Source organism: Rhizobium sp. TAL182 (genome assembly GCF_002117725.1).
Lineage (GTDB): Bacteria > Pseudomonadota > Alphaproteobacteria > Rhizobiales > Rhizobiaceae > Rhizobium > Rhizobium esperanzae.
The window spans coordinates 169,389-284,731 of sequence record NZ_CP021029.1 but is presented as its reverse complement, the minus strand read 5'-3'; the positions used below and the strand labels follow the sequence as shown (position 1 = coordinate 284,731).

Sequence of the window (115,343 nt, the reverse complement as noted above, 5' to 3'; positions counted from 1 at the left end):
GTCGTCGGTCTTCCCAATGACGGCACGATCTCGGTGACCGTCGCCGTGACGCATAACAGCCAGTATGCGATGCGAAGGCAGTTGTGGCTTTCGGATTTTTCCAAGCAGTTCGTGCTCGTCTTTGTCGCAAGCCTGGTTACGATCCTTGGGCTTCAACGCGGCCTCGCGCCTGCTCTGAGGCTGCGGGACGCGGTGCGCCGGCGTGGGCGCAACCGTCTTGATCCGCTGTCACCCGAGATGGTGCAGAGCGAATTGCGTCCGCTCGTCCATGCGCTGAACGATTACATGGAGCGCGTCCAGAACCAGATGGCCGCACAGCGGCGGTTCGTATCGAACGCGGCGCATCAGTTGAGGACGCCGCTCGCGCTGATTTCGACGCAGGCGAGCGTGGCCTCCCGCGAAGACGATGCCGCCCGCCGCGACGAGGCGCTTGCTGCGCTGCGCACCAGCACCCGGCAGATTTCGCGTCTCGCCAGCCAGTTGCTGACCTTATCGCGGGCCGAGCCCGGCAGCCGCCGCCCGCGCAGCGACGCGACCGATCTCTGCAAGGCGGCCCGCGAGATCCTGGAGGCCTATGCCGAAGAAGCGCTCAAGCGCAACATCGACGTGGGCCTGGAGGCGGACCGGCCGGTTGTCGTCGAGGGCGATGGGACGATGCTGCGCGAGATGCTGGTCAACCTCATCGACAACGCGATCCGTTATAGCAAAGCCGATGGACGGGTGACGGTCGCCGTCGGGCAGGCGGACGGCCACGCCGTCGTCACCGTTGAGGATAACGGGCCGGGCATTCCCGAAGGGGAGCGCCAGCAGGTTTTTGAGCGGTTCTATCGGATCATGGGAACCGAAAGCGAAGGGAGCGGACTCGGGCTTGCGATTGTCCGCGAGGTCGTCGAAGGGGCTGGAGGTTCGGTTTCGCTCGGTGATGCTGAAGGCGGCGGTCTCGTCGTGATCGTTCGGCTTCCGCTTGCTTGAATGGTCATGCTTGGGCTTGTCCATGCTGTGCGGTTCGCTGGGATAGCTTGCCCCTCATCGTAACCCTCATATGCGCTGGGTTAGGGGCAAAGGCAGCCAAGACTATGGATGTGAGTCAAGCCTGGGATGTTGATTTGACCGATATTTTGGCTCACTGGCCGAAGGTTGAAGCGGGGCTGCCGGTCGGCTCAGAGCCTAACCTAGCGCATATGACCCTAGCCCTCCCCCGCAAACGGGGCGAGGGGACGTGGCTTCCGCGACGTGAGAGGGGAACGGAGAGGCCGCGGTACATCCCCTTCTCCCCGCGCGCGGCGAGAAGGTGGCGGCAGCCGGGTGAGGGGCAAGCGCCGGACGACACGTCAATAAAACGAAGGCCGGGCGTTAGCCCCGCCTTCGCTTCGATCTGCCTTGGGAGGAGGCCGATTTATTACTGCGTATCGAGGTGCTGCTGCGGGCGCCATTTCGCCAGGCGGTTCTCGATCAGCGTCATGATGTATTCTGCAACAAGCGTGACGACCATGACGAGGAGGATGGCCGCGAACATGCCGGCCGCATCGAACGTGCCCTTCGCGATCGAGATCAGCTGGCCGATGCCGAAGCGGGCGCCGACGAATTCGCCGACGATCGCGCCGATGATAGCAAAGCCGAAGGAGACGTGAAGACTGGCGAAGATCCAGCTCATTGCCGAGGGAATGACCACCGTGCGCGTCACCTGCCAGTCGGAAGCGCCGAGAATGCGGGCATTGGCGATCATGTTGCGGTCGGCTTCGCGCACACCCTGGAAGGCGTTGGCGAAGACGACGAAGAACACCATGATGAAGGCGAGCGCCACCTTGGACGGCAGGCCGAGACCCATGATCATGATGAAGATCGGGGCCAAGACGACGCGCGGGATCGAGTTGATCGCCTTGATGTAGACGGAGAAAATGTCGGAGAGGAAGCGGTTGCGGCCAAGCCCGATGCCGACGAAGACGCCGGTGATCGAGCCCGCAAAGAAGCCGATCAGCGCCTCTTCCATCGTCACCCACAGATTATACCAGAGCGATCCTTCGGTGGTACCTTCGGTCGCCCATTCGTAAAGCCGCTCAAGCACGCCGCTCGGGCTCGAATAGAAGAACGGGTCGATCCAGTTCATGTTGGAGGAGAGCTCCCACATGCCGATCACGAAGACCAGGATGGCGATCTGCCAGAAGCGCACCAGCGTGTTGCGCCGGCGTATTGCCTTCAGCGCGGAGGCTTCGATCTCGGCATCTGATGTGCCCGGGCGAAACAGGGTGGCCGAGCCGGCCTCGAATGTGACGTGTGCCATGGTATCCTCCGTCAGGCCGCTTCGCTTGCGCGGCGGTAGCTGGTCTCGACCTCTTCGCGGAGATCCTCCCAGATCGTCTTGCAGTAGTCGATGAAGCTCTGCTCGTAGCGGATCTCCGACACGACGCGGGGGCGGGGAAGGTCGATCGGATAGACCGATTTCACCGTGGCGGGGCCGGCGGTCAGAACATAGACCTTGTCGGCAAGCGCTACGGCCTCTTCGAGATCGTGGGTGACGAACACCACCGAGGCTTTGCGCTCGGCCCAGAGCTTCAGAAGTTCTTCGTGCATGACCGTGCGGGTCTGCACGTCGAGCGCCGAGAAGGGCTCGTCCATCAGCAGGATTTCAGGTTCGTTGATGAAGGTCTGCGCCAGCGAGACGCGCTTGCGCATGCCGCCGGAAAGCTGATGGGGATAATGGTGCAGAAATTTCGACAGGCCGACGCGCGCCAGCCAATCGCGGGCGCTCTGTTCCGCCTCGGCGCGGGACTTGCCGCGGAACAGCGGGCCGGCCATGACGTTTTCGATCACGTTTTTCCAGGGAAAGAGCGCGTCGGTCTGGAATGCAAAGCCGACACGCGGGTCGATGCCGGTGATCGGCCCGCCCATCAGGCGGACTTCGCCGGCGCTCGGGCGTGCGAGGCCCGTCACGAGATTGAGCGTCGTCGACTTGCCGCAGCCGGTCGGGCCGACGACGGCGACGAATTCGCCGCGGGCGACCGTCATGTTGAAATCGCGAAGCGCAGTCAGCGACTTTCCGGTCGGCGAGACGAAACGTCGGCTGACGTTGATCAGCTCGATCGCGGGGATCTGTTTGGTGTCCTGTTGCATGGTGATACCTGAAGGCGTGCTTAAGGGCGCGCACGCAATGCCCATGATCGAACGGACGCCGCTTCCGCTCAGGAGCTGGAAGCGGCGCGACGGCCTCACTTGACGTTCTTGACGAACTCGGTCGTGTAGGTCTTGGAAAGGTCGATCTGTTTGCCCTTGACGTTCTTGGAGAACTCCGAGAGCACGGCAAGCACGGTCTTCGGGCCGTCCTCCGGCATCACGCCATCGGGCGTGAACATGCCCTTGCCCTCGTCGAGAGCCTTGACGTAGCCATCCTTGTCGCCGACGTAGAAGTCCTTCGGCATCTTGTCCGCGATCTCGGCGGCGGAATGCGTATTGATGTATTTCAGCGTCTTGACGAAGGCATTGGCGAGCTTCTGTGCCTCGTCCTTATGTTCCTCGACCCAGGAAGTTTCCATGTAGAGCGAGGCGGCCGGATAGGTGCCGCCAAGCGCCTTTCGGGTCGCTTCGACCGTGCGCATGTCGACGAGAACGCTCGCTTCGCCCGTCTTGATCAGGCGCGAGATCGTCGGCTCCGTCGTCATGCCGGCCTGGATCTGATCCTGCTGCATGGCGGCGATGAACGTGCCGCCGGCGCCGACCGGAATGGTGACGACGTCGCCGGGCTTGAGGTCGGCCTTGGAGGCCATGAAGAGGGTGAGGAAGTTGGTGGAGGAGCCGAGACCGGTGACGCCGAGGCTCTTGCCCTTGAAATCGGCCGGCGACTTGATCTCGGGATGTTTGCTCGAAACCATCTCGACCTCGCCCGGCGCCTGGCTGAACTGGACGATGGATTCGACGAACTTGCCCTTGGCCTGCAGGTCCACACAGTGGTCATAGAAGCCGACGACGCCTTGGACGGCGCCTGCCAGCAGCTGGTTTTCGGCGTCGACGCCGGCAGCTTCATTCAGCAGTTCGACGTCGAGACCTTCGTCTTTGAAGTAACCGAGGGATTCGGCGAGCTTGGCGGGCAGATAGATCTGCTTCTCATAGCCGCCGACCATGATGGTGATCTTGTCGGCCGCGTGGGCGGCGCCTGACGTGAATGTGGCTGCGGCGAGAAGCGCGGAAAAAGCGACGCTGTGAAAAAGGCTGCGTGAAGAACGCATGGAAATCTCCTCCTGATGGTTTGCCTGCATCGTCGTCTCGTCACCTTGACCGTGTCTCCTCCACGATGCAGCCTTTTCCTAAGACGTCGAAGCTTTCAACTAGCTTTCAGCCGCAAACGATCAACCTGTCGCGTGAACCGGCGGGGAAATGATGCGCCGACGCCCGAGCCTGGATAGCGGCAGCTTACAACGGGCAGAGCTATTTGCTGGCTTTGTCCCTTGCCAAGGCGTTCGGACGCTCGGGAGTGGGTATCAGCTGGTAAAGCTTCGCAGATCCTTGAGCAGGTTGCGATATCTCGCCTGGCTGCCGACCAGATGCTCGCGCATGGCATTGCGGGCGGCCTGATCGTCCCGGTCGGAAATGGCGACGACGATCGCTTCATGTTCCCTGTGGATCAGCTTTCGGTAGGCGGTCTGCTCGGCCGTCCTGGTTTCCGGCACGAGCCTCGACTGCGGAATGATCGCCGCGCCCTGAGATTCCAGGAAGTGCTTGAACAGCGGATTGTTCGTCGCCTCGGCGATCGCGACATGGAGTTCGAGATCCGCCTCACGGATGGACCGATCGGTCTCGATGCATTGGAGAATTTTCCGGTGACATTCGAAGATCGCTTCCTCCTGCGCCGGTGACCGGCGGAGCGCGGCAAGTCCCGCCGCCTCGATTTCGACAGGGGTGCGGATTTCCAGCACTTCCAGATCGGAGGCGACGCGGGCCTTGTCGACTTTTCGCCCGGAGAGAGAGGGATCGTCGCCAAGCACGAAAATGCCCGCGCCCTGGCGCACCTCGACCAGCCCGTCGGAGCGAAGGGCAGCCACCGCCTCGCGCACCACGGTCCGGCTGACGCTGTGCGTTTCCGTCAGTTCGTGCTCGCTCGGAAGCTTATCGCCGGCGGCGTACTGGCCGCTGAGGATCGCCTGCCGCAGGCTTTCGCCGACCTGTGCGACCAGCGACCCCGAGCCCCTGCTGCGATCCTTCCCTTGCATAGCCACGCCTCGATCCCCGCATCGGCTTCGATCCGGACGCCGTTCGAACCAGCGGCACTCCGAAATTTATGATTCATCACACATGTATGACAAATCTCGCGGTCTTTCAATGGATGAAGGATCGACGCTTTTGCTTTGGCTGCTTCACCGGCCGATGAAAATCCGACATTATACCTCACAACTCTCGATGCTGCGTCACCTTTCTGAGAAGTCTGAGCCGGGCTTCATGACGTATAGGCGCTGGATATAATCAAGATTAATCGCTATGATTATGATTGATTGGCGTTGAGGAGTTTTTGATGGAGACCAAAGTTCTCACGGCTCATGTTCCATTGCCGCTTGCGCAGAAGGTCGATCAGCTTGCATCGCGCCTTGAGCGTTCGCGCGGCTGGATCGTCAAGCAAGCCCTGACTGCATGGATCGACCAGGAAGAGGAGCGTCGGCGTTTGACGCTTGAGGCGTTAGCCGATGTGGATAGCGGCAATGTTGTCGATCACCAGTCTGTTCAAGCCTGGGCCGATAGTCTTGATGGTGACGAGCCGATTTCGTTGCCCCGGTGATGGAAATCAAGTGGACGAGCAAAGCTGTCTCCGACATCGCTCGCTTATACGACTTTCTCTCCCCGGTCGACCGGCGAGCTGCGGCCCGTACCGTGCAGGCGCTGGCGGCAGCCCCCGCTCGTCTAATTGAGCAGCCACGTCTCGGCGAGCGGCTCGAAGAGTTCGATCCTCAGGAGGTCCGCCGCATTCTCGTTGGCCGTTATGAGATGCGTTATGAAATCCAGCAGTCGACAATCTATGTGTTGCGGCTTTGGCATACGCGCGAGGATCGGTAGTAATCCTTATAGCCGCCTTGTCGACTCTCCACGCACGAATCTCGGCGTCAGGATGAAATCCTGCGGCGGCTCGGCGGCGGCCTCGGGGCTTGCGATCCTGGCCAGCAGGCGCTGGGCGGCCAATTCGCCGAGCTTCTGCGCATCCTGCACGACCATGGTGATGCGAGGTGTGATGACGTTGCTCCAGGGCACGTCGTCGACCATTGCCAGCGAGACGTCGTCGGGACAGCGGAAGCCCATTTCCTGCATCACCTGCAGGGTTGCCAGCCCCATCATGTTGTTGGCGCCGATGATGGCGGTCGGGCGGTCGCGGCGGGTCAGCAGGCGCATCGCCTGCGTGTGGCCGCCGCTCCTGGTGTAGCCGCCCTCGACCACCAGTGACGGATCGACGTCGGCGCCGGCGCCTGCCATCGTGTCCATAAAACCTTTCAGGCGCTCGTCGGCGGTGTGCAGGCCGCTCGGGCCTGATATGAAGGCGATGCGCCGATGGCCGAGTTGCAGCAGGTGCTCTGTCAGGATCATCGTCGTCAGCGGATTGTCCGAGCCGACGAAATCGCGCGCGGCGCCATCCACCTTCTGGTCGAACATGACGATCGGCGTCTTGAACTCGCGCAGGAAGGTTGCGTATTCCTCGCCGCGTCCGTTGGCCGCCAGAGCAATGCCTGCGATCTTCTGCGCCTGCAGGCGCTCCAGCAACGCCCGTTCGAGATCGGCCCTGCCGGAGGAGTCGGCGATCAGCACGAAATAGCCGTGGTCGAGCGCCTGGTGCTCGATCTCGCGGCGGATGTCGCCGAAGAACATGTTGCCGAGATTGGCGGACACGAAACCGATCAGCGAGCTGCGCCCGCGCGCCAGCGTCTGGGCCACCGGATCGATGCGGTAGCCGGTCGACTGTATCGCCTGCCGGATGCGGTCGAGCGTCTCGGCGCCGACCCGTTTCGGGCTGTTGAGCGCGAGCGAGACGGTCGAGATCGAAACTCCCGCAAGGCGCGCGACATCGCGTATGGTGGTCATATCTGTCGAACCGGTTCTAAAGCTTTCTTCTGTCAGATTTTGTTTGCTGTTGCAACATATCGCGCTTGATTGCTCAATTATGGTGCGTTTACCTCGCGGTTATGCAATTCATGAATTTCGGCTTGACAGGTGCCGGGTCAAGGACGATGTTCAATCGCCGAACCGGTTCGACATGAAGTGGAACCGAAAAACAGGGAGGAGAAACCTGTGACGAATTCGGAGCGCCAGCCGGAAAATTCGGTGCCGGGAGCGGGTAAGCACGCCTGGTTCAGCCATGATCGTCTTGGCATGTTCATCCATTGGGGCCTCTATGCGCTCGGAGCGCGGCATGAGTGGTTGAAAAACCGCGAAGAGCTGAGCGACGACCATTACCAGCGTTATTTCGACAATTTCGATCCCGATCTTTACGATCCGAGGGACTGGGCGCGCCGCGCGCGTCTGGCCGGCATGAAATATGTCGTGGTGACGACCAAGCATCACGAAGGCTTCTGCCTCTGGGACAGCAAGGTCACCGACTACAAGGCGCCGAACACGCCCTGCGGCAGAGACCTGCTGACGCCGCTGGTCGAAGCGTTCCGCGCCGAGGGGCTGAAGATCGGCTTCTACTATTCGCTGCTCGACTGGCACCATCCCGATTTCCCGATCGACGTCCACCATCCCTTGCGCAACCATCCGCAAGCCGAGGCGCTGAATGCCGGTCGCAACATCGCCAATTATGCCGCCTATATGCGCGAGCAGGTGCGCGAGCTTCTGACCGGCTTCGGCCGCATCGACATCATCTGGTTTGATTTCAGCTATCCCGGTCGCGAGTATCGCGGCCTGCCAGGCAAGGGCCGCGCCGACTGGGAGAGCGAGCGGCTGCTGGAGCTGGTGCGCGAGCTGCAGCCCGAAATCATCGTCAACAACCGCCTCGACCTGCCGCCGGGCAAGCTGCCCGACGTGACGACGCCGGAGCAGTATACGCCGCGGGTGGCGCCCGCTATCGCCAGTCAGGGTGTGCTTTGGGAAGCCTGCCACACCTTCAGCGGCTCATGGGGCTATCACCGCGACGAGGACAGCTGGAAGAGCCCGGAGCAGATCATCCAGCTGCTGATCGATTCCGTCGCGCTCGGCGGTAACCTCCTGATGAATGTCGGCCCCACCGGCCGCGGCACCTTCGACGCCCGCGCCATCGCCGCGCTCGATGTCTACCGGAACTGGATGGAGGTCAATGGGCGCTCGATCTATGGCGCCGGTCCGTCCGAATTTCCCGTGCCGGCCTGCTGCCGCTACACCCAACGTGGCAACCGTCTCTATCTGCATGTCTACAACTGGCCTTACCGCCACATCCATATCGAGGGCCTCGCCGACAGGATCGCCTATGCGCAGTTCCTGCACGATGCCAGCGAAGTGCGCTGGCTCAGCCACACCAGGGATGTGGATTCCAATATCGGCGTGATGGTGCCGGAGGGCATGATCACGCTCGAACTGCCGGTCCGGCGACCTGACGTTACCGTGCCGGTGATCGAGATCGTCCTCAAGGCGTGAACTCGGTCGCACTCGCGTGTTCATTGCGTCATGGAGGGAGGAGAAACCCATGAAGGTTCTGAAGAAAACGCTTTTGCTTGCCGCAATCGGCGGCAGCCTCTTTGCCACATCCGCCTCGGCCGAGCAGGTCAATCTGACCTGGCAGATGTGGACCGGTTCCGATGCCGATACCAAGGGCTGGCAGCACCTGGCCGACATGGTGACCGCCAAATACCCCGATATCAAGGTGACGCTGACGACGACCGGCTGGGTCGATTACTGGACCCGCCTGCCGGTGCTGGCGGCGTCGGGCCAGCTCGCCGACATCGTGTCGATGCAGTCGCTGCGCATGCCGAATTTCTATTCGCTGCTGGAGCCGCTGAATGACCGGATCGCGGCCGACAAGTTCGACATTGGGGCCTTCACCCCCTCGATCATCGGCGGCATGTCCGTCGACAAGCAACTCTACGGCCTGCCCTATGACGTCGGTCCCTGGGTTATCTACTATAACCAGGACGCGCTTCAAGCCGCCGGTATTCCCTTACCGGAGCCGGGCTGGACGCTCGCCGAGTTTACCGATGCCGCCAAGAAGCTGACCAAGGACGGAAAGTACGGCTTCGGCATCACCCCGCAGAACTATTCGGTCCTGGCCTCGGCCTGGGGCGACAAATATGTCAACGATTCCGGCGCTCTCGATCTTACCAATCCGAGCGCCATTGCCGCTGCCGAGAGGGTGATCGGCTTTGCCGCCAAGGACAAGGTCGCGCCGCTGGTGCCGTCGAGCGCCGATGCCGGCACGGTCATCCAGGGCCGCTTCTATTCAGGCAATGTCGCGATGTATGTCGACGGTCCATGGTCGATCATCGGCATGAAGGACAAGGTCAAGTTCAAAGTTGGTTCCACCACCCTGCCGCGCGCAGAGGGAGAGCTTACCACCGTTACGGCGGGCTCCGGTTTCGGCATTGCCACGACGAGCAAGAACAAGGACGCGGCCTGGAAGGCGATCCAGGTGCTGACCAGCCCTGAGGCGCTGCAGTACCTCGCCGAACAGGGCCGGGCGCTGCCGGCGCGTACGGCCTCGCAATCCTCCTGGTACAAGGTGGCGGCCAAGGACATCACCAATGGCGGCGAGGCACTGGATTATTCGCTGGCGCATTCCGTGCCCTATGTCATCACCAACAACTGGGCGGCGGTGGAAAATCTCTTCAACCAGTATTTCCCGCCCGCCTTCGGCGGCAGCGCCGACGCCAAGCAGACGATGGAGTCCATCCAGAGCCTCGCGCAGCAATAGAGCGTGCCGTGCTAGAGCGCGGCGGCATGAGCTGCCGCGCATGGAGGAAGAGATGTCGGAAAGCGCCGTTGCCGAAATTGCCCTGCAGCCCGGTCAGCCCAGGCGCTTCCTGAAGCCCGAGACGCAGACGGCCATGCTGTTCCTGCTGCCGAGTTTCCTCGGCTTCATGATCTTCATGGCCCTGCCGATCGTTGCGTCGCTGGCGCTCTCCTTCACCAACTGGCAGCTGATCTCGACGCCATCCTTCGTCGGCTTTCAGAATTACATCAAGCTCTTCACCGTCGATCCGGCCTTCTACACCATATTGGGCAATACGCTGTTCTTCGCGGTCGAGTATCTGGCCGTGAATATCATCGTTTCGCTGACGCTCGCGGTCTGGATATCGAGCCTCAAGCGCGGCAAGGCGATCTTTCGGGTGATCTTCTTCCTGCCGACCTTTACCCCGACGATCGCAGCCTCCGTGGTGTGGCTGCTGATCTTCACGCCGGACGGGCTCGCCGACAGCGTCATCCGCTCGCTCGGCCTCGGCCTGCCGAATTTCCTGCTGAGTTCGAGCTGGGCCATGCAGGCGGTCGTGCTCGTCACGCTTTGGGCCAATGTCGGCTACAACGTCGTGATGTTCAACGCCGCGCTCGACCTGGTGCCGAAGCACTATCTCGAAGCGGCGATGATCGACGGCGCCGGTCCCTGGCGGCGCTTCTGGCGCATCCGCCTGCCGCTCATCTCACCGACGGTCTTCTTCGCCACGGTCATGACGGCCATTACCTCGCTGCAGGTCTTCGACGAGATTTTCGCCATGACGCGCGGCGGTCCCGGCTCGGCGACGGCGACCCTCGGCTTCGCCATCTATCAGAAGGGCTTCACCAATTTCCAGATGGGTTACGCGTCGGCGCTCGCCTGGGTGATGTTCGTCATGATCATGGCGCTCACCATCCTGCAGTTCCACATGCAGCGCAAATGGGTGCATTATGACGACTGACCCGGCCTCACGGCATCCGCATTCCCAGTCCCGGAATCGGCATCGCATCCTGCGGCGGATCGGCACCTTCGTCAGCTACGCCGGACTGACGCTGATCGCGCTGCTCTTCCTCTTTCCCTTCTTCTGGATGGTGTCGAATGCGGTGCGCTCCAATACCGAAGTGCTGGCCGTGCCGGTCCGTATCCTGCCCGAGGAATATCAGTGGGGCAATTTCGTCGAGGCACTGGTGTCGCTGCCCTTCGGCAGCTTCCTGCTGAACTCCTTCGTCGTCGCCTGCGGCGTGACCGCGATCGTCATCGTGGTCTCCTGCCTGTCGGCCTATACTTTCGCCCGTCTGAGGTTCCCCGGCCGTGAGGGGCTGCTGCTCACCTATCTCAGCACGCTGATGATCCCGCAGGTGATGCTGGTCATTCCGCTCTTCCTTCTGGTCAGCAAGCTCGGTTGGATCAACACCTATCACGGCATGATCCTGCCGGTCGCCTTCTCCTCCTTCGGCACCTTCCTGCTGCGGCAGTTCATCCTCGGCATTCCCAAGGACCTCGACGAGGCGGCGATGATGGATGGAGCCTCGCGCCTGCGCATCCTGGTCACCGTCATCGTGCCGCTCGCCATGCCGGCCATCGGCCTGCTGTCGCTCTTTACTTTCATCGCGCAGTGGAAAAGCTTCCTGTGGCCGCTGATCGCCACCAGCGGGCTCGAAAAGGCCACGCTGCCGCTCGGGCTCACCCTGTTTCAGACGCAGCAGGGCACCGCCTGGAACTACATCATGGCGGGCGCCACTATTTCCATGGTGCCGGGGGTCATCCTCGCCATCGTGCTGCAGAGGGTGATCTACAAAGGCATCAGCGTCGGCTCCGGCTTCGGCGGGCGGTAATATTGAAAAGGATGATTTGATGTCTTTGCATCGAATCGACTTGATCCAATCCAAATCCAGCCGCTTGGCGGCCTCCCCGCGTTACGTCTCGCTTTCGGCGCGAAAAGTAAAATTTAACCAAAATTTGAAATAACGCGCTTCCATCCGAATTGCGCAGGGGAATTCATGAAAACGGCCACGCTTGCATCCATCGCCTTGGCGATGTCGGTCTCTGTCGCCAATGCTCAGACGATCGGCGTTTCGATGTCCGATCTCGACAAATTCAGGACGGCGCTTCTCAATGGCGTCGTCGCCCACGGGCAGACGGTCTCCGGCCTCAAGCTGGTTACCGAGAACGCCAAGGGCGACAACGAGCTTCAGAAGAAGCAGGTTCAGAAGCTTATCGCCGACAAGGTCGACGCCATCATCCTGGCGGTCTCCGATGGCGATCTCGGGCCGCAGATGACCAAGATGGCGGCGGATGCCGGCATCCCGCTGGTTTACATCAACAACGTACCTTCCAACCTGCTTGATCTTCCCGAAAATCAGGTCGTGGTCGCCTCCAACGAAAAGGAATCCGGAACGCTGGAGACGAAGCAGGTTTGTGCGCTGCTCAAGGGCAAGGGCCGCGTCGTCGTGCTGATGGGCGAGCCTTTCCACGCCGCGGCTCGTGCCCGCACGCAGGATATCTCGGATGTCATCGCCACGCCCGACTGCAAGGGCCTGGAGATCGTCGAGCGGCAGGCCGCCTACTGGTCGCGCGATTATGCCGACCAGCAGATGCAGGAGTGGCTTGCGGCCGGCGTCAAGTTCGACGCCGTTATCGCCAACAATGACGAGATGGCGCTCGGCGCGATCCGCGCCATGAAGAAGGCCGGCATGCCGATGAAGGATGTCGTCGTCGCCGGGGTCGACGCGACCGACGATGCGCTAGCCGCGATGGTGGCCGGCGATCTCGACGTGACCATTCTCCAGAGCGCTGTCGGACAGGGTGCCGCGGCGGTCGACGCCGCTGTGAAGCTCGTCAACAAGGAGAAGGTGCCGCGCGAAAACAACGTTCCCTTCGAACTCGTCACGCCTGAGAACATCTCCAAATACCTGCCGAAGAGCCAGTGAGCATAAGAGGCCTATGATGTTGCATTTCTGGAATAAATTCGGCATTCGCGCGCAGATCACTTCCGGCTTCGTGCCGTTGATCTTGCTGATGAGCCTGCTGACCGTCAGCGCGATCTCGGGCATGAACGGGCTTTCTTCGATCTTCGCCTCCTATCGCGCCACGGCCGGCCAGAGCCTCGCCATCTCGGACTACAGTGACCAGCTGCACGAGATCCAAATGTCGGCCGAAGCCTTCCGCACCACGCCGACCCAGGCCGTGGTCGACAGCTTCCGCGCCGGCGTCAAAGCCTTCGAAGCGGACGATCCGCGCTTTGCCGACAACAAGGACCTGCAGTCTGGCCTGGCGACGATCCGCCAGGATATCGCCGCCTATGGCAAGGCTTTCGAGCAGATCGTCTCGCTCCAGGCCCGCCGCGACCTGCTGATCTCCAAGGTCACCGAATTCGGCCCCTGGACCAGCATCGCGCTCAACGACGTCATGCGCAGCGCCTGGCGCCAGAACGACGTCGCCCTTCTGCACATGACGGCCGAGACGCTGGAAGCCCTGAACCGCAGCCTCTATTTCTCCGAACGCTTCGTGCATTCCGACGATTTCGCCGCTTACGATACGGCGCAGACAGCACTTGCCGAAGCGGTGGCGCTCAATGATGCCGCCGCCAAGGCTGCCAAGAACGAGTTGCAGAAGAAGCGCCTGATGGGCGCCGGCCAGCTGATGCAGAACTACACTGCCCGCCTCGGCGACATGAAGGGGGTGCTGCAGGCCTCCGGCAATATCCGGCAGACCCAGCTTAATGTGCTCGCACCGAAGATCGCTGGGGAGTTCCGGGATCTGCAGGCGACGGTGACCGGCGCGCAGAAGACGCTCGACGGTTCGGTGGAAGCAACGGTTGCTTCTGCGACCAGCACGACGCTCGTCATCAGCGGTCTGCTGATCGTCATCGGCCTGGTGCTCTCCTATTTCGTCGGCCGGCTGATTTCCTCGGCGGTGCGCGGCATGGCGCATTCCATGGAGCAGCTTGCCCGCGGCGACGACGCCATCGTCATCACCGGCGTCGAGCACCGGCACGAACTCGGCGCCATGGCGCGCTCGCTGAAGGTTTTCCAGGAAACCGGACGCGCCAAGCTGATCGCCGAAGCCAATGCCGAGCGCGCCCGCCTTGCCGCCGAAGAAGAGCGGCTGCGCCAGGAAGCCGAGCGGCTTTCCGACGCGCAGGTGATGGAGCATGCCTTCCGCCAAATCTCGCTCGGTCTCGATGCGCTCTCGAAGGGTGATCTCTCCGTGCGCGTCGGCGAAGTCGACCATCGTTACGTCAGGATCCGCGATCACTTCAACAGCTCGGTCGCAAGTCTCGAGGAAGCGATCGACTCCGTCATCCGTGCGGTTACGACCATCCGCTCCGGCCTTGCGGAAATCTCGACCGCCTCCAACGATCTCGCCCGCCGTACCGAGCAGCAGGCGGCTTCGCTTGAGGAAACTGTCGCGGCGCTGGGCGACGTCACCCGCGGCGTCAACGGAACGGCGGAGGGCGCCAGCCGCGCCCAGGCCGTGGTGGCCACGGCCCGCACCAATGCCGAAAAGGGCGGCGAGATTGTCTCGCGCGCCATCGCCGCGATGACGGAAATCCAGAACTCCTCGTCCAAGATCGGCAACATCATCAGTGTCATCGACGAGATCGCCTTCCAGACCAACCTGCTGGCGCTGAATGCCGGTGTCGAGGCGGCGCGTGCCGGCGAGGCCGGCAAGGGTTTTGCCGTCGTCGCCCAGGAAGTGCGCGAACTCGCCCAGCGTTCCGCCAATGCGGCACGGGAGATCAAGGAACTGATCTCCACGTCCTCGGCACAGGTCAAGACCGGCGTCGAGCTGGTGGGTGAATCCGGCCTCTCGCTCGAACAGATCGTCGAGCAGGTCACGGCCATGAACGCGACCGTCGCCGAGATCGCCGTCGCCGCCCGCGAGCAGGCGACCAGCCTGCGCGAGGTCTCGGCCGCCGGCGACCAGATGGACAAGGTCACGCAGCAGAACGCCGCGATGGTCGAGGAAACCACGGCCGCCGCCCAGAGCCTGACGCAGGAAACCGAGAGCCTCGCCGAGCTGCTGCGGCGCTTCAAGACGGGCAACGGCCGGGCATCGGACCAGCGATACTACGCGATGGCGTCGTAACGTCCTGCTAACGCAGCCAAGAGAACGCCGCCGCCTTCAAAGGGCGGCGGTCGCGTCAATGGCCTCCGGCCGCCGGACTGTGCGGCGCGCCGGCGATGCTTCGGCGAACGTGGCGGACCGCCGTCCAGACGGCGAAGAGGACCAACGGGATGGCACCGAGAACGGCGAGCTTCGTCATATGCGGATCGACACCCAGTGCGGAGATGCTTTCGAGGCAGATCTTTGCCAGGCCGATGGTGTAGTAGGTGATGGCGATGACGGAGAAGCCTTCGACCGCCTGCTGGATATGCACCTGGATGCGCGCCCGCTCTTCCATTGAGGTCAGCAGTGAGGCGTTCTGATCTTCGAGCTGAACCTGCACCGTGGTTCTGAGCAGGTCTCCGGCCAGGCTGACGCGTTCGGCCAGTTCGTCGAGGCGCCGTTCTGCCGCATAGACCGAGCGCACAGCCGGTTGGAAGCGGCGGTCGATGAAGGTGCCGAGCCTTTGTCTTTGCTCGACCCGCTCTTCTCGAAGCTCCGACAGCCTGCTCGCCACGATCTCCGCATAGGCTTTCGTCGCGCCGAAGCGGTGGCGGGCGAGTGCCGAGAAGTTGAGCACATCGGAGGAGAGCCTCGTCACCTCGGACAGCAGCGCCTTGTCGACTTTGACGGCGCTCTGCATGTGGACGATCAGGAGATCGAGGCGCTGGTCAAAAGCGGAAAGCTTCGACACGGTCTCGCGCGCCATCGGCAACGCCAGCAGCGCCATCATCCGATATGTTTCGATTTCCAGGAAACGCCGGACCATGCGGCCGGTGCGATAGGCGTTGAGATTGCGGTTGAAGAACAGGAATTCGAGGAAGCCGCTATCGGTCAGTCGAAAGTTCGAATGCACCTCGGCGTCGCCGCCGCCGACCCGCGAAGCGACATAGTCGAGCTTGGGTTTTTCCAGAATGCGCCCGTCCTTTTCGTCACGCACCAGCACGCGCACGGCCGCTATGACCTTTCCGCCAATCTGACTGCAGCAGGCCCGAAAGGCTTCCGGCGGGTTGCTGCCGGGTTCGGCCGACGCCGGCACGACGAAGGTGAGGGTCAGGAACTCGGTATGGGCTTCCCATTTCAGCCGACCGTCGCCGACGCGGCCGATGCCGTGGTTGCCCTCGCCGGTCGTGGTCACATCTTCCAATCCCGGCAGGGAACCGGGCAGCGAAGGAGGGCCGTTCTCGCCGACGATGGCGACGTGCCAGACATCGGTATCGCCATCGAAGTAGAGCGACGGGCGCGCATGGAGCTCGTTGTGAAGTTCCCTTCGCAGCGGATGCTCAGAGCCGAGTGGCATGGAAATGCACCTCAATGGGCTGGACTGCCGCCGTTTGCCGGCTTCAGTAAGTTGAGCCTGACGCCGGCGCGCCGCGCAGGCCGACACGCCTATAACCGCTCGCGAAGTCCGTGTCACGACACGAAAGAACCATCCCTCCTATCCGCGCCGATCTGCCGCGGCGGGTAGCTGATCGCCGGAGGCGGCCGAAAACGATCAGCCACGGCCTGTTGCGAGGCCGTGGCTGATGCAGCGCGCAATCTGTGGGAGACAGGCGCGGCCGGTTACTTGTTGGCGGCGAGCGCCACGTTGACCTTGTCGACGTCGGCGCTCATCGCCTTGAAGGTGTCTTCGAGGGAAAGCTCGCCGACGATCAGCTGGCTCATCCGCTGGACGATGAGCTGATAGATGGCGGACGAGCCCTTGAGGCGTTCGAGGTCGCGGGCTGCCTTCGGCGCGCTGTTGCGGGCCGCGAGGAAGACGGCCATGGCGTCCTTGGCGTTCTGGCTCTCGAGCTTGTACTGCGGATCCTTGATGTCGGCGCCGGTCAGGATGACGTAGTTTTCGGCGATTTCACGCTGGACTTTTTCAGAGCCGAGGAACTCGATGAAGGAGGCCACCGCTTGCGGGTACTTGGTGCGCTTGAAGCCGACGATTGCGGTGCCGCCAGGCATCGGGTAGCAGCCGGCATCGCCGCAGGGTGCGCTGATCGCCGTCCAGTCGAAGGCGTCGCCGATCTTCTTCTGGAACGGATTGACCATCCAGTTGCCGGCGAGGTAGGTCACGACATTGCCGTTGACGAACTCGTCACCCATGTTCTTGTACTGGGTTCCGCCGGCCGCACCCCACATTTCCTTCGGGAAAGAGCCGTCCTTCGACCAGTTGTAGAGATCGGTGATGTAGCGCTTGGCGGCATCGTCGGGGAAGGAGAACTTGCCATCCTTGACGTAGTTGGAGCCGTAGGAGAAGGCCGCGCCGGAGAAGCGGTGGCCTGAGCGGTCCATCGTGAACGGGATCTGGGCGCCGGTCGCCTTGGCGACGCGCGCCGAGGCTTCGACGATGTCCTTCAGCGTGGCGGTCGGCTTCGGAAGCGGTTCCTTGGCCTGTTCGAACAGCGTCTTGTTGACGAAGGGCAGGTTGAAGGTCTGCGAGGCGACGTAGCCGTTGATCGAATTCGGATCGTTGACGCCGGGGAAACGAAGCGTGTTCAGGCTGTCGCCGTGCAGCTTGGCAAAACCGTCGGGATCCTTCATCAGCGGCCGCATGTCGAGGTAGTAGGGCGCCAGCTGCCAGTCGGTGATCTTGGCGACGTCAGGACCTTCGCCAATGGCAAGCTGCACCGGCAGCTGCTTGGCAACGGCATCATAACCCGAGGAGACGAAGTTCACCTTGATGTCGGGATGCGCCGTCTCGAATTCCTTGCTCAGCGCTTCCATCCGCTGGACATAAGCCTGGTCGTCGTCGGTGAAGAGAAAGGTGATCGTCTGGGTTTCGGCCATGGCCACGCTGGACCAGGCGAAAGAAACGGTGGCCAGCGCCAGTGCGAAAGCCCCTGAGAGATAGGTTTTCATTTTCATCCTCCCATGAAAACATTTTCATCAATCGCGGCCTCAGCCATCGATAAGTGAATTTCATATACTTGACATTAACGCCGTCAAGCTATTTTCTAAGCGAATAGCGATGTTTTTGAGCAATTTTCAGAAATAACGCGCAAAAATCACTTAATGAAAATATTTTCATAAGATTGCGGAGGAGGCGATCTGTGGAAACGGAAAGCATCAAGCAGCCGGACAACATGGCGCCAGCCTACAGCGTGGCCGAGGGGCAGACGATCACGGCGTGGGCCGTTTCTGCCCTCATCGAGCGCTATTTTCCGGGCGAGCCGGCCCTGGCCGAAGATCGCGTGAACTATCGTTTCATCAACGGTTTCGTCGATGTCGGCGACCTGCCGTGCCGCAAGGCCTTCTGGTCGACGATGGTCGGGCGCGAGCTTGCTCCCGACACCTCATGGTCGACCGAAAGCCTCTATCTTCCCGGCTCTAACCGCCGTGTCGAATTCACCAGCTTCTGGCATGTGCCCACACATGTCAGGCGATGGCTGAAGGGCACGTTCAGGACGGAAGAGCCGCGCACGCTTAATCTCGCGCTCAAGACCTGCGGCGGTGTCCGCATCTGGGTCAACGGCCAGGAAGCGGTGCGCTTCGAACCCTTTAAGCGCAATAGCGAGAGCGCAACCGAGATAGCGCTGCGGCTGGACGCCGGTGACAACGAGATTCTCGTCCATACCGAAGATCTCGCCGAACGCGATACGACGTGGTTCTTCGAGCTCGAAATGCTGGACGAGGAGCCGCTCTGCGTGCTGCTGCCGGTATCGCTCGATCAGGATGAGGTGAGGGAGCTGGAAGCGCTTTCGCGAGGCGTGCGCCCGGCGCGCGACGTCTTCGTCAGAGAGCCGCTGGAGATCATCTTCGATACGGCGCCGGAGCGCGACCTGCCGGTGGAGCTCAAAGTGGTCGGCCATGGTCACGAACGACCGGTTCTTGCCCATGCGAAACTGACCCTGCACGCCGGCCGGAACCGGCTGACGGCAGACGATGTCTGCGCCATTGCGGACGGTTATCACGGCATACATATGACGATCGGCTCCGGGCCGGGCTCGGTCACCCGCGTCATCGACGCCGCCTTCATGAGCAGCATCTCGCCATTGCCGGCAGAGGCATCGCTTGCCGCCCGCAAGCGGCAGGCGCTGGAATACAGCGCCCGCTTTGGCGCCAACCGCGCCGGCCGCCTGATCGCGATGATGGAAACCGGCTACGACGACCAAGAGAGCTTCGACCGCATCGTCGATGCGACGCTCGCCTCCATCGATCAGCGCGAGGATTGCTCCGATTTCATCATGGTGCCGCTCCTGTGGCTGCTCGGCGCCTATGGCGACCGCATGCCCAAGGCCACGGTCGAGCGCATCCGCCATTCCGTCCTCTCCTATCGCTACTGGGTCGACGAGCCGGGCAATGACGCGATGTGGTTCTGGAGCGAGAACCATGTGCTCTGCTTCCATACCAGCCAGCTTTTGGCCGGACTTCTTTTGCCCGGCGAAGTGTTCTCAGCCTCGGGGCGGACGGGACGGCAGCAGGCGGAACTCGCTGTGGAGCGCCTCGGGCGCTGGTTCGACAGCGTCGAAGCCCATGGTCTGGCGGAGTGGAACTCGGCCGCCTATTACCCGATCGATTTCATCGGCCTAATGGCGCTGGAGCGCTGGGCGGAGAGCGGGATCGCCGATCGTGCCCGGGGCCAGATCGATCTCATCTTCCGCATGATCGCCCTTCATACGCTTGCCGGCGTTCCGGCCGGATCGCAGGGGCGCGCCTACGACAAGGAACTGCGCGCCGGCCCGCTGACCGAACTTGCGCCCTTCGCCCAGGTCGCCTTTGGCACGGGCTGGCTCAACAATGGCGTGGCGGCGCTGACCATGTTCTGCGCCGGTGACTATGAGCCGCCGGCCGATCTCGCCGAGCTTGCTTCGCTTTCGCGGGGGAGAAGCGTCGAGGCCCGCTACAGTCAGGGGCTGGAGAGCGGAAAGCTCGTGCTCTTCAAGAACGAGGCCGCGCAGCTTTCGACCGTGGTCGATCACAAGACCGGCCGGAAGGGGCATCAGCAGCACGTTCTCGATATCCGGCTCGCCGGCCATCCGATGGCGAGGCTCTGGGTCAACCATCCCGGCGAAGACGATCCGTGGGGCAATCAACGGCCGTCCTATTGGGCCGGCAACGGCATCCTGCCGCGTGTCGCCCAGCATCGCGACGTCGCCCTTTTGATCGAGGACACGGGCGATGCACGGCATGCCTGGACGCACGCCTATATCGGCCGAGACGGGCTCGACGATCTGATCGTCGAAGACAAATGGCTGATCGCCCGGTCGGGCAGGGGATTTGCCGCTCTCTGGGGCTCGAATGGCCTGGAGCTGATCACGGACGGCCCGACCGCCGGCCGCGAGGCGCGCTCGCATGGATCGCTCTGCGGTTGGGCGGCCATCGTAGCATCCGGCAATGACGATGCTTTCAAAGCCTTCATCGAGCGCCTGTGCCAGACGGCGGTGTCCTTCGATCCGACGCTTCGGCGCCTTTCCCTGACGCCGCCGGGCGCCCCGGCGATCGCTCTTTCCTATGCCGACGGTCTTTCGATCGCCGGCAATCCCCGGCCGTTCACGCATGAACAGCCGCATCCGATCCTCACCCACGACAGCGCCGCGTCCCAAGCCGGCACTGACGGGCCGTTCTACTGCTAAAACATAGGTCTCCAGCATGAACACAGCATCTGTCGACAACGCCGCCCTCCTGACGACGATCGATCGCGTGGCGACGGCTTTCAGCCGGCTCCGGGGCATCAAGGAAGGTCTCGTGACGGATAATGCCGCCTCCGGCATCCAGTTCGACGAATGGGACTGGGAAGTCGGCGTCGGCCTTTACGGATTCCTGCGCCGTGCGATTTCCGCCAACGACCAGAAGGCGCTGCACGAGCTCGTCACCTGGTACAGCGCCCAGATCGAACGCGGTATTCCGCCGCGCCAGATCAACAGCACGGCGCCGATGCTGCCGCTCGCAATCCTCGTTCAGCATGTCGATCGCCCCGATTTTCGCGCCCTCGTCGAGGACTGGGCCGACTGGCTCATCAAGGAACTGCCGAAGACCGAGGACGGCGGCTTCCAGCACGTCTGCAAGGAGCGCGTCAACGACGGCGAATTGTGGGACGATACGCTGTTCATGGCCTGCCTCTTCCTTGCCCAGGCGGGCGTGCTCTGCGAGCGCAAAGACTGGATTGACGAAGCCGTCTATCAGTTCGTGCTCCACACCCGCTATCTCTCCGATCCGGTGAGTGGTCTCTGGTATCATGGCTGGACCTTCAACGGCCGGCACAATTTCGCCAATGCCTTCTGGGCGCGCGGCAATGCCTGGATCACGGTCGCTATCCCCGAACTCTTCGATCTCGTTCCGACGCTCGGCGAGAAGGACCGGCGTTTCCTGTCGAACGTCCTCGTCAGCCAGGTGCGCTCCCTGAAGGCATACCAGCGGCCGGACGGCATGTTCACGACGCTTCTGGACGATCCGTCCTCGCCGCTCGAAACCTCGGCAACGGCTGGCATTGCCTATGGCATGTTGCGGGCCATCGATGCCGGCATTCTCGACGAGAGCGACAGGGTCCATGCGGAGCGCGCGCTCAAGGCGGTGCTGGCGCAGATCGACGACGAAGGCGTCGTCCACGGCGTTTCCGACGGCACGCCGATGGGCCATGACCTCGATTTCTACCGGCGCATCCCGAACCTGCCGACGCCTTACGGCCAGGCGCTGACCATGCTGCTGCTGACCGAAGTTCTGATTGAGAACGGCCGCCGCCAATGAGCGCTCCCTCCCTTGTCGCGATTGAGGCGCTCGACAGCGACAATACCGCCCGTCTGCAGGCGGCGATCGATGGCCTTTCTGCTTCCGGCGGCGGACGCCTGGAGCTCCTGGCGGGCATCCACATCTGCCGGGGCCTCCGGCTGCGCTCCGGCGTCGATCTGCACCTTGCCGCCGGCGCGGTGCTACGTCCTGTTCCAGATTATGCCGCTTACGCGGATACGACGGTTTCGGTGATCGCCGAGAAGTCGGATCGCGGCATGATCGTCGCGCGGGACGCGCGGCGCATCGGCCTGACGGGAAAAGGACGCATCGAAGCCGGCTGCGAAAGCTTCATCACAGGCGATGACGAGACGGTGGGAACTTTCATTCCGGCCGAATTCCGTCCCCGCGTCGTCGTCTTCGAAGGCTGCGACGAGGTCGAGATCAGTTGCGTCACCATCAGCCGCTCGCCGATGTGGACGCTGCATTTCGTCGACTGCACCGATCTCACCGTCCGCAATGTGACGATCGAAAACGACCGCCGCCTTCCCAATACGGACGGCATCGTGCTCGACGCCTGCCGCGGCGCCGTCATCGAGGATTGCGCGATATCGACGGCCGACGACGGCATATGCCTGAAGACGAGCATCGGTCCTGAGGGCGTCGCCATCGGCCGGTGCGAGAACATTCTCGTGCGCCGCTGTTTCGTTCAGAGCTTGAGCTGTGCGTTGAAGATCGGCACGGAAACGCATGGCGACGTTACCAATGTCCTGTTCGAGGATTGCAGCGTCTCGTCTTCCAACAGGGCGCTCGGCATATTCTCCCGCGACGGCGGCCGGATCTCGAATGTGAGGTTTTCCAGAATTTCGGTAGAGTGCCGTGAAACGCCGGATGGTTTCTGGGGCTCGGGGGAGGCGCTGACCGTCAATGTCGTCGACCGTATCGCCGAACGCCCCGCAGGCGCCATCGAGAACCTGATCGTCGAGGATGTGACCGGCCGCATGGAAGGCGCGATCACCATCATCGCTGCGGCGCCGTCAGGCATCCGGAACGTGTCGCTGGCCCGTATCACCGTCGACCAGCAGCCCGGAGAACTCGGCACGGGGCGGGCCTACGATCTGCGCCCGACGAATGCCGACCTCGCGCCGAAGGCCGATGGCGGCGGGCGTGCCAATGCTTGGACCCGCGGTTCGGACGGGCGGGTGATCGGCCTGCAGGACTATCCCCGGGGGATGCCGGCCGTCTACGTGGCCGATGTCGCCGGGATCTTGATGAAAGAGGTGCGGATCACGAGGCCGACACCATTGCCGCAAGGCTGGAACGAAAACGACGTCGTCTTCGAAACGGCGGCACCTGATGGGAGTGGGGCATGGCAGAACTGAAACTTTCCACCGTCAACAAGTCGTATGGCGCCGTCAAAATCCTGCATGACGTCGAACTCGACATCGAGGACGGCGAATTCGTCGTCTTCGTCGGTCCGTCGGGGTGCGGCAAGTCGACCCTTTTGCGCGTCATCGCTGGCCTGGAGGAGGTGACATCAGGCGCAATTGCGATCGGCGGACGCGACGTCAGCGCGCTGTCGCCGGCCGAGCGCAAAATCGCGATGGTCTTCCAGTCCTATGCGCTCTATCCGCATATGAGCGTACGCAAGAACCTCGCCTTCGGCCTGGAAAACCTGAAGTTCAAACGCGCCGAAATCGAAGCGCGCATCGCCGAAGCCGCGAGGATGCTGGCGATCGAACCCTATCTCGACCGGCGTCCGAAGCAGCTTTCGGGCGGCCAGCGTCAGCGTGTGGCGATCGGCCGGGCGATCGTGCGCGAGCCCGACATCTTCCTCTTCGACGAGCCGCTGTCGAACCTCGACGCGGCGCTGCGCGTCCAGACCCGGGCCGAGATCACCAAGCTCCATCGAGACATCAAGACGACGATGATCTACGTCACCCACGACCAGGTCGAGGCCATGACCATGGCCGACAAGATCGTCGTTTTGCGCGCCGGTCGGGTCGAGCAGGTCGGCGCACCGCTGGAGCTCTTCGATCATCCGCGCAATCTCTTCGTAGCGGGATTCCTCGGTTCGCCGCGCATGAACATCATCAAGGGCAAGGTCTCGGGCGTCGGCGAAAACGGCGTCGTCATTGATGTCGGCAACGGCGGCACGATCGTCAGCAATGTCGATCCCGCCGGCATAAAGGTCGATCAGTCGGTTATTGCCGGTATCCGGCCCGCGCATTTCACCCGCTCCAGCGAGCGGGGCCTGCCATTCGTCGTGCAGTATCACGAAGGGCTAGGGACCGAGACCTATGTCTATGGCAATCTTGCCGGGCAGGACGATCAGATCATCATCCACGAAGCCGGCCATTTCGCGCCGGTTTCGGGCGACCGGATCATGATCGATGCCGATCCGGCCCGCGTTCATCTGTTCGATCCCGAAAGCGGCCTGGCCTTTGGCAGACAGTCCGGGCAGGGGAGGCGCTGACATGGCAGAGATCACGGCCGGTACACTGCTGTCTCAGACAGGCGAAACGGCGATGAGGGTGGTCGAGGCGCCGATGAATGCGATCGAGCGTCTGTTCGGCCGCAAGCGGATGCCATGGCTGTTCCTGGCGCCGAACCTCATCCTGTTCGGAATCTTCACGTTCCTTCCCATCGCGATCGCCGTCGGCTACGCCTTCACGGGCGGCACCAATCTCTTCGTCTCCGAACGGCCGTTCGTCGGTCTCGACAATTTCCGCACCCTGCTTTCCTGCGGCAATTATCTTCAGCCCGGAACCTGCCAGGAATCGCTGTTCTGGACGGCGGTGTGGAACACCCTTTGGTTCGTGGCCTTCAACGTCGTCGCCACATTGCTGGTAGCGCTGATCACGGCGCTGATCCTCAACCGGGCGATCTTTGCGCGTGGCTTCTTCCGGGCGATGTTCTTCTATCCGGTTCTGCTGTCGCCCGTCGTCATCGGCCTGATCTGGAAGTGGTTCCTCGATCGCAACGGCCTGCTGAACGCCTTCTTTCAGATGCTCGGCGTGCCGCCGGAGATCTTCCTGCTCGATGTCGGCTGGTCGCGCTTCTTCGTCGTCGTCGTGTCGGTCTGGTTCCATATGGGCTTTTACACGCTGATCCTGCTCGCCGGCCTCCAGGCGATCCCGAAAGATCTCTACGAGGCCGCGTCGATCGATGCCGCTTCACCGCGCCGCACATTGTTCAGGATCACGCTTCCGCTTCTTGCCCCGAACCTGCTTGTCGTGTTCATCCTTCTGATGATCAAGTCGGTGCAGATCTTTGACGAGGCCTGGGTTCTGACCAATGGCGGCGGCCCAGGCACGGCCAACAGCTTCATCGTTCAATATATCTATCAGATGGCCTTCGGCAGCGATCTGCGCCTCTTCGGCCTTGCGTCGGCCGCATCGGTTCTCATGGGTCTGGTGCTTCTGGTTCTCACCCTCATACAGCTGCGCCTCGGCAAGCGAATGGAGTCCTGAGATGAACAGCTCTATGAACCCAATCCGCTTCATGACACGCACACGTCGGGCCGGACGCATCGATATCACCGATATTTTGTCATGGGTCTGGCTGATCGGCGGAACGTTCGCCGTGCTCATTCCCGTCGTCTGGGCAGGCCTCTCCTCGCTGAAGCCGGCGGCCGAGATCACCCGCTTTCCGCCGTCGCTGCTTCCCCGGGCCGCCGTGGAACAGACCGTGCCCGGATTCGACAAGCCGCTCAGCCTTTGGAACGTCACGATTGACAGCCAACAGCGTGAAATGGCCATGATCAGGCGCATCGGTCTCAAGGCGCAAATGGTCGACCCCGCAAATCCGGGGCAACCGGTCGGTGTCGACGTGAAGGGGATCACGCCGGTCCAGCATCTGACCGTTGCCACCGAGAACTACACCGATCCGCTGACGCGCTTCAACTTCCTGACCTTCCTGAAGAACTCGGTCTTCGTCACCGTGGTTGCCACGCTGCTGACGCTTGTTGTCAACGCCATGGCTGCCTTTGCGTTGTCGAAATACAAATTTCGGGGCGACACGACTGTGTTCGTCATCATCATCTCGACGCTGATGATACCGCTGGCCGTCGTCATGGTCCCGGCCTATCTCGTCATCGTCGGGGTCGGGCTCGCCGACAATCTCTGGGGTGTTATCCTGCCAACCGTCGCCTCGCCGACGGCCGTTTTCCTGCTGCGGCAATATATGCTGACCATACCGGACGAGCTGATCGAGGCGGCGCGCGTCGATGCGGCGAGCGAATTCTGCATCTTCTGGCGGATCATCCTGCCGCTGACGGCGCCGGCGCTTGCGGTGCTGGCGATCTTTTCCGTGCTCTGGCGCTGGAACGATTTCCTCTGGCCGCTCATCGTCCTCAACAGCCGCGAGAATTTCACCTTGCAAGTCGGCCTGAACGCCTTCCAGGGGGAGTTCTCGGTGCAGTGGCACTATATCCTGGCGATGACCTTCCTCAGCCTGCTGCCCGTCACGGTCGTCTTCCTGTTCCTGCAGAAATACATCACCACAGGCATTGCCGGTACGGGAATGAAGTGAACGAATCCTGGCGCCCAGCCCCGATTGGGATCGAGATGAGGAAACCTCCCAAGCATTGAAGACTGCCTTCCCATCTCATCGCGCCGGCTGAAGCGCGCCGCATCTGGTCCTGCGGTGCGCTTCAGTCCTTTCAGAGCAATTCCAGGAAAAGTGTGAAGCGGTTTTCCGTCCGGAATTGCGTAAAAACAAAAACTTAGAACGGTTCAGCGCTTCCATGAAAAGCTGAGCCGCTCTATGGGGGAAGTCGCGCGGGGCTTGGCCGCCTGAGCCGTCATCACAAAACAGTTTCGAATAGCGGGATCAAGGCCGCGCCGATCGCGCCGGGGGCGTCGATGATCTTCGCCACGGCCAAGCCCGGAACGTCGCGCAATGCGCCATGCCGAGGCAGATTGTTGAATTCGGTGCGTTCGATCAGCATTCTCGCAAGTGAACGTGGAAGCTCGCCGCCAAGCACGATCAATGCCGGGTCGAAGATCGCGCAGATCGCATTGATGGCTCTGTTGTGGGCCGGAGTGACGCGGTCGATCCATTCCTCGACACCATCCCACTCCACCAGAGTTTCGTTCTTCAGGTCCTTCAGCGTCAGCCCCACGCGCCCCTTGGCGCGAAGATGTTCGAGCAATTGGTTGAGTGCGGGACGATCGTCGTAATCCTGCCGTCCGAAGAGAACCGAGAATTCCCCGGCATTTCCGAAACTGCCGCGAAAGGGCATGCCTCCGGAAACCAGGCCGCCGCCATAACCATGAAGATGGGCGATATAGGCAAAATCGGCGACGTCACGGCCGACGCCGAAAATCGCTTCAGCCAAGGCGGCGGTCCTGGCGACGTTGTCAGCCCAGACCGGCAGGCCAAGTCGCTGTCCCAGCTCGGGCGCCAGGTCGATCAGCGACCAATGGGCCAGCGGCAAGGGGCAATTGAAAGCTGTCTCCAGCATCCGATGGCCGGCGACTGCCAGGCCGACGCCGAGGATATCGCTTCGCTTGGCTCCGCGGCGGGCGAGGATATCTTCGACCGCCGCTGCGATCCGGTCCATCTCCAGAGGCAAGGAAGCGCCGGCCTGGGGAATTTCCATATTGTCCAACGGTTCGCCGAAGCCCATGAGGCAAAGGCCGATAGAGCCGACATTGACGGAGATGCCGAGCGTCAGACACCACTCCTTCCGGAGCGTCAGCTCCGGGCTGGGCGGACCGGCCCGCCGGTTTTCCGACTGGGAAAAGGCGACCATCCCCCGATCGTGAAGTCGCCCGACGATCCTGTGCAGTGATTGCTGGGTGAGATCGAGCGGTTCCGTGAGATCGGATCGCTCGATGCCGGGCGACTTCCAGATCAATCGCAAGAGGTCGCGTTCGTTGCGAGAGGCCACTCTCGCGGGCTGCGTGTCTCGCAAAAAATGTGGGGCGACGTGGTCCAGCGGATCGTACTTCATTTTCCGAACATATTGATTTACACTGTAAGTGTGAAGCAGGTGGGTGGGACGCTTTGCTTCTGCAGGGCAACGATGCATCCGTGGTTTTGCAGTCCTGCTTAACGCATCAAGATTGGCCAGACCAGTTGCGATGACGTCTCAAGCGGCAGGGGAAAAGAAGCGAGCGGCATGGATTCACTAAGAGCGGAGAAATTGGCCTGCATTGCCGAGCATGAGGGTTACGGTTTTGAGCCCACGCATGAAGGCGCCAGCTTCGAATCAATGGTCCAGGCGTTTTCGGCCGGTTATGGGGCTTTCGCCGCACAGCCATTGAAGAATGGCCGAAAATTCGCCTGGGCCGCGGATTTGAGAAGGACCGAGGCGCTCACGGTGCTTCACTCCGTGTATCAGAGTTCCTGGACAATCCGGACGCTTGATGAGACTCCGCAGCATCTCGCATTTTTCATGCCGCACACCGGATCTTTTCGACTGTCGATAGGGAAGAGAACGGTCGAAAGCGGCGCCGGTCATCTGCTTATGGCCAACAACCACGAAGCCGGCGATCGTGTGGTCCAGGGGGGACCGCATCGTTCGGACGTCCTCTTCCTGGACTGGAAGGTTGTGAAAAGGGTGCTCGCCTCGCTGGTGGAAAAGCCCCTCTCGGAGTCGTTCGACCTCGACCCCATCCTTGATCGCACGACGCAGTCAGGCCAGCTTATCGGCAATCTGCTTCAGACGATCGTGCAGGGCGTGCGCGGCGACGGTCCGCTGCTATCTTCGCCTCTTGCCGCCGCCGCGATCAGCGAAACCCTCGCTCACCTCGTGATCCGATTTGGCCGGCATCGTTTTTCCAATCATCTCGAAAAACAGAAAGTATCGCTGATTGCTCCCTGGCACGTCCGGCGGGCCATCGACTACATGCATGCCAATATCGCGGAACCTCTCACCATGACGATGGTGGCCGACGGTGTCGGCGTTTCCCTTCGTGCATTGCAAACGGGCTTCAAGGCCTTCAGGGGCACGTCGCCGGCAGGGTACCTCCGCACGATCCGGCTGCAGGCGGCCCGCGAGCAACTGCGGGATCCGACCAACCAGCAATCCGTCCGCGAAATCTGTGCGATATGGGGTTTTGCGCACGCGGGGAGGTTCTCCATCATCTACCGCAGCACCTTTGGAGAGAGCCCGCGCGATACGCGGCTGCGGGCCGAGCGCCTGCGCTGAAGTAAGCCGAGAAGCTGCTCTTCCGGCCGTTCAGCGCGGCGGCGCGATGCTGCCGCGCAGGACGAGATGACAGCCGAGTTCCAGGCGATGAGCCGGCCGCTGCGGATCATTGGCGATCAGCCGCTGTTCGATGAGCGCGAGCGCTGCCGCGCCGAGACGGTCGGTCGGCACGCTCACGGTGGACAGCGGCGGGCGGCTGAACTCGCCGGGAACGATGTCGTCGAAGCCGAGCACGGATATTGCGTCGGGAACGCGTATATCGCGATCGGCCAATGCCTTCAGGCAGCCGAGCGCCAGATTGTCGGCCGCGCAGAAGACGGCGGTGGCGCCTTTCAGCGTGGGGTCACGATGGAGCAGCGCGTTGATGGCCGCTTCGCCATGCCGGGGCTCATATCCCTCCGCCTCGATGATCATATCCTTCGGCACGGGAAGCTGTGCGGCGAAATAGGCATCGGAAAAACCGTCATACCGGCGCTGGATGGTCGTGCGGCCCTTCCACGTCAGATGCAGGATCCGGCGGTGGCCAAGCGCCAGGAGGTGCTCGATTCCGAGCCGTGCGCCGAAGCGGTTTTCAGGTGTCACCGTATCGACCAGCATGGCGGGATCCTCGCCGTTGACGATCACGACGGGCATATCCGCCGAGGCGAGGCTGCGGATGAGTTCGGGCTGATCGTCATTCAGCACCACGATGCCATCAGCGCGTTCTGATATCGCGATCTGCCTGACCTCGGCGCCGTCGATCCGCCGGCCGCTGCTGACGTAGGGCACGATACGGATGCCGCGGCGCTCGCATTCCCTGCGAAGACCGTTGAGAATCGTCCAGCTCACCAGATTGAGATCGCTCTCCGGCGCGGCATCGTCAGGAATGGCGAGAAGTAGAACGTGCAAGGCGGCGATCGTCGCCTTCTTTCTCCGGCGGTCGAGATAACCGAGACGTTTTGCCGAATCCAGAACTCTTTCTCGCACCTCGATCGTCAGCGGCGCAGTTCCGTTCAGGGCGTGCGAGGCCGTGCTCAGCGACACTTCGGCATCGCGTGCGACATCCTTGAGATTGACTTTACGTTCCACTTTTTCCGCCAGGAATTCAGATCGTACCTTCGAAGCATAAGCTAACTCGATGTTTTCACATAAAGACTTTAGAAAAGCTATGTGCTTGCGTTGATATTTTCGTCATCCGCAATCAGCGACGTTCGGCAAGCAGCCCGTTGAACAGCAGGTCGAAATAGGCCCGCATGAAGGCGTCCTTGCTGGGCGTCGGCACGCGGCGATCGTCGAAGATCAGCCGCAGAACCGTCGTCGTCAGAATCGGCGCGACGACGAGGTCGGAGAATTCGACAGGAATTTTGCGAAATTCCCCTGACGCAACGCCTTCCTCGATGAGAGCGTCGATCCTGGCGATAATCGGCGCTATGAATTCATCGTGGTGGCGATCGATCAGGTCGGGGAAGCGCTGTCCTTCCGAAATGACCAGCCGCGTCAATTCGCGGGTTGTGCGATCCTCCGCGATTTGGTCGTAAAGTAGACCGAGAATGGACATCAGCCTGTCGGTGGCGCTGCCGCTGAGGCCAGCGGTGATTTCAAGCAGTTCCTGAAAGGGGACCGAGAAGTGACTGATCATGGCTTCGAAGAGCTTTTCCTTCGTCTCGAAGTAGACGTAGACCGTGCCCTTGGTGACGCCGACCCTGTCTGCGATGTCGTCGACTCGGGCGCCGGCGAATCCGTTTCTGACGAATTCCTCGAAGGCGGCATCCAGGATCTGGATGGGCCGCAACGCCTTCTGTTCCGCGCGTGTGAGTTTCTTCTGAGTTGCCATTCGTGTCTCGCCTCCCTTGTTTTGTACCGTCGCCCCTATGGCAAAAGTTTCATTGACTAATCCGTCAGTCAATTATATAGCAGCTGCCGTTGAGAGCAAGAGGTCAACTATGAGAACCATTCTGGTCGCCACAGCGATCGTATGCACGATCGGTCTCGTCTCCTGCAGCGAGCCGGGCGGGCCGAGCGAACCTGCCGCGCGGCAGGTCGGCGTCGTCGTCGCCAGGTCTGAGCCGCTGAGTGATGGCGGCGCGTTGACGGGAGAGGTCCGCGCCCGTGTTCAGACCGATCTGTCCTTCCGCGTCAGTGGTAAGATCGTCGAACGGCTGGTCGAGGTCGGGCAGTCGGTAAAGGCGGGGCAGCTGCTGGCGCGCATCGATCCGGAAGAGCAGAAGGCCGACCTGGATGTGGCCGCCGCCAATCTCCAGTCCGCCGAGGCGCAGCAGACCCAGGCGCAGCTTGCCTTCGACCGCCAGCAGAGCCTGTTTCGAACCCAGGTGACGACGCGCGCCGCGCTCGACCAGGCGCAGGAGGCGCTTCTGACGGCGCAGGCATCGACCAAGTCGGCGCAGGCGCTCTTCGAAACAGCGCAGGACACCCTCTCCTATACCCAGCTGAAGGCCGATGCCGATGGGGTGATCACCGCCCGCAATGCCGAGGTCGGGCAGGTGGCGCAGGCGGCTCAGGTCGTCTTCACCCTTGCCCACGATGGCGACCGGGATGCCGTCTTCGAAGTGGTCGAGAGCGCGTTCCTCCGCCCGATCGACGGCGACGGCACAGTGGCCCTTCTGTCGGACCCCTCGCAGAAGATCACGGCGAAGGTGCGCGAGATTTCGCCGACGATCGATTCTTCCACCGGCACCATCAGGGTCAAGGTTGCGTTGTCGAGCGATGCTCCCATTCCACTCGGCGCTCCCGTCGTCGGAAAGTTCAGTTACGTTCCGCAGGACGTCATCCAGCTGCCCTGGTCGGCAATGACCTCCAAGGGGGGTAAGCCGGCAGTCTGGATCGTCGATCCCGCATCCTCTGCGGTTTCGGTAAGGGCGATCGACGTCGCCGGCTACGAGACCGGCAGCTTCGTCGTCAAGTCGGGCGTGTCGGCAGGGGACGTCGTGGTGACCGACGGCACCAAATTCCTCCGGCCCGGCGAAATCGTGTCTTATGTCAAGGAAGCATCCAAGTGAGCATTCGTCCCAAGATAATCGCACTGATGATGGGTACGGCCCTGCTCTCCTCCTGCACGAAGCAGGAGGAAAGCACTGGTGAAGCGCCCCGTCCCGTGCTGTCGATGACGGTCAAGCAGACGCCCGCGACCAGCCTCGGCCTGACCGGCACGATCGAGCCGACGATCGAGACCGAGCTCGGCTTCCGAATCCTCGGGCGGATGATTGCCCGCAACGTCAATGTCGGTGATGTCGTCAAGAAGGGTGATGTCGTTGCCGCCATCGATCCGCTGGCGCTGGAGCTTGCGGTGCGCAGCGCCCAGTCGGATGTCGAGAACAGCGACGCCCAGCTCCGAAACGCGGTGACGACGGAACAGCGCCAGCGCGCGCTGGTGGAATCGCGCTCCGGAACGGAAGCCTCGCTCGAAGAGGCCGAACAGGCGAGACGGACGGCCGCAGCCGCCGTCGCCAAAGCGCAGGCCAATCTCGACAAGGCCAGGGAGCAGCTCGGTTACGCGCAGCTTCAGGCGGAATTCGATGGCGTCGTGACGGCAAGCTCGGCCGAGGTCGGCCAGGTCGTGTCGGCCGGCCAGACGGTCGTCACGATAGCCCGGCCGGACAAGCGTGACGCCGTTGTCGACGTGCCCCAGGCCGCTGCCCAGAAACTGAAGATCGGCGCGCCCTTCGAAGTGACGCTGCAGCTCGAGCCTTCGATCCGCACGACGGGCGTCGTGCGCGAGATCGCACCGGAGGCCGAGACCGCCACCCGCACGAGCAGGACCAAGATCGCGCTCGCCGATCCGCCTGAAGCCTTCAGGCTCGGCGCGGTCATCACAGCCTCCGCAACCATCGCTGCCGATCCCGAGATCGTGCTGCCTTCCTCGGCGATTCTTGCCGGCACCGACGGCGCCAGCGTCTGGATCGTCGATGTAGCAGGCAAGAAGGTCTCGCGCCGCCATGTGAAGATCGACGGCGACGTCGTCGATGGCGGCACCGTCCGCGTCACCGATGGGCTCGCTCCCGGAGAGCGGGTGGTCGTGGCGGGCGTGCATAAACTTGAAGATGGCCAGGCCATCAGGATCGACCAGGAGATCAGCCAGTGAAGTCCTTCAATCTTTCCGACTGGGCGCTCGAACACCGTTCGCTCGTCTGGTACTTCATGATCGTTTTCATTCTCGCCGGCGCCTTCTCCTATCTGAACCTCGGCCGCGAGGAAGATCCGAACTTCACCATCAAGACCATGGTGATCACCGCGCAATGGCCCGGCGCCTCCGCCGAGGAGGTGACGCGGCAGGTGACCGACAGGATCGAGAAGAAGCTCCAGGAACTTGAATCGCTCGATTATACCAAGAGCCAGACCGTCGCCGGCCAGACCACCGTCTTCGTCGAGCTGCTGCCGACGACCAAGGCTAAGGATGTCGCGCCGACCTGGCTGCGCATCCGCAACATGATCGCCGACATCAAGGGCGATTTCCCGAGCGGGGTCGTCGGTCCCTTCTTCAATGATCGCTTCGGCGACGTATTCGGCAACATCTACGCCTTCACCAGCGACGGGCTGACCCAGCGCCAGCTTCGCGATCTCGTTGAAAATGCCCGCTCTGAAGTTCTGACGGTGCCGAATGTCGGCAAGGTCGATGTGATCGGCGCCCAGGACGAGGCAATCTATCTCGAATTCTCCACGCGCCAGATCGCAGCGCTCGGCATCGACCAGCAGTCGGTCATCCAGACGCTGCAGGCCCAGAATGCCGTCACTCAGTCCGGCTTCGTCGATGCCGGTCCGGAGCGCATCGCCTTGCGGGTGAGCGGGCAGTTCACCTCCGAGGAAAGCCTGCGATCGATCAACCTTCGCATCAACGACCGCTTCTTCCCGTTGACCGATGTCGCCACGATCAAGCGCGGCTACGTCGATCCGCCCTCGGCGCTGTTCCGCTTCAACGGCGAGCCCGCGATCGGGCTTGCCATCGGCATGAAGCAGGGCGCCAACCTGCTGGAGTTCGGCGAGGCGCTCGACGCGCGGATGAAACAGGTCGTCGCCGATCTTCCGATCGGCGTGGATGTCCACCGCGTTTCCGATCAGCCGGCCGTCGTCGACGAAGCTGTTTCGGGCTTTACCCGCGCGCTATTTGAAGCGATCGTCATCGTCCTGGTCATCAGCTTCATCAGCCTCGGTGCCCGCGCCGGCATGGTGGTGGCGATCTCCATTCCTCTCGTGCTCGCCATCACCTTCGTGGTGATGGAATATTCCGGCATTTCGCTTCAGCGTATCTCGCTCGGCGCGCTTATCATTGCGCTGGGCCTGCTCGTCGACGATGCCATGATCGCGGTCGAGATGATGGTCGCCCGTCTGGAGGCGGGCGATGATCTGAGAAAAGCCGCTACCCACGTCTATACATCGACGGCTTTCCCGATGTTGACCGGGACGCTCGTCACCGTCGCGGGCTTCATTCCGGTTGGCCTCAACAGCAGCGCCGCCGGCGAATTCACCTTTACGCTTTTTGTGGTCATCGCGGTTTCGCTGGTTGTTTCCTGGATCGTCGCCGTGTTGTTCACGCCGCTTCTCGGCGTCACCATCCTGCCGAAGACCATGAAGTCGCATCACGAGAAGAAGGGACGGTTCGCCTCCGTGTTCTCCTGGCTTTTGGGGCTGGCGATGCGCTGGCGTTGGGTCACCATCGTGCTGACGGTCGGCGTCTTCGCTCTTTCGGTCGGCGGCATGGGGCTGGTGCAGCAGCAGTTCTTTCCGAACTCGGACAGAACCGAGCTCGTGATCGACTGGAACCTGCCCCACAACAGCTCGATTGCCGAGACCAACAGGCAGATGGCCAAGTTCGAAAAGGAGATGCTGGCCGATAACAAGGATATCGATCACTGGACGACCTATGTCGGCCAGGGCGCGCCGCGCTTCATCCTGTCCTTCGATGTGCAGACGCCCGATGTCACCTTCGGACAGACCATCATCGTCACCAAAGGCCTCGACGTGCGCGACAAGGTGCGGGCGGAGCTGCAGGATTATCTGACGAAGACCTTCCCGGGCACCGACGCCTTCGTGAAGCTTCTCGATATCGGCCCGCCGGTGGGCAAACCGGTCCAGTACCGGATCAGCGGCCCGGATATTCAGAAGGTACGCGATATCTCCCAGCAATTTGCGGGCGTTGTCGGCACCCATCCGCTGTTGTCGAACATGGTCTTGGACTGGAACGAGCCCTCCCGCGTTGTGAAGGTCGACGTCCTGCAGGACAAGGCGCGCCAGCTCGGCGTTTCCTCCGAGGACATCGCAACCGCGCTCAATGGCATAGTCGAAGGTTCGACGGCAACGCAGATTCGCGATGATATCTACCTGGTCAACGTCGTCGGGCGAGCCAGGGCATCCGAGCGCGACTCCATCCAGACCCTTCAGAATCTGCAGCTCTCCACCTCCAACGGCAAAGTCGTGCCTTTGTCGGCCGTCGCGAATTTCCGTTACGAGCTCGAGCAGCCGACGATCTGGCGTCGCGACCGGCAGCCCACGATCACGCTCAAGGCAGCCGTCATCGGTTCGACACAGCCGGCCACGATCGTCGATCAGCTGAAGCCGAAGGTCGAGGAGTTTCAGAAGAACCTTCCCGTCGGATACAAGGTGGAAATCGGCGGCGCCGTCGAATCCAGCGCCGAGGCGCAGGGGCCGATCGCGGCCGTGGCTCCGCTGATGCTGTTTACGATGGCGACGATCCTGATGATCCAGTTGCAGAGCTTCAGCCGCCTGTTCCTGGTCTTTGCGGTGGCGCCGACGGCTCTGATCGGCGTGGTTACGGCGCTCTTGCTCAGCAATGCGCCGATGGGCTTCGTCGCCATCCTCGGCGTGCTGGCGCTGATCGGCATCCTGATCCGCAACTCGGTCATCCTGGTCGTGCAGATCGAGCATCTGCGCGCCGAAGGGGTCGCGCCATGGCAGGCGGTCATCGAGGCGACCGAACACCGCATGCGGCCGATCATGCTGACGGCGGCGGCGGCAACCCTCGCGCTGATCCCGATCTCGCGCGAGATCTTCTGGGGGCCGATGGCCTACGCCATGATGGGCGGCATCGTTATCGGAACCGCGCTCACCCTGCTGTTCCTGCCGGCGCTCTACGTCGCATGGTTCAGAATCCCGAGGGAGGAGGCTGTCCGGGCCGAAGCCACCGCGGAGGCATGAGGTGAGGCTTCGACGGCCATCGCCTACGCCCGCCGCGGCGGCGGCTGCAACACGGGCCGCGACGAAATGGGTGGGATGGCGCGGGCGATGCCGTCCCACGCCGGGCGGGAACGGCATGGCGAATGATGACGTGGACAGAGCCACACGCCGGAGAGCGTCTGGCCTTGAGGGAAACGGATCGATAATGCAGCGACATTTCCGAGACCTGCCAAAGGCAATGCCGGCGATCATCGTCGCCATCGGCCTGGCGATGCTTGCGGGCTGTGCCACGCGGCCATCGCCTGAAGTTTTGACGCCTGTTCATCTCCGCGAGCCGGCCCGTTCGGAAACGGCTCCAGACAGGGTGAGGGTGCTCGTCGCGACCAACAGAACCCCCGATCGCGTGCGGGGCGGGTTCGACAGCACATGGGCCGAGAAGCTGACCTATGAACAATATGCGTTTTCGGTTCCTCCCGGCAGGAAAGATACCGCGATCACCTATCCCAAGGCAAAGCCGGATCCGGAGCGGCAATATGCCGTCGTCGAGCGCAGGCAGCTGCCGAAGGATGCTTTCGTGCAGCAGGCGCTCGCCGCCGTGCAGCCCGACGGCACTGTCGGCATCTTCGTCCATGGCTACAACTACAGTTACCAGGAAGCGCTTTACCGCACCGCCCAGATCGCCGCCGATGCGAAGATCCCGGGCGCTCCGATCCTGTTTTCCTGGCCTTCGGCGGCATCCGTCGCCGGATATGTCGCCGATCGCGACGCTGCGCTTTCCTCGCGCAGCGAACTCGATTCCCTCGTCACATCGCTCTCGGTATCGAGCAAGGTGAAGCGCATCATCCTGTTCGGGCACAGCATGGGCGGGTTCCTGGTGATGGAAACGGTGCGAGAGCTCAAACTGCAGCATCGCGACGCCGTCATCGGCAAGCTGGCGGTGGTGCTCGCCGCTCCTGACATCGACGTCGATGTCTTCCGGTCGCAGCTGAAGGACATCGGTCCAATGCCGAATCCGATCTCCCTTCTGGTTTCCAAGGACGACCGGGCGCTCGTGGCCTCAAGCTTCATCGCCGGCGAACGGGCGCGCGTCGGCCGCCTCGATATCGACGATCCTGTCATCCAGGAGGCGGCCTTGCAGGCGAGGCTGCGGGTCATCGACATTACCTCGATCAAGACCTCCGATGGGTTGGGCCACGACCGCTACGCATCGCTCGCGAAGTTCGGCGCCCAGCTTGCTTCCTTCGAGAGCGGCGGCCGGTCGACCGCCGGCGACGTCGGCGCCTTCGTCTTCGATGCCGCAGGCGCTGCAGTCGCAAGCCCGTTTCGCCTGGCGGGATATGTCGTTCGCTCGCAATAGAGCGGTTTTGAATTTACGCAATTCCCGGCAAAAGCGCTTCGCGCTCTGCCTGGGAAAACCGCTCGCACTTTTTCTGGAATTGCTCCAGGTCGGGAGCCTGTACATCCTGATCATCAGGATTGTGTACAATATGACTATTAAATTGTCAGATGCCTAAATGAAGCGCAAACTTCCATCGTGGCCGAGTCGGCCACTGGGGATATGGGAGGGCATTATGAGCATTCAAAATCCGTCTCCCTCGTTGTACAACGAGGATCTTGCGCCCGCGGAGGAGCGTAAGTGGGGTGCATTCAGCATCTTCAACGTCTGGACGTCGGACGTCCATAGTCTCTGGGGCTATTATCTGGCGGCAAGCCTGTTTCTGCTCTGCGGCAGCTTCGTGAACTTTGTCATCGCTATCGGCATCGGCTCTCTCGTCATCTTCTTCCTGATGAGCCTAGTCGGAAATGCCGGCGTGCGCACCGGTGTCCCCTTTCCGGTTCTGGCGCGCGCCTCCTTCGGCACCTTCGGCGCCAACGCTCCGGCGCTGGTCCGAGCGGTGGTCGCCTGCTTCTGGTACGGCGCGCAGACCGCCGCCGCATCCGGCGCGATCGTTGCCTTGTTGATCCGCAACGAGAGCCTGCTCGCCTTCCATCAGAACAGCCACATGCTCGGCCATTCGACCCTCGAGCTTATCTGCTACATCATCGTCTGGGCGCTGCAACTGCTGATCATTCAGCGCGGCATGGAAACGGTCCGCAAGTTCCAGGATTGGGCGGGTCCCGCCGTCTGGATCATGATGCTGATCCTCGCGGTCTATCTCGTCACCAAATCCGGCACCTTCTCATTCGGTTCCGAAATCCCGCGCGACGTGCTGATCGAAAAGACCAAGGATGCCGGCGTGCCGGGCGAGCCCGGCTCCATTGCCGCACTTGCCGCCGTGGCCGCCACCTGGATCACCTATTTCGCCGCGCTCTACCTGAACTTCTGCGATTTCTCGCGTTACGCAACGAGCGAAAAGGCGCTGCGGAAGGGCAATCTCTGGGGCTTGCCGATCAACCTCCTGGCATTCTGCCTCGTCGCCGGTGTCACGACCACGGCCGCCTTCACCGTATACGGCGAGGTCCTGCTGCACCCGGAAATGATCTCGGCGAAATTCGACAGCTGGTTCCTGGCGTTGCTGGCGGCGCTGACATTCGCGGTGGCAACGCTCGGCATCAACGTCGTGGCGAATTTCGTTTCGCCGGCCTTCGACTTTGCCAATGTCTTCCCGCGCCAGATCAACTTCAAGCGCGGCGGATATATCGCCGCCCTGATTGCCCTCGTGCTCTATCCGTTTGCTCCCTGGGAGACGGGTGCGGCGCACTTCGTCAACTTCATCGGTTCGACGATGGGGCCGATCTTCGGCATCATGATGGTCGACTATTATCTCATCCGGAAGAGCCAGCTGAACGTCGAGGCGCTCTACCAGGAGAATGGCGAGTTCCGGTTCCAGAACGGCTGGCACGGCAATGCCTTCATCGCCTTTGCGGTCGGTGCGCTGTTCTCCTCGATCCTGCCGACCTTCACCTCCATCCTGCCGGACTGGTGGGGCACCTATGGCTGGTTCTTCGGCGTCGCCATCGGCGGGGCGATCTATTTCGTGCTAAGAATGGGCGCGCGGCGCAATCCGGCCTTCGCCTCATGACGAAACAAAGGCGCCTGGCCATCGCCGGGCGCCTTCATGTTCCGTTTTCATAAGCTGCCGCCCCGGGAGCGCGCGACTATACGCTCAACAGACTGACCGGCTACATCGATCAGGATTGGGACGATATCTCCACGGAAACGCGATGGGCGACGCAGAGGCTGTTTGGCATCGGCTCTTTTATGCTTGTGCCGAAGCGGATGCATGTTTTGCGAAATGGCATTATGATCGGCGCAACGCCTGACCGGCGTTGGTTGCGGATACGTGATCCGCGGGACGGGGAGGACGGCAGGATTTGGAACGGCTGAAGGATCTGGACAGTGTTTCCGCGCGGGTCGGCAACGGGTCGGCGTCGCCTCCTTACGAGCGGCGCGGAGTCGTGGCCGCAGCCGTCTACGAGCATGGGCAGCGTATTCGCGACATCAAAATAGAGGAAGCCGGCGAGTGGCGAAACCGGGAGAATGCCATCGTCTGGATCGGTCTGCATGAGCCGGATGAAGTGCTGCTGCATCAGATCCAGGCCGAGTTCAATCTGCATCCGCTGGCGATCGAGGATGCGGCGCAGCCCCACCAGCGCCCGAAGCTGGAAATTTACGGGGAGGCGATGTTCATCGTCGCCCGCACCGCCCATATGAAGGACGGTGAAATCGTCTTCGGCGAAACGCATCTCTTTGTCGGCCGCGGTTACGTCGTCTCCGTTCGCCACGGCGAATCCTCCTCTTATCTCGCGGTCAGGCAGCGCTGCGAGGCGACGCCCGCCGCCCTTGCCCATGGCGAGAACTACATTCTCTATTCCATCCTCGATTTCATCGTCGACAACTACATGCCTGTCATCGAGGTGGTGCAGGAAGAGGTCGAGATGCTCGAGGATCTCGTGCTGCGCGAACAGCTGGGAAAATCCGACATCGAGCGGCTTTACATGCTGCGGCGCAAGCTTCTGCGGCTGCGCAACGCAGTGGTGCCGCTCGTCGACGTCTGCCGGCGATACGAGCATATCGATCTTCCCGGCATGGATCCGACGCTGCAATCGCTGTTTCGCGATGTGACCGATCACGTGCGCCGGGTTCAGGAGGATATCGATGCATTGCGCGAGGTACTCGCCTTCGCCTTCGAAGCCAGCGTGATGATCGGCCAGACGGAACAGACGGCAATCGCCCGCAAGCTCGCCGCCTGGGCGGCGATCCTCGCCGTTCCCACCGCGATCGCCGGCATCTACGGCATGAATTTCAGCGATATGCCGGAATTGAAATTCCAGTACGGCTATTTCGTCGTATTGGGCGTCATCGCCGTCCTCTGCCTGAGCCTTTTCGGCTTCTTCCGCCGGCGAAAATGGCTTTAGTCAGGACAGCGCTTTCAACAGCCGATTTCGGTGTATACCGATATAGCCGATGTCGTTCAGATAGAGCCTGGCGTCTCCTGCGTCGACGTCTTCCGCGAAGGTCTCGTCGCCGGCCGCAGTCCTTGCCAACATGAAATCGGCAAGGGCTTGAAGCCGGCTGCAGATCATCTCGGGAAGCCGGCGCCGTTCTTCCATCGTCGCGCCATAGGCGCTGCAGAAGATTGTCGCCCGCCGCAGCTGGTCGTCCAGACCGAACGCTGCAGAGGGATTGGCAGGATCGGAGAGGGGTGCCCAGCGATAGACCGCGTAGGCGAGATCCCAGAGGCGCGGGGCGGGATGGGCAGTGTCGAAATCGATGATCCCGACAGCTTCCTGATCGACGGTGGCGACATTGTAGGGGGCAAAGTCTCCGTGACAGACGATCTCACGCGGCTCCTGCGCCGGCAGCATCCATATCTGAGCATCGTCATCCGATTCCAGAAAGCCCTGAGATGCTGTATGAAAATCGCGCAGGAGTCTCGCTGCGGAAATCAGCATGCGCTCTGATCCGACAAGGGGATCACGGAGGTCTTCGCAGACGCGCCCGGCGACGTAACTGACGACCTCCTGATCGTCGCCGGTAATTTGAATGGGCTGCGGAGCCGCCGGGAAGCCATTGCTTCTGAGATGGCGCAAGAACCGGTGCGTGGTCGGCGTCCATGCGCCTGATGGTCTGATGACGGTATCGCCGTCGCGCCAGATCTGCCCGGTTCGCCCGCCCTCCAATAATTTCACGCATGGCCTCCTACGCAGATTTCAGTTTTTCGATATGGGCCTGAACCGTAGCGGCAAGGTTCGTTTCATGGCAGTTCCGGTAGAACGCCGCCGTGTCCGAAGGCATCCCGTCGGGAATGGCGACGAAGTCTTCAAGCCGGAAACCACTTGTACTGCCGAGTTCAGGGTCGCCCAGTTGGCTTTCACTGAGGCCGCCGACTCGAACAGCTAGGGCTTCGAAATAAGCAAGATTCTCATCCACTGCCGAAGGCGAAGATGTTCTGCCGTGCGCGGGAATGACCAGTTTCGCATCAAGGTCACAGATCCGCCTGAGCGAGGAGCGGATCTGGCGAAGATCATCGGCACTCCTGCTCCAGACTTCGGGAATGGGATATTCCACCGCGTCGACGGCCAGGCAGATACGGAGTTCCGGAATCCAGACGGCGATATGGTCAGGCGTGTGTCCCGGCGTATGAATGAGTTCCAGCGTCAGATCGCCGCCGTTCAGGACCATCGAGCCGGAGAAGGTGATATCGGGGCCGATGAGTTCGACGTCTGCAAACCGCGATTCCCGTCTCGCCTTGTCCTTCAGGATCTGGTGCGTGGAGGCATCACGCAGACGGTCGAGCGCTGCGGCATGCGCGATGATCGGAGCGCGTCCTGAAACCGCAGAGTTTCCCCAGAAGTGATCCCAATCCATATGCGAATTGACGACGATCAGCGGGCGATCCTCGCCTCTGTCCCTAAGCAGATCCAGCGCCATCCGGCACAGTTCGGGCGTGCCGAGCGTATCGATCAGGACATTGAACCTTTCGGTCCGCACAAACACGGCATCGACCTCGTCTCCCGCCCGGAGGATAACGATGCGCTGGTCAAGTCCGGGATGGGAGCACAATTCTATCGCTGGGTTCACGTCTGCCCGCCTTCGTTGCAATCGCAGCAATATTATCTACTACATCAAATCTCGTCTGGATGCTCGCTCTCTAAGGGCTCCCCGATTTCCGCTCCACCGGCACTGGCACATCCCACCGTTCCATCACGGCGTTCGGCACGGCGGTCGCGCAGATCACCATCACACTGGGCTTCGAGCGGCCGAGGCTCTTCGGCGTCCATTGCGCCTGGAGCGGGACGGCGCATCGGGGAACCAGCACCTTCGCGTTCGGTTCCAGCACGTCCCAGCGCTCGTGCCCCTTGGCGTTCTGCTGTGCGATGAAACGCCTGGCCTCCTCGCGGATTTCGAACAAGCCATGCTTATCAGGTGTCGAGCGATCTGTCTCGATGCTCCAGGAGGCGAGGCTGGGTATGCAAGCCGTGAGGGCGGTGATGAAGACTATTGATCTCAGCATCGATGGGCTCTCAACCGCTCGTTTCCGGATCGGAAACAGTCAGAGGATCTTTTAGCGCATGGCGGCGATATCTCTACCGGCAAATCGTGAGGACTTCCTTCTCTCATTGAGCGAGATCGACCTGCCGGAAGATGTGATATCCCATCTCGCCGCGCGGGCGCGTCCCGGGTTCCCATGCCCATGCAGCCGTGAATTGACGACTTGAGTGGAACAACCTCCGTCAAAAGAAGTTTGCCTGAAAAGCAACGCGAGGCGGCGGCCGATGTTACTCTCTGCGAAGCAGGGTGCGTTCAGCACCCCACCCCGGATCTATTATGTCAACCCGCTACTTCTCCAAGGCATCGATGCATGGGGCGAGGTTTTCGGCCATGCGGCGGATACTGGCTTCGATTATGTTCTGACGGCGCCGCTCTTCGACCGAGGCGGGGACTGCAGCGTCTTTACCTCCCGGGATTTCGATCGTCTCGATCCTGAACTGCAGCTCGGAAGCGCGGTCGATGATGGGATATCGCGCTTGGCGGAGGCCGCGGAGAAGGGCGGCGTCGGCCTGATGATGGACCTGATGCTCGACGGGAAAGTCGGCGATGCGCAAGCGGTTCGTCCGGTCGATCCTCGACGCTCGCCGCTCGATCCGGCGGAGCCGATGAACACGATCGGGTCCGAGCGGCAATTGCGTTTGTTGGGGGAGTGGACCGAACGGCTGTGGCGGCTGTCCGGGCTCGGCCTCTCCGGCTACCGGGTACTCGGAATCGATCGCGCCGCACCGGCGCTTTTCAAATCGCTGATCGCTTCGGTGCGCGAGAAGGCCGACGCGCAATTCCTCGCCTGGACGCCCGGCACCGATTTTGCGGTGAGAAGAGCGATCGCGGATGCGGGCTTCTCAGGATGCTTTTCATCGATGGCCTGGTGGGATCTCGACGAGAGATGGTTTGTCGAGGAGCATCGCGTCCAGGAGGCGCTCGGCTGGCAGGTCGCCTTTCCCGAACCGCCATTCGCCAGGCGCATTGCACACGGGACCGAGAGCCGAGAAATCCTCGAGCGGCGCGCCGTGAGAGCGCTGCACCTTGCCGCCTCGCTTGGCGGCGGTCTCATGGTTCCCATGGGTTTCGAATATGGTGCGGCGACACCGCTCGATCCGACCCACGGCGATGGTTCGGGGCTGCGGAAGCTGCGCCATGATCTCGCCTTCGACATCTCCTCCGAGATACGCGTCGCCAATGCCGAGATCGGCAGGGCCGGCCAGGCGCGCGCTCCATCGCTCCGCCTGATCCGCAACGCGAACGGGCCGGTCTCGGCGCTTGTGCAATCCGAGGAGCAGGATCTTCGCACCGCATCGAATGTACGGTTCGTCCTGATTAATCGGGACCTCCGGAGAAGCGCATCCGCGCCGATGACGGCGCTTCGCGAGGCGGCCTCCGGTTATCTTCCCGTCGCGGCCGATGGCGCGGTCCTGCGCCTGCGGGCAGGGGAGACCCGGATCATCGAAAGCAAAGCGCCGGAGCCGATCGCATCCAGACCTGCCCTCGACGTTGAGCAGGCGATCGCCTCGCCGCGGCTCGCCATCGAGAACATCATGCCGCGGGTCGATGACGGACGCTTTCCTGTCAAGCGTGTGATCGGCGAGACCGTCACCGTCGAGGCCGATATATTTGCCGACGGCCACGACCCGATCGCGGCCGTCCTGCTCTGGCGGCCGCACGACGCCATGGCGGAGTGGAAAGAGACCAAGATGCAGCTGGTCGAGAACGACCGCTGGCGCGCCGAATTCCTGCTGGAGCGCATCGGGCGCCACGAGTTCGCGGTCGAAGCGTGGAAGAACCCGTTCACGATCTTCCGCTACGAACTGACCAAGAAGAACGATGCCAGGCTGGACCTGAAGCTGGAGCTTCAGGAGGGATTGAACCTCGTCCGGGCCGCGAAGGCCGAAGCGCCGCCGGCACTCGGCGCCGACCTGCAGGTGCTCATCGACAGTCTTGAAAACGCGTCGGATGCCGAGCGCACGGCAATCCTGCTCGATCCCGAGACCTCCGAGTTGATGAACAAGGCTGACAGGCGGCCTTTCCGGCTTCGCTCCACGACGAGCGCCGTCGATGCCGAACGCAAATCGGCAGCCTTTGCCAGTTGGTACCAGATCTTCCCGCGCTCCCAGAGCGGCGATCCGAACCGGCACGGCACCTTCGACGATGTCATCCCGAGGTTGGCGGATATCCGAGATATGGGCTTCGACGTGCTCTATTTCCCGCCGATCCATCCGATTGGATCGACCAACCGGAAGGGGCGCAACAACAGCCTGAAGGCAGTACCCGGCGATCCCGGAAGTCCCTATGCCATCGGCTCCGAAGAGGGCGGCCATGATGCCATTCATCCCGAGCTCGGCGATTTCGAGGATTTCGGCCGGCTGGTCGAGGAGGCGGGCCGGCATGGGCTGGAGATCGCGCTCGATCTTGCGATCCAGGCTTCGCCGGATCATCCCTGGCTGACGGAGCACCCTGGCTGGTTCGACTGGAGGCCCGACGGGACGATCAAATATGCCGAAAACCCGCCGAAAAAATACGAGGACATCGTCAATGTCGATTTTTATACGAAAGACGCGCTGCCTTCTCTGTGGGTGGAACTCCGGGACGTCGTCCAGCTCTGGGTCGACCAGGGCGTCAAGCTGTTTCGGGTCGACAACCCGCACACCAAGCCCTTTCCGTTCTGGGAATGGCTGATCGGCGATATCAGGGCGCGTCATCCCGAGGTCGTCTTCCTGTCGGAAGCCTTCACCAGACCGAAGGTCATGTACCGGTTGGCGAAGATCGGCTTCTCCCAGTCCTATACCTATTTCACCTGGCGCAATACCAAGTGGGAGCTCGAGCAATATATGCGGGAGCTGACCGAGGCTGCGCCGAAGGAATTCTTCCGCCCGCATTTCTTCGTCAACACCCATGACATCAATCCGGATTTTCTCCAGAACGCGCCGCGTCCGGCCTTCCTGATCCGCGCGGCACTCGCCGCAACGCTTTCCGGACTGTGGGGCGTCTATAACGGCTTCGAACTTTGCGAGGGGCGTCCCGACGCCAAGCGCAAGGAATATGCCGATAGCGAAAAATACGAGATCCGCGCCTGGGATTACGACCGGCCGGGCAACATCATCGCTGAAATCCGGATGCTGAACCGCATCCGGAACGAAAACACCGCGCTGCATTCGCATCTCGGGCTGACGCTGCTGAACGCCTGGAACGACAACATCCTGTTCTTCGAAAAGGCGAGCCGCGCCCGCGACAATGTCTTGCTGATCGCGATCAGCCTCGACCCCCACAATTTTCAGGAAAGCGATGTCGAACTGCCGCTTTGGAAGTGGTCGTTGGATGATGGCGGCGCGCTCGACGCCGAGGATTTGGTCACGGGGCAACGGTTCAGGTGGAGCGGCAAGCGGCAGAGAGTGGGTTTCGATCCTCAGATCCTGCCTTTTGCGATCTGGCGCGTTCGCGCAGCGGAGGCATGAATGGACACGATGAATCCCGGTGGCGTCGACCCGCTGCTCTGGTACAAGGATGCGATCATCTACCAGCTGCACATCAAGTCGTTCTACGACGCCAATGGCGATGGCGTCGGCGATTTTGCCGGCCTGCACCAGAAGCTCGATCACGTCGCAGCACTCGGCGTCAACGCCATCTGGCTTTTGCCTTTCTTTCCCTCACCGCGTCGTGACGATGGTTACGACATTGCCGACTACGGCAATGTCAGCCCGGATTACGGGACCGTGGAGGATTTCCGCGCTTTCGTCGACGCCGCCCATCAGCGCAACATCCGCGTCATCATCGAGCTCGTCATCAACCACACTTCCGACCAGCATCCCTGGTTCCAACGCGCACGCCAGGCGCCGGCGGGATCGCCGGAGCGGGATTTCTATGTCTGGTCGGACAGCGATCAGAAATTCCCGGAAACGCGCATCATCTTCCTCGACACGGAGAAATCCAACTGGACATGGGATGCTGCCGCCGGCGCTTACTACTGGCACCGCTTCTATTCCCACCAGCCGGACCTCAACTTCGATAGCCCGCTTGTGATGGAGGAGCTGCTGAAGGTGATGCGCTTCTGGCTGGAAACCGGCATCGATGGTTTCCGCCTCGACGCGATCCCGTACCTCGTCGAGCGCGAGGGGACGATCAACGAAAACCTTCCCGAGACCCATGCGATCCTCAAGCGCATGCGTGCCGCCCTCGACGCTACTCATCCCGGCGTGATGTTGCTTGCCGAGGCCAATCAATGGCCCGAGGACACGCGCGAATATTTCGGCGAAGGCGACGAATGCCATATGGCGTTCCACTTCCCGCTGATGCCGCGCATGTATATGGCGATCGCCAAGGAAGACCGCTTTCCGATCACCGACATCCTGCGCCAGACCCCTGAAATCCCGGAGAATTGCCAATGGGCGATCTTCCTGCGCAATCATGACGAGTTGACGCTGGAAATGGTCACCGACGCCGAGCGGGATTATCTTTGGAAGACCTATGCTTCCGACAAGCGCGCTCGCATCAATCTCGGCATCAGGCGACGCCTGGCGCCGCTGATGGAGCGCGACCGCCGGCGCATAGAGCTGATGAACGCGCTTCTTCTGTCGATGCCGGGGACGCCCGTGATCTATTACGGCGATGAGATCGGCATGGGCGACAACATCTATCTCGGCGACCGCGACGGGGTGCGGACGCCGATGCAATGGTCGCCCGACCGCAACGGCGGCTTCTCGCGGACAGACCCGGCGCGCCTCGTCCTGCCGCTGATCGCCGATCCGCTCTATGGCTTCGAGGCCGTCAATGTCGAAGCCCAGAGCACCGATGCGCATTCGCTGCTCAACTGGACGCGCAAGATGCTGGCGCTGCGTGGCAGGCATCCGGCCTTCGGACGCGGTTCGCTGCGTTTCCTTTCGCCTGAGAACCGCAAGATCCTGGCCTATCTCAGGGAATATGAGGGCGAGACGCTGATGTGCGTCGCAAACCTCTCGCGGCTGCCCCAGGCGGTCGAGCTCGACCTCTCGGCCTTCGAGGGCCGCGTGCCGATCGAACTGACGGGCATGTCGCCTTTTCCGCCGATCGGGCAACTGACCTATCTCCTGACGCTGCCGCCCTATGGCTTCTTTTGGTTTCAGCTGGAAGCGGATGCCGATCCGCCGGCATGGCGCACCGCGCCGCCGGAACAGCTTCCCGACCTCGTGACGATGGTGATCCGCCGCGGTCTGCTCGATCTCGTCGATGAGCCGCGGTTGGGACGCGTCCTTAGCAACGAAATTCTGCCCGCTTATCTCGCCAAGCGGCGCTGGTTCGGGGCGAAGGACCAGCCGCTTCAGGCGGCTCGGCTGATCTCGGCAACGCCAATCCCCTATGCCGATGGGATCGTTCTCGGCGAGTTGGAGGTGGAGCTGCCGGATCACAGCGAATCCTATCAGTTGCCGCTGGCGGTCGCCTGGGACGATGCGCAACCCTCCGCTCTGACGCAGCAGCTCGCGCTCGGGCGGGTTCGTCAGGGCAGGCGGGTCGGCTTCCTGACGGATGGCTTCGCGATCGAGCCGATGGCGCGGGGCATTCTGCGCGGGCTGGCCGACCGCTCGCGCATTACCGGACGTACCGGCACCCTCGAATTTCTCGGCACCGAACGGCTCGATCGCCTGCAGGTTGCCGACGGCATGCCGGTTCATTGGCTCTCGGCCGAGCAATCGAACAGTTCGCTGATCGTCGGCGACGTCGCCATGATCAAGCTGATCCGGCACATTTTTCCGGGCGTCCATCCGGAGGTGGAGATGACGCGGTTTCTGACCTGCGCGGGTTACGATCACACCGCGCCGTTGCTCGGCGAGATCGCGCACACCGATTCCAGCGGCCGCCGCTCGACCTTGATCATCGTCCAGGGTGCGATCCGGAACCAGGGCGACGCCTGGAACTGGATGCTGAACAATTTGCGCCGCGCGGCCGACGAGCTCGTGCTGAACGATCCGGCAGTCGAGCCTGGCGACGACGTCTTCCGGCCGCTGATCAGCTTCGTTGCCATGGTCGGCATGAGGCTCGGCGAATTGCATGTCGTCCTCTCCGGAGAAAACGCCGACGAGGCTTTCAGTCCTGTCGTCGCCGGTAACGATGAGGTCGAGGCAATCAAGAAGGCGGTGGCGGGCGAGGTCGCCTATGCCATGTCGAAATTGGCAGAACGCGACGAGAATGCCGATCCCGCGATCGATCTGCTCGCCCGCCCGCTTCTGGAACGCCGCTCCGAACTCGTCGAACTTGGCGCGCGCCTGGCGGAGAGTGCTCGGGGCACACTGATGACGCGCACGCATGGCGACTTCCATCTCGGCCAGATCCTGGTCAGCGAGGGCGATGCCGTCATCATCGATTTCGAGGGCGAACCCGCGAAGAACCTCGCCGAACGCCGCGCCAAGACCGTTCCGCTCCGCGACGTCGCCGGACTTTTGAGATCGCTGAGCTATCTCGTCGCCACTGCGCAGCTCGACAATGACGCGGTCACCGAACATGAAAACGATGTGCGCCGTAACGCCATCGCCCGCTTCGGGCGCAATGCCGAACAGGCTTTTCTCGATGCCTATTGGCAAGCGATCTCCGCATCGAAGGCGCTCGCCATGCCGACCGAACAACGACGGAGGGTTCTCGATGCCTTTCTTCTCGAAAAGGCCGCTTATGAAATTGCCTATGAGGCCCGCATCAGGCCGAAGTGGCTGCCGATCCCGCTCGCCGGCCTTACCGAAATCGTATCGCGCCTAGCGGGGGTCAAGGCATGAATGTTGAACGCTCGGAACTTCTCGCCGGCATCGGACATGATGCCCTCTGGGCCCTGATCGAGGGACGCCACGGCGATCCCTTCTCGATCCTCGGTCCGCATGAAAGCGGCGGCATGACGATCGTGCGCGTATATCTGCCGGGTGCCGAAGGCGTCGATCTCATCGAAGCGGCGAGCGGCAGGGTGGTGATACCCTTCAGCATCGCTCACCCCTCCGGCCTGTTTGCGGCGGCGATGGGTTCGAGGATGGCTTACCGGTTGCGGATCACATGGCCGGATGGCGAGCAGATCACCGAGGATCCCTACAGCTTCGGGCTTCTGCTGGGAGAGCTCGATCTCCACCTGATCTCCGAGGGCACCCATTACAGCCTGAGCCGGACGCTCGGCGCCGTTGAAATGTCGGTCGACGACGTCGCGGGCGTCCGCTTCGCCGTCTGGGCTCCGAATGCCCGCCGCGTTTCGGTTGTCGGCGATTTCAACGCCTGGGACGGGCGGCGAAACCCGATGCGGCTGCGGCAGTCCGCCGGCGTCTGGGAGCTGTTCATGCCCCGGCTAGCGCCCGGCGAAAGATACAAGTTCGAGATCATCGATCCGCATGGAAATTGCTTGCCGCAGAAGGCCGATCCGGTGGCGAGAGCGAGCGAAGCCGCCCCGTCCACCGCTTCGATCGTCGCATCCTCGACACGATTTCGATGGACGGATGACAATTGGATGAAGGGCCGGTCGCGAGAGCAAAGACTGGAAGGGCCGATCTCCGTCTATGAGGTGCATGCCGGTTCCTGGCTGCGGGAGAATGGCGGGCGGTCGCTCGACTGGGCCGAACTCAGTCAGCGGCTCGTTCCCTATGTTCGCGAGATGGGATTCACCCATATAGAGCTGCTGCCGATCATGGAGCACCCCTTCGGCGGCTCCTGGGGTTATCAGCCGCTCGGCCTCTTCGCCCCGACCGGCCGTTATGGCACGCCTGAGGATCTCGCCTATTTCATCGACCGCTGCCATGGCGCCGGGATCGGCGTCATCCTCGATTGGGTGCCGGCCCATTTTCCCACCGACGTCTGGGGGCTCGCCCGCTTCGACGGCACCGCGCTCTACGAACACGAGGACCCGCGTGAAGGCTTTCATCGCGACTGGAATACGCTGATCTACAATCTCGGCCGCAACGAGGTGAAAGGCTTCCTGATCGCCAGCGCCCTGGAATGGCTCGAACGCTACCATATCGACGGGTTACGCGTCGACGCCGTCGCCTCGATGCTCTACCGCGACTACAGCCGCAACGAGGGGGATTGGATTCCGAACCGGTATGGCGGCCGTGAGAACCTGGAAGCGGTGGAATTCTTCAAGCATCTGAACAGTATCGTTCACGAGCGCTGCCCGCATGCCATGACGATCGCCGAGGAATCGACGGCTTGGCCAGGTGTCACCAAGCCGCCGGAAGAGGGCGGGCTCGGCTTCGACATCAAGTGGAACATGGGCTGGATGCACGACAGCCTGAGCTACATCGAGAAAGATCCCGTCTACCGGAGCTACCACCACGGCACGATGACCTTCGGCATGATCTATGCCTATTCCGAGCGCTTCATCCTGCCGATTTCGCACGACGAGGTCGTTTATGGAAAAGGCTCGCTGCTCGGCAAGATGCCGGGCGACGAGTGGCAGAAATTCGCCAATCTGCGCAGTTACCTCGCCTTCATGTGGGGCCATCCCGGAAAGAAGCTGATGTTCATGGGAGGCGAGATCGCCCAGCCGGGCGAGTGGAACCATGACGCGTCAATCGCCTGGAACGTGCTGGACCGGCCGGCCCATGCCGGGCTTCAGCGGCTGGTCAAGGATTTGAACGGCTTTTACGCCGAAGAGCCGGCCCTGCAGTTCGGCGATTTCCATCCCGAAGGCTTCGAATGGGCGGCGGCGGACGATGCCGTCAATTCCGTCCTCGGCATGCTGCGTTACGCCGAGAATCGTGCTTCGTCGGTTCTCGTCGTCTCGAATTTCACGCCGGTGCCCCGTTACGGCTACCGGATCGGCGTGCCGCAGGACGGCGTGTGGATCGAGCGGATGACGACGGATGCGCGCGAATATGGCGGCTCCGGCCTCGTCAATGGCGCAGTGTCGAGCGAACCCGTACCCGCGCACGGCAGGCCGCATTCGCTCTCGCTGACGCTGCCGCCGCTGGCAACGATCTTTCTCAAGTCACCTTGATAGGGCTTCACGTCGTTCCGGTCATTCGTGCGGAGCCGGATGGATGAAAGGCCAGGGGCTTGCCTCCGATCCCTTTTCGACCGGAACTTCGATCAGAACGGGCTCATCGAGTGAGAGCGCTTTCTCCAGTATGTCTTTCAACTCCCCGGGGCTCGTCGCCTTGAAAGATCGGATGCCGAAGCTCTTGCCGAGGGCGACGAAATCGGGATTGGTCAGATCCGAGCCGAGAGTGCGGCCCTTGTAGGTCTGCTTCTGGTCGCGCAGCACATTGCCGTAGGCGGAATTGTTGAAGACGATGGCGACGACGGCGATCTTGTGCTGGACGGCAGTGGCAAGTTCCTGGACGCCGAACATGAAGCCGCCATCGCCCGAAACGGAGACCACAGCTTTATCGGGATGGGCGACTTTCACGCCCAAGGCCGTATTGAAGCCGAAACCGAGATTGTCCTGGTAGCCGCATGTCACGTATTGGCGAGGGCCATAGGTCGGGAAGGCAAAGCGGGCGGTAAAGCCCATCTGACTGATTTCCTCGACGAAGAAGCCGTCTCTCGGCAGGGCTTCGCGAATGGCTTCGAGATAGCCAAGCTGTGGCTGCACCGCCGAAAACCGAGACCTTGCCTCTTCATTGAGTTCGGCAAATTCACGCGTGCGATCCTCACGGCTGGAACCGCCTAGCGCATCGATCAGCGCCTGCGTTCCATCCCTGGCGTCCGAGATGATGCCGACATCAGGCTTGAGCCGGACCATTTCGGTTGGATCGATATCGATGCGAATGATCTTGAGCCCCTCGGGCAGCCACTTCCAGCGCATGAACTGCAATTCGAGCCGGCTGCCGATCCCGATCAGCACGTCGACCTTCTTCCAATATTCATAGGCGGCTACGAAATTCAAATAGTTCGGATGGTCGTCGGGCACGATGCCCTTGCCGGAGCGATGCGATGTCACCGGCGCCTGCAGCAGTTCCGCAAGCGCGGCGATCTCCGCTCCGGCATCCGCCGCGCCGCCGCCGACCATGATCATCGGATTGCTGGCGCCTGATATCAGCGCCGCCGCGGCAGCGATCTGATCGGGATTGACTGCCGGATGAGGCGCTCTCGCGCCGACGGGAACGTCGATTTCAGGGGCGGACTGTCCGAACACGTCCCAAGGGGCTTCGACCGCTCCCGGCCCCTGACGGCCGGAGAGCATCTTGGCGACGACCCCGGCCATAACGGAACCGGCCTCCGACTGGTGGTTGATGCGCTCGGCCGTCTTGGTAATCCCGCGCATTGTCGCGATCTGATCCGGCAGTTCGTGCAGCTGTCCTCTGCCTCGGCCGATCAGATGCGACATGATGTTGCCGGTGATACAGAGCACTGGCGCGTTGGCGCCGTAAGCGGTGCAGAGGGCCGCGCCGGAATTGAGGACGCCTGGGCCGGGGACGACGGTATAGGCGCCGATCCGGCCGGTGGACTTGGCATAGCCGTAGGCCATGTAGGCAGCCCCCTGTTCATGCCGGGTGTGAATGAAGCGGATCTTGTCGCCGGCGTCATAAAGGGCGTCGTTGAAATCATACATATGGGCGCCGGGGATGCCGAAGATCGTGTCGATCCCATGGGCGACAAGCGAACGGGTGATCGCCTGGCCGGTCGTTTCTTTCCTGCTCATTCGGAGGCTCCAACGATGTGTTCGGTTATGATTTCAGGCAGCCTTCGGCCCGGAGCGCGGCGACAATGACACCGGCATCGGCGGGCTGCATGCCGGCGAGATTCATGCGCCCGGAATCCGCCATGTAGATGCCATGGTTTGCCCTGAGCGCGACCGCCGTTTCCTTGCGCATGGAGAGATTGGAGAACAGGCCACGTTGCCGGCTGATGAAGGCCAGCTCCGGAGAGGCAGCGGCCAGCGCCGCGCGATTGCCGTTGACGCGCTCGCACATCTCTTCGAGTTCAACGCGCCACATCGCCGTCATTTCCGGGCTTTCGAGAATACACCTGACAATGGCGGCGCCATGATCCGGCGGCATGGACCAGTTGACGCGGGCAAGCGCCGCCATGTTGCTTTCTGCCTTTCTGACGTCATCGGCATTGCGGGCCACGACATAGAGCGCGCCGACGCGTTCGCGATAGAGGCCGAAGTTCTTGTCGCAGGAATAGGCGATCAGCGCTTCCTCGACCGCGTCGAGGATCATGCGCGTCGGCGCGGCATCCTGTTCGAGACCGTCGCCCAGGCCCTGATAGGCAAGATCGATGAAGGGCACGAGCCTGCGTGCAACGAGGAGATCGGTAATCTCTCGCCACTGTTCCATGGTGAAGTCAATGCCGGTCGGATTATGGCAGCAACCATGAAGCAGGACGACGTCGCCTTTCCCAGCGGAAGACAAGGCGTCGACGACGCTTTCGAATGTCACCTGCTGTAACGTCAGGTCGACGAAGGCGTATTCCTTCACGTCCAAGCGTGCCGAAGCGAAAATCGGTGCATGATTGGGCCAGCTCGGCGTTCCTAAGAGAACCTTCGCCGATGGGTTTGCCGTTTGGATGAGCTCCGCGCCGATACGGAGCGCGCCGCTGCCGCCGGGCGTTTGAATACCGGCAAGCCGTTGGGCGAATGTCGGCGAGTTGCCGAAGATGATCGGCCTAAGCAGGCGGACGAATTGCAGATCGCCTTCGGGGCCGAGATATTTCTTGCTGTCCTGGGTCTCCAGGAGAAACTGCTCCGCCGCCTTGACGGCCCGCATGACGGGCGTGCGTCCCATGGCATCGCGATAGACGCCGACGCCGAGGTCGATCTTTTCGGGACGATCGTCGGCCTGGAAGGCCTTGATGAGTGCGAGCAGGCTATCGGCCGGCCGGTTCTTCAGTTCCTCAAACACAGGTCCACCTCCGTTTTTGATGTCATTGGCTGGAGATTAACGGAACTTTCGCGACGAATTTCTGCGATTATCACCTTTCGCCGCCATATCGATGCAGACAATCGGCGAGGAGCGGCTATATTGCGCAGAAATTCCCCTTATATGAGAGGCGGGCCATGCTCGACCAGTTCGATGTCAAATTGCTTGCCGCTCTGCAGCAGAACAGCGAGCTGACGCAGAGCGAACTGTCTCTGAAGGTCAATCTCTCCGCGACCCAATGCGCCCGCCGTTTGGAAAGATTGCGCAAAGAGCAATATATCCAGAGCGTCGTCGCCATCCTCAATCCGGTAAAACTGGGTTTCACCGTCGTCGCGCATACGCTTGTCAGCCTCCGAGCCCATACCGAAGGCGGAAACGAGCGGCTCCATCGTTTCATCGAGACCGCGCCGGAGATCCTGGAATGTTATTCGCAGACCGGTGACGCCGATTTTCTGATGAAGGTCATGACGCGCGACCTCGACCATCTCAGCCAGTTCCTCGAAAGAATGATCCGGGTCATCGATAACCTGGCCTCGGTCAAATCGAGCATCGTCCTCAAGACGATCAAAAAGACGACCGCTTTGCCGCTGCAGATCGTGACGTGAGAGCGGCCGTTCTCACCTGAGATAGTGGATATGCGGGCGCGAATGATGGGGGGAGGCTTCGATGCGGGCCTCGACCGAAAAGACCTCGCGCAGCAGCGTCTCGCTCAGCACGTCCTCAGATGCGCCTGACGCGACGATCCTGCCCTGCTGCATGATAATAAGCTCATCGCAGAACATGGCGGCATGGTTGAGATCGTGCAGGGCGACGATGCTGGTGATCGGCAGGCCGGAGACGAGCCGCATCAGGCCGATCTGGTGCTGGATGTCGAGATGATTTGTCGGTTCGTCGAGGATGAGTTCCTGCGGCGACTGAGCGAGCGCCCTGGCGATGTGGGCGCGCTGTTTTTCGCCGCCCGACAGACTCTGCCAGCGCTCGTCGCGCTTTTCGGCCATGCCGGCGCGCGCGAGCGCGGCCTCGACCGCCTCTTCGTCGGCTCTCGTCCAGCCCGAAAACATCGACCGGTGGGGGAAGCGGCCGAGCTTGACGACGTCGACGACCTTCAGATTGGCATTGGTCGTGGCGTGCTGCTCGACGAAGGCGATGCGCCGGGCGATCGAGCGGCGGCTGATCGTGCCGATATCGCTGCGGTCGAGGGTGACGCGGCCGGAATGCGGCCGCTTGAGCCCAGCGAGAAGCCGCAGCAGCGAGGTCTTGCCGGAGCCGTTCGGTCCGAGCAGGCCGAGCATCCGGCCGGGCTGCGCCTCCATGGAAACGCCGTCCAAAATGGTCTTCCTGCCAATTTTCCAGGTGAGGTTGTCGGCCTTGATGCTCATGACGCGCGCTGGAACCGGTAGAGGATGATCGAGAAGAAGGGCACGCCGACCAGCGCCGTGACGACGCCGATCGGCAGGATCTGGTTGGGAATGAGGGCGCGTGCGGCAATGTCGGCGAGCACCATGAAGATGGCGCCTGATATGGCACAGGCCGGCAGCAGACGGATATGCAGCGGCCCGACGACGAAGCGGGCGACATGCGGCACGACAAGACCGACGAAACCGATCGAGCCGACCATGCTGACGATGGTGGCCGTCATCATCGCGGTCACCGCAAAGAGCGCCATTCTGGCGCGGCCGACATTGACGCCGAGCGAGGATGCCGCCTCATCGCCGAAAGCGAAGGCGTCTAGCACGCGGGCGTAAAGCAGACAGGCGGCGAGGCCGAAGCCGACGACGATCGAGACCAGCGCGAATTCCGGCCAGCGCACGCCGCTGAAGCTGCCGAGCAGCCAGAACATGACGTCGCGGGCCTGCTGCGCATTGGCCGAGGTCGTGACGATGTAGGAGGTCGAGGCGTTGAAGAGCTGCGATGCGGCGACACCGGCGAGGATGGTGCGGTCGGCGCCGCCGCGCGTCCCGTTCGAAAGCAGCGCCACGAAGAAGAAGGCGGCGAAGGCGCCGGCAAAGGCGCCTGCCGACAGCGACACCGCACCCGCGCCGAGGCCCAGGATGACGATTGCGACGGCCCCGGTGGAGGCGCCGGCGGAGATGCCGAGCACATAGGGTTCGGCGAGCGGATTGCGCAGCAGCGACTGCATGATGGCGCCTGATAGCGCCAGTCCCGCGCCGCAGAAGGCGGCGACGAGCGCGCGGCTGAGCCGATAATCCCAGATGACGGTCTCGTGGATGCGGTTCAGCTCGACCGCGGTCCATCCGAGCCGGTTGGTGACGGCCGAGAAGGTGGTCGCAAGCGGGATCGGCAGGTCGCCGATGCCGACGCTGGCGCCGACGACCATCGCGATGAGGCAGAGGGAGCCCAAGAGCAGTGCCGTGACCGCTCCCACTTGCCGGAAGAGGCGGCCCGCTTCCGTCACTTCAGGAGACCAAGCGCCTTCATCTGCTCGGCAACCTGCTCGGCGCCGTAGATCGTGCGGATGGTCGGGTTCATCGCCTGGCCGTCCATCACGACGAGCGCCTTGTTCTTGACGGCCGGGATCTGGCTGACGGCCGGATCGGTGTTCAGGAAGTTGATCTTGGCCTCGGGCTTGTCGAGCTCCCAGCGGTTGCGGTCGAGGCTGGCGACGACGATGACGTCGGGATTGGCGGCGATGATGCCTTCCCAGCCGACAGTCGGCCATTCCGCATCCACGGTGATCGCATTGTGGCCGCCAAGGAGGTCGGCGATGAAGCCGGAGGCGCTGTTCTTGCCGCCGACATAGGCATCGGCCGACGGGCTGGGGCTGGAGAACCAGAAGACGTAGGAGAGGTTCTGGCCGTCCTTGGAAACGCTCCCGCGAAGCTTGGCTTCACGCGCCTTGAAGTCGGCAATCAGCGCCTGGCCGCGATCGGCGACATCGAAAATCTGAGATAGTTCGTCGATCTCCTTGTAGAGGAGATCCATGTTCCACAACTCGCCGCGGCTGCCGTACTGATCCTTGACGTCCTTGGTGCTGAGGCAGGTGCTCGGCGAGAGATAGGTTGAAACACCGACCTTGTCGAAATCCTCGCGCTTGGCGATCTTGCTGTTTGGCCCGACGAGGCTCGGCAGAGCCACCGCCACGAAATCGGGATTTTCGGCGAGCATGGATTCGAAGGTCGGCATCTCCACAGTCAGGAGCTTGACCTTGGCATTGGCTTCGGCGAGCTGCGGCAGGACCTTGCTCGGCCAGAAGGCCGTGCCGACCATCTTGTCCTGAAGGCCGAGCAGCAGCAGGATCTCCGCGCTGTTCTGGCCAAGGCCGATCGCCCGCTCGGGCGCCTTCTTGAAGGTCACTTCGGCGCCGCAATTTTCGAGCGTCAGCGGGTAGGTCGTCGAACCGGCGAATGACGGGGCTGCGGCAAGGCCGATCAGGGCGGAGAGGCCGCAGGCGGCCAGAAGTGATTTGAGGCTGGTCACGATGAAAATCCCGGTGCGTGAATATATGCGGCCGGGGTATAGCCACAGGAACGACCGGAAAACAAGACAAAAATGATCAACTTATTGCAAAAATCGACGGCACTGAACACTGCCGCCGGAACAGTGTTCGCCAGCGTCGATTCGAACACGGTCAGCTAAGCTTGCCGACAAGCTTGGCATAGTCCGAAAACGTCGCCCCTTCGCCTTTGCTGCCGGCTTCGCCGGCAAGCTGCAGCACGCGGATCGGAAACAGGATCGCCGCGAGGTTGGCGCCGGACAGCTCGTGATCGTCATCCTGCTCGATCGCCCTTTTAGCCTTCGAAAGCGCGGTATCGAGTTCCCCGCGTGTGAGCAATTCCTTTTCGACGATCGCGTCGCATATCGAGGCCATCGCCATGATCAGGCCTTTAAGCTGCAGATTGGCGGTATTCATGAGAACTCCCAGGTGAAGAAAGGATTTCTAGTCCTGTTCGACCGGCCGTATCGTATCGACCGAGACCGTGCCGTCGAGGATACCCCGCTTTATATCACGTCTGTCCCGATCGATCTCGATCACGGTGTAGAGTTTGTCGTCACGAAAGGCGCTGGCATTGGCTGTGGTGACATCTTCGGCGGGCGCCGCATCGACTTCCATGAAATCGAGCTCGCGCGCCGCGGCAACGATCCTGGCATCGCCGGTCGTCCGGGCGGCGACGACGACGGCGCCGTGGTTGGGGGCATTGCCCCATCTGGGATCGTCTGGCCTGGCGATCGGCTCCAGCCGGTAGATGTTCAGCACCTCGCCGCCGGTTTCGGACGATGCCTCCGCCGCGGCATCCTGCATCTGCGCCTGGCTCTCGACCGACTTTCCGAAGGTCGTCGGGCTGGTCGCATTGTTGATCTCTTCCTTGCCTGTCCTTGAGACGTTCGACATGTCGCTCTCCTTGTCAGGACGGAAACGACGGCCGGCGGGAAACTGTTCCCACGCAGGCAAAGTTTGGCCGCTGACATTGGGTTAGGCCTATCTCTGCAACCCTGCGGCACACCCATACACTTTTTCCAGTCGAGCACTAGTTACCCTCTGTCAAACAGGGGGGATTTCGTGAGCACGCAAACCGGTGAATTTTCGCGCGACGACGCTGCGGCCGAGAGCCTCAACGGGCACGACCACAAAAGCATGGCGTTCGAGGATGCCAGCGCCCTTTTGGAGGTGCTGGTCGCGGTCAGACGCGGCGATTTTTCCGTGCGGATGCGCTCCGACCTGACCGGGGTTACCGGCAAGGTCGCCGATGCGCTGAACGACATCATCGCCGCCAACCAACGTATGGCCCAGCAGCTCGAACATGTCGGTCAGGTCGTCGGCCGCGACGGGCGGACGAGCACGCGCGTGCGCTTCGGCCTGTCCGATGGTTCATGGTCGGAAATGGAAGGCTCGATCAACGGCCTGATCGACGATCTCCTGTGGCCGACGACGGCGGTCACACGCACGATCACCGCAGTCGCCAAGGGAGATCTGCTGCAGACCGTGCCGCTCGATGTCGACGGACGGGCGCTGAAAGGCGAATTCCTGCGCTCGGCCGATATCGTCAATACGATGATCAAGCAGCTGAGCGTCTTCACCTCGGAGGTGACGCGTGTCGCCCGCGAGGTCGGCACCGACGGTAAGCTCGGCGGGCAGGCGCAGGTGCCGGAGGTGACGGGCGTCTGGAAGGACCTGACCGAAAGCGTCAATTCGATGGCCTCGAACCTGACGGCGCAGGTGCGCAATATCGCGGAGGTGACGATCGCCGTTGCGAACGGCGACCTTTCCAAGAAGATCACCGTCGACGTGCGCGGCGAAATCCTGCAGCTGAAGGAAGCGATCAACACCATGGTCGACCAGCTGCGCTCCTTCGCTTCCGAAGTGACGCGCGTCGCCCGCGAAGTCGGCACCGAAGGCAAGCTCGGCGGCCAGGCGCTCGTGCCTGGCGTCGCCGGCACCTGGAAGGATCTGACCGACTCCGTCAACGCCATGTGCGGCAACCTGACCGCGCAGGTGCGCAACATCGCCCAGGTGACGACGGCGGTGGCGCGCGGCGACCTCTCGCGCAAGATCACCGTCGACGTCTCGGGCGAAATCCTCGAACTCAAGGAAACCATCAATACGATGGTGGATCAGTTGAACGGCTTTGCCGGCGAAGTCACGCGCGTGGCGCGCGAAGTCGGCACCGAAGGTCGGCTCGGCGGCCAGGCTCAGGTGCCAGGTGTCGCGGGCACCTGGAAGGATCTGACCGACAACGTCAATTCGATGGCGTCGAACCTGACGGCGCAGGTACGCAATATCGCGGAAGTCTCCACGGCCATCGCCAATGGCGACCTGTCGAAGAAGATCACGGTGACGGTGTCGGGCGAAATCCTCGAACTCAAGGAAACCATCAATACGATGGTCGATCAGCTGAACGCCTTTGCCTCGGAAGTGACGCGCGTTGCCCGCGAAGTGGGCACGGAAGGCCGGCTCGGCGGTCAGGCGAACGTACGTGGCGTCGCCGGCACCTGGAAGGATCTGACCGAAAACGTCAACTCGATGGGCGGCAACCTGACGGCGCAGGTGCGGAACATCGCGGAAGTTTCCACGGCCATCGCCAATGGCGACCTGTCGAAGAAGATCACCGTCGACGTGAAGGGGGAAATTCTCGAACTCAAGGAAACCATCAATACGATGGTCGACCAGCTGAACGCCTTCGCTTCGGAAGTGACGCGTGTGGCGCGTGAGGTCGGCACGGAAGGCCGGCTCGGTGGTCAGGCCAACGTGCGCGGCGTCGCCGGCACCTGGAAGGATCTGACCGACAGCGTCAATTCCATGGCCTCGAACCTCACCGGCCAGGTGCGCAACATCGCCGAAGTCGCGACTGCGGTCGCTCAAGGCGACCTTTCCAAGAAGATCACCGTTCCGGTGTCGGGCGAAATCCTGGAGCTGAAGGAGACCATCAATACGATGGTCGATCAGTTGAACGGCTTTGCCGGCGAGGTGACGCGCGTGGCGCGCGAGGTGGGTACCGAAGGCCGGCTCGGCGGCCAGGCGAACGTGCTCGGTGTGGCCGGCACCTGGAAGGACCTGACCGACAGCGTCAACTCCATGGCCGGCAACCTGACGGCGCAGGTGCGCAACATCGCCGAAGTCTCGACCGCGATCGCCAATGGCGACCTGTCGAAGAAGATCACGGTATCGGTTTCGGGCGAAATCCTCGAGCTCAAGGAAACGCTGAACACCATGGTGGATCAGCTGAACCGCTTCGCATCGGAAGTCACCCGTGTTGCCCGCGAAGTCGGCACCGAGGGCAAGCTCGGCGGTCAGGCGCAGGTGCCGGGCGTCGCCGGCACCTGGAAGGACCTCACCGAAAACGTCAACTCGATGGCCTCGAACCTGACAGGCCAGGTGCGCAACATCGCCGAAGTCACCACCGCGGTGGCGCGCGGTGACCTCTCGCGCAAGATCACCGTCGACGTGAAGGGCGAAATTCTCGAACTGAAGAACACCATCAACACGATGGTGGACCAGCTCAACGCCTTCGCCGGCGAAGTGACGCGCGTTGCCCGCGAAGTCGGCACCGAAGGCAAGCTCGGCGGCCAGGCCCAGGTTTCCGGTGTCGCCGGCACCTGGAAGGACCTGACCGACAGTGTCAACTCCATGGCCGGCAATCTGACGGCGCAGGTGCGCAATATCGCCGAGGTGGCGACCGCGATCGCCAATGGGGACCTGTCGCGCAAGATCACCGTCGATGTGCGCGGCGAAATCCTGCTGCTCAAAGATACCTTGAATACCATGGTCGACCAGCTTCGCTCCTTCGCCGGCGAAGTGACCCGTGTGGCGCGCGAAGTCGGCACTGACGGCCGACTCGGCGGCCAGGCCGTCGTTCCCGGTGTCGCCGGCACGTGGAAGGACCTGACCGACAACGTCAACCTGCTCGCCGCCAACCTCACGACCCAGGTTCGCAATATCGCCGAAGTGACGACGGCGGTGGCGCGTGGCGACCTCTCGCGCAAGATCACCGTCGACGTGAAGGGCGAAATCCTTGAACTGAAGAACACCATCAATACGATGGTCGATCAGCTCAACGCGTTTGCCGGCGAGGTGACGCGTGTGGCTCGCGAAGTCGGCACCGAAGGCAAGCTGGGCGGCCAGGCGCAGGTGCCCGGTGTCGCCGGCACCTGGAAGGATCTGACTGACACCGTCAACGTCATGGCCGCCAACTTGACCGAACAGGTGCGCGGTATCGTCAAGGTGGTGACGGCGGTGGCGAACGGCGACCTCAAGCAGAACCTCACCGTCGCCTCCAAGGGGGAGGTGGCAGCCCTTGCCGAAACCATCAACAACATGACCAATACGCTCGCGACCTTCGCCGACCAGGTGACCACAGTGGCGCGCGAGGTCGGCGTCGAGGGCCGCCTCGGCGGCCAGGCGAATGTGCCCGGTACCGCGGGAACGTGGAAGGACCTGACCGGCAACGTCAACCTGCTTGCCGCCAACCTGACGACCCAGGTGCGCGCCATCGCCGAGGTCGCCACCGCCGTCACCAAGGGCGACCTGACGCGCTCGATCAAGGTCGATGCGCGCGGCGAAGTGGCCGAGCTCAAGGACAACATCAACACGATGATCGACAACCTGCGCCTGACGACGGAGCGCAACACCGAGCAGGATTGGCTGAAGACCAACCTGGCGCGCTTTACCAACATGCTGCAGGGACAACGCGATCTGACGCTGGTCGGCAAGATGCTGCTGTCGGAGCTGGCGCCGCTGGTCGGCGCACATCAGGGCGTGATCTACCAGGTCGATGCCGACGAGAGCCAGCCATTCCTGTCGCTGCTCTCCGTCTATGCGCAAGGGGTCGAGGCGGCGCATCCGCCGCGGCTCGACTTCGGCCAGGGCCTCGTCGGCCAGTGCGCGAGCGATGCCCGCCGCATCCTGGTCACCGATCTGCCCGAGAATGTCGTCCCGATCAGCTCTGGCGTGTTCACGACGCTTCCCAGAAGTGCCATCGTGCTGCCGGTGCATTTCGAGGGGCAGGTGAAGGCGGTGATCGAGCTTGCCTCTGCAGGCGAATTCACCGAGCTGCAACTCTCATTCCTCGACCAGCTGACCACGTCGATCGGCATCGTGCTCAACTCGATCGAAGCGACGATGCAGACCGAAGGCCTTCTCAAGCAATCGCAGCAGCTCGCCGCCGAACTGCAGACGCAGCAGCGCGAGCTGCAGCAGACCAATGAACAGCTCGGCCAGAAGGCGCAGCAGCTGGAGGAGCGCAACGTCGAAGTCGAGGCGAAGAATCAGGAGATCGAGCAGGCCCGCCGGGCACTTGAGGAAAAGGCCACCGAACTGGCGCTGACTTCGAAGTATAAATCCGAATTCCTCGCCAACATGTCGCACGAGCTGCGCACGCCTTTGAACTCGATCCTCATCCTCGGCCAGCAGCTCGGGGAAAATCCCGACGGCAACCTGTCGGTCAAGCAGGTCGAGTTTGCAAAGACCATCCACGGCGCGGGCACCGATCTGCTCAACCTCATCAGCGATATTCTCGATCTCTCGAAGATCGAGTCCGGCACGGTCTCGGTCGACGCAGAGGAGATCTTCGTCAGCAACCTGCTCGAGGTGATGGCGCGGCCGTTCCGGCACGAGGCGGAAAACCGCAACCTGTCCTTCGCGGTCGAAGTCGGCGCCGACGTCACGAAGAGTATCATCACGGACTCGAAGCGACTGCAGCAGATCCTCAAGAACCTGCTCTCGAACGCCTTCAAGTTCACCGCGCAGGGCGGCGTCACGCTTCGCGTTGCATCGGTGACGAGCGGCTGGTCGCCGGAGCATCCTTCGCTGCGGCACGCGCCTTCCGTCATCGCCTTCGAAGTGGTCGATACCGGCATCGGCATACCGCCCGAAAAGCAGCGCATCATCTTCGAGGCGTTCCAGCAGGCGGATGCCTCGACCAGCCGCAAATATGGCGGCACCGGCCTCGGGCTGGCGATCAGCCGCGAACTGGCGAACCTGCTTGGCGGCGAAATCCAGCTGCGCAGCACTCCGGGTGTCGGCAGCACCTTCGTGCTTTACCTGCCGCTCACCTATGTCGGCGCCGGTGCGGTGGCGCCGAAGCCTGCTCCGGCAGCGGCGAACGTCGTCGAGTTCGCCGAGGCGGCTGCTCGCCGGGCGGAGAAACCTGTCGAACATGTCGCCGACGATCGTCACCGGATCGAACCCGGCGACTCCGTGCTGCTCGTCGTCGAGGACGATGCGCATTATGCCCGCGTCCTCGTCGATCTCGCCCGCGACAACGGTTTCAAGGTACTGGTCGCGATGCGCGGCAGCGACGCGCTTGTTCTCGCGCAGGAGTACAAGCCGTCAGCGATCTCGCTCGATATCTTTCTGCCTGACATGCTCGGCTGGACGGTGCTGAGCCAGCTCAAGCAGAATTCGCAGACGCGGCACATTCCGGTGCAGATCATCAGCCTCGACGAGGATCGTCAGCATGGGCTGACCCGCGGCGCCTTCGCCTTCATGAGCAAGCCGACGACGCCGGAAGGCCTCGGCAAAGCCTTGTCTCGGCTGAAGGCCTATGCCGAGCCGCGGCGCAAGCAGCTGCTGCTGGTGGAAGACAACGAGGCCGAGCGCATGAGTGTCACCGCCCTTCTCGGGCACGACGACATCGACATCACGAGCGTCGGCTCCGGATCGGAGGCGCTCGCCGTTCTCCGCCAGGGCTCGGCTGATTGCGTCGTGCTCGACCTCACACTGCCTGACATGTCCGGCTTCGAGGTGCTGGAACATATCCGCGACGACGCCGAGATCGGCGAAGTGCCGGTCGTCGTCTTCACCGGCCGGGAGCTTTCGCCGGACGAGGATGCGACGCTGCACAGCATGGCTCGCAGCGTCGTGGTGAAGGGCGTGGAGTCGCCCGAACGCCTGCTCGACGAGACGGCGCTTTTCCTGCATCGGGTGGTTGCCGACCTGCCGGCCGCAAAGCAGGCGACGCTGCAGGAATTGCACAGCTCGGACGAGGATCTGGTCGGCGAGACCGTGTTGCTCGTCGATGACGATGCCCGCAACATCTTTGCGCTGAGCAGCGTTCTCGAACGCCGGGGGATGAGGGTGCTAACGGCGACGACGGGCAGCGAGGCGATCGACGTCATCAACACAGAGCCCTCGGTGGCGTTCGTGCTGATGGACATCATGATGCCCGGGATGGACGGCTATGAGACGATGCAGGTCATCCGCTCTGAGCCGCGCTTCCGGCGGCTGCCGATCCTGGCGCTGACGGCCAAGGCGATGAAGGGGGACCGGGAGAAATGCCTGGAAGCCGGCGCGTCGGACTACCTGGCAAAGCCCGTCAACACCGAGCAGCTCCTATCGGCTCTGCGCATGTGGCTGCACCGCTGAGGATCCGGCCATGAACCCCGTCAACATCCTCCTCGTCGACGACCAGCCCGCAAAGCTTCTGAGCTATGAGGTCATTCTCGAAGAGCTCGCGGAAAATCTGATCAAGGCGCAGTCGGCGCGCGAAGCTTTCGAACATCTGCTGCGCAGCGAGATCGCCGTGATCCTCGTCGACGTCTGCATGCCCGAGCAGGACGGTTTTGAGCTCGTCGGCATGATCCGCCAGCACCCGCGCTATCAGAACACGCCGATCATCTTCGTCTCCGCCGTGATGCTGGCCGAACCCGATCGGTTGCGCGGCTATGCGGTCGGCGCCGTCGATTATGTCTCCGTCCCGATCGTGCCTGAGGTGTTGAGGGCCAAGGTCAGGGTCTTTGCCGATCTCTACAGGAAGACGCGGGAACTCGAACGTCTGAATGCCGAACTGGAGGCCAGGGTACATCAGCGCACCGCTGAGCTCGAAGCCTCGGCCGCGCAACTGCGTCAGCTGAACGAGGAGCTGGAGCACCGCATCGATCAAAGGACGCGCGAGCGCGAGGAGGCGCTGGCGCAGCTCTTCGAGGCGCAGAAGCTCGATACGATCGGCCACCTGACGGGCGGCGTGGCACATGATTTCAACAATCTTCTTATGGCGGTGCTCGGCAGCCTCAGTCTGCTGAAGAAGCGGCTTCCGGCGGACGAGCGAAGCGAACGCCTGGTGACGAACGCCATCCAGGCGGCCGAACGCGGTACGGCGCTCACCCAGCGCCTGCTTGCCTTTGCGCGCCGACAGGAGCTGAAGCCACAGGCGGTCGACTTTCTCCGGCTGTTCGAAAACGTCGAGGATCTGCTCGCCAAGGCGGTGGGACCGCGCGTCGAGATCCGCAAGCGCATCCCTGCGGATCTGGAGCCCTTGCTGGTGGACAGCAATCAGCTGGAACTGGCGCTGCTCAACTTGTTCGTCAATGCGCGGGATGCGCTCGAAAGCGGCGGTGTGGTGACCGTCGCGGCTGCGGCGGAGGATGCCCGGCCGGCTGGTCTTGCAGGCGGGGATTACATCAAGATATCGGTGTCGGACGATGGCGAAGGGATGGACGAAGCGACGGTCCTGCGCGCCGCCGAGCCATTCTTCACCACGAAGGGGATCGGCAAGGGCACCGGGCTCGGCCTGTCGATGGTGCACGGCCTGGCAGCGCAATCGGGCGGTTCGATCCAGATTTCGAGCACGAGAGGTAAGGGCACGACCGTCTCGCTCTGGCTGCCGGTCGCGCAGAGCATTGCCAAGGCGCAACCGGCGGTCGTGCCTGCGGCCGTGGAACCTCTGAAATCGGTCCCGCGATCGCTTGCCATCCTCGTCGTCGACGACGATGCGCTCGTCAGGACCGGGACCGTGGCAATGCTGGAGGATCTCGGACACCTGCCGCGGGAGGCGGCTTCCGCTACCCAGGCCCTGGAATTCCTCGCCGGCGGACAGAAGTGTGATCTCGTCATCACCGATCATGCGATGCCGGGCATGACGGGCGCCGAGCTCGCGCGCCACCTTCGTTCAGCCTTCCCCGACCTGCCCGTGATCCTCGCCTCCGGCTATGTCGAGCTTGCCGAGGATCAGGGGCTCGGCCGGATGCTCAGGATGGCGAAGCCGTTCACGCAAGAGCAGCTCCAGGCGGCTATGGACGAGGCACTGAGAGACAAGGTCGCGGCGGCGTGATGGACGAAGCGAGTGGCAGGCTCGGCCGAACGTTGGGCTGAGACTGAAGCGGCGGTGGGGCCGCCTCTTATTTGCCTCGCTCCCAAGCGATGATGAGAAAGTACGAGAAGCTATCAATCTTATTATCTTTGGGGTTTATCGCCAAAGCCGCCTCTTCGAAATTTGTCGAACCGCTCAAGGTGTACACAGTCTTACATCTGCCGAGACTGTCCACCGACGGATCGCAAAATTTTAGAAGGCGATTTTCGATATGCAACTCTTCATTGATGATCTTGCCAATGTCCAGCAAGATTTCCTTTGCATGGGGATCTGGATCTTTCATGTACGAAGAGCCGTCAAGTTTAAGAGTCTTTGCAATCCTTAAGCTTCGCCTGCTCCCATCGCATTCAAATATCAGTGCGGCATCCGGCGAGCTTTTGCCGAAGGCTGGACATTCACCTTCAATGGATCCTAGAGACTGTATCGAAAAACCTTCGGGTAAATTCGGTGCCTGCATTCCGGTGAAAAGTAAAATAGACATAAGGCCCAGAATATATTTCACGGCATCACCTTCGCTCCGTTGTGCCCCGTTTCTGCTCTTGACTATTGACCGTCACGATCGCCGTCAGTTTCCTGTGTCACGTTATCAAAACTGATATCATCCATGCGAGCACCGTCGGGCCCGGCTCGACAGACGCGAGTCCCACGCTGGCGGAGTGACTCGCCGCTTCCCACATCCGGCTTGCAGACGAAACTTTTTGCCGCCGTGCAAGTTACCCAGTTCCCGTTCATTATCAAAGGCTGTCCCTTGACCAAAATGACGTTTGGCCCCGCATTCAGCGAAGACGGCATTCTGTTCCGAATCTGGGCTCCTCTGCATGACTGCGTGTTATTGATGATCGAAGGCGCGGACCTGCGTCCGATGCAGGCGGACGACGATGGCTGGCATCGCTGCGTGGTCGCGGAAGCCGGCGTCGGCACGCGCTACCGTTTCGTGCTGCCGGATGGTCTCGGGGTTCCCGATCCCGCCTCGCGGTTCCAGCCTGAGGATGTGCATGGCCCGAGCGAGGTGGTCGATCTTTCTGCCTACCGCTGGAAGACCACTGCCTGGAGGGGCCGGCCTTGGGAGGAGATGATCATTTACGAACTGCATATCGGCTGCTTCACAGCGCAGGGAACTTTCAGGGCCGTGATCGAGCGTCTCGACCATCTGCGGGAACTGGGCGTGACGGCGCTGCAGATCATGCCGGTCGCTGAATTCCCGGGCCACTATAGCTGGGGCTATGACGGCGTGCTTCCCTATGCACCCGACAGCAGCTACGGCCGGCCGGAAGATTTGATGGAGCTGGTAGATGGGGCGCATGAGCGCGGCATCTCGGTCTTCCTCGACGCGGTCTACAATCACTTCGGACCGGAGGGAAACTATATCCCATCCTACGCGCCGCTCTTTACCGATCATCACAAGACGCCCTGGGGCCGCGGCGTCAATTATGACGGCGACGGCTCCGAGATGATCCGCGAATTCATCATCGAGAACGCCATCTATTGGATCACCGAGTTCCGACTCGATGGTTTTCGCTTCGATGCCGTCCATGCGATCAAGGACGACAGCAGGGAGCATCTTCTGCATGCGCTCGCCCGTCGTGTCAGGGCAGCGGCCGGCGACCGGCAGGTTCACCTGATCGTTGAGAACGAGGAGAACGACAGCGACCTGCTGCAGCGCGATGAGAGCGGCGCGGCGCGGCTGTTCACCGCCCAGTGGAACGACGATATCCACCATGTGCTGCATATTGCCGCCACGGGTGAAACCTTCGGCTACTATGCCGATTATACCGGTGACGCCGGCGAGCTCGGCCGGGCGCTGACGGAAGGCTTCGTATTCCAGGGCGAGCACATGCCGTATCGCGGGGAAAGCCGAGGCAGGCCGAGCGGCCACTTGCCGCCCACCGCCTTCGTGTCCTTTATCCAGAACCATGACCAGATCGGCAACCGGGCGCTGGGGGACCGGATCATGGCTTCGAGCCCGACGGATGCCGTCAAGGCTGTCACATCGATTTACCTGCTGGCACCTGAGATACCGATGCTGTTCATGGGGGAGGAATGGCGTGCGCGAGAGCCTTTCCCGTTTTTCTGCGATTTTGAAGGGGATATGAACGAGAAGGTCAGGAAGGGCAGGCGTGAGGAGCTTTCGCGCCTCCCGGGCTTCGATGCTGACGAGCATCTCGACCCGACGGCGCCGTCGACCTTTGCGGCTGCCAAGCTCGACTGGTCGAAACGCGCCTCATCGGAAATGCTTGAATTCTACAGGACGCTTCTCCACCTCCGACATCGACGGATCGTACCCCTGCTGAAAGGCGCCGGCGGCGGAAACGGGGTCTATCGCTCGGCAGGTGCAACGCTCGCGGTGCATTGGGCCCTGGCCGGCGACCGGCGCCTTCATCTGCATGCCAATCTCGGCGGCGAGGCGGCGCCGCCTCTCTCGCGGCATGACGAAGGCGAAACGATCTTCCGCCTGGGTGGCAGCGACGGAGGCCGACTGGCGCCCTGGACGGTGATCTGGAGCATCTCGAAAGGTGAGGGCCTGACATGAAGGCGATCGGACGATGAAATCCGCCGAACTCGACAGGCTCGCCCGGCAATACGGGATCTGCCCGACCAGGCCCAGTCCCGACGATCGCGAGGTGGCGATTTCCGCCGACACCAAACGCAAGATACTCTCGGCATTGGAAGTTGAACTGTCGGCACCCACCGATCGCGAGACGAAGGGACCGCGACGGGAGCAGCAGCCGGAGCGGGCGGATAAGACGATCCCTAAGTCGTTTCTGCCGGACTTCCTCTTCAAGACACGCATCTGGGGGATTAGCCTGCAGCTTTACGAACTGCGTTCGGCACGAAACTGGGGCATCGGAGATTTCGAGGATCTGTCCGATGTGGCCGACCTGGCGGGGACGCTTGGCGCTGATTTCATCGGCATCAATCCGCTTCACGCACCATTTCTTGCCGATCCCGATCGCTGCAGCCCCTATGAACCTTCAAGCCGTCAGTATCTCAACCCGCTCTATATCGCGGTCGATCGATTGCCAGGTTTTGTCAGTAGTGTCGAACTCGAACGGCAACTGGAGCGACTTCGCCGAAGCAACCTCGTCGATTATGCCGGAGTTGCGAGGGCCAAGCTTGGAACTCTGCGGGATCTCTGGCGCGCCTGGCTGCAGGCGGGTGCCGCCGATGAAATCTACGATCCCGTTGATTTCGATGCCTTCGTCGCGCGGGGCGGCAACAGCTTGCGGCGCCATGCGCTCTTTGAATGTCTTTCGCTTTCTATAGCGGAACGCGGGGCAGGCGCCGGTTGGCAGGCATGGCCCGCAGATTTCCGGCGCTCTGACAGCGCCGCCGTCGCTGAATTCGAGCGTGGGCATGCGGACGAGGTCTGCTTCCATATGTGGCTGCAGTGGCTCGCCCACCGGCAGTTGCTGCAGGTAGCGGACCGAGCGCGCGAAGCCGGCCTGCGGATCGGGCTTTATCTCGATCTTGCCGTGGGCGAGGCGGTCGACGGATCGGCGACATGGAGCGAGCCGGATGTCTATATTTCGAAAGCGACCATCGGCAGCCCTCCCGATCCGTTCGCCATAGAGGGGCAGGACTGGCATCTTGCCGGATATTTGCCTTCCGCGATCGCTGCGGGAGACGGCTCGCCTTACCGGCGCATGGTAAGCGCCGGCATGCGCTATGCCGGTGCGATCCGTATCGATCACGCCCCGGCGCTCCGGCGCCTCTTTCTGGTGCCGCTCGGCAGCAGGCCGGATGGCGGCGCCTATGTCCGCTACCCCCAGCATCGGCTTCTGCAGATCCTGGCCGAGACGTCCGCCGAGCATCGATGCCTCGTTATCGGTGAAGCGTTGGGAATGATCCCGCCGGATTTGCCTGACGGGCTGGCAGCGGCGCAGATCCTTTCGTATCGCATTCTCTCCTATGAACAGGACGAGAAAGGCTTCAAGCCGCCGGATGCCTATCCCGTTTTCGGCCTGACCTGCATTTCGACGCACGACCATCAGACGCTTGCCGGCTGGTGGCGTGGCGCCGACATCCAGGATCGCCGCGACCACGGCATCGTGCCGCCCGATCTCACGGCAAAACATCTCCAGCACCGCCGCCGCGAGCGACGAAATCTGAAGGCGGCGCTCCGCGCTGCCGGCATCGACGTGCCGGCTCGTCTCAGTGCAAGGGCAAGCCGGGAGACCTTGAGAGAATTGACCGTCAGCGCCTACCGCTTCATCGCCCGTACTCCGTCGCTTCTCGTCGCGGTTCGGCTTGCCGACCTGACCGACGAAAAAAGGCCCACCAATATCCCTGGCACGAGCAATAGCTACCCGAACTGGAAGCCGAAGCTGTCGGTGTCGCTGGAGGGGCTGGCGTCGACCCCTCTGCTTCATCGCATTACGGCGGCGATGCGGGAGGAAAGGCCACGGATTCAAGCGGCAGAGGAACGATCGGGGGGCAGGCGGATTTCGAATAGAGGACCGCCGAGATGAAAGCCAAAGACCACTTGTCGACGTCGCCGTAGAGATTGACGAAGGACGGGTGCCGCTGGGCATGATGAACGCCAAGCAGGCATTGTCGTTCCCTGACGATCTCGATGAAGGTATCGCATCCCGGAACCTCCACGGGCCTGGCGTGTTTGACTCCATAAATGGAAGGAGAAAATCATGGCACATGCCGATCGGAAACATATTGGCGCGGGCGCGCAGGGGAAGGGCGACGGAGGCGGCGCGATGACCAATCTCGACGAGAAAAAGCTTCCCGAGAACACGGTTCTTTCGAACCGCGACAAGACCCGGCACTCCAAAGAGCGCGGCCTCGACGGCAAGACTGTTCAGACCGAGCAATATTCGGATCACAGCTCCAATCGGAATCCTAAATGAGGACGAGGTGATGAGCAGCAGACTACCCCCCATTCCCGCCGACAACGTCAGCAACAAGGGAGCCGGCAAGCCGGCGCGAACCGAGGCAGAGGATTCCGCGATGGCAGGCGGCAGCGAAAACCCTGAAAAGAAGGGTCAGCAAGGAAACACCAAAGTCAACACAACCCATCAGGGTTACCAGCAGGACAGGTAGGAGGCATTGATGTCTACCTCGAAGAAGAGCCCGTCGACTATCCGCCAGGGCGGCCCAGGCGCATCCCACGAAAACGCCAAGGCGCCGCTTGAGATACCGAAGCCGGCAGCCGAGCCGGATAGACGTACGAAAAGCAAGGTTTCCGGCGGCGGTGGCGAGCATGATCGCCATCACACCCACGACGCAAGGGAGAAGTGAGGGACAGACCTGGCGGCGGAACCTGATGAGCCAAAGGCACGAGTTCCAACGCCTCATGATCAACATGACGGAAAACAGACCATGACGACCGCATTCATCCTTGTTGCACTGGCTCTCATCGTCATCTACGCCGGCCCGACATTGCTTTACATCTGCGTCGGTTATGCTGACTACATGATCGAACGGCGCCGACATTTGTTGGCGGTAAAACACGCGGTAAAGCGTCGCAGCGACGAGCTTTAGCTGTCCGGTTGACGGCGAGCCAGGATTTCATTCACGCTTGGGATGCCGATATCTTCGGCCGCCGCAGTATCACTCGATTTCGTCGGCACGCTGGGTGATCGCGAAGTCCTGAAGGATGCCGGCCTTTTCAGGGTCGTTGCCGGCATGTGCAATAAGAGCGTAGAAGGCCGCCCGAACGATCTCTCTCTTGGTGGCCTGCGGATGCGATTTCATCACGGCCTTGATCAGCTGCTTTGGTGTAATATCGGCTCGCGTTTCCTTCAGGATGGCCTCGCCGAGCTCCTTCAGATCCTGTTCTTTCATCCGATTTCCCCCGGACCTTATGTCCGATTTCCTTGAGATCATGATGAGGCAGAATGCGCTGCTTTACTTCCTAGATCGCGACCGCGACGCCTCTCCTTGGCGGCCGCGGCCGCCTTGGCCCGCGACAGTACGCTTTTATCTGCGCGTTTGCGCAAGAGAGATTCCAGCTTTCGAACAGACGTTAGTGGATCGACTGCGACGTCGGAGCGTTGATTTTGAGCAGGTCAGGGGCGGGAAACATCTCGATCAATCCCGATGCGAGGTCGTCGACATCGGTCTTGCCGTCATTGAAGAGCTGGATGGCGGCGCTGCACAGGATCTGGCTGTCGTGTTCACTGACCGCGACGCCGAAATGGCGATACCAGCTCATGACAGCCTTCGACAGGCATTTGAAATCCTGCGGTAGTATCGGTCTGTAGAAAATCGCCATGAACGCTCGCCACGATTACCGCTTAATTTCATCGCTCTTCACTCAATCAAGATAATGGGGGCGCTGTCTGATACCAAGCGGCTTGTTTCCTTGGTGCGTTAGCGCACGGACCAGCTGTTTCGAGCGGCGTGCCGAGCCTTTTTTGCCTCAGGCGAGGACACCCGCGGCAATGGCGGCCTGGATGAAACGTTGGCGCGCCAGTTCGGCGCTTCCGCGTCGGCGAAGCGCATCGACGCAGCGCCGCTTCGCTTCGAAATAACCGCCACCCCGAACCTTGCACCAGCGATGGTTCAGGACGTCGAGTGCCGCGTCCGGACCTTCTATTCGCTGCTGCTCGCTTTCCGCGGTGCGGATGAAAACCGGATATTGCCAAAGCAGGTGGAAATCGACCTCGATGACGTCAGCCATGATATGATCCAGAATGGTCTTTCGGACGGCGGCCCCTGCCTCTGTCTCGGAGCGTCCGGTACTGGGCCGGGTGGCCAAACGCAGGCCGGGTCCTCGCGGAGAGCCTCGGTCGGATCGGTGCTTCATGGTTCATATGGCATCTCCTTTGCCGGCCGAACTACGCCATGGCACGGTTGTTCCTGTTCGAAGAGGAACTCTTGCCTGGCGCCACCGGGTTCTGGAACAATGTCCGCCGCCTCTTGTTACTTGTGCGACAGGCGAATGCTGAAGCAGCCGGAGGATTCGATGAGGCGGAGCGTGGGACTGGCGCTGGTTCTGGCCATCGCGCTGACGGGTTGCACCACCAGCGCAGGCAGCTACTCATCAGCGGGACTGGCGCCCATTCCGGGCAGCATCACCTATCAGGGGCAACCGCGCACAAAGTTGACGAGATCGCCGGTCGGTTCATCCTTCCCGCACACCTTTACGGATCAATGGGGACGGCAAGTCGAGGAGATCTACATTATCCGGCCCGACCGGAGCTTGCTGATCGCCGAGCGCCATTACCGACCGGTTTTTTCGCTCGATGATGACTAGAGAGGAAACCTGATCATGCCGCGTCGCAAGAACACTGTGGGGACGATGCTCGACACCAAAGGAGCCAAGATCGGCGAGCCGGTTCCGAAAGCGATCGTCGATATCAATACCGCCTCTGTCGGAGTTCCCCGTCAGGCCGAGCAAGATTTGCGCACAGAACTGAGCGCTCTGCGGCAACAGGTCGATAGGCTTCAGCAGCAGGTCATCAGTGCCGGGCGATCGGCGAAGGGCGGCGCCGGAATGGTGGTCCGCGAGACCGGGGCACTGGCGAAACATTACCCGCTCTCAACCTTTGCCCTCATTGCTGCCGTCGCGGGTTTGTCGGCGTTTGCCTCACGTCAACTCTCCCTGCCGCGCCATCGCGGGCCATCGGCCTTGCGCGAACTCAGGGATTTCTACGGCAGAATGCGCGACTGGATCTGACAAGATCTTAGGATTGTCAGCATCCCGATTCTCCCCGATTCTTGATCAGGCAGAGAGGGAAAACGCATGCTCGACATCCTTATACGAAGCGCTCTCGATATTGTCCGGCGCGCGGAGCGCTTGATCGAAACGGCGAGAGGGCTGCCTGACAGGGATGATCTTGATGAGGTCGAATTATATGAACTCGATTATGAGATCGAACGGCTGAGGGACGAGGTTCTTGCGGCGGACGAAGCTGTCCGGTCGCTCGCGCGCGGGGTCGAATGCTGGCCGCAGGCCGTTCGGGGCCACGCGTTACAGACGACATTGCACTGATTGCGTGACTTTCGCGGGCTCTGGGCGATTCCATAAGAGACTGTTCTTAAAGGTCTTTTATAGCGTGCAACTGCGTGTCACGCCGATGTCACGCGACCATGGAAGCAATATATGCTTGATTGGGCCGCTCAGCGCTTATGATTTTCGGCCGGATGCACTGAAATAGGGGGGCGAGGGACAGGGCGCTGTTATCGTTGGGGCATCGCGATGACTTTGAAAACCTCCGGGCAAATATCCGAGCCCGACGAATTCGTATTTCAGGTTCACACCCGGACGATTGCTGAGATACGCTATGATATTCTCAACCAGGTCATGACGGTCGTCTATCACGACGGCCGCTCGCGCGCGACAAGCGGCATACAGGGTCCGGCGATGCTTAGGATCCTCGCCCAGCGTCCGCTGGAGCGTTCCCCGTTTCTGCTGCAGACGGTCATCTGATCGAGAGAGCTGGGGCGTCCGCCGCTAAATCGTCTTGGCGGTGCATCTATTTCGGGGGAGCTGCGTTCATCCTGGGTAGCCAGACCATGAAGGGAACGCCGATGACCTTTCCACCGCCAAAAGCCGAGGCTCCCACTCAGCGCTTCGAAGAAGCGAGCGCTGCTGCGCGCGACGCTTTGGAGAAGTTGATCGCCGCCGCCAATGAAGCCGGATGGGGAACAGAGGAAATCTCGGTCGCATTCCTCGAGGCGGCGCGGTTTCTAACCGAAGCAAACAGAAAAGATCCCGATCCTGCCGACGACCCTGCGATCAGCGACGTGCCAGGCAAGCGGGAGCAGATTGGCCACGGTGAGCTTTTCGATTAGACGTCGCTTCACATCCCGCCGAGGACCAAGCTCATCGGCCAATCCTTGCGACCGAGCTGCGTATGACGAGCCGCTCCGACGGATCAATTAGAGCCATCGAGCGTTCTGCCGGAAGGAACCAACGGGAGACGCATCATGTTCAAGGATCGGGCCGCCGCCTTCGGCGCTGAAAATAACCGCGGCGATGCCGCTGCTTCAGTGCCGAATGGAGAAGAACCGACCATCAATCCGGACCTCATTCGGCGCGAGGGGTTCGCGAGCGAGGCCGAATACCGGGCCCATTTTGCCACCTTGGGCAGAGACGCGTCCGCTCCGAACGAGGATCATGCCGGAGAACCGGTGCGGATCCCCGAGGATCACATCCTGGAAAGCCGGTTGCAGGAATTGAAGTGGGAACTCGAAAATCTTCGGGTTCGCCTTCATGGGATCAGACGCCAGGCCGCGACCGTCGTAACCGAAAATGTCCGGTGGGCTGATTCCAGCGCCCATGCCCAGCTCGGCGATCAACCGTGGCTGAAGCTCGCCGGCGCGATGGCGGGTGCCTTCGTCATCACAAGGGGGCTGAGACGGTTGCCTTGGGGAACCGTGGTGACAACGGCATTGCCTTTGGCCGTCGCTGCGATGAATCGAAAGCTCGCGCGACGGTGATGGCAGCGGGCACGGATGGGTCTGCGTGAGATCGCGTGTCGCTTCACCGTAAGCGGTGTTCCCCTCACAAGTAAATCAGGTTGCGCCGGACTCCGATTTCGCTTTTTGCTTGACAATCTGAGCTTTGAACGAGGCGGCTTGAGAGGGATGATAATTGTGCCAGTAATCTACAAACGCCTGCAATTTGGGTAGCGCTTGTTTTCGATCCGGAAAATAGATGAAAAAACCAGGACTCGTGGGCATGAACGTTTCGAGGCAGGTTTCGAGGAGACCGTGGCGGATCAGTGGCTCGACAACGCCAGCGATATTGTAGGCTAAACCGACACCTGCCTGCGCGGCTGAAAGAGAAGTCGCGGGTCCATTTACGATGAGACCTCCTGCCACATCCATCACGAAGCTCCGAGTCCCAATCTCCTCGGTGTGCTCGACAAAATCCCAGCGGTAGACCGCGCCTCCTGCGAGGCGAATATTGATACAGGAGTGACGCTCAAGCTCTTCTGGCCGCAGCGGCTTCCCGCGTTCTGCGAAGTAAGCAGGTGACCCCACGACAACCCTCGGAGAAGCTGGGGTCAGCCGTACTGCCACCATATCCTGTGCGATCATCTCCCCGATCCTGATGCCCGCGTCATAGCCTTCTCCGGCGACGTCAACAAAACGGTCCTCAAAGACCAGTTCGAGTTCGATGTCCGGATACGCATCAGTAAAGCCCTTGAGCATAGGTTCGATAAGAGTTTGCGCTACGTAAGGAACGCTCAAGCGCAGAAGCCCCCTTGGGTTATCACTGAGGCGCTGAGCGGCCTCATATGCAGCTTCAACGTAGGCGACGCCCGCTGAAGCCTGCTCCAAAAAGACTTGTCCCGCTTCGGTAAGGCCAACAGAACGCGTTGTGCGCGTGAAGAGCGGTGCGCCCACACGCGCCTCCAGTTGCTTGATCGTCCAACTGATTGCAGCAGGCGTCACGCCGAGTTCTAGCGCAGCAGCAGTAAAGCTGCGTCGTTCTGCGACACGAGTGAAGACGACTATTCCTTCCAGGATGTCAGCTCTCATTATCAAATCCGCCTTACAAACCCTTTTAGTTTTTTGCAGATTATCAAACCAAACTCCACCGGATATCTTTAGAGCCTTCGTTAGGAGTTGTCGCCAATGCCTCTTGCATCGATCACACGCCGGAACCTCGGCCTCGCTATTGGGGCGACTGCCGTTCTCTTCAGCACAGGAAAAAATACCATGGCACAGACACTGACCGAACGAAGCCAGCCAGCGGCGCAGAAAGTCAGCTTTGCAAGCGGGGACGGGTTCGTCGTCGCCAATCTATATCTTCCAGAGGGACATGATCCATCGCGTCGCTATCCGGCCATCGCGGTCGGTGGTTCGCTAACCTCGGTGAAGGAGCAGATGGGCGGAAATTATGCTGGCGAACTTGCCCGACGCGGCATCATTGCGCTCGCAATTGACTATCGCAATTACGGCGAGAGTAGCGGTGCGATGCGCCAGTTCGAGGACCAGGCTTCGAAGGCGGAGGACTTGTCGGCCGCGCTTCGGTATTTGAAGAAACGTAGCGACGTCGCCGGGACCGGTATCCTCGGAATTTGCACATCAGGCGGCACGGCACTTTACACGGCTGCGAAGGACCCCAACGTGGGCGCGTTGGCCACTGTTGCAGGGTTTTTCTCCGACCCCGAACTCGTGTTGAAGATGTTCGGCCGTGAAGGTATCGACAACCGGATCGCGGCAGGTCGACAGGCGCGTAAACGATACGACGAAAAAGGGATAATCGAAACGGTCTTCGCCTATATGCCGAACGACAAATCGGCAATGAGCCCCAGCCCCAGCGAATACTATATGGATCAGTCACGCGGCGGGAGCGTTCGTGCCTGGCGCAACGAGTTTGCAGTTATGGCCTGGGAGCCTTGGCTTGCGTTTGACCCTTTGGCGGAGGCTCCCCATGTTACGGCACCAGCACTCGTCGTTCACTCAGATGGTGCGGCGTTCCCTGATCAGGCTCGCAAAGTGTATGACCTTTTGGCAGGCCCGAAAGACCTTCATTGGATTGAGGGAAAACACTTCGACTTTTACGACCAAGCTGAGACAGTGCGCCAAGCTGCTGATCGGGTTGCGTTACACTTCCACAGCAAGCTCAGTTAAGGCGACGCCGAGGAGACGGTGGCAGAAGCGTTCAAGGGTGTCCTGCTGTGGAGGAATTCCACCAATTTGGCTCTGCTTGTGTCCGTTGATGATGGTGATGAGCGAATGGTCAGGTAAGCCTGTGGATCAACGGCATTAAGCTTGCAGTCTCGATGAGCGAGGCGATGGTCGCCCAGTTCTCCGCTCCCACGTCGTGCCCGGCGAAGAGTGCGTTCTTCCTTCGCCGAGCGGGGACTTCGTCGCAACACGAGCGCGGTGATGGACAAGCCAACCCTGCATGTCAGCGACCAGTGGCGCTGACCGCTCCTGTCTTGCAGCAAGAAGCCTGCGGATCAAAGCCGCGCAGTTCGGCCTCGATCCGATACTCGTCTCCGATCCGTTTGACGCCGTCATCTGCAGTCGCGCTGTGCCGTTACGGGTGATCTCCACCAGCTTGCGACGAGCGTGCGCCCAGCAATAGGCCAGCCGGATGTCCAAGCCGACACGCTCAGGTGCGATCAGTCTGTTGTATCCGGCATAGCCATCGACCTGCAGAATGCCCGAGAAGCCCTGCAATATCCGTTCGGCATGGATGCCCCCGCGACCAGGCGCATAGGTGAAGGCCACGCCCGGTGGAGCGCCGCCTAGGCGGATAATGACCGGACCGACCACACTCTCGGCGCGGGAGACTGCTTTGGTAGCCAACGGCTCCCGTAGGGGCGTCTCAACGACCATGGCCGCGAATTCGACTGCATCCTCCGGTTCCGGCAATACCAGCTTGCCCTGCCGCCCCAGTGTTCGCCAGGACGATAGGTGGTTGGCCTTCAATCCATGGCGTTCCGCGACTTCGTTAACCGTCACGCCGGGCCGCAAACTCTCCGAAACAATCAGCGCCTTGACCTCGTCGGGCCATTGGTGATGAGCCTCACGTCCGCTCCGCTGCGTCGTGAGAACCTCCAATATAGTATCCATGGAGAAACGCCTTGTCGCTCGTCCATGGAAACTCGATCACAGATCAGGCGACAGCGGGCAATGTGGGAACAGAACACCGGTTACTCTTCACCATGGAAGGGACGCCATCATCTCGCCGAAGTGTTCGTGACATCCTACCGCTTTAACGGAGGTGAACATGGCTGCACATGACGATCGCTACGTCGAGATCACGACGCGTCTTCGCTCGGTGCGGTCGTTCTGTGACTTCCTCTCGCAGGGCGGAACTGTCCGCGTCGCCGTATCGGAGGGCGAACCGTACAAGGATGTTACTGCCGCGCTGCTGGAGCGGAACCGTCGGGAGGCGGAAGCACTCGCCCGCACGCGCAGACATCTCTACCCGGAGCTCGCCGACGAAGAAGTAGCGCCGCCGCTCTATAGCCGTCACTGACGCACACGTTTGAGCATCGCTCTAAGCAGCGGCAACCCGGCGCGCGTGCGTTTCATCCAGCTGGAACTGGTCGATCAACTGCAGGAGCGTTCTGGTCTCATCGGCAAGTTCCTTCGTCGCTGCGCTGGTTTCCTCGACCATGGCGGCATTCTGCTGTGTCATCTGATCCATCCTGTTGACGGAAGAATTGACCTCGTGCAGCGCGTTGTACTGCTCCCGGCTCGAACGGGCGATGACATCCATCTGCTCGGATGCGGTGACCACTTTTGCGGAAATGCTTTCGAGGACTTCACTCGTTTCGCGAACAACCCGGGCCCCGTTGGTAATCTCCGCTCGCGAGCGTCCGATGAGTTGCTTGATCCTTTGGCCGGCCTCTGCGGAGCGCTGCGCGAGATCGCGGACTTCCTGGGCCACGACCGCAAAACCTTTGCCGGCCTCGCCGGCGCGGGCCGCTTCGATGCCGGCATTGAGCGCGAGCAGGTTCGTCTGGAAGGCGAGGTCATCGATAACGCCGATGATCTGCACGATCTCGTCGGAAGCCGCTTCGATCTTGCTCATCGCCTCGATGGCGCTGGCCACCACCTCGGATGAAGAATCGGCCGTCTTCTTGGTATCGGTGATAATCTCACGGGCATCGTCGGCGCAGGCCGCCGACGAACGAACCGTGGTGGTGATCTCCTCAATGGCGGCGGCGATCTCTTCGAGCGCGACGGCCTGCTGTTCCGTGCGCTTCGCGAGGTTGCCGGCGGACAGATCCATCTGACCGGCATTGCCCTCGATCATCCGCGTATTGGTGCGAATCTGGTCAATCGTTTCCTGCAGACGAAGCAGCGACGAATTGAAATCGTTGCGAAGCTGCTCCAACCGACCGAAGAAAGGCGTTGCGATCGTCTGGGAGATGTCGCCACGCGCCAGGCGCCCGAGCCCCTCGGCCAGTGCCGTCACCGCAAAATCGATCTGCTGCTCCACCGCGCGTTTCTCCTGGTCATTGCGGTACCTTTCTTCCTCGGCCCGCGCCCGTTCGATCTCGCTGCGCTCCTCGATCTCGACCTTGGCGATCGCATTGTTCTTGAAGACACCAAGCGCACGGGCCATGTCGCCGATTTCATCGGCGCGGCTTTCGCCGACGATCGACGTTTCCAGCCTGCCGTCCGCCAACCGCCGCATTGCCGAGGTGATCTGATTGATCGGCCCTTTCAGCGCCACAGTCAGGCCGATGCCGGCGAGAATTGCGATCACCACACCAAGGAGCGTTGTTCCGAGCGACATGGAGTTGGCGTCGTCGCGTTCGTCGGCCGCGTTCTGTCGCTGCATTTCGGCGAAAGCCGTCAGCTGGGACCACATCCGATCCACGTCGGCGGCGGCGGCACGGAATTCGTCCTGGCGCTGCGCGCTGATGCGGACGAAGTCGGCAGCGGATTTCTGCATCTTGTCCAGCGCCGGCAGAAGCTTCGGTGTGAGATTGTCGAATTGTGCAACACCGCCGGCATTGGAAATCAGCATGTCCAGACCTTTTCTGACGGCGGTGATCTCCTGCGAAAGCCGCTGGAGATTGGCGTCCGTCGGGGCCAGAGTCAGCTTTGCCAGGACGATCTGGATCACGTAAGCCGAGGTCGTCAGCTTCTGACCGTCTCTCTGACTGGTCTTGGCGCGCTCGACCGTTTTGGCTGTCTCGGCCGCCTTGTCGGTCACGGCCTTGATCCGCCGCGTGGCAACCACCTGCAATCCGGGCAGCCTGGCGACGATCTGACTGGTATTATCCCTGAGGCCGGCTGCCCGTTGCTCGGTCTGGCCGGAGGTTTCGACGAGCGGCTTCAGGGAAGCGACGGCGTCGTCGATCGCCTTTTTGGCATCCGGCGCTTCGCCGCCAAGGGCCATTCCCACGATGCGCTGCTGCCGGGCGAGCTCCTCCATATCCGGGCCGGCAATCGTGCCTGCAGCCTGGGCCTTGTCATGCAGCGATTGGGCGAAGGACGCGAAGTCCGAAATGCGCTGTGCGTCGGCGAGGATGTTGCGGGATTCATCTTCCTGCAGGTCGGCGGCACGTTGGAGAGCCTTGGTCCCTTCGACGATATCTGTCTGAGACGATACGACGACGCTCTGGGCTTTCTGAAGATCGGTGAGCAGTGCTGCCCTGCTCACCTGAAGCTGCCACAGCAAATCCATGCGGGCTGCAATTCCGTCAATGGAAGAGAGCACCTGCTCCAGTTCCTGCTGGCCACTGCGATCTGCGCTGAGCCGCTCGATGCCGGATTTCAGAAGGCTGCGCTGGTCGGCAAGTCTGGCGTTGACGGTCTCCCGGTTTTCCTGCGTGGCATTGGCGAGGAACTCGGCCATTGCCGCCGACAGATTGCGAAAGCCGCTCAAGGACTGCAGGACGGAGTTGGAAATATCCATCCGCCCCTGAAGCAGACTCGATGCATAAAAACCCGTCGCGCCCACGGCCATGATGCTCAAGACGAACGGAACGATGAACAGCATCACCTGCGTCTGGATGCGAACCCGCGATAACAGCCTTCCTAACATCAAACCCCTCCACTCCGTGCAGGAGAACAGCCGATCTCGAGTGAAGGTCCCGATCCGCTCGAATCGACTCTATCCGTCTCCGTCCGACACCTATGTATCGCGGAATGAATATTTCATAATGCATAATTCGTGAAATACTCGTTTCAATGTCGCTATAGGCGACGTTGAATGTCGTTTTCTGCGTGAGACTCCGTGCGCTCGGCGCTGGCGAGTGATCATGCGAAACTGATTTCCGCAAGGAGAGGGAGGTGGTCGGAGGCGACCCTCGTCAGTCGGGTTTGGAGCACTGTTGCCCGTTGAACGACAAGGTCTTCGGTGACGAAGATGTGGTCGAGACGCATCAGCGGATAGCGGGAGGGGAAGGTCGCTCTCGGCGCTGCGCTGCCTACGAGCTGGGCGTCGGCCAATGAACGCGCGGCAAGCCGGTAGGTCGCCGATGACGGAATGGCATTGAAATCGCCGCAGAGGATGCTCGGGACAGGTTCGTCCGACGGGCCGCGCAGCCAGCCGGAATTCAAGAGCGTCGTCATCTGCGCAATGCGCTCGCGCCCTCGAAGGCCGAGATGAGTATTGACCACGAGCAACTTCCTGTCGCCGACCAATATTTCGACTGATAACGCGCCCCTCGCTTCGCCGATGGACGGCAGCGGACCGGCCTTGACCGCGCCGGTTGGCAACGCGGTGATGATTGCATCGCCATATTGCTCCTCGGCAATCGACAGCGCCGGGTGAAAATGAGCCTGCATCTTTAGAAGGGAGGCGATTGCATGGGCCTGATCGACGCCGCCGGTCCTACGCCTGAGGACGTCGACCTCCTGCAGAGCAACAATATCGGCTTCAGCCTCGGCGATGACGGAGGCGATCCGTCCGGGATCGAGCTTTCGGTCGTTGCCGATGCAGCTATGCACATTGTAAGTCAGGAGTTTGATCGATTTATCCGGCATAGGTCCGCTGAAGCTGATCACCCCTCGAGAGACGGGACTCGTTCTCCCCGAGGGGAACACAGAACTCTTTCGATCGTTCCAGATGATCGAGCCGTGGGGGCTCGCACTTCGGAAGCGGACAATCGATGAATCTGAAACGCATAATCTGGAATGGATTTCTCGTTGCCGCCCTTTGCGTCGCGGGCCTTCTTCTCTACCGGATCTTCCGCCAGTACAGCCTGGAGCAGATCGTCCAATCGGTCCGCAGCATACCTTTTGCAACCTTCTGCACAGCACTTCTCTTCGCGATGTCATCGTATCTATGCCTGAGCTGTTTCGACTTGCTCGCGATCCGTTCGCTCGGCAAATCCTTGCCCTACCGGAAGATCCTGCTCGCCTCCTTCATCAGCCTTTCGCTCGGCCACAATATCGGATTTGCGGGGTTGAGCAGCGGCGCCTTCCGCTATCGTTACTATTCCCGTTGGGGGCTGACGATCGAGGACGTGGCGAAGATCATCCTGTTCTGCGGTGTCACAGTCGGGCTCGGCCTCACGACACTCGCCGGCCTCGCCTTGCTCGTCAATCCGGATGATGCCGCACGTCTGCTACGCCTCGATACGGCGGGCGTCCGCCTCTTCGGATTGTCGGCGCTGATCGTGCCGGTCATCTATGCAAGCCTGGCGTTTTTCGTTCGCCGGAAGCTGCGGCTGTGGCGCTGGTCGTTGCAGCTGCCGCCCTTTTCGACCGCGGTTGCCCAGATCGGGGTCGGGACAATCAACTTCACCCTGGTTTCCGCTTGTCTGCACCAGATGCTCTCGGTCTTCGGCGACCTTGCTTTTTTCCGATCGGTGACGGCTTATGTGCTCGCCAATTCGGCAATCCTCGCGACTCATGTTCCGGGTGGGCTCGGCGTGCTGGAGGCAACCGTCTCCTATGCCGTGCCGCAGGAAGCATCGATCGGAGCGCTGATCGCCTTCCGCTGCGCTTATTTCTTCATTCCGCTGGCACTTGGCGCGGTGCTTCTGCTCATCAGCGAAGTTGTCTTCCGGCGGTCACGCCGGGCGGACGAAGAGGCGGACGAGCGCGCCGAGGCCCAGTCGGTGTAAGGGCAGGAAAGGCCGGGCGGGATCGACGATCGCCGTACCTGTGATCGGCGAGACTTTGCCTGACAGTTCGATGGCAAATTCCCTAAGGCCGCGATCCCCTTGGTTCAGCGCGTCGATCGCCTCGATCATCGAACCGCGTTGCGCATAGGCAGTCGCGAAAGCCTCGGGAGCCGCTCCGAGATACTCCGCAAGAAGCCGACTGTACAACTCCCCGATCGCGCGGCGATGCTCGACGGTTTCAGCTTCGAACAGCAGATCGCATTCTGAATCAAGCCCTTCCGAGCGATTGTTGAGATTGGAAGAGCCGATGCGCACCAGCTCGTCGTCGGCGATCATCAGTTTCGAATGGATGAGCACCTCGACCTCGTTGTGCGGCCCAGGTTCTTTTGGTCCTGGCACGACGGGATAGTAGACGCGCAAGCGGTTGGCGCGATCGGCGCGTTTGAGGCGGCGGATGACACGGTCGCGATTGCTGCCCATGACGAGCTTTTCGATCAGCCCGTGAGAGCTGCGCGTGCAGATTACGACCACCTCGGGCCCGTCCTCCTCCTGCAATCGTGCGGCAATGGCGTCGGCTACCCGGAAGGAGGCGAAATATTGCGCCTCGATATAGAGCTGGCGCCGGGCTTGGGCGATGATCTCCAAGGTCGAGGCGATGCCGTCGCTGATGCCGGTGCGCCAGGTGGTTGCCGGCTCCGTGAGGGCGAAAGCGACGGGGATGTCTTGCAGCGAAATCGAGAGGTCGTCCGGCCAGGCGAAGGGCATGCTGCCGGCAAGCGGCAGATGTTTTTCGCCGGTGGCGTTTTCCCAGCGCCGCCTGGCGATATTGCCAATCAGTCGGGCGGCATCGCCCGTAACCATCGCCTGCACGTCGTGCAGCGGATCGTAGGGGGCACCGTCAGGGTCGCGCCTCAGCCTGTCCTTGGCGTGATGGCGCCTGGTATCCCATCGCCGCGACGTCATGTCTATGCCGCCGATGAAGGCAACCGCGTCATCGATGCAGACAAGTTTTTGATGATGACAGCCGCGCAATGCGCCCTGAAGATCGAAACGCAGATCGATCCTGGCATTCCTGGGGAAATTCTTCTTCCGAAGCAGATCTATCGATTTGTCCGAATAGATCGGCCCGAGCGCCCAAATAAGAATGCGTATTTCGAGTTCGGGATTTTTCGCCGCCAGCGCATGCAGCAGGTCCGCCAAGGTTTCGTCCGATTTCTCGGGCTCCAATCGAATATTAGGATGGAAGTCCCATCCGATGATCCACACATTGCGGCGGGCCTGCCGCAACGCCCTTGAGACTTCGGCAAAATATTTGTTGCCGTTGATCAGAAAGGCGGCTTTTTCCGCGCGTCCCTGGAGCCGCAATGCCGCACTCCCCTCTTTTTCGCCTCCCCGATGTTGCGCTTTTGTTCGGGTCAGGTAGGGTTGATTGGACATGGTTTCCAATGCGGTCATGTTTGCCTCGGCCGTTTTGACTGAAAGCAAACGCCTGGAAATTCACCGGGTTCCCGATCCCGGCCGTTGCCGCATAGCGGGTCGAACAGAGAGGATATAGGAAACGAGATGTCACGACGAGCAGGCAGTGCCGACCTTCCCCTTCACGGGGGACGCGTGCCGCATTGGCTCGGCGACCGGATGACGCGGCTGGGAACGCTGATCACAGAAGCGATCGTACATCATTACGGCCGCGATGAATTTCTGCGCAGGCTCGCCCACCCTTTCTGGTTCCAGTCCTTCGGCGCGGTCATGGGCATGGATTGGCATTCCTCCGGCATTACAACAAGCGTTCTTGGTGCGTTGAAACGCGGGCTGAAGCCGCGCGCCGGCGAGCTCGGCCTGCATGTCTGCGGCGGCCGAGGCACGCATTCGCGCAAGACACCCCAGGAGCTCGTCTCGATCGGCGAGCGCGTCGGTCTCGATGGGCATGGGCTGGCGACGACGAGCCGGCTCATCGCCAAGGTCGACAGCGCCGCGCTGCAGGACGGCTTTGATCTATATTTGCACGGCTTCGTCATCGCCGATGACGGACACTGGGTGGTGGTCCAGCAAGGCATGAATGGCGACCGACGGCAGGCCCGGCGTTATCACTGGCTCTCCGAAGGGCTCGAAAGTTTCGTCGACTCGCCGCATGCGGCAATTGAAGGCAGAAGTCAGGGCGAAATCGTCAATCTCGCCGATAAACGCGCCGAGCGCTCACGGCGTGGTCAGCTCGACCTCTTGGCAACGCTCGGCCCAGACAGGATCGTGCGTGAGGCCGCCGCACTGCTGCGCGCCGAAGAACCTGCGCCCGAACCCGCCGCACAGCCGATGCTGCCGCATCTCATCATGCCCGCCCATCACGAGGTGCGCGAGAGCGACGTCAACATGCGGCGCCTGCACGGAAATCTGGCTGCCGCGGCCGATCGTGGACCGGCCGATTTCCAGGAGCTGCTGCTCGTCCCCGGCGTCGGCGCCCGCACGGTGAAGGCGCTGGCGATGGTGGCGGAAGTGGTACACGGCGCGCCCTGCCGTTTTTCCGACCCGGCGCGCTTCTCCATCGCCCACGGCGGCAAGGACCGCCATCCCTTCCCGGTGCCGCTGAAGGTCTATGACGAAACGATCGGCGTGATGAAATCGGCGGTGCTGAAGGGCAGGCTCGGGCGCGAGGAGGAACTGCAGGCGCTGAAGCGCCTGGACGATCAGTCCCGGCAGATGGAACGCTATGTCACGGGTCCCGATCTCAAGGAGATTATCGCCGGCGAATTCCGCCAATCCGCCGATTTCGGCGGCCGCAGCGTCTTCGGCTGGGAGTCGCCGCCGGCGGAGGATTGAACCTCAATGGCCGTCAGGCGGCACGGCTTCGGCCGGAACCGTCTCTTTCAGGTTCTTCCGGTGGAAGATGAAGAGCCCGGCAAAGACGATGATCGCTGCGCCGACGATGATCTGCGTGTCGGGAATATCGTTAAAGAAGATATAGCCCAGCACGATCGCCCAGAGCAGCAGCGTATATTGCAGCGGCGCAAGCAGCGATGCCGGTGCGAGCTTCAGCGAGCGCGTAATCAGCAGATGTGCGCACGTGGCGACGATCCCGAGCAGCAGCATGCCTGACCAGTCGATGGGTGTTGCCGGCTGCCAGTGGCCGATGCTGAGGACGATGCCGGTGGCAAGCGCCGCAACCGTCTGCCATGTCACGAGCGTGGTGTCGCTGGTCGAGCGGAGATAGCGGCTCATCACCAACGATAGGGCAAAGGAAAGGCTGCCTGCAAGGCCGAATAGCGAGGGAAGCGACAGCATTGCCGTCGACGGACGCAGCGCGATGACCACGCCGGCGAAGCCGACCAGAACGGCGAGCCAACGACGCCAGCCGATCTTTTCCCCGAGAAAGAAATGCGAGAGCGCGGCTATGTAGATCGGCCCGGCCATATAGAAGGTCATGACGTCGGCGAGCGGCAGATAGGCGACGGCCGCGTAGAACAGGGCGACATCGCCGGTCGCCATGACGACCCGCATGAATTGCAAGCCCTTCTGCTCGACGCGGAAGAGCGCCAGCGGTCCCTGCCGCAGGATCATCGGCCCGAGCAGGATGAAAGCGCCGACCGAACGGATCACCAATACCTGGCCGACCGCAAAGCTCGTCACCAGCCACTTGCCCATCGCATCGTTCAACGCGAACAGCAGATCGCCGAGCAGCATCAGCACGACGCCCGTCATGATCAGGTTTCCGGCATTGGCGACGGCCGCCTTCGTCTTCATTCCTCGAATCCTCGCAAAAACGGCCGCGCATGCGCGGCCGAGTGCGGCTTCGGCTTTAACGCGGCCGATGTCAAGTGTTCACTTGTGTACAGACGGGCGAGAGCGTCCGGCTCCCCATTATCGAGGAGTTGGAAACCAACGAGGCGGAGGAATGCATCCCCGCTCCGAAGCAGAATTTGAGAAATCCACCTCATCGCAAGGTGAAGCGCAAGATTTGATGGCCTGTTCCTTCCGGCATCCGGCTGATTTTTGAACCGATGCGGAGGCTCGGAGAAGGGCCTTCAGTATTTCCAGCTTGTATAGTCGTCAGCAACGCATCCGAAAGGAGCGCGATCCTGGCCGAACCGCTTCCGCAATTGAATGCATCCCCATTTGTTCAATGGCGTCGGCATGAGATTGTTGATGTCCATCCCCGGCGACTGAAACGGTGTGCTGGCACTGGTCACATACCACAGCCAGAAACCAACCAAACCGCCCAGGATCAAGAGCATGGTGCCAAAAAACAGCCGGAGCCGCCCTCCGATCGACATCGTTTTCTTGGGTTGCTCACTCAAGACAGGCACGGCCTGGTCGGCGTCGGATCGCGCGAACGGGGAAAGGGCAAGGTTTCGCTCGGTCTCCGTCAGCTCGACACGCTGCAGCCGATTATCCAGAAGCACCGGCAGGGCTGTCTTGCCATGCCGGACGGCCAGCCCAACGGCTTTGCCATTTGCTTCACCCACGATCAAAGGCTCCTCGCCCTTTTTCATGCGCGTGTAAGCCGATCGGTCGGTCTTATCACTGGCGATTTTGTCGTTATAGGTAACAGATAGGATATTGCGCTTGCGATCGAAGGCTGTGATTTCGACCGGTATGGCGTTCAACAAGGCTGGCTGGCGCAGATGCCGTTTGACACGCCATATCCGCACAACCTGGAACAATGTCCCAAGGCTCATGCCGCCGAGCAACAGGGCAAATGTGCTGAGGGTGATGATCCGGTTCCAGAGCTTGTCCAGACCGAGGCTGATCGTTGCCAATTCCGGATGGTCGGCCGAAATCACGACGCCGGTTTCATAATCGCCGGTATGAAAATCGACAAACATCACGTCGGCTTCCGTGTCGTAGTTCCGCCCGTCGTAACTGTAGACGAGGCGCGCGCTGCAGTCGGTAAAGAAGAGCTTGCGTGTCGTGCATCGCCCATTTTGGACATCACCGTCCTCAAGAGCCAGAGGATTTTGGCTGATCTGAAAATCCCTGATGACGCCGGGTGCTTCCCAGATGAGCATCAACACCGTCAGGGCCAGCATGAACGGGGCGGCCCAAAAATAAGCTCGCGGTGTAGAGATCACATCGGGTGCAAGCGATAACGGGCGGCTGGGAAGAACCAGAGCGGGCACGAGGATGACGCCTTTCGAATATACGGGCGGACAATGGCCTAGTAGGATTTTGATCGAATCGGGATAACGGCTTCAAGGCAATGATCGTATTGATACATTGTCCGCCAGCCAAATGTCACTCTGGTTGTCTCGCGAGGTTGGCGTGCTCACAGGAAAGAGCGCACCAAGGCTGAACCGCCGGCGGTCATCATCGAAGCGGTCGTTGCCGGGACTGCCGGCGATGTTTGACAGAAGGGGCTAACCCCTGCCGTACATCCTGCTCGCCCGCAGCAGGCGCTGCGAATAGGGATGTTCGACCGCGCCTCTTCGCAAGGCCGCGATATCGACCTGTTCGACGATCTCACCCGCTTCCATGATGGCGACGCGGCTGCACATGTGGGAGACGACGGCGAGGTCGTGGCTGACGAGGAGATAGGTGAGGCCGCGCTCCTTGCGCAGGTCCTGCAGCAGATTGAGGATTTCGGCCTGGACCGAGACGTCGAGCGCCGACGTCGGTTCATCGAGAAGCAGGACGTCGGGGTTCAGCATCAGGGCGCGGGCGATCGCCACGCGCTGGCGCTGCCCGCCGGAGAGTTGATGCGGAAACCGGTAGCTTAGCGCCGGGTCGAGGCCGACGGATCTAAGCACGGCGTTCACATCGACGGAATTCCTGTCCACACCCTGGTTGCGCAAGGGCTCCTGCAGCTGCGACCGGATGGTCTTGCGCGGATGGAGCGATCCGTATGGATCCTGGAACACCATCTGCACCCGGCGGAAGAACGGCCGGCTGCGCTGCCGGTCGAGCGTTTCGCCATTGAGCGCAATCTGCCCATCATAATCGGCGTTGAGGCCGGAAAGCGCCCGCAGAACCGTGGATTTGCCGCAGCCGGATTCGCCGACGAGACCGAAGGCCGTGCCGCTCTCGACGGCGAGATTGACGTCTCTGACGACAGGCCTTTGCCCATGCCCGAAGCGGATGGTGAGATTGTCGATCCGGATCATCGCGGCGGCTCCACTGCAAAATCGTCAAGCCAGGCGGGATCACGCTTCAGGATCGGCAGCCGCGCCGGTGGATCCTCGATCTTCGGCAGCGATGCCAGCAGCCCTTGCGTATAAGGATGCTTCGCGTTGTCGAGATCACGCGCCTCGAGCACTTCCACGACGCGGCCGGCATACATGATGAGGACGCGGTCGCAGAAATTGCGGATGAGATTGAGGTCGTGGCTGATGAAGATCAGGCCGAGATTGCGGCGCAAGACCAGCTCGTCGAGCAGAGCCAGGATCTCCAGCCGCACCGTCACGTCGAGCGCCGACGTCGGCTCGTCGGCGATCAGCACTTCTGGTTCCGCGATCAGCATCATGGCGATCATCACGCGCTGGCCCATCCCGCCCGAAATTTCGTGCGGATAGAGACGGGCGACGCGCTCGGGATCGCGGATCTTGACGGCTTCGAGCATTTCGAGCGCCTGGCCGTAAGCCTTCCTAGCACTCTCCTTGGGATGGTGGAGGCTGTAGGTCTCGGCAATCTGTTCGCCGACCCGCATGACCGGATTGAGCGAATATTTCGGATCCTGCAGGATGAGCCCGATGCGCCGTCCCCGGATCGTCATCATCGTTTTCTCGTCCGCCTTCAGCAGATCGAGTTCACCAAAGCGCATTCGATCGGCGCTGACCTCAGCCGTCGGCGGCAGGAGTTTCATGATGGCGCGGCCGACGGTGGACTTGCCCGATCCGGATTCGCCGACGATGCCGAGTTTTTCCTGCCTGAGCGTAAAACTCACGCCGCGCACGGCGCGCATATGGCCGCCGGCGTAGGCGATTTCGAGGTTGCGAATATCGATCAGGGGCTCAGTCATTCCGAACCTCTCGGATCGAGGACGTCGCGAAGCGCATCGCCGACGAGGTTGAAAGCGAGGCTGACGAGCGCGATGGCGATGCCGGGCGCTGCGATCACCCAAGGGCTGTCGAGCATGAATTCGCGCCCGCTTGCGGCCATCGAGCCCCATTCCGGCCATGGTGGCTGTGCGCCGAGGCCGAGAAAGCCGAGGCCGGCGGCGGTGATGATGATGCCGGCCATGTTGAGCGTGACGCGGACGATCACCGACGGAATGCACATCGGCAGGATGTGGCGGGTGATGATTGCGAGCGAGGTCGCTCCCTGCAAGCGTACGGCGGCGATATAATCCGCCTTGCGCAGGCTGAGCGTCTCGGCGCGCGCCAGCCGCGCGATCGGCGGCCAGGCGGTCAGCGAAATGGCGATGATTGCGTTGGTGATGCCCGGACCGAGCGCTGCGGCAAAACCGAGCGCCAGCACGAGGCCTGGGAATGAGAGGAAGATATCGGTGATGCGCATCAGGATTTCATCGACGATGCCGCCGAAATAGCCCGAGAAGGTGCCGATCAGCAGGCCGAGGGGGGCGACTATCATCGTGACGAGCATGATGATGTAGAGCGTCGTGCGCGCGCCGTAGATCACCCGAGAAAAGACGTCGCGGCCGAAATTATCGGTGCCGAGCCAGTGCTCGGCCGACGGTGGCGCAAGCCGACCGGCCATATCCTGAACGATCGGGTCGTAGCTCGTCAGCAAGGGAGCAGCGGTCGCCACCACGATCAGGAGCACGATGACAATGAGACCCGCCAATCCCAGCGGATGCAGGCTGAACTTCTGCCAGCCCTGATGGAGCTGCTGCGCCGACGAGTGGAACCAGCCCTGTGGCTCCGGCGCCAGCAGCCATCCGCGAAAGCCGCCGGCGTTGCTGCTGTCTGCGTCTTCGGTGGAGATCGTCATGGCGTCACCGTGTTCTCGGATCAAGGATGCGATAGAGGACGTCCGACACAATGTTGATCGTCAGGAACACGGCGCCGATCGTCAGGACCGAACCCATCACGACGTTCATGTCGTTCATCTGCAGTCCGCGGGTGAGATACTGCCCGAGCCCCGGCCAGCCGAAAACCGTCTCGATCAGCACCGCGCCTTCGAGCAGGCCGCCGAAGGTCAGCGCCAGGATCGTCAGCAGCTGCACGCGGATATTCCGAAAAGCATGGCGCCAGACGACCTTGCGGGTGCCGAGCCCCTTTGCCCGCGCGGTGACGATATATTCCTGGCTCAGCTGCTCCAGCATGAAGCTTCGCGACATGCGGCTGATATAGGCGACGGAGTAATAGCCGAGGATCGCCGCCGGCAGGATGATGTGGCCGAGCGCGTTGTAAAATACGTCCCATTGGCCCTGGATCGCCGCATCGATCAAAAGGAAGCCGGTCATCGGTGTGACGAGGCCTTCGTAGAAGACGTCGACCCGGCCCGATGCGCCGACGAGCTTCAGCTTCGCATAGAAGACGAAGAGCGCCATCAGGCCGGTCCAGAAGATCGGGATGGAATGGCCGGCAAGGGCAACGATACGGGCAATGTGGTCGATCACGGTCCCCCGCCTAACGGCGGCGGTGATGCCGAGCGGGATGCCGATGATTGCGCCGATGATCATGGCGATGATGGCAAGCTCGATGGTCGCGGGAAAGATCGTCATTAGATCGGTCAGGATCGGCTGGCCCGTTGTCGCCGACATGCCGAGGTCACCTGTGGCGATCTTGCCGACATAGGAGAGAAACTGCATCCATACCGGCTGGCCGAGCCCCAGCTCGTTATAGACCCGATCGTAAACCTCCTTGCTGACCTCCGCCCCGGTGATTGATAGCACCGGGTCGGCGGGCAGCAGGCGGCCCATGGAGAAGGTGAGGAAGAGCAGGCCGAGCAGCGTCGTGACGACAGCCACCACCCGCCCCGCCAAGCGCCGTAGCAGGCTGATCAGAGGGTGCGGGGCCGCATCGGCGAACCCGCCCTCCGCCGAGCGGCGGCTCGCCTCCTGCTTCGATGTCAGATCGGCGCTCGCCACGCGCTCTACTCCTTGGTCACATCATGCCAGCGCGTCGACCATGTCGTGTGCCCGTGATAGCCCTTCACGTTGGCGCGCATGACATAGGGGTCGGTTCGCTGGAAGAAGATGACGAGCGGGGAAGCCATGCCTGCATAGATGCCGTCCATCTTCTTGAAGATATCGGTGCGTTTGCCCGTGTCGCGCTCCTTCATCGACTGATCGATGAGCGTGTTGAGCTCGTCCACCTTCATGCCGGTCCGCCAGAGATAATAGCTGCCGAGGCGTGCCTCGTCGCTATTGTCGGGATTGAAGGCGTATTGCGTGGCGACGGCGAAGGGATCGGGCAGGCGGGCGCCGGAATTGCCGAGCAGCACTTCGAATTTGCGCTCGCGGAAGGCGGGCGTGAATTCGCCGGGCACGAGATCGAGATCGAAGCCGGCGGCCCGTGCGCTCGCCTGCAGCGCTTCGGCGAAGGGCAAGGTTGGTGCCCCCGACGGATTGAGCACTTTCTTCAGGCCATTGGGATATCCGGCCTCCGCCAGCAGCTGCTTGGCCTTGGCGGGATCGTAGTCATAGCGGACCGCAGCCTCTTCGGGAGCGCCGATCATCCCGCGCGGGATCATCGACTGCCAGGGAAAGCCGGTGTAGCGCATGATGTTGCCGGAGATCGCCTTCCAGTCGAAGGCGTGCTGGAAGGCCTCGCGAACCTTCGGCTTCTGCAGGTCCGGGTCTTTCTGGTTCAGGGCTATGTAATAGAAGCCGAGACCCGGAACGTTGTCGATGACCATATCCTTGTTGCTGGAGAGTGCATCGAGATCGCCGCTCGCCACATACTGGCCGACATCGACGTCGCCGGCCTCCAGCTGAAGCCTGAGATTGCCGGATTCCGGAATGTGGCGGGCGACGACGCGGGCCATGGCGGGCTTGCCGCCCCAGTATTTCGGCTGCGCATTGAAGATCGCCACGTCGTTCGGCCGCCATTGCGCCAGAGTGAACGGGCCGCTGCCGGCGGAATTGGCCGAGAGCCAGGCGCCGCCGAAATCGCCGTTCGCCTCATGCGACAGCACCGTCTTTTTGTCGACGATGCCGATCGAGGAGCCTGCCAGCGAATAGAGCACCAGGTCGGTATTGACCGCCTGCGGCAGCTCGATCTCCAGCGTGTGTTCGTCCTTGGCGCGGACGAGCTTTTCGACGTTATCGGCCGTGAAGCCCCAGAGCGCGACGTCGGTGGAGCCGACCTGGCCCATCTTGATGACACGCTGGATCGACCAGGCCGCATCCTCGGCGGTCACCTTGTTGCCGCTCTGGAAGACCGCGTCGTCGCGCAGGGTCAGCGTGATGACCTTACCATCGGGCGAGACCTCCCATTTCGTCGCAAGCATCGGCTTCAGCGTCTTGAGGTCATCAGGAGACAGCTGCACGAGATTGTCGTAGATGTTGGAGATCAGCTCGGAGACTGTGCGGGCATTGTTCTGAGCCGGATCGAGCGTGCGGATGCCTGTCAGATTCGTGCCGATCACCAGCATGTTGGGCGGTGATGCCGCCAGGCTCGGCTGCGCCGCCATCAGGGCGCCTGTCATTGCGATCGTCGTCAGTAGCTGTTTCAGCATCTCAAGACCTCCCAATCCTGTTGCTTGCGGGAATGATGTTTCGAACTTAGCCGGCTGCCTTCACGTCCTGCCGGTCCGTTTGGATATCGCCCTCGGCCTCCCAGCCTCGAAGCAGCCGATGCAGCTCGTCGCGATCCTGCGCGTCGAGCCGCGGCAATCCAGGCACGCGCACCGGGCCGACATCGAGGCCGGAATAGGTGACGGCCTCTTTCACGACGGTGACGTTCGCGCCGTTGCGGAATTTGGTGCGCATCCGCTCGAAGGGTTCGAGCTTGTTGACGATCGTTCTCGCCGCGGCAAAATCGCCTTTTTCAAGCGCTTCGTGGACGGCAAGCGAAAGTTTCGGTGCGACGTTGACGAGGCCCGAGGTGAAGCCGCGCGCGCCGGCTGCGGTGAATGTCGGCGCCCAGCTCTCCGCCAGGCCGCACACAAACAGCGCGCCATTCGGATCGGCCGCGGGGATCGCCCGCGACAGCAGCATCAGATCAGTCGTGGCGAACTTGATGCCGGCAATATTGCCGTGGTTGGCGAGGCGGACGATCTCGGCGACACTGAAGCCTTCCGCCCTGACATAGGCGACGAGCGGCAGGGGGGAAGCATCGGCGAGATTGCAGAAATAATCGATCTGGGCCGATGGTGCCGCGAAAGGATCGACGGGCTGATGCGACATGACCGCCGATGCGCCGATCGCGGACGCATCCCGAGCCATGCCGATCGCTTCGCGCAGCGACCGGCCGATCGCCGCCGTCACCGGCGCGCGGCCATCGACTCCCGATACCGCCGCCTCGTGGACGATCCGGATCTCCTGCGGCGTCAGAGCATAGAATTCTCCGGTATTGCCGGCCGCGACGATGTTGTGAATGCCGGCCACGGCCACCCGCTCATAGACTTTCGCAGTAACCCGGGGCTGGACTTCCCCCCCGGCGTCATAAGCCGTGACGGGAACGCCCGACACGCCCCTAAGCGCCTTGCGCATGATCGCGATGCTCATTTTTCTCCCCCGTTCGCTTTTCTTCCAGTTGATCGTCAGCCGAAACGGAAGGGCGGCAGCCCCTCCGCATCGACATCGAAGGCGATGACCGTGCCAGCCTCGAAACGTCCGGTGCGGTCGCTCGACAGGCTCGTGACGTAGAGGGTGCTGAAATCCGGCCCTCCGAAACACGGCATTGTCGGTGCTGCGACCGGCAGAATGTAGATTTCGACGACTTCGCCTTCGCTCGATATCCGGTTGAGGCGACCGGCGGAAACGCCGGCGCTCCAGTAGAATCCATCGCGATCGGTCGTCGCCCCGTCCGGTCGCCCTTGTTCCTCCGTGAAACTGCGAAGCCGGCGTCCCGCGCCGAGCTCACCCGTTGCGGGATCGAAATCGAAGGCTTGCAGAAAACACTGTCGGCTGTCGGAGTGATACATCCGCCGGCCGTCCGGCGACCAGGCAAGGCCGTTGGAGCTCGTCAGTCCCGTTGCCACCGTCCTCGAGCTGCCATCGGCGCCGACACGGAAGAGCGCCGCGTCATTCATCTGCGGCTTGGCCTCGCTGATCGAGCCGACCCAGAAATGCCCATCCGGGCCGACCTTGCCGTCGTTGAGGCGGCCATTGATGTCGCGCCCGACCGGATCGCAGAGAAATTCGATATCGCCTGAGACGGGATCGAAAAGATGGACGCCCGTCTGCAGACCAACGATGATCCTGTTGTCGCGGCAGAGCCCGAGGCTGCCGACTGCAGCCGGCATCTCGAAGCGATCGACCTTGCCTTGCGGGGAAATCCGCAGGATTGCCGGCGCCAGGATGTCGACAAGCCACAAAGCGCCGGTTTCCTCGTCCCATACCGGCGATTCGCCAACCGTCAGCGGTTGCTGCAGCACGGAACGGGTCTTCGGTTCAATGATGCGCGGCGCCGTCACGAGACCGTCTCCAGATCTTTGACGAGGCCCTCGGCATCGCGCATGCGGATGTTGCCGTCGTGATTGAATTCGCAGAAACCGCCGCCCTGGAAGGAGCGGGCGACCCGCCCCTCCGCTCCGTCCTCGATACGGGCGTGATCACGCGGCCGATCCTGCGGCTGGTAGCCAAGCCGCGTCGCCAGATCGTTGTCCCACCATTTCGTGTCGGTGTCGGAAACACCGTAAACGACCGTTGCGGCGATCTGCGGATGGGTGAGGCCGATCCGCACCAGTTGCGCCAGATCCCGGGCGCTGATCCAGATCGCGATCGTGCGCTCGCTGTTGGGGTAGGTGCCGGCATTGCCGATGCGGATGGAAAGGGAGCGGATGCCCGATGTGTCGTAATAAAGCCCCGCCACCAGCTCTCCCCAGCATTTGGAAAGTCCGTAGGGACTGTCCGGGCGCATGGGATCGAGCGGCGAAATGACCTCGCCGCGGGGATAAAAGCCGGTCGCATGGTTGCTTGAGGCGTAGACGACCCGCTCGACCTTGTTGACCCGGGCGGCCTCGTAGAGATTGTAAGTGCCGAGCACGTTCGCCTGCAATATCGCGTTGATATCAACACCGCCCGCAAGACCGGCGAGATGAACGACACCGTCGATGCCGCCCAAAGCGGCCGTTGCCTCTTCGAGCTTTGACAGATCGGCGCCAACGAAGCCTTCATTCTCGGCCAGGTCCGCAGGCTCATGAATATCGATCAGGCGGAGATGCTCAACATGCTGCCGGAGAAGCGGGCGCAGCAGCGTCCCGACACGTCCGGCGGCACCCGTCATGGCAATCCGTCTCATCGTCCTTCCTCCCATTGTCGCTCAAACCCCCTGGAACATGCGGGCGCGCGCATTCAGTATGTGTGTCTTCATCGCATCATGCGCTTCGGCTTCCCGCCGCGCGAAGATCGCCTCCACGATGACCGCATGCTCGTCCTGAACGCTGCGGATCTGCTCCGGAGTCCGTTTCAGGCTCAGGCTTCGCGTTACGGAATGGCCGATGGCGAAATGCGGCTTGAACCATTCGCGCACGGTGATGTGAAACTGATTGCCCGTCGCCATCGCGATCGCGTCGTGCAGGGCCTGGTCTTCGTCGGCGCCGAGTTCGCCGTTCCTCAGACATTGTTCGATCGCAAGAAGCGCTTCAGTGATCCGCTCCTTGTCGGCCGGCTGCCAGTTTCGCGCGGCAAGCTCCGCAGCTTCGGCCTCGAGACCGGCGCGGAATTCGAAGAACCGCTGGACATCGGCAAGCGAGCCGACCGGGACCATTTTCAGCATCGACGAATCCGGCCGCTGCCGGACATAGGAGCCGGAGCCCTTGCGGGAAACGACGAGGCCGTCGGCCCTCAGACGTTCGAGTGCTTCGCGCACAACGGGTCTCGATGCGCCGAAATCGGCGGCGAGCCTGGTTTCCGACGGCAGCCGTTCGTTCACGGGAAAGTTGCCGTCCGCGATCATCCCTACGATCTTCTCGTAGATGATGTCGCTGAAGCGCGTTGCGCCCCGGTTCGAAACGGCATCGACTGCAAACGTCATTATCGCTCTTTTCTCCCCCGCCAAGTGGCGAATTCGCCCCGTCGGCTCTTCGCCCGGCGAGCAGAAGCCGGATATGCCTTCTCGACCATGCGCCGGGATGGCGCCGCGCCGTCATCGGCCGCGATGCGGCCTGTATACAGCTTCTGACAGGTCTGTCTTCTTTCCCTATCCAAGGCAGGATTGCCAATGGCTTGGCGTTGTGTCTGATACGGCATGGCTATCGAATCTGTAATTATCTGTCAACTCTTGTAATCATTTGAGAACGTGTCTATGGTTTCGTCCCAGCGCCGAGGAGGGCGCAAAACGGCAGGTCGGACGCCCGCCTGTGCCGGCATAAAAGGGGAGGAATCGATGCCCAATGAAATTCTGTCTCGCGGTATCACCCGCCGCGCCGTTCTCGGCGGCATGGCTGGTGCTGCAGCATTGTCCATCGCCGGTCGCGCCTTTGCCGCCGGCGGCGAAGCGCCTGCGCTGGCGCAACTGGTCAAAGACGGCAAACTGCAGCCGCTGGCCGAGCGCCTGCCGAAGAAGCCGATGGTGGTAACGCCGTTCGAGAAGGTCGGCACCTATGGCGGCACGTTGCGCCGCGGTCTGCGCGGTTCATCCGACCATAACGGCATTCTGCGCATGGTCGGCAACCAGAGCCTTGTGCGCTGGAACCTGGAATTCACCGCCGTGCAGCCGAACCTCGCCGAACGCTGGGAAGTCAGCGACGACGCGACTCAATTCACCTTCCATCTGATCGAAGGCGTGCGCTGGTCAGACGGCCACCCGTTCACGGCCGACGACGTTGTTTTCGCGATCGAAGACTGCGTGAAGAACACCGAGCTTTACAGCGCGACGCCGGCGCAGCTAGCCGTTGCCGGCAAGCCGGTCACTGTCGAAAAGATCGACGATTATACGGTGAAATTCACCTTCGCCGCGCCGAACGCGCTTTATCTCGAGAACCTTGCCACGCCGCTCGGTCAGCATCCGACGCTCTTCCCGAAGCATTACTGCAGCCAGTTCCTGCCGAAGTACAATCCCAACATCGAGGCCGATGCCAAGAAGGCAGGCGTCACCAGCTGGACGGAGCTCTTCCGCAACCGCTGCGGCGACATCGAAATTCCGACGCGCTGGGGCAATGTCGACAAGCCGACACTCGATCCCTGGGTCGTCAAGGAACCCTATGTCGGCGGCGCCACGCGCGTCGTCATGACCCGGAACCCTTATTTCTGGCAGGTCGATACGGCGGGCAATCAGCTTCCCTACATCGATGAGATCAATTTCGGCATTTCGCAGGACGTCGAATCGCTGATGCTGAACGTCATCTCCGGAAAGATCGACATTCAGGAACGTCACATCAGCGTGCTGGCCAACAAGCCGACGCTCTCCCAGAACATGCAGAAGGGCGATTATCGCCTGCTGACGCTCGTGCCTTCGGCCTCGCAGCAGTGCCAGATCTACTTCAACATCACCCACAAAGATCCTGCCATGCGCAAGATGTTTGCGGACAAGGCGTTCCGGCAGGCGCTCTCGATCGGCATCAATCGCCCGGAACTCATCGATATCGTCTATTTCGGGCAGAGCGAGCCCTACCAGGCCGGGCCGCGCCCGACCCATCCCTGGTACCACGAGAAATATGCGCGTCAATTCACCGAATATGACGCCGACAAAGCAGGTGCGATGCTTGATCAGGCCGGTTATAAGAAGGGGCCTGACGGCTTTCGCGTTCGGCCCGACGGCCAGAAGGTGTTCTTCTCGGTCGACGTCATTCCGACGCTTTATCCCGATCTCGTCGATGCCCTGGAGCTGGTCAAGACGCATTGGTCGCAGATCGGTATCGACATGAAGGTCAATACGATCGAGCGGGCGCTCTATTATACCCGCGGCGACGACAATGCCCATGATGCGCAGGTGTGGCCGGGGCCGGGCGGTCTCGATCCGATGCTCGATCCGCGCGATTTCTTCGCCTTCCATCCGCAGGGGTCGCGTTACGCCATTCCGTGGACGCTCTGGTATACGTCTAACGGCGCGCGCGGCGAGGAGCCGCCGGAAAGCCAGAAGAAGCGCATGAAGCTGTTCGACGAAGCGCGTTCGACGGCCGATCTCGACAAACGCGGCGCGATCATGAAGCAGATCTTCGACATCGCCGCGGAGGAATTCGAGACCGTGGGCCTTTGCCTCGCGGTCGGAGGCTTCGGCATCATCCGCAATAATCTGCGCAATGTTCCCGAGAAGCAGCCGGATAGCTGGTCCTGGCCCAATCCGGGACCTGCGATGCCGCAGCAGTTCACCTTCACGAGCTGATTTTGATCAAGCGCCGTACCGACGGTACGGCGCTTTATTCGGTTCGCCTTCCGATGCCTTGCCGGCGATGAGAGCCGGTAAGGCATCGGAGGGCGGTACTCAATGCAAGAGGCGCCCATGCTGGTCTTTATCGCCAAACGTCTGCTATGGATGATTCCATCGCTCTTTGCCGTCAGCTTCCTCGCTTTCGTGCTGATCCAGCTGCCGCCGGGCGACTACGTCACGACCTATATTGCGACGCTGGCGGCCTCCAATGAAATCGTCGATCAGAACACCGCCGCACAATTGCGCGAACGCTTCGGACTCGATGACCCGATGCTCATCCAATATTTCAAATGGATCTGGGGCATCCTCTCGCGCGGCGATTTCGGCATCTCCTTCGAATGGCAGCAGCCGGTGTCGGATCTGATCTGGGAGCGCATGGCGCTGACCCTCGTCCTGGCTCTCTCGACATTGATCGCCACCTGGGCAATCGCGCTGCCGATCGGTGTCTTTTCCGCCGTGCGCAAATACTCGATCGGCGACTATTTCTTCACCGCCTTCACCTTTTTCGGTCTGGCCGTTCCGTCCTTCCTGCTGGCGCTGGTGCTGATGTATATCGCGGCGGTCGAATTCGGCCAGGATGTCGGGGGATTGTTTTCGCCGCAATATGAGAATGCGCCCTGGAGCTTTGCCAAGATGGGCGATCTCTTCTCGCATCTCTGGCTTCCCGTCATCATCCTTGCCGTCTCCTCGACGGCGAGCCTCATCCGCGTCATGCGCGCAAACATGCTCGACGAGCTGCCGAAGCCTTACGTGACGACGGCCCGGGCAAAGGGGCTCTCGGAATTCCGCCTGCTGATGAAATATCCGATGATGATCGCGCTCAATCCGTTCATCTCGACGATTGCCTGGCTGCTGCCCAATCTCATCTCCGGCTCGGTCGTCGTCGCCATCGTCCTCAACCTGCCGACGGCCGCACCCTTGCTGCTGCAGGCGCTGATGGCCCAGGACATGTATCTGGCCGGCGCCTTCGTTCTGCTGATCTGCGCGCTGACGCTGATAGGCTCTCTGATCAGCGACATCCTGCTTGCGCTGGTCGATCCCCGCATCCGGTTGGAATAGGAGCCTGATATGGCCGACATCGCCGTTACAAACATTCAGCCGGATCGGGCCGCCGTCGCATCGCAGTGGCAGCTGATCTGGTGGGCTTTTCGCCGCCACAAACTGGCCATGGTGGCGCTCGTCGTCACCGTGATGATGTACATCGTTGCCCTGGTTCCGGGCTTCTTCGCCATCAACGATCCGAACCTGCAAAATGCGCGGGCGACCTTCCACCCGCCGCAGAAGTTGCACCTGATCGACACCGAGAACGGGTTTTCCTTCGGCCCGCATTATTATCCGATGAAGCTGACCCGCGATCCGGAAACGCTTGCCGCCATCTTCAGGGAAGACACGACGAAGCGCGTCGACGTCCAGTTCTTCGGGCGCGGCTATGAATATTCCGTGTTCGGCCTGTTCAACACCAACATCCATCTGATCGCCTCGCCCGACAAGACGACGCCGCTGCTTCTCTTCGGCGCCGACCGGCTTGGGCGCGACGTCTTCAGCCGGACGGTGCAGGGTTCGCAGGTCTCGCTGTCGATCGGCCTTGTCGGCGTCTTCCTGTCGTTGATGCTCGGCATCGTGATCGGCGGCATCTCGGGATATTACGGCGGCCGCATCGATTTCTTCATGCAGCGGGTGATCGACTTCGTGCTGTCGCTGCCGACAATCCCGATCTGGCTCGCCATGGCCGCGGCCCTGCCACAGGATTGGCCGGCGACGCTGCAATATATGATGATCACGATCATCCTGTCGCTGACCGGCTGGGCTCAGCTCGCCCGCGTCGTTCGCGGCCGCTTCCTATCCCTGCGCACCGAGGAATTCGTCGCTGCAGCCAGGCTGGATGGCGTTCGTGAAGGCCGCATCATCTTTCGCCACATGCTGCCAAGCTTTGCCAGCCACATCATCGCGTCGATCACGCTCGCGGTGCCGGCGATGATTCTGGCCGAAACCTCTCTTTCCTTCCTGGGGCTCGGGTTGCAGCCGCCGACGATTTCCTGGGGCGTGCTGCTGCGCGAGGCCCAGAACATTCGTTCGATCGCCACGGCGCCCTGGCTCTTCCTGCCGGGCTGCGCTGTCGTGGTCGCCGTCATGGCGCTCAATCTCCTCGGCGACGGTCTGCGCGACGCGGCCGATCCCTACAACAAATGAGGCCGGCATGACCGACATCGTTCCCATTGCCGGCAGGCCGCTTCTTGAGGTGAAGAACCTCACCGTCGATTTCCCGCTGCGCACCGGCGTCTTTCGCGCCGTCAGCGACCTGTCTTTTGCAATAGAGCCGGGCAAGACGCTCTGCGTGGTGGGTGAAAGCGGATCCGGAAAGTCGGTGACGGCGCGCTCGATCCTGCAGATTGTCGACGCGCCCGGCCGCATTGCCGGCGGTTCGATCACATTGAACCACCCGAATGGCGGCTCCATCGATCTGACCAGCCTCAATCCGCGCGGGCGCCAGATCCGGGCGATCCGCGGCCGCGATATCGCGATGATTTTCCAGGAGCCGATGTCGTCGCTGTCGCCCATCCATACCGTCGGCAACCAGATCATCGAGGCGCTTCGCCTTCACACGAGAATGAGCAAGGCGGAAGCGCGCGCCGAAGCCATATCGCTGCTCAAACAGGTGGAAATTCCTGCGCCTGAAAAAGCGCTGGATCGATACGCTTTCCAATATTCCGGCGGCATGCGCCAGCGCGCGATGATCGCCATGGCGCTCGCCTGCAAGCCGCAACTGCTGATCGCCGACGAGCCGACCACGGCCCTCGACGTGACGACGCAGGCCGAAATTCTCGACCTGATCGCCCGGCTGCAGAAGGCCAACGGCATGGCCGTTCTCTTCATCACGCATGATATGGGCGTCGTGGCGCAGATCGCCGACGATGTGCTTGTGATGCACAATGGCATCGCCAAGGAATATGCGCCGGTCGAGCAGATCTTTCACGCCCCGAAAGACGACTATACCCGCATGTTGATTGGTTCGGTGCTGAAGCTGGAGCAGAAGGCCGAGATTCGCCTGGCGCGAGCGCCGCTCGATCGGACGGCGGCGCCGATCCTGGAATTGCGCAATCTTTCGATGGATTTCGGCGAGGTAAAAGCACTCGACGAGGTCTCCATTTCGCTGCTGCCCGGTGAGACACTCGGCATCGTCGGCGAAAGCGGATCCGGTAAGACGACGATGGGCCGCTCGATCATGCGGCTGCTCGATCCAACCGCCGGTGAAATCCTCTATCGCCGGGCTGATGGCGGCATCATCGACCTCGCAACGGCAAAAGGGCAGACGCTTGCCGCCGCGCGCCGCGAATTGCGCATGGTGTTCCAGGATCCCTTCGGCTCCCTCAATCCACGCATGACCGTCTCCCAGATCATCGGTGAACCCTTGCTCGTCAACGGCATCGCAAGGGGACGGGCGCTGGACGAGCGCGTCTGCCACCTGATGGAGCAGGTCGGCCTTGATCCCAGGGCCCGCGAACGCTATCCGCACGCCTTCTCCGGCGGCCAGCGCCAACGCATCGGCATTGCCCGCGCAATCACCCTCAATCCGCGCGTCATCGTCGCCGATGAGGCGACCTCGGCGCTCGACGTCTCCGTGCGCTCGCAGGTGCTCGATCTCCTGATGCGCCTACAGGACGAACTCGGGCTCGCCTATATCTTCATCAGCCATGACATCGGCGTCATCCGCTACATGTGCGACCGCGTCGGCGTCATGTATAAGGGCCAGCTCGTCGAAATCGGCGAGGCGGAGAAGGTCTGCCGCACGCCCGAGCATGCTTACACGCAAGCGCTGATATCGGCCATTCCGCGGCCGGATCCACGCGACCGCGACCGTTCGCGGCGCTTCCGTTATGTCGCTCCCGACACTCTGAAGAACGGGAGCGTTCAGCGATGAAGATCACCGGCATCAGAACGTTTCTCATGCATGCAGGTCAGCCCGATCCGTCGAAATGGGCTTCGGATGAGCGTTCGGGAGAGGGGGCGTCAACGCAGCTGCGGGGCACGAGGAACTGGCTGTTTTTGAAGATCGACACCGACGAGGGCATCACCGGCATCGGCGAATGCTCCGGCTGGCCGCGCGTTATCGAGACGGCGATCCATGATTTGGCGCCGCTCCTGATCGGCGAAGATCCGGCCCATATCGAGCGCCTATGGCAGAAGTTGCATATTGCGATGATGGGTCACGGCATGCTCGGTACGGTCGGAGGCGACGCGATGACCGGCATCGACATGGCGCTCTGGGACATCAAGGGCAAGGCGCTGGGCGTGCCGGTCTGGATGTTGCTCGGCGGCAAGGTGCGCGACAGGGTCCCGATCTATTCGCATGCCAATACGCCCGAACGTGCGCTTGCGATCAAGCAGCGTGGCATAAAGGCGATAAAGTGCGGTGGCGTGGCCGATCCTGTTCGCAAGGTCGCAGCACTGCGCGAGGCGGTCGGCGACGATATGGACATCGCCATCGACCTGCACGGTCCGCCATGGCTGACCCCTGCGGACGCCTGCCGCCTGGTGCGGGCGCTCGAACCCTATGAACTGATGTGGGTGGAAGATCCGATCGCGCCCGACAATCTCGAAGGCTACAAGCGCATTCGCGACGCCGCTCATGTGCCGCTTGCCGCCGGCGAACGCTCGGCAACCATCTTTGGCGAGCGCGAACTCATCGAACGAGAGCTGGTCGATGTCATTCAGCCCGATACCGGCCGGGCCGGCGGCATCACTCAGATGAAGAAGATCGCGGCCATGGCCGAAGCCCATCACATCCAGATGGCACCGCATTCTGGCTCGCTTGGACCGGTGGCGGAATATGCAGCCCTGCATCTGTTGGCCGCCATTCCGAACGCGCTCATCCTCGAGCGGCTGGACGACGACTGGGACGGCCGCCGCCGGACGATCGTGCCGCATCCCGAGCAGGTCGATGGGCTGATCGCCGTTCCCGATGCCCCCGGGCTCGGCTGTGATATCGACGAGGAATTCGTCGCCCGCTTTCCGAGCGGCGGCAACGTCTCCGTTCCCGTGCCGGAGGCCGCCGGATCCTACAATCCCGGAACCTACAACGAGCATCTCTACGTGCAGACGCGCGTGGCGCGCCGCAGTTATTTCAATCGCTAGAAGGACAGAATGATGAAGATCGACCGCATGCGGGTGTTCATGACCCGTGACAAGGACCGACCCCGCGTGATCGTCGCACTGGACACCGATGACGGGCTGACGGGCTGGGGCGAATGCTACAATCACGGCCCCGACAAGGCGCTGCCGCCGCTGCTCGATTATCTCTACGGCTTTCTCTCCGGCCAGGACCCGACACGCGTCGATTATCTCGTCAACCTGCTGATCCAGCAAAGCCGCTTCCCGCCGGGCGCACTCGGCCTTGCTGCGATTTCCGCGCTCGACCATTGCCTGTGGGATTTGGCGGCCAAAGCCGCGAATGTCCCGGTCTACAAGCTGCTGGGTGGCGAGGTGCGCGACCGCATCAAGGTCTATGCCGGGGTCTATACCGCCCCCGACGCGCCCGCCGCCCGCGACGAGTTCGACCGCCTGAAGGAGGAATGGGGATTCACCGCCTTCAAGCTCAGCCCCTGGCGGATCGACATGCATGCTCATCGCTGGGGCAATGTCGTAAAAGCCTCGGCCGACTATTTCCGCTCGCTTCGCGAGACGGTGAATGACGAATACGAGATTGCCTTCGATGCTCATGCCAAGATTTTCGAACCGATCGCCGCAAGGCAACTCGGCAATGCGCTGGCGCCCTATGATCCGCTGTTCTACGAAGAGCCGCTGCGTCCCGAGAACATCGAGGCCTGGGGCGACCTGAAGCAGGGGCTCAACTGCGTGCTCGCCACCGGCGAGTCGCTCTATAACAGGAACGAATTCCTGCGGCTGCTGCAGGTCAAGGGCGCCGACTTGATCCAGCCGGATATCTGCGTCGTCGGCGGCATCAGCGAAATGCGTCGCATCGCCACGCTTGCCGAAGCTTATTTTGTCGGCGTCGCTCCGCACAACCCGATGGGACCCCTGGCGACGGCGGTCAATGTGCATTTTTCGGCCGCGGCCCAGAATTTCCGCATCCTCGAATACCGGCTGCCAAAGGGCCAGGCCTATGTCTATGGCGGCCTCGACATCGAGAAGCGGCAGGGGGAAACCCGCTATGTCGTCGACCCTTATCTGCCGAAGGATGGTTATCTCGAACTGCGTCCCGACCGGCCCGGCTGGGGCGTCGAAATGGACGAGAAGGCGATGCAGGAGGAAGGCTATATTCATTGGCAGCGGCGCGTGCCGAAGCGGCCGGACGGCTCCTACGCCTTCGCCTGAGGGTGTTACACACTAAACCAGAACTGGCCGCCGGCTTGGCGCGGCCAGCTCCCGCGGAGCGACGTTGCAGGCATTGCAGGAACACCGCGATCCCATTCCAAGCGCCTCTAGGCGTCTTTCGGCAGCACTGAGCGAACCCTCGCGATGAAGACGTGGAAGTCCTGCATGAACGTTCGAAGGAAATCGGCGGTACTGGCGTTCGTGACCTCGCCGTCATCGGTGATCAGCCCCGGAGTGAATTGGATGTAGGCTTCCGGAGCATTCATCTGCGGAGAGTTGCAGAAACCGAGCACGCTGCGCAAATTCTGCTGAGCGACCGCTGTGCCGATGGCGCCCGGCGACGTGCCGATGACCGCCGACGGCTTGTGTGTGAACGAGTTGGTGCCGTAGGGGCGGCTCGCCCAGTCGATTGCGTTTTTCAGTCCGCCGGGGATGGACCGATTGTATTCGGGCGTCACGAACAGCACGGCGTCGACGGCCGCGATTGCCGCCTTGAATGCTCTGCCGGCCGGAGGGTAGTCGGCGTCGTAATCGTAACTGTAGAGTGGCAGGTCCTTGAAGGATATCTCCGACATTTCAAGTTCCGGTGGGGCGACGCGCACCAGCGCCTTGGCGAGCTTGCGGTTGATCGAGCCCTTGGCGAGGCTGCCGATAAGATAGCCTACTTTATGCGTGGTCATGGCGTTCTCCAATATCCCGCACGATAGAAGACCTATCATACGCGGAATTCTCGACGGGGTCTCTGTCCTTTTGGCGCAAGCAACTATTCGCGGATAAACGTGACTGTCTCGGCCAGCGGGGCGCGGCCCGTACGGGCGTAACTTACCGCAGGATCTTCGTAGCCGATCGACATGCCGCAGAAGAGGATCAGCCCATCGGGCGGCGACAGGACCTCGGCGACCGTCTCGCGAACCTGCGACCACGCCATCTGCGGGCAACTGTGCAGTCCTTCGGCCCGGAGTAGCAGCATCACGGTCTGCAGATACATGCCGACGTCGGCCCATTGGGGCAGACCCAAGTCGCGGTCGATGTAGCAGAACAGGGCGGCGGGCGCGCCAAAGCAATTCCAGTTGGCGATTGCTGCCCGCTGGCGCGCCTCCCAGTCCTCGCGCGCAATGCCGAGCGCGCTGTAGCGCTCCTTGCCGAAGGCGGAGCGGCGCTCGCCGTAGGGCGGCTTCAGCACGGACGGGTACATCTCGTACTGCCGCTTGTCCCAGGCGTCGCCATGCGCCACGCGCTCGACAGCTGATGTCTTGAGTTCGGTCAGCGGCGCACCGGTGATCACGTAGGTATTCCACGGCTGGATGTTCGATCCCGACGGCGACCAAGCCGCAGCGGCCAGCACGCGCTCGAGTATCTCCATCGCCACAGGCTGGTCTTTAAATCCGCGCACCGACCGTCGGCTTGTGACTGCCTCATATACGTCCATGACCGCCTCCATGTGCCGGGCCGTTCGTTCCGTTCCTGATGTGGTTCATTATCGCCATTCGCAATGGAGGCGTAATCACACCGCGGTCTAGGAGGCGTACATCAAACGTACATCAGCGATCGACGTGGTCGAGGGGCATGTCAGCAGAATTGGAGACCAATCATGAGCGGCAAGATCAGCGTTCCGCCAATGGCGTTAGGTGCCCACGGCTCGGGCACGTTCAGCCGCCGTACGACGATGCGATCCGAAAATGTCAGCGAGCGTATCGAGCATTGCCCTGACCCCGTCAGATTGAAGTGAATAATAGATCGTCTGCGCAGCCCTTCGTGTTTGCACGAGTTCCTGGTCTCGAAGAATTGCCAGATGCTGAGACGTCGAAGATTGGCTCAACCCCACTTCGTCAGCCAGGACGGTTACGGACATTTCTCCTTCGGTCAACAGATGCAGAATGTGAAGCCGTTTGGCATTCCCCATGGCCGACAGGAAGTTTGCTTCGTTGTCGAAGGCATTGGTTTTAGGGGAAGGCGCGACTGACGATTGATTGTTCAAGGCGAGATCTCCTTTGGGGAACCAAAGCCGGGTACGATGTCATATCCCCGAACTTTAATTTAGAGATAACGCAAGCGTGCGGGGCCGAAACCCATTACCGGCGCCGCATCCTCTTTTTTGGCGTGAATCGGATACGGCGTGCATCAAATGGACAGCCGGCGTTCCTGGCTCCTTGATTGAAAGCTAACGCGCCCCAACCTGACGCATCTGTGCCGGCAATGTTTCCCAGGCCCGTATCAGTTCGCCGATCGAGGCGGCCCCCATCTTGTGCATGACATTGCTGCGATGCAGCTTGACCGTCACCTCGCTGATGCCAAGGTCGAAGGCGATCTGCTTGTTGAGGCGCCCGCGTGCCACTTCGTGCAGAACCTCGCGCTCGCGCTGCGTCAGCGTCTCCAGCCGTTCGATATTGCGATTGGCGATCGCCGCTTCCGCTCGTCGTTCGCCGTCCATGACGATGGCTGCTGTCACGGCGTCGAGCAGCGTCTGGTCCCGCGCCGGCTTGGTGAGGAAATCCACGGCGCCGGCTTTCATCGCCTGGACGGTCATCGGGATATCGCCATGGCCGGTCAGGAAGATGATCGGCTTGGCAATGCCGTTCTCGGCCAGATGGCTCTGCAGGTGGAGACCGCTTGCCCCCGGCATGCGCACATCGAGGATCAGGCAGCCGGGTCTGTCCAATATATCCGCGTCGAGCAGTTCGCGGGTCGAAGCAAAGCTGACCGGCTGAAAACCAGCCGACAGGATCAGCTCCGACAGCGCCTCGCGAATGGATGCGTCGTCGTCCACGATCATGACAAGCGGCTGATCCTCTTCACGTTCACGCTGCGCTGACAAAGGCGCCGATCTACGAACGAACGGCTGGTCAACCCTCATGTCACCCTCCATCTCTCGATTTGTGCAAGGCATTGGCGATGGCCGCGATCAGGGCCTGGGCATCGAAGGGCTTGCGGAAGAATCCGCCGGCGCCTTGAGCGCGGCCCTGATCCGCGATCTCGTGACGGCCCGTGATCAGGAAAACCGGCAGCTCCGGACGGGATTTCCTGACGAGATCACGAAGTTCGAAGCCGTCTATGCCGGGCATTCCGATGTCGGTGATGAGCAGATCCAGGTCCGACAGCCCGGCGACGAGCAGCGAGCCTGCCGACGAGAAGCCGCGGGCGACATAGCCCGCCGATTCCAGAAGGTCGCTCATCGATTCAAGGAGTCTTGGATCGTCATCGACAATCGCCACGACATGTCTTGTCTTGTTCATGTTCAATTCCCTCCCACGCGGCGCGAGTGGGTTATCGGTATTTCCAGTTTCTCCGCGATGCGGACGAGGTCGGCGAGCGATGCCGCCGCCATCTTCTGCATCACGTTTCTTCTATGGATCTGCAGCGTGACTTCGCTGATCCCCAGTTCCGCCGCCGCCTGCTTGTTGAGGAGGCCGCTGACGACGAGCGGCAACACCTCACGTTCGCGCGGCGTCAGGTCGAGATAGTGTTGTCTCAGCATGCCGAGTTCGGCTCGCTCGGCCCTCTTTTCCCGATCCTGGGCGATCGCCGCCTGGATTGCCGCCATAAGGTGCTCATCGCTGAACGGCTTGGTGAGAAAATCCACCGCGCCGCGCTTGATGGCGCGCACGGAGGAGGGGATGTCCCCATGTCCGGTGATGAAGACGATCGGCGGATGATCGCCATCCGCGATCTGCCTCTGCAGGTCGAGGCCGTTGATATCGGGCAGTTCGATATCGAGGATAAGGCAGGCGGGAACATCCGGCTTGTCCGCTTGCACATAGTCGCAGGCCGACTCGAAGGCGATGGCGCGTATGCCATGCGAGTCCAGCAGCTCGCCGAGAGCCTCCCGGATGCGTTCATCGTCATCTACGATGAAGACGATATGGTCATCGGTCTTCATGACGCCGCTTTCGTTTCAACCGGCAATGAAAAGATCAACGTCGCTCCGTGCGGTTGGTTCTTCTCCGCCCACAACCGTCCGCCATGCAGCTCGACGATCGAGCGGCAGATCGCCAGCCCCATGCCCATGCCGGTTTCCTTGGTCGTGAAGAACGGCTCGAACACCTTCTCGGGGAATTCGATTCCCTCGCCGCGGTCGCTGATTTCGGTCTGGATGGCATTTCCCACATGACGCACACGCATCTCGATCACCCTGTCGCCGGCAATGGCGTCCATCGCCTCGATGCCGTTGCGGATGAGATTGATTAGAACTTGCTGAATTTGGACGCGATCGATGGCGATGAGCGGAAGGTTGCCATCGACCTCCACCTCCATGCGGGCGCGACGGCGCGCCATCTCGTCGGCCATGAGGTTACGCGCTTCGTTGACGATGCCCGAAAGCGCCGTTTGTACCCTCCTGTCTGCGGATTGTTTGAACAGGGCGCGGATGCGGCTGACGACATCCGCGGCCGAATTGGCGTCGCGGATAATGCGCTCGACCGTCCGCTGCGCTCGCTCAAGATTCGGCGGTTCGGCCATCAGCCAGCGCTGGCAGGCATGCGAGTTGGCGACGACGGCTGCGAGCGGCTGGTTCACCTCATGGGCGATGGAGGCCGAGAGTTCGGCAAGGCTTGCCACCTGACTCGATCTGGCAAGGCCCTCTCGCGCCTGACGGAGATCTTCCTCTGCCCGAACTTCGGCGTCGATATCGAGGCAGATGACATTCCACTGGACGATCACGCCTTCGGCATTGCGCATCGGCGCAGCCCGCGTCTCGACCCAGCGATATTCGCCATCGAACCGCCGCAGACGATGCCGGCGCGCATAGGGCTCGCCGGTGCGCAATGAATGGGCATAGTTCTCTTTAACACTCGCCAAGTCGTCGGGATGAACGCCGGCATCGAGTGTGCCGTCCAGCCGGGTTTTTCCCGTTCCATCAAGCTCTTCGAGCTTATATCCGAGGAAGTCGCGCAGTTGAGGGTTGCGGTATACCGGTTCTCCATCCGGAGCCGCACAATCGATCATCGCGGGCAGTGTTTCGACGATCTGCCAGAGCGACCGTTCCCTCTCGCGCAACTCCTCCTCGATGCGCAGTTGATCGTCTATGTCATGCGTCAGACCGTACCATTGAATGATCCGCCCGCTTTCGTCCCTCAGCGGCTCCGCGCTGCCTCTGACCCAGCGGTAGATGCCATCGGCGCGCCGCAGGCGATACTGTTTGGAGAAGCGCTCGCCGGTGGCGAAGGAATGCCTCAGCGCCTCGCCAAGGCTTTCCGCATCGTCGGGATGGATGGCGGCTTCAATGATGGCGGACAGCCGGTTCGTGCCCGGTTTGCCTGTGTCTGCAATATCGGGACCGAGAAAATTGATCAGCCGCTTATTAAAGAAGGTCGGCTCTCCCTCCGCATTCAGGCGCCAGAGAAGGCTCGGCACGATATCGACGAGCTGCGATAACTCCCGTTCCCGCTCACGCAGAGCCTGTTGCGCGCGCACCTCGTCATCGATGTCGATCGCAGCCGCGTACCATTGCACGATCGCTCCATTCTGATCCCGCAACGGCTCGGCTCGGCCTTCCATCCAGCGATATTCGCCGTCCGCCCGACGCCGGCGATATCGTATTGTGTAAGGCTCCCCGGTCGCAAGCGCGCGCGCGAGCACCTCTCTCATGCGGGGTCCATCCTCGGGATGCACGGTCGCCCCGATGATGGCCGCCGAGCGGCTGATATCAGGCTTGTCCCAGGCTGTGACATCATCCACCCCGATGGATTGCAGTGTACGCCTGCTGAAGAATGTTGGTTCGCCGTTGGGCGCCATGCGGGCAATGTGAACCGGGACCATGTCCACGAGCTGCGAGAGCTCGCGCTCTCGGTCACGCAAGGCCTCCAGGGCACGCACCTCTTCGTCGACGTCGAGAGAAACCCCGTACCACTGCACGACGTTTCCATCATCATCGCGCCGCGGTTCCACTCTGCATTCGGCCCAGCGGTAGACGCCGTCCTGTTCGCGCCAGCGAAACCGCATCACCGTACCGCCGCCGGTTTCGAAGCAGTTCCGCAGCGTATGCTGAACCTCGGGGGCATCCTCGGGATGGATCAGCTGCTGCAGCAGATCTTCGATGCTCGGCTCGCCGATCGCTTCGAAATCGGCAATGACTGAGCGGAAGTGATCCTGGTAGCGTTTGTTGAAATAGATCGACCTGCCCGCCGGCTCCACGCTCCACACGCGGACCGGAACGGCGTCGATCATCTGCTGAAGCTGCCGTTCGCTTTGTATGACCGCCTCTTCGGCATGGACCTGATCGTCAATGTCATGGCAAAGCCCGTACCATTGGAGGATGTTGCCGGCCTGATCCCTCAGCGGCTCGGCGCGGCTCGACATCCATCGATAAACACCGTCAGCACGGCGCAGCCGGTAGCGCATGGCGAAGGTCTCGCCGGTGACGAGGCAATGGCTGAGGGCCGTGCTGAATTCGGCCGCATCATCGGGATGAACGATGGCCTGAAAAAGCGCTTCCAGCCGGCTCATATCCGGCTTGTCGGAGTCCCCTACGTCAAGGCCGAGGAAATCGACCATACGCTTGTTGAAGAAGGTCGGCTCGCCGTCGGGTCTCAGGCGCCAGACATGGCTCGGCACCATGTCCACGAGCTGCGACAGTTCCCGTTCCCTTTCGCTGAGCGCTTCCACGCTCTGGCGCAACGAAAGCACCGCCAGCTGATGCTGACGCGATATGGCGGCGACGATCAGCGCTGAGAATGCCGAGATCGCCAGGAAAAGCTGCAGCATGACCTGATTGTGTCTCTGGGACTCCGGATCGCCGGCAAACTGGCTGGCGCCGGTTATCGTGAAGACGGCTGTGATCAGGGCGAGGAGAGCGAGCGACACTGCCGCTCCCTTGAATTCGAAGCGGACCGCGGCCCAGAGAAGAGGCGGCATGATGATATAGGCGAAGGGGAGATAGCCACTCAGCGAAAGCGTGGCGACGCCGAGAAAGATCAGCGCCAGGACGGCCGCTTCCACCCATTGCCCGATCGAAAGCTGGGTCTTGCCGCGCCAGCTGTGGAAGAGGACCAGCGCCAGCGGCGCCACGATCAGGACACCGGTCGCGTCTCCGATCCACCATAAGGGCCAAGCCGTCAGGAAGGATTGCGACTGGATGCTGAACCAGGCAAGCGTGGCGCTTCCGACGGTCGCGCTGACGATTGGCGCAAGTCCGGCGCTGATGACGACGAATGCGGTCACTTCCTGCAGGGTTTCGAGCCGAACCGGAAGCTTCAAAGTCCGGTTGACGAGCCATGCCGCGACCATCGCTTCGAGAGCGTTGCCGATATAGATCAGGAAGGCCGCAGCTTGCGGACTATGGAACCACAGGACGTTGCTGAACATCTCCGCCAGGCAGCCCGCCACTATCCACCACGGCCAGCTGGGTCGGGAGGCGAGGATGAGGGTCGCGATGAACAGCCCGGCCGGAGGCCAGATGGAAATACCGGTTCCCGGCACCACCGCGAGCGACTGGGCGAAGCCGCAGGCGAGCACATAGGCGAGGAAGAAAAGCGCCAGACGCAGAAATGGGGGGCGTTGCGACCAGACTGTTTCCATCCATCGCTCCGGCCGGACAGGCAAAGCCGGGGAATCGTCAGCATGTCCTGCAGCAGTTGTTTTCCATTTCGGGGCCGGCGCGCTCATATTGAAACCGTAATCTTGCCGCGCCACAACCGCAACTCATGGAAACCCATGTATTGCGCGGGAATGGAGCCGTTTTTTCGTCCCCTGGCGTAGCCTTTTGTGTTTCTGATGAGGCATCCTAAACTTTGGGCTGGCTTCGCTATGCCCTGCGTCTCGGACGTTCGACCTCAGGCATGATGGAATGCGCTCGGCGTTCCGGCCATTCTCCATCCGCGCAAGCACGAGGACGATGCAACAGAGGAGGCCGACATGAAAATCGTGGTAGCGGGAGCAAGCGGCCTTATCGGAACGCAACTGGCGGCGGATTTGCGGCGCTCGGGCTACGACGTCGCGGCCGCATCTCTGTCGCACGGCGTCGATACGGTGACCGGCAAGGGCCTGGAAGCGGCAATGACAGGTGCCGAAGTCGTAGTCGATGTGACCAATGCCGCCTCCTTCGGCGATAATTCGGCGCTCGATTTCTTCAAGGCATCGACGAAGAACCTGCTCGCAGCCGCGGCGGAAGCCCGCATCCAGCATTATCTCGCGCTTTCTGTCGTTGGCACCCCGCGCCTCGTCGAAAGCGATTATTTCCGCGCGAAAGCGGTGCAGGAAAATCTCGTTCGGGCCTCGGCTCGCCCCTACACGATTCTCCGCTCGACGCAGTTCTACGAATTCATCAACGGCGTGATCGACATCGGCGCCGAGGGCAACGTCGTTCGTTTGCCTCCGGCCTCCGCGAGGCCGGTCGCGGCTCATGAAGTCGCGGCATTCCTGGCGGAACTGGCGACAGGAGATCCCTTGGGCAACATCATCGAGATCGGCGGCCCCGAACAGTTCGGCATCGATGAAATTGCCCGG

Annotated in this window: 98 protein-coding genes (2 of these 98 cut by a window edge); 51 read left to right on the top strand and 47 right to left on the bottom strand. The window is 61.7% G+C overall.

The annotated features are described in order from the left end of the window. Positions 1 to 972, top strand: the 3' portion of a protein-coding gene (locus Tal182_RS30405) for a sensor histidine kinase (protein WP_085861937.1). The gene continues 429 nt to the left of window position 1, outside the view; the window shows 972 of its 1,401 coding nt (coding positions 430-1,401); its start codon lies off the left edge, out of view; its stop codon occupies positions 970 to 972. 427 nt (positions 973 to 1,399) lie between these two features. On the opposite strand, the gene Tal182_RS30400 is transcribed toward Tal182_RS30405, so the two are convergent. The 4 genes from Tal182_RS30400 to Tal182_RS30385 form a co-directional block, all read right to left on the bottom strand. Further along, positions 1,400 to 2,281: an ABC transporter permease gene (locus Tal182_RS30400; protein ID WP_064812710.1), complete on the bottom strand. Its 882-nt coding sequence runs from the start codon at positions 2,279 to 2,281 to the stop codon at positions 1,400 to 1,402. 11 nt (positions 2,282 to 2,292) lie between these two features. Then, entirely contained in the window at positions 2,293 to 3,111 is an 819-nt protein-coding gene (locus Tal182_RS30395) for an ABC transporter ATP-binding protein (protein WP_004677388.1), read from the bottom strand. A gap of 95 nt (positions 3,112 to 3,206) precedes the next feature. Next, positions 3,207 to 4,220 carry an ABC transporter substrate-binding protein gene (locus Tal182_RS30390; protein WP_085862126.1) on the bottom strand — a complete coding sequence of 338 codons (1,014 nt, stop codon included), beginning with the start codon at positions 4,218 to 4,220 and terminating at the stop codon, positions 3,207 to 3,209. A 252-nt stretch (positions 4,221 to 4,472) separates the two neighbouring features. Beyond that, positions 4,473 to 5,201 carry a FadR/GntR family transcriptional regulator gene (locus tag Tal182_RS30385; protein ID WP_085861936.1) on the bottom strand — a complete coding sequence of 243 codons (729 nt, stop codon included), beginning with the start codon at positions 5,199 to 5,201 and terminating at the stop codon, positions 4,473 to 4,475. A 299-nt stretch (positions 5,202 to 5,500) separates the two neighbouring features. On the opposite strand from Tal182_RS30385, the gene Tal182_RS30380 reads away from it, so the two are divergent. Then, positions 5,501 to 5,761 (top strand): ribbon-helix-helix domain-containing protein, encoded by a 261-nt coding sequence (locus Tal182_RS30380; protein WP_064807625.1) that lies wholly within the window; start codon positions 5,501 to 5,503, stop codon positions 5,759 to 5,761. Further along, positions 5,761 to 6,036 (top strand): type II toxin-antitoxin system RelE/ParE family toxin, encoded by a 276-nt coding sequence (locus Tal182_RS30375; protein WP_016735850.1) that lies wholly within the window; start codon positions 5,761 to 5,763, stop codon positions 6,034 to 6,036. Before Tal182_RS30380 ends, Tal182_RS30375 begins: the two co-directional genes overlap by 1 nt. Positions 6,037 to 6,042: 6 nt before the next feature. On the opposite strand, the gene Tal182_RS30370 is transcribed toward Tal182_RS30375, so the two are convergent. Then, positions 6,043 to 7,050: a LacI family DNA-binding transcriptional regulator gene (locus Tal182_RS30370; protein WP_085861935.1), complete on the bottom strand. Its 1,008-nt coding sequence runs from the start codon at positions 7,048 to 7,050 to the stop codon at positions 6,043 to 6,045. Positions 7,051 to 7,257: 207 nt separating this feature from the next. Between Tal182_RS30370 and Tal182_RS30365 the strand changes: the two genes are divergently transcribed. The 6 genes from Tal182_RS30365 (at position 7,258) to Tal182_RS30340 (ending at position 14,956) form a co-directional block, all read left to right on the top strand. Continuing rightward, positions 7,258 to 8,577 carry an alpha-L-fucosidase gene (locus tag Tal182_RS30365; protein ID WP_085861934.1) on the top strand — a complete coding sequence of 440 codons (1,320 nt, stop codon included), beginning with the start codon at positions 7,258 to 7,260 and terminating at the stop codon, positions 8,575 to 8,577. A 49-nt stretch (positions 8,578 to 8,626) separates the two neighbouring features. Beyond that, a complete protein-coding gene (locus tag Tal182_RS30360; RefSeq protein WP_085861933.1) occupies positions 8,627 to 9,847 on the top strand; it encodes a sugar ABC transporter substrate-binding protein in 1,221 nt (406 codons plus the stop codon). 52 nt (positions 9,848 to 9,899) lie between these two features. Then, a complete protein-coding gene (locus tag Tal182_RS30355; protein ID WP_085862125.1) occupies positions 9,900 to 10,826 on the top strand; it encodes a sugar ABC transporter permease in 927 nt (308 codons plus the stop codon). Next, positions 10,816 to 11,700: a carbohydrate ABC transporter permease gene (locus Tal182_RS30350; RefSeq protein ID WP_085861932.1), complete on the top strand. Its 885-nt coding sequence runs from the start codon at positions 10,816 to 10,818 to the stop codon at positions 11,698 to 11,700. Before Tal182_RS30355 ends, Tal182_RS30350 begins: the two co-directional genes overlap by 11 nt. 165 nt (positions 11,701 to 11,865) lie before the next feature. Next, positions 11,866 to 12,795 (top strand): substrate-binding domain-containing protein, encoded by a 930-nt coding sequence (locus Tal182_RS30345; protein ID WP_085861931.1) that lies wholly within the window; start codon positions 11,866 to 11,868, stop codon positions 12,793 to 12,795. 16 nt (positions 12,796 to 12,811) lie between these two features. Beyond that, positions 12,812 to 14,956 (top strand): methyl-accepting chemotaxis protein, encoded by a 2,145-nt coding sequence (locus tag Tal182_RS30340; RefSeq protein WP_085862124.1) that lies wholly within the window; start codon positions 12,812 to 12,814, stop codon positions 14,954 to 14,956. Positions 14,957 to 15,011: 55 nt separating this feature from the next. Here Tal182_RS30340 and Tal182_RS30335 read toward each other — a convergent pair whose 3' ends face one another. Next, complete coding sequence (locus Tal182_RS30335) at positions 15,012 to 16,274, bottom strand: DUF3422 domain-containing protein (protein ID WP_085861930.1); 1,263 nt, start codon at positions 16,272 to 16,274, stop codon at positions 15,012 to 15,014. Between the two features lie 263 nt (positions 16,275 to 16,537). Further along, positions 16,538 to 17,824, bottom strand: coding sequence for an ABC transporter substrate-binding protein (locus tag Tal182_RS30330; RefSeq protein WP_085862123.1), 1,287 nt, complete (start codon positions 17,822 to 17,824; stop codon positions 16,538 to 16,540). Between the two features lie 191 nt (positions 17,825 to 18,015). On the opposite strand from Tal182_RS30330, the gene Tal182_RS30325 reads away from it, so the two are divergent. The 6 genes from Tal182_RS30325 to Tal182_RS30300 are packed head-to-tail and all read left to right on the top strand — an operon-like array spanning position 18,016 to position 26,161. Further along, on the top strand, positions 18,016 to 20,538 hold the full coding sequence (locus Tal182_RS30325; RefSeq protein ID WP_085861929.1) for a hypothetical protein: 2,523 nt from the start codon (positions 18,016 to 18,018) through the stop codon (positions 20,536 to 20,538). A 16-nt stretch (positions 20,539 to 20,554) separates the two neighbouring features. Further along, a complete protein-coding gene (locus Tal182_RS30320) occupies positions 20,555 to 21,649 on the top strand; it encodes a glycoside hydrolase family 88 protein (protein ID WP_064807604.1) in 1,095 nt (364 codons plus the stop codon). Beyond that, positions 21,646 to 23,010, top strand: coding sequence for a glycoside hydrolase family 28 protein (locus Tal182_RS30315; protein ID WP_085861928.1), 1,365 nt, complete (start codon positions 21,646 to 21,648; stop codon positions 23,008 to 23,010). The genes Tal182_RS30320 and Tal182_RS30315 overlap by 4 nt, the downstream gene beginning before the upstream one ends. Continuing rightward, complete coding sequence (gene ugpC, locus Tal182_RS30310) at positions 22,998 to 24,104, top strand: sn-glycerol-3-phosphate ABC transporter ATP-binding protein UgpC (RefSeq protein WP_085861927.1); 1,107 nt, start codon at positions 22,998 to 23,000, stop codon at positions 24,102 to 24,104. Before Tal182_RS30315 ends, ugpC begins: the two co-directional genes overlap by 13 nt. Before the next feature lies 1 nt (position 24,105). Next, positions 24,106 to 25,101: a sugar ABC transporter permease gene (locus Tal182_RS30305; RefSeq protein WP_085861926.1), complete on the top strand. Its 996-nt coding sequence runs from the start codon at positions 24,106 to 24,108 to the stop codon at positions 25,099 to 25,101. Between the two features lie 13 nt (positions 25,102 to 25,114). Continuing rightward, the gene (locus tag Tal182_RS30300; protein ID WP_206426556.1) at positions 25,115 to 26,161 is read left to right on the top strand and encodes a carbohydrate ABC transporter permease; all 1,047 of its coding nucleotides are present in this window, start codon (positions 25,115 to 25,117) and stop codon (positions 26,159 to 26,161) included. A 274-nt stretch (positions 26,162 to 26,435) separates the two neighbouring features. Here the strand turns inward: Tal182_RS30300 and Tal182_RS30295 are convergent, their stop codons facing one another. Next, positions 26,436 to 27,587, bottom strand: a complete 1,152-nt coding sequence (locus Tal182_RS30295; protein ID WP_085861924.1) for an ROK family transcriptional regulator — start codon at positions 27,585 to 27,587, stop codon at positions 26,436 to 26,438. Positions 27,588 to 27,755: 168 nt separating this feature from the next. On the opposite strand from Tal182_RS30295, the gene Tal182_RS30290 reads away from it, so the two are divergent. Next, positions 27,756 to 28,787 carry an AraC family transcriptional regulator gene (locus tag Tal182_RS30290; protein WP_085861923.1) on the top strand — a complete coding sequence of 344 codons (1,032 nt, stop codon included), beginning with the start codon at positions 27,756 to 27,758 and terminating at the stop codon, positions 28,785 to 28,787. A gap of 30 nt (positions 28,788 to 28,817) precedes the next feature. Here the strand turns inward: Tal182_RS30290 and Tal182_RS30285 are convergent, their stop codons facing one another. Both Tal182_RS30285 and Tal182_RS30280 read right to left on the bottom strand, forming a co-directional pair. Further along, entirely contained in the window at positions 28,818 to 29,855 is a 1,038-nt protein-coding gene (locus Tal182_RS30285) for a LacI family DNA-binding transcriptional regulator (protein WP_064812678.1), read from the bottom strand. 112 nt (positions 29,856 to 29,967) lie between these two features. Beyond that, a complete protein-coding gene (locus Tal182_RS30280) occupies positions 29,968 to 30,600 on the bottom strand; it encodes a TetR/AcrR family transcriptional regulator (protein WP_085861922.1) in 633 nt (210 codons plus the stop codon). Between the two features lie 109 nt (positions 30,601 to 30,709). Here Tal182_RS30280 and Tal182_RS30275 point away from each other — a divergent pair, with 109 nt between their 5' ends. The 6 genes from Tal182_RS30275 (at position 30,710) to Tal182_RS30250 (ending at position 40,271) form a co-directional block, all read left to right on the top strand. Then, positions 30,710 to 31,783: an efflux RND transporter periplasmic adaptor subunit gene (locus Tal182_RS30275; protein ID WP_064807586.1), complete on the top strand. Its 1,074-nt coding sequence runs from the start codon at positions 30,710 to 30,712 to the stop codon at positions 31,781 to 31,783. Beyond that, positions 31,780 to 32,865, top strand: coding sequence for an efflux RND transporter periplasmic adaptor subunit (locus tag Tal182_RS30270; RefSeq protein WP_085861921.1), 1,086 nt, complete (start codon positions 31,780 to 31,782; stop codon positions 32,863 to 32,865). The genes Tal182_RS30275 and Tal182_RS30270 overlap by 4 nt, the downstream gene beginning before the upstream one ends. Further along, on the top strand, positions 32,862 to 35,933 hold the full coding sequence (locus Tal182_RS30265) for an efflux RND transporter permease subunit (RefSeq protein ID WP_064807582.1): 3,072 nt from the start codon (positions 32,862 to 32,864) through the stop codon (positions 35,931 to 35,933). The genes Tal182_RS30270 and Tal182_RS30265 overlap by 4 nt, the downstream gene beginning before the upstream one ends. Before the next feature lie 184 nt (positions 35,934 to 36,117). Beyond that, positions 36,118 to 37,269 (top strand): alpha/beta fold hydrolase, encoded by a 1,152-nt coding sequence (locus Tal182_RS30260; RefSeq protein WP_206426555.1) that lies wholly within the window; start codon positions 36,118 to 36,120, stop codon positions 37,267 to 37,269. Between the two features lie 214 nt (positions 37,270 to 37,483). Next, the gene (locus tag Tal182_RS30255) at positions 37,484 to 38,935 is read left to right on the top strand and encodes an NCS1 family nucleobase:cation symporter-1 (protein ID WP_064807580.1); all 1,452 of its coding nucleotides are present in this window, start codon (positions 37,484 to 37,486) and stop codon (positions 38,933 to 38,935) included. 292 nt (positions 38,936 to 39,227) lie between these two features. Next, positions 39,228 to 40,271 (top strand): magnesium and cobalt transport protein CorA, encoded by a 1,044-nt coding sequence (locus Tal182_RS30250; RefSeq protein ID WP_064807578.1) that lies wholly within the window; start codon positions 39,228 to 39,230, stop codon positions 40,269 to 40,271. On the opposite strand, the gene Tal182_RS30245 is transcribed toward Tal182_RS30250, so the two are convergent. The 3 genes from Tal182_RS30245 to Tal182_RS30235 all read right to left on the bottom strand — a co-directional run bounded on the left by Tal182_RS30245 (position 40,272) and on the right by Tal182_RS30235 (position 42,370). Next, positions 40,272 to 41,045: a phosphotransferase gene (locus tag Tal182_RS30245; protein WP_085861920.1), complete on the bottom strand. Its 774-nt coding sequence runs from the start codon at positions 41,043 to 41,045 to the stop codon at positions 40,272 to 40,274. It lies immediately after the preceding gene. 10 nt (positions 41,046 to 41,055) lie between these two features. Beyond that, the gene (locus Tal182_RS30240) at positions 41,056 to 41,937 is read right to left on the bottom strand and encodes an MBL fold metallo-hydrolase (protein WP_085861919.1); all 882 of its coding nucleotides are present in this window, start codon (positions 41,935 to 41,937) and stop codon (positions 41,056 to 41,058) included. A 70-nt stretch (positions 41,938 to 42,007) separates the two neighbouring features. Beyond that, a complete protein-coding gene (locus tag Tal182_RS30235) occupies positions 42,008 to 42,370 on the bottom strand; it encodes a hypothetical protein (protein ID WP_085861918.1) in 363 nt (120 codons plus the stop codon). 262 nt (positions 42,371 to 42,632) lie between these two features. Here Tal182_RS30235 and Tal182_RS30230 point away from each other — a divergent pair, with 262 nt between their 5' ends. From Tal182_RS30230 to glgB, 3 genes are read left to right on the top strand one after another with little or no spacing between them, the layout of a single operon-like run. Beyond that, entirely contained in the window at positions 42,633 to 45,857 is a 3,225-nt protein-coding gene (locus Tal182_RS30230; RefSeq protein ID WP_085861917.1) for an alpha-1,4-glucan--maltose-1-phosphate maltosyltransferase, read from the top strand. Then, a complete protein-coding gene (treS, locus tag Tal182_RS30225; protein ID WP_085861916.1) occupies positions 45,858 to 49,139 on the top strand; it encodes a maltose alpha-D-glucosyltransferase in 3,282 nt (1,093 codons plus the stop codon). Continuing rightward, positions 49,136 to 51,334 (top strand): 1,4-alpha-glucan branching protein GlgB, encoded by a 2,199-nt coding sequence (glgB, locus tag Tal182_RS30220; RefSeq protein ID WP_085861915.1) that lies wholly within the window; start codon positions 49,136 to 49,138, stop codon positions 51,332 to 51,334. Before treS ends, glgB begins: the two co-directional genes overlap by 4 nt. Positions 51,335 to 51,355: 21 nt before the next feature. Here glgB and Tal182_RS30215 read toward each other — a convergent pair whose 3' ends face one another. After that, on the bottom strand, positions 51,356 to 52,981 hold the full coding sequence (locus Tal182_RS30215) for a thiamine pyrophosphate-dependent enzyme (RefSeq protein WP_085861914.1): 1,626 nt from the start codon (positions 52,979 to 52,981) through the stop codon (positions 51,356 to 51,358). Positions 52,982 to 53,006: 25 nt separating this feature from the next. Then, positions 53,007 to 54,185 (bottom strand): amino acid aminotransferase, encoded by a 1,179-nt coding sequence (locus tag Tal182_RS30210; RefSeq protein WP_085861913.1) that lies wholly within the window; start codon positions 54,183 to 54,185, stop codon positions 53,007 to 53,009. Between the two features lie 155 nt (positions 54,186 to 54,340). Here Tal182_RS30210 and Tal182_RS30205 point away from each other — a divergent pair, with 155 nt between their 5' ends. After that, complete coding sequence (locus Tal182_RS30205) at positions 54,341 to 54,808, top strand: Lrp/AsnC family transcriptional regulator (protein WP_085861912.1); 468 nt, start codon at positions 54,341 to 54,343, stop codon at positions 54,806 to 54,808. Between the two features lie 12 nt (positions 54,809 to 54,820). Here the strand turns inward: Tal182_RS30205 and Tal182_RS30200 are convergent, their stop codons facing one another. From Tal182_RS30200 to Tal182_RS30180, 5 genes are all read right to left on the bottom strand, one after another. Continuing rightward, positions 54,821 to 55,582, bottom strand: coding sequence for an ABC transporter ATP-binding protein (locus Tal182_RS30200; protein ID WP_085861911.1), 762 nt, complete (start codon positions 55,580 to 55,582; stop codon positions 54,821 to 54,823). Next, on the bottom strand, positions 55,579 to 56,619 hold the full coding sequence (locus tag Tal182_RS30195) for an iron ABC transporter permease (protein WP_085861910.1): 1,041 nt from the start codon (positions 56,617 to 56,619) through the stop codon (positions 55,579 to 55,581). The genes Tal182_RS30200 and Tal182_RS30195 overlap by 4 nt, the downstream gene beginning before the upstream one ends. Next, positions 56,616 to 57,641 carry an ABC transporter substrate-binding protein gene (locus Tal182_RS30190; protein ID WP_085861909.1) on the bottom strand — a complete coding sequence of 342 codons (1,026 nt, stop codon included), beginning with the start codon at positions 57,639 to 57,641 and terminating at the stop codon, positions 56,616 to 56,618. Before Tal182_RS30190 ends, Tal182_RS30195 begins: the two co-directional genes overlap by 4 nt. Before the next feature lie 151 nt (positions 57,642 to 57,792). Beyond that, positions 57,793 to 58,074, bottom strand: coding sequence for a hypothetical protein (locus tag Tal182_RS30185; protein WP_064807554.1), 282 nt, complete (start codon positions 58,072 to 58,074; stop codon positions 57,793 to 57,795). A 27-nt stretch (positions 58,075 to 58,101) separates the two neighbouring features. Then, positions 58,102 to 58,554: a hypothetical protein gene (locus Tal182_RS30180; protein ID WP_085861908.1), complete on the bottom strand. Its 453-nt coding sequence runs from the start codon at positions 58,552 to 58,554 to the stop codon at positions 58,102 to 58,104. Between the two features lie 168 nt (positions 58,555 to 58,722). Here Tal182_RS30180 and Tal182_RS30175 point away from each other — a divergent pair, with 168 nt between their 5' ends. Both Tal182_RS30175 and Tal182_RS30170 read left to right on the top strand, forming a co-directional pair. Next, positions 58,723 to 65,022 carry a HAMP domain-containing protein gene (locus Tal182_RS30175; RefSeq protein ID WP_085861907.1) on the top strand — a complete coding sequence of 2,100 codons (6,300 nt, stop codon included), beginning with the start codon at positions 58,723 to 58,725 and terminating at the stop codon, positions 65,020 to 65,022. A gap of 10 nt (positions 65,023 to 65,032) precedes the next feature. Then, positions 65,033 to 66,706: a response regulator gene (locus tag Tal182_RS30170; RefSeq protein ID WP_085861906.1), complete on the top strand. Its 1,674-nt coding sequence runs from the start codon at positions 65,033 to 65,035 to the stop codon at positions 66,704 to 66,706. Positions 66,707 to 66,773: 67 nt separating this feature from the next. On the opposite strand, the gene Tal182_RS32045 is transcribed toward Tal182_RS30170, so the two are convergent. Next, complete coding sequence (locus Tal182_RS32045; RefSeq protein ID WP_125461512.1) at positions 66,774 to 67,247, bottom strand: hypothetical protein; 474 nt, start codon at positions 67,245 to 67,247, stop codon at positions 66,774 to 66,776. 246 nt (positions 67,248 to 67,493) lie between these two features. Here Tal182_RS32045 and treZ point away from each other — a divergent pair, with 246 nt between their 5' ends. From treZ to Tal182_RS32505, 6 genes are all read left to right on the top strand, one after another. Continuing rightward, complete coding sequence (treZ, locus tag Tal182_RS30160; RefSeq protein ID WP_085862119.1) at positions 67,494 to 69,275, top strand: malto-oligosyltrehalose trehalohydrolase; 1,782 nt, start codon at positions 67,494 to 67,496, stop codon at positions 69,273 to 69,275. 13 nt (positions 69,276 to 69,288) lie between these two features. Continuing rightward, positions 69,289 to 71,214, top strand: a complete 1,926-nt coding sequence (malQ, locus tag Tal182_RS30155) for a 4-alpha-glucanotransferase (RefSeq protein ID WP_085861905.1) — start codon at positions 69,289 to 69,291, stop codon at positions 71,212 to 71,214. A gap of 174 nt (positions 71,215 to 71,388) precedes the next feature. Then, a complete protein-coding gene (locus Tal182_RS30150) occupies positions 71,389 to 71,604 on the top strand; it encodes a hypothetical protein (protein WP_085861904.1) in 216 nt (71 codons plus the stop codon). Between the two features lie 10 nt (positions 71,605 to 71,614). Beyond that, positions 71,615 to 71,797, top strand: a complete 183-nt coding sequence (locus Tal182_RS30145) for a hypothetical protein (RefSeq protein ID WP_064807541.1) — start codon at positions 71,615 to 71,617, stop codon at positions 71,795 to 71,797. A gap of 9 nt (positions 71,798 to 71,806) precedes the next feature. After that, positions 71,807 to 71,995, top strand: a complete 189-nt coding sequence (locus tag Tal182_RS30140) for a hypothetical protein (protein WP_085861903.1) — start codon at positions 71,807 to 71,809, stop codon at positions 71,993 to 71,995. Between the two features lie 81 nt (positions 71,996 to 72,076). After that, positions 72,077 to 72,238 carry a hypothetical protein gene (locus Tal182_RS32505; protein WP_164517833.1) on the top strand — a complete coding sequence of 54 codons (162 nt, stop codon included), beginning with the start codon at positions 72,077 to 72,079 and terminating at the stop codon, positions 72,236 to 72,238. A gap of 69 nt (positions 72,239 to 72,307) precedes the next feature. Here Tal182_RS32505 and Tal182_RS30135 read toward each other — a convergent pair whose 3' ends face one another. The 3 genes from Tal182_RS30135 to Tal182_RS30125 all read right to left on the bottom strand — a co-directional run bounded on the left by Tal182_RS30135 (position 72,308) and on the right by Tal182_RS30125 (position 73,379). After that, positions 72,308 to 72,541 (bottom strand): hypothetical protein, encoded by a 234-nt coding sequence (locus tag Tal182_RS30135; protein WP_085861902.1) that lies wholly within the window; start codon positions 72,539 to 72,541, stop codon positions 72,308 to 72,310. A gap of 181 nt (positions 72,542 to 72,722) precedes the next feature. Continuing rightward, positions 72,723 to 72,971, bottom strand: coding sequence for a hypothetical protein (locus Tal182_RS32500; protein WP_064693055.1), 249 nt, complete (start codon positions 72,969 to 72,971; stop codon positions 72,723 to 72,725). A gap of 147 nt (positions 72,972 to 73,118) precedes the next feature. After that, positions 73,119 to 73,379 carry a DUF982 domain-containing protein gene (locus Tal182_RS30125; RefSeq protein WP_085861901.1) on the bottom strand — a complete coding sequence of 87 codons (261 nt, stop codon included), beginning with the start codon at positions 73,377 to 73,379 and terminating at the stop codon, positions 73,119 to 73,121. Positions 73,380 to 73,664: 285 nt separating this feature from the next. Between Tal182_RS30125 and Tal182_RS30120 the strand changes: the two genes are divergently transcribed. The 6 genes from Tal182_RS30120 (at position 73,665) to Tal182_RS30095 (ending at position 76,144) form a co-directional block, all read left to right on the top strand. Continuing rightward, complete coding sequence (locus tag Tal182_RS30120; protein ID WP_085862115.1) at positions 73,665 to 73,955, top strand: hypothetical protein; 291 nt, start codon at positions 73,665 to 73,667, stop codon at positions 73,953 to 73,955. 15 nt (positions 73,956 to 73,970) lie between these two features. Beyond that, on the top strand, positions 73,971 to 74,378 hold the full coding sequence (locus Tal182_RS30115; RefSeq protein ID WP_064807536.1) for a hypothetical protein: 408 nt from the start codon (positions 73,971 to 73,973) through the stop codon (positions 74,376 to 74,378). A 66-nt stretch (positions 74,379 to 74,444) separates the two neighbouring features. Then, on the top strand, positions 74,445 to 74,693 hold the full coding sequence (locus tag Tal182_RS30110) for a hypothetical protein (protein WP_085861900.1): 249 nt from the start codon (positions 74,445 to 74,447) through the stop codon (positions 74,691 to 74,693). A 207-nt stretch (positions 74,694 to 74,900) separates the two neighbouring features. Continuing rightward, positions 74,901 to 75,131 carry a hypothetical protein gene (locus Tal182_RS30105; protein WP_085861899.1) on the top strand — a complete coding sequence of 77 codons (231 nt, stop codon included), beginning with the start codon at positions 74,901 to 74,903 and terminating at the stop codon, positions 75,129 to 75,131. A 101-nt stretch (positions 75,132 to 75,232) separates the two neighbouring features. Next, the gene (locus Tal182_RS30100; protein ID WP_085861898.1) at positions 75,233 to 75,496 is read left to right on the top strand and encodes a hypothetical protein; all 264 of its coding nucleotides are present in this window, start codon (positions 75,233 to 75,235) and stop codon (positions 75,494 to 75,496) included. A gap of 135 nt (positions 75,497 to 75,631) precedes the next feature. Further along, the gene (locus Tal182_RS30095) at positions 75,632 to 76,144 is read left to right on the top strand and encodes a hypothetical protein (RefSeq protein WP_085861897.1); all 513 of its coding nucleotides are present in this window, start codon (positions 75,632 to 75,634) and stop codon (positions 76,142 to 76,144) included. 75 nt (positions 76,145 to 76,219) lie between these two features. On the opposite strand, the gene Tal182_RS30090 is transcribed toward Tal182_RS30095, so the two are convergent. Beyond that, a complete protein-coding gene (locus tag Tal182_RS30090) occupies positions 76,220 to 77,191 on the bottom strand; it encodes a LysR family transcriptional regulator (protein ID WP_085861896.1) in 972 nt (323 codons plus the stop codon). A 180-nt stretch (positions 77,192 to 77,371) separates the two neighbouring features. Here Tal182_RS30090 and Tal182_RS30085 point away from each other — a divergent pair, with 180 nt between their 5' ends. Next, on the top strand, positions 77,372 to 78,289 hold the full coding sequence (locus Tal182_RS30085) for an alpha/beta hydrolase (protein WP_245344923.1): 918 nt from the start codon (positions 77,372 to 77,374) through the stop codon (positions 78,287 to 78,289). 135 nt (positions 78,290 to 78,424) lie between these two features. Here the strand turns inward: Tal182_RS30085 and Tal182_RS30080 are convergent, their stop codons facing one another. After that, a complete protein-coding gene (locus tag Tal182_RS30080) occupies positions 78,425 to 79,240 on the bottom strand; it encodes a transposase (RefSeq protein ID WP_085861894.1) in 816 nt (271 codons plus the stop codon). Positions 79,241 to 79,397: 157 nt separating this feature from the next. Between Tal182_RS30080 and Tal182_RS30075 the strand changes: the two genes are divergently transcribed. Further along, positions 79,398 to 79,649, top strand: coding sequence for a hypothetical protein (locus Tal182_RS30075; protein WP_085861893.1), 252 nt, complete (start codon positions 79,398 to 79,400; stop codon positions 79,647 to 79,649). A 21-nt stretch (positions 79,650 to 79,670) separates the two neighbouring features. Here Tal182_RS30075 and Tal182_RS30070 read toward each other — a convergent pair whose 3' ends face one another. Both Tal182_RS30070 and Tal182_RS30065 read right to left on the bottom strand, forming a co-directional pair. Next, complete coding sequence (locus Tal182_RS30070; protein ID WP_085861892.1) at positions 79,671 to 82,175, bottom strand: methyl-accepting chemotaxis protein; 2,505 nt, start codon at positions 82,173 to 82,175, stop codon at positions 79,671 to 79,673. Positions 82,176 to 82,390: 215 nt separating this feature from the next. Beyond that, the gene (locus tag Tal182_RS30065) at positions 82,391 to 83,119 is read right to left on the bottom strand and encodes an endonuclease/exonuclease/phosphatase family protein (RefSeq protein WP_085862114.1); all 729 of its coding nucleotides are present in this window, start codon (positions 83,117 to 83,119) and stop codon (positions 82,391 to 82,393) included. 125 nt (positions 83,120 to 83,244) lie between these two features. On the opposite strand from Tal182_RS30065, the gene Tal182_RS30060 reads away from it, so the two are divergent. Then, the gene (locus tag Tal182_RS30060; protein WP_085861891.1) at positions 83,245 to 84,204 is read left to right on the top strand and encodes a lysylphosphatidylglycerol synthase domain-containing protein; all 960 of its coding nucleotides are present in this window, start codon (positions 83,245 to 83,247) and stop codon (positions 84,202 to 84,204) included. On the opposite strand, the gene Tal182_RS30055 is transcribed toward Tal182_RS30060, so the two are convergent. Continuing rightward, positions 84,151 to 85,659: a phospholipase D-like domain-containing protein gene (locus Tal182_RS30055; RefSeq protein ID WP_085862113.1), complete on the bottom strand. Its 1,509-nt coding sequence runs from the start codon at positions 85,657 to 85,659 to the stop codon at positions 84,151 to 84,153. The two genes, Tal182_RS30060 and Tal182_RS30055, sit on opposite strands and share 54 nt — an antisense overlap. Before the next feature lie 108 nt (positions 85,660 to 85,767). Between Tal182_RS30055 and Tal182_RS30050 the strand changes: the two genes are divergently transcribed. Beyond that, on the top strand, positions 85,768 to 87,015 hold the full coding sequence (locus tag Tal182_RS30050; RefSeq protein WP_085861890.1) for a DUF763 domain-containing protein: 1,248 nt from the start codon (positions 85,768 to 85,770) through the stop codon (positions 87,013 to 87,015). A 3-nt stretch (positions 87,016 to 87,018) separates the two neighbouring features. Here the strand turns inward: Tal182_RS30050 and Tal182_RS30045 are convergent, their stop codons facing one another. From Tal182_RS30045 to Tal182_RS29990, 11 genes are all read right to left on the bottom strand, one after another. Further along, on the bottom strand, positions 87,019 to 87,936 hold the full coding sequence (locus Tal182_RS30045) for a DMT family transporter (protein ID WP_064812602.1): 918 nt from the start codon (positions 87,934 to 87,936) through the stop codon (positions 87,019 to 87,021). A 281-nt stretch (positions 87,937 to 88,217) separates the two neighbouring features. Then, positions 88,218 to 89,312: a hypothetical protein gene (locus Tal182_RS30035; protein WP_085861889.1), complete on the bottom strand. Its 1,095-nt coding sequence runs from the start codon at positions 89,310 to 89,312 to the stop codon at positions 88,218 to 88,220. A gap of 237 nt (positions 89,313 to 89,549) precedes the next feature. Further along, the gene (locus tag Tal182_RS30030; protein ID WP_085861888.1) at positions 89,550 to 90,293 is read right to left on the bottom strand and encodes an ABC transporter ATP-binding protein; all 744 of its coding nucleotides are present in this window, start codon (positions 90,291 to 90,293) and stop codon (positions 89,550 to 89,552) included. Next, positions 90,290 to 91,147: an ABC transporter ATP-binding protein gene (locus Tal182_RS30025; RefSeq protein WP_064807515.1), complete on the bottom strand. Its 858-nt coding sequence runs from the start codon at positions 91,145 to 91,147 to the stop codon at positions 90,290 to 90,292. The genes Tal182_RS30030 and Tal182_RS30025 overlap by 4 nt, the downstream gene beginning before the upstream one ends. Then, a complete protein-coding gene (locus Tal182_RS30020; protein ID WP_085861887.1) occupies positions 91,144 to 92,079 on the bottom strand; it encodes an ABC transporter permease in 936 nt (311 codons plus the stop codon). The genes Tal182_RS30025 and Tal182_RS30020 overlap by 4 nt, the downstream gene beginning before the upstream one ends. Before the next feature lie 4 nt (positions 92,080 to 92,083). Further along, positions 92,084 to 93,181: an ABC transporter permease gene (locus tag Tal182_RS30015; RefSeq protein ID WP_085861886.1), complete on the bottom strand. Its 1,098-nt coding sequence runs from the start codon at positions 93,179 to 93,181 to the stop codon at positions 92,084 to 92,086. A 5-nt stretch (positions 93,182 to 93,186) separates the two neighbouring features. After that, entirely contained in the window at positions 93,187 to 94,773 is a 1,587-nt protein-coding gene (locus tag Tal182_RS30010; RefSeq protein ID WP_064807509.1) for an ABC transporter substrate-binding protein, read from the bottom strand. Positions 94,774 to 94,819: 46 nt separating this feature from the next. Continuing rightward, entirely contained in the window at positions 94,820 to 95,764 is a 945-nt protein-coding gene (locus Tal182_RS30005) for a dihydrodipicolinate synthase family protein (RefSeq protein WP_085861885.1), read from the bottom strand. A gap of 35 nt (positions 95,765 to 95,799) precedes the next feature. Continuing rightward, positions 95,800 to 96,675 (bottom strand): SMP-30/gluconolactonase/LRE family protein, encoded by an 876-nt coding sequence (locus Tal182_RS30000; protein WP_085861884.1) that lies wholly within the window; start codon positions 96,673 to 96,675, stop codon positions 95,800 to 95,802. Then, entirely contained in the window at positions 96,672 to 97,502 is an 831-nt protein-coding gene (locus tag Tal182_RS29995; RefSeq protein WP_085861883.1) for an NAD(P)-dependent oxidoreductase, read from the bottom strand. The genes Tal182_RS30000 and Tal182_RS29995 overlap by 4 nt, the downstream gene beginning before the upstream one ends. 21 nt (positions 97,503 to 97,523) lie before the next feature. Then, complete coding sequence (locus Tal182_RS29990) at positions 97,524 to 98,237, bottom strand: FadR/GntR family transcriptional regulator (RefSeq protein WP_085861882.1); 714 nt, start codon at positions 98,235 to 98,237, stop codon at positions 97,524 to 97,526. A 351-nt stretch (positions 98,238 to 98,588) separates the two neighbouring features. Here Tal182_RS29990 and Tal182_RS29985 point away from each other — a divergent pair, with 351 nt between their 5' ends. The 6 genes from Tal182_RS29985 to Tal182_RS29960 all read left to right on the top strand — a co-directional run bounded on the left by Tal182_RS29985 (position 98,589) and on the right by Tal182_RS29960 (position 106,904). Next, a complete protein-coding gene (locus tag Tal182_RS29985) occupies positions 98,589 to 100,526 on the top strand; it encodes an ABC transporter substrate-binding protein (RefSeq protein ID WP_085861881.1) in 1,938 nt (645 codons plus the stop codon). A 117-nt stretch (positions 100,527 to 100,643) separates the two neighbouring features. Next, positions 100,644 to 101,630, top strand: a complete 987-nt coding sequence (locus tag Tal182_RS29980) for an ABC transporter permease (protein WP_064807967.1) — start codon at positions 100,644 to 100,646, stop codon at positions 101,628 to 101,630. 9 nt (positions 101,631 to 101,639) lie between these two features. Further along, positions 101,640 to 102,761, top strand: a complete 1,122-nt coding sequence (locus Tal182_RS29975; protein ID WP_085861880.1) for an ABC transporter permease — start codon at positions 101,640 to 101,642, stop codon at positions 102,759 to 102,761. A gap of 7 nt (positions 102,762 to 102,768) precedes the next feature. Then, positions 102,769 to 104,490 carry an ABC transporter ATP-binding protein gene (locus tag Tal182_RS29970; RefSeq protein ID WP_085861879.1) on the top strand — a complete coding sequence of 574 codons (1,722 nt, stop codon included), beginning with the start codon at positions 102,769 to 102,771 and terminating at the stop codon, positions 104,488 to 104,490. Beyond that, on the top strand, positions 104,487 to 105,704 hold the full coding sequence (locus Tal182_RS29965) for a mandelate racemase/muconate lactonizing enzyme family protein (protein WP_085861878.1): 1,218 nt from the start codon (positions 104,487 to 104,489) through the stop codon (positions 105,702 to 105,704). Before Tal182_RS29970 ends, Tal182_RS29965 begins: the two co-directional genes overlap by 4 nt. Positions 105,705 to 105,716: 12 nt before the next feature. Beyond that, positions 105,717 to 106,904, top strand: coding sequence for a galactarate dehydratase (locus tag Tal182_RS29960; RefSeq protein ID WP_064807965.1), 1,188 nt, complete (start codon positions 105,717 to 105,719; stop codon positions 106,902 to 106,904). A 107-nt stretch (positions 106,905 to 107,011) separates the two neighbouring features. Here Tal182_RS29960 and Tal182_RS29955 read toward each other — a convergent pair whose 3' ends face one another. The 7 genes from Tal182_RS29955 to Tal182_RS29925 form a co-directional block, all read right to left on the bottom strand. After that, a complete protein-coding gene (locus tag Tal182_RS29955; RefSeq protein ID WP_085861877.1) occupies positions 107,012 to 107,584 on the bottom strand; it encodes an NADPH-dependent FMN reductase in 573 nt (190 codons plus the stop codon). Positions 107,585 to 107,667: 83 nt separating this feature from the next. Continuing rightward, positions 107,668 to 108,333 (bottom strand): nitroreductase, encoded by a 666-nt coding sequence (locus Tal182_RS29950; RefSeq protein WP_085862112.1) that lies wholly within the window; start codon positions 108,331 to 108,333, stop codon positions 107,668 to 107,670. 195 nt (positions 108,334 to 108,528) lie between these two features. Beyond that, on the bottom strand, positions 108,529 to 108,882 hold the full coding sequence (locus Tal182_RS29945; protein ID WP_064807491.1) for a metalloregulator ArsR/SmtB family transcription factor: 354 nt from the start codon (positions 108,880 to 108,882) through the stop codon (positions 108,529 to 108,531). Between the two features lie 183 nt (positions 108,883 to 109,065). After that, positions 109,066 to 109,758 (bottom strand): response regulator transcription factor, encoded by a 693-nt coding sequence (locus tag Tal182_RS29940; protein ID WP_085861876.1) that lies wholly within the window; start codon positions 109,756 to 109,758, stop codon positions 109,066 to 109,068. Between the two features lies 1 nt (position 109,759). Next, the gene (locus Tal182_RS29935; RefSeq protein WP_085861875.1) at positions 109,760 to 110,137 is read right to left on the bottom strand and encodes a response regulator; all 378 of its coding nucleotides are present in this window, start codon (positions 110,135 to 110,137) and stop codon (positions 109,760 to 109,762) included. A gap of 2 nt (positions 110,138 to 110,139) precedes the next feature. After that, on the bottom strand, positions 110,140 to 110,781 hold the full coding sequence (locus Tal182_RS29930) for a response regulator (RefSeq protein WP_085861874.1): 642 nt from the start codon (positions 110,779 to 110,781) through the stop codon (positions 110,140 to 110,142). Next, positions 110,778 to 114,416 (bottom strand): PAS domain-containing protein, encoded by a 3,639-nt coding sequence (locus tag Tal182_RS29925; protein ID WP_085861873.1) that lies wholly within the window; start codon positions 114,414 to 114,416, stop codon positions 110,778 to 110,780. Before Tal182_RS29925 ends, Tal182_RS29930 begins: the two co-directional genes overlap by 4 nt. A gap of 336 nt (positions 114,417 to 114,752) precedes the next feature. Between Tal182_RS29925 and Tal182_RS29920 the strand changes: the two genes are divergently transcribed. Continuing rightward, positions 114,753 to 115,343, top strand: the 5' portion of a protein-coding gene (locus Tal182_RS29920) for an NAD(P)H-binding protein (RefSeq protein WP_085861872.1). Its footprint extends 162 nt past the window's final position; 591 of the gene's 753 nt are visible here — the first part of the coding sequence; its start codon is at positions 114,753 to 114,755; the stop codon falls past the right edge of the window.

Excerpts from the sequence above, each read along its gene's own strand:
- Tal182_RS30150 (WP_085861904.1), top strand. The coding sequence starts at position 71,389 with ATGGCACATGCCGATCGGAAACATATTGGCGCGGGCGCGCAGGGGAAG.
- Tal182_RS30370 (WP_085861935.1), bottom strand. The coding sequence starts at position 7,050 with ATGACCACCATACGCGATGTCGCGCGCCTTGCGGGAGTTTCGATCTCG.
- Tal182_RS29975 (WP_085861880.1), top strand. The coding sequence starts at position 101,640 with ATGGCCGACATCGCCGTTACAAACATTCAGCCGGATCGGGCCGCCGTC.
- Tal182_RS30105 (WP_085861899.1), top strand. The coding sequence starts at position 74,901 with ATGACTTTGAAAACCTCCGGGCAAATATCCGAGCCCGACGAATTCGTA.
- Tal182_RS30055 (WP_085862113.1), bottom strand. The coding sequence starts at position 85,659 with ATGACCGCATTGGAAACCATGTCCAATCAACCCTACCTGACCCGAACA.
- Tal182_RS30215 (WP_085861914.1), bottom strand. The coding sequence starts at position 52,981 with ATGAGCAGGAAAGAAACGACCGGCCAGGCGATCACCCGTTCGCTTGTC.
- Tal182_RS30060 (WP_085861891.1), top strand. The coding sequence starts at position 83,245 with ATGAATCTGAAACGCATAATCTGGAATGGATTTCTCGTTGCCGCCCTT.
- Tal182_RS30090 (WP_085861896.1), bottom strand. The coding sequence starts at position 77,191 with ATGAGAGCTGACATCCTGGAAGGAATAGTCGTCTTCACTCGTGTCGCA.
- Tal182_RS30345 (WP_085861931.1), top strand. The coding sequence starts at position 11,866 with ATGAAAACGGCCACGCTTGCATCCATCGCCTTGGCGATGTCGGTCTCT.
- Tal182_RS30085 (WP_245344923.1), top strand. The coding sequence starts at position 77,372 with ATGGCACAGACACTGACCGAACGAAGCCAGCCAGCGGCGCAGAAAGTC.
- Tal182_RS30400 (WP_064812710.1), bottom strand. The coding sequence starts at position 2,281 with ATGGCACACGTCACATTCGAGGCCGGCTCGGCCACCCTGTTTCGCCCG.
- Tal182_RS29935 (WP_085861875.1), bottom strand. The coding sequence starts at position 110,137 with ATGAACAAGACAAGACATGTCGTGGCGATTGTCGATGACGATCCAAGA.
- Tal182_RS32505 (WP_164517833.1), top strand. The coding sequence starts at position 72,077 with ATGACGACCGCATTCATCCTTGTTGCACTGGCTCTCATCGTCATCTAC.
- Tal182_RS30260 (WP_206426555.1), top strand. The coding sequence starts at position 36,118 with ATGCAGCGACATTTCCGAGACCTGCCAAAGGCAATGCCGGCGATCATC.
- Tal182_RS30050 (WP_085861890.1), top strand. The coding sequence starts at position 85,768 with ATGTCACGACGAGCAGGCAGTGCCGACCTTCCCCTTCACGGGGGACGC.
- Tal182_RS29980 (WP_064807967.1), top strand. The coding sequence starts at position 100,644 with ATGCTGGTCTTTATCGCCAAACGTCTGCTATGGATGATTCCATCGCTC.
- Tal182_RS30025 (WP_064807515.1), bottom strand. The coding sequence starts at position 91,147 with ATGACTGAGCCCCTGATCGATATTCGCAACCTCGAAATCGCCTACGCC.
- Tal182_RS30360 (WP_085861933.1), top strand. The coding sequence starts at position 8,627 with ATGAAGGTTCTGAAGAAAACGCTTTTGCTTGCCGCAATCGGCGGCAGC.
- Tal182_RS30065 (WP_085862114.1), bottom strand. The coding sequence starts at position 83,119 with ATGCCGGATAAATCGATCAAACTCCTGACTTACAATGTGCATAGCTGC.
- Tal182_RS29960 (WP_064807965.1), top strand. The coding sequence starts at position 105,717 with ATGAAGATCGACCGCATGCGGGTGTTCATGACCCGTGACAAGGACCGA.
- malQ (WP_085861905.1), top strand. The coding sequence starts at position 69,289 with ATGAAATCCGCCGAACTCGACAGGCTCGCCCGGCAATACGGGATCTGC.
- Tal182_RS30180 (WP_085861908.1), bottom strand. The coding sequence starts at position 58,554 with ATGTCGAACGTCTCAAGGACAGGCAAGGAAGAGATCAACAATGCGACC.
- Tal182_RS30045 (WP_064812602.1), bottom strand. The coding sequence starts at position 87,936 with ATGAAGACGAAGGCGGCCGTCGCCAATGCCGGAAACCTGATCATGACG.
- Tal182_RS30305 (WP_085861926.1), top strand. The coding sequence starts at position 24,106 with ATGGCAGAGATCACGGCCGGTACACTGCTGTCTCAGACAGGCGAAACG.
- Tal182_RS30070 (WP_085861892.1), bottom strand. The coding sequence starts at position 82,175 with ATGTTAGGAAGGCTGTTATCGCGGGTTCGCATCCAGACGCAGGTGATG.
- Tal182_RS29950 (WP_085862112.1), bottom strand. The coding sequence starts at position 108,333 with ATGGACGTATATGAGGCAGTCACAAGCCGACGGTCGGTGCGCGGATTT.
- treS (WP_085861916.1), top strand. The coding sequence starts at position 45,858 with ATGGACACGATGAATCCCGGTGGCGTCGACCCGCTGCTCTGGTACAAG.
- Tal182_RS30395 (WP_004677388.1), bottom strand. The coding sequence starts at position 3,111 with ATGCAACAGGACACCAAACAGATCCCCGCGATCGAGCTGATCAACGTC.
- Tal182_RS29985 (WP_085861881.1), top strand. The coding sequence starts at position 98,589 with ATGCCCAATGAAATTCTGTCTCGCGGTATCACCCGCCGCGCCGTTCTC.
- Tal182_RS29990 (WP_085861882.1), bottom strand. The coding sequence starts at position 98,237 with ATGACGTTTGCAGTCGATGCCGTTTCGAACCGGGGCGCAACGCGCTTC.
- Tal182_RS30330 (WP_085862123.1), bottom strand. The coding sequence starts at position 17,824 with ATGAAAACCTATCTCTCAGGGGCTTTCGCACTGGCGCTGGCCACCGTT.
- Tal182_RS30010 (WP_064807509.1), bottom strand. The coding sequence starts at position 94,773 with ATGCTGAAACAGCTACTGACGACGATCGCAATGACAGGCGCCCTGATG.
- Tal182_RS30115 (WP_064807536.1), top strand. The coding sequence starts at position 73,971 with ATGCCGCGTCGCAAGAACACTGTGGGGACGATGCTCGACACCAAAGGA.
- Tal182_RS30350 (WP_085861932.1), top strand. The coding sequence starts at position 10,816 with ATGACGACTGACCCGGCCTCACGGCATCCGCATTCCCAGTCCCGGAAT.
- Tal182_RS30295 (WP_085861924.1), bottom strand. The coding sequence starts at position 27,587 with ATGAAGTACGATCCGCTGGACCACGTCGCCCCACATTTTTTGCGAGAC.
- Tal182_RS32500 (WP_064693055.1), bottom strand. The coding sequence starts at position 72,971 with ATGGCGATTTTCTACAGACCGATACTACCGCAGGATTTCAAATGCCTG.
- Tal182_RS29970 (WP_085861879.1), top strand. The coding sequence starts at position 102,769 with ATGACCGACATCGTTCCCATTGCCGGCAGGCCGCTTCTTGAGGTGAAG.
- Tal182_RS29995 (WP_085861883.1), bottom strand. The coding sequence starts at position 97,502 with ATGAGACGGATTGCCATGACGGGTGCCGCCGGACGTGTCGGGACGCTG.
- ugpC (WP_085861927.1), top strand. The coding sequence starts at position 22,998 with ATGGCAGAACTGAAACTTTCCACCGTCAACAAGTCGTATGGCGCCGTC.
- Tal182_RS30200 (WP_085861911.1), bottom strand. The coding sequence starts at position 55,582 with ATGAGCATCAAGGCCGACAACCTCACCTGGAAAATTGGCAGGAAGACC.
- Tal182_RS30235 (WP_085861918.1), bottom strand. The coding sequence starts at position 42,370 with ATGCTGAGATCAATAGTCTTCATCACCGCCCTCACGGCTTGCATACCC.
- Tal182_RS30145 (WP_064807541.1), top strand. The coding sequence starts at position 71,615 with ATGAGCAGCAGACTACCCCCCATTCCCGCCGACAACGTCAGCAACAAG.
- Tal182_RS30335 (WP_085861930.1), bottom strand. The coding sequence starts at position 16,274 with ATGCCACTCGGCTCTGAGCATCCGCTGCGAAGGGAACTTCACAACGAG.
- Tal182_RS30230 (WP_085861917.1), top strand. The coding sequence starts at position 42,633 with ATGTTACTCTCTGCGAAGCAGGGTGCGTTCAGCACCCCACCCCGGATC.
- Tal182_RS30255 (WP_064807580.1), top strand. The coding sequence starts at position 37,484 with ATGAGCATTCAAAATCCGTCTCCCTCGTTGTACAACGAGGATCTTGCG.
- Tal182_RS30140 (WP_085861903.1), top strand. The coding sequence starts at position 71,807 with ATGTCTACCTCGAAGAAGAGCCCGTCGACTATCCGCCAGGGCGGCCCA.
- Tal182_RS30390 (WP_085862126.1), bottom strand. The coding sequence starts at position 4,220 with ATGCGTTCTTCACGCAGCCTTTTTCACAGCGTCGCTTTTTCCGCGCTT.
- Tal182_RS30005 (WP_085861885.1), bottom strand. The coding sequence starts at position 95,764 with ATGAGCATCGCGATCATGCGCAAGGCGCTTAGGGGCGTGTCGGGCGTT.
- Tal182_RS30300 (WP_206426556.1), top strand. The coding sequence starts at position 25,115 with ATGAACCCAATCCGCTTCATGACACGCACACGTCGGGCCGGACGCATC.
- Tal182_RS30170 (WP_085861906.1), top strand. The coding sequence starts at position 65,033 with ATGAACCCCGTCAACATCCTCCTCGTCGACGACCAGCCCGCAAAGCTT.
- Tal182_RS30100 (WP_085861898.1), top strand. The coding sequence starts at position 75,233 with ATGACCTTTCCACCGCCAAAAGCCGAGGCTCCCACTCAGCGCTTCGAA.
- Tal182_RS30125 (WP_085861901.1), bottom strand. The coding sequence starts at position 73,379 with ATGGCTGACGTCATCGAGGTCGATTTCCACCTGCTTTGGCAATATCCG.
- Tal182_RS29955 (WP_085861877.1), bottom strand. The coding sequence starts at position 107,584 with ATGACCACGCATAAAGTAGGCTATCTTATCGGCAGCCTCGCCAAGGGC.
- Tal182_RS30135 (WP_085861902.1), bottom strand. The coding sequence starts at position 72,541 with ATGAAAGAACAGGATCTGAAGGAGCTCGGCGAGGCCATCCTGAAGGAA.
- Tal182_RS30385 (WP_085861936.1), bottom strand. The coding sequence starts at position 5,201 with ATGCAAGGGAAGGATCGCAGCAGGGGCTCGGGGTCGCTGGTCGCACAG.
- Tal182_RS29965 (WP_085861878.1), top strand. The coding sequence starts at position 104,487 with ATGAAGATCACCGGCATCAGAACGTTTCTCATGCATGCAGGTCAGCCC.
- Tal182_RS30315 (WP_085861928.1), top strand. The coding sequence starts at position 21,646 with ATGAGCGCTCCCTCCCTTGTCGCGATTGAGGCGCTCGACAGCGACAAT.
- Tal182_RS30275 (WP_064807586.1), top strand. The coding sequence starts at position 30,710 with ATGAGAACCATTCTGGTCGCCACAGCGATCGTATGCACGATCGGTCTC.
- Tal182_RS30320 (WP_064807604.1), top strand. The coding sequence starts at position 20,555 with ATGAACACAGCATCTGTCGACAACGCCGCCCTCCTGACGACGATCGAT.
- Tal182_RS30075 (WP_085861893.1), top strand. The coding sequence starts at position 79,398 with ATGGCTGCACATGACGATCGCTACGTCGAGATCACGACGCGTCTTCGC.
- Tal182_RS30120 (WP_085862115.1), top strand. The coding sequence starts at position 73,665 with ATGAGGCGGAGCGTGGGACTGGCGCTGGTTCTGGCCATCGCGCTGACG.
- Tal182_RS30205 (WP_085861912.1), top strand. The coding sequence starts at position 54,341 with ATGCTCGACCAGTTCGATGTCAAATTGCTTGCCGCTCTGCAGCAGAAC.
- Tal182_RS30110 (WP_085861900.1), top strand. The coding sequence starts at position 74,445 with ATGCTCGACATCCTTATACGAAGCGCTCTCGATATTGTCCGGCGCGCG.
- Tal182_RS29930 (WP_085861874.1), bottom strand. The coding sequence starts at position 110,781 with ATGAAGACCGATGACCATATCGTCTTCATCGTAGATGACGATGAACGC.
- Tal182_RS30380 (WP_064807625.1), top strand. The coding sequence starts at position 5,501 with ATGGAGACCAAAGTTCTCACGGCTCATGTTCCATTGCCGCTTGCGCAG.
- glgB (WP_085861915.1), top strand. The coding sequence starts at position 49,136 with ATGAATGTTGAACGCTCGGAACTTCTCGCCGGCATCGGACATGATGCC.
- Tal182_RS30095 (WP_085861897.1), top strand. The coding sequence starts at position 75,632 with ATGTTCAAGGATCGGGCCGCCGCCTTCGGCGCTGAAAATAACCGCGGC.
- Tal182_RS29940 (WP_085861876.1), bottom strand. The coding sequence starts at position 109,758 with ATGAGGGTTGACCAGCCGTTCGTTCGTAGATCGGCGCCTTTGTCAGCG.
- Tal182_RS29925 (WP_085861873.1), bottom strand. The coding sequence starts at position 114,416 with ATGGAAACAGTCTGGTCGCAACGCCCCCCATTTCTGCGTCTGGCGCTT.
- Tal182_RS30355 (WP_085862125.1), top strand. The coding sequence starts at position 9,900 with ATGTCGGAAAGCGCCGTTGCCGAAATTGCCCTGCAGCCCGGTCAGCCC.
- Tal182_RS30030 (WP_085861888.1), bottom strand. The coding sequence starts at position 90,293 with ATGATCCGGATCGACAATCTCACCATCCGCTTCGGGCATGGGCAAAGG.
- Tal182_RS30080 (WP_085861894.1), bottom strand. The coding sequence starts at position 79,240 with ATGGATACTATATTGGAGGTTCTCACGACGCAGCGGAGCGGACGTGAG.
- Tal182_RS30185 (WP_064807554.1), bottom strand. The coding sequence starts at position 58,074 with ATGAATACCGCCAATCTGCAGCTTAAAGGCCTGATCATGGCGATGGCC.
- Tal182_RS30020 (WP_085861887.1), bottom strand. The coding sequence starts at position 92,079 with ATGACGATCTCCACCGAAGACGCAGACAGCAGCAACGCCGGCGGCTTT.
- Tal182_RS30280 (WP_085861922.1), bottom strand. The coding sequence starts at position 30,600 with ATGGCAACTCAGAAGAAACTCACACGCGCGGAACAGAAGGCGTTGCGG.
- Tal182_RS30340 (WP_085862124.1), top strand. The coding sequence starts at position 12,812 with ATGTTGCATTTCTGGAATAAATTCGGCATTCGCGCGCAGATCACTTCC.
- Tal182_RS30375 (WP_016735850.1), top strand. The coding sequence starts at position 5,761 with ATGGAAATCAAGTGGACGAGCAAAGCTGTCTCCGACATCGCTCGCTTA.
- Tal182_RS30290 (WP_085861923.1), top strand. The coding sequence starts at position 27,756 with ATGGATTCACTAAGAGCGGAGAAATTGGCCTGCATTGCCGAGCATGAG.